At 69.7% G+C, this 115,343-nt stretch carries 97 protein-coding genes; 71 read left to right on the top strand and 26 right to left on the bottom strand.

All coding sequences use genetic code 11. From position 1 onward, the window contains the following. Positions 1 to 87: 87 nt before the first annotated feature. The 3 genes from BLQ73_RS06645 (at position 88) to BLQ73_RS06655 (ending at position 6,588) form a co-directional block, all read left to right on the top strand. The gene (locus BLQ73_RS06645; RefSeq protein ID WP_093169357.1) at positions 88 to 2,784 is read left to right on the top strand and encodes a sensor histidine kinase; all 2,697 of its coding nucleotides are present in this window, start codon (positions 88 to 90) and stop codon (positions 2,782 to 2,784) included. 5 nt (positions 2,785 to 2,789) lie between these two features. Then, entirely contained in the window at positions 2,790 to 4,622 is a 1,833-nt protein-coding gene (locus BLQ73_RS06650; RefSeq protein ID WP_093169359.1) for an APC family permease, read from the top strand. 142 nt (positions 4,623 to 4,764) lie between these two features. Then, the gene (locus tag BLQ73_RS06655; protein WP_218125649.1) at positions 4,765 to 6,588 is read left to right on the top strand and encodes an APC family permease; all 1,824 of its coding nucleotides are present in this window, start codon (positions 4,765 to 4,767) and stop codon (positions 6,586 to 6,588) included. A gap of 15 nt (positions 6,589 to 6,603) precedes the next feature. Here the strand turns inward: BLQ73_RS06655 and BLQ73_RS06660 are convergent, their stop codons facing one another. After that, positions 6,604 to 7,269 carry a class I SAM-dependent methyltransferase gene (locus BLQ73_RS06660; protein ID WP_093169361.1) on the bottom strand — a complete coding sequence of 222 codons (666 nt, stop codon included), beginning with the start codon at positions 7,267 to 7,269 and terminating at the stop codon, positions 6,604 to 6,606. A gap of 252 nt (positions 7,270 to 7,521) precedes the next feature. On the opposite strand from BLQ73_RS06660, the gene BLQ73_RS06665 reads away from it, so the two are divergent. After that, positions 7,522 to 8,067, top strand: coding sequence for a phosphatase PAP2 family protein (locus tag BLQ73_RS06665; protein ID WP_245690847.1), 546 nt, complete (start codon positions 7,522 to 7,524; stop codon positions 8,065 to 8,067). On the opposite strand, the gene BLQ73_RS06670 is transcribed toward BLQ73_RS06665, so the two are convergent. Next, positions 8,064 to 8,648: an ATP-binding protein gene (locus BLQ73_RS06670; RefSeq protein WP_176955311.1), complete on the bottom strand. Its 585-nt coding sequence runs from the start codon at positions 8,646 to 8,648 to the stop codon at positions 8,064 to 8,066. The genes BLQ73_RS06665 and BLQ73_RS06670 overlap by 4 nt on opposite strands. Positions 8,649 to 8,828: 180 nt before the next feature. Between BLQ73_RS06670 and BLQ73_RS06675 the strand changes: the two genes are divergently transcribed. Together BLQ73_RS06675 and BLQ73_RS06680 are read left to right on the top strand one after the other, a co-directional pair. Next, entirely contained in the window at positions 8,829 to 9,743 is a 915-nt protein-coding gene (locus BLQ73_RS06675) for a helix-turn-helix domain-containing protein (protein ID WP_093169367.1), read from the top strand. A 112-nt stretch (positions 9,744 to 9,855) separates the two neighbouring features. Further along, positions 9,856 to 10,092: a DUF397 domain-containing protein gene (locus BLQ73_RS06680; protein WP_093169369.1), complete on the top strand. Its 237-nt coding sequence runs from the start codon at positions 9,856 to 9,858 to the stop codon at positions 10,090 to 10,092. A gap of 80 nt (positions 10,093 to 10,172) precedes the next feature. On the opposite strand, the gene BLQ73_RS06685 is transcribed toward BLQ73_RS06680, so the two are convergent. Both BLQ73_RS06685 and BLQ73_RS06690 read right to left on the bottom strand, forming a co-directional pair. Then, positions 10,173 to 10,427: a hypothetical protein gene (locus BLQ73_RS06685; RefSeq protein WP_093169371.1), complete on the bottom strand. Its 255-nt coding sequence runs from the start codon at positions 10,425 to 10,427 to the stop codon at positions 10,173 to 10,175. Between the two features lies 1 nt (position 10,428). Then, entirely contained in the window at positions 10,429 to 13,560 is a 3,132-nt protein-coding gene (locus tag BLQ73_RS06690) for a DEAD/DEAH box helicase (RefSeq protein ID WP_218125650.1), read from the bottom strand. Between the two features lie 278 nt (positions 13,561 to 13,838). Here BLQ73_RS06690 and BLQ73_RS06695 point away from each other — a divergent pair, with 278 nt between their 5' ends. From BLQ73_RS06695 to treZ, 6 genes are all read left to right on the top strand, one after another. Beyond that, positions 13,839 to 15,650, top strand: coding sequence for a hypothetical protein (locus BLQ73_RS06695; RefSeq protein ID WP_093169375.1), 1,812 nt, complete (start codon positions 13,839 to 13,841; stop codon positions 15,648 to 15,650). Positions 15,651 to 15,757: 107 nt separating this feature from the next. Continuing rightward, positions 15,758 to 16,291 (top strand): hypothetical protein, encoded by a 534-nt coding sequence (locus tag BLQ73_RS06700; RefSeq protein ID WP_093169377.1) that lies wholly within the window; start codon positions 15,758 to 15,760, stop codon positions 16,289 to 16,291. 60 nt (positions 16,292 to 16,351) lie between these two features. Continuing rightward, positions 16,352 to 16,993, top strand: coding sequence for a DUF305 domain-containing protein (locus BLQ73_RS06705; protein WP_093169379.1), 642 nt, complete (start codon positions 16,352 to 16,354; stop codon positions 16,991 to 16,993). 150 nt (positions 16,994 to 17,143) lie between these two features. Beyond that, the gene (gene glgX / locus BLQ73_RS06710) at positions 17,144 to 19,249 is read left to right on the top strand and encodes a glycogen debranching protein GlgX (RefSeq protein WP_093169381.1); all 2,106 of its coding nucleotides are present in this window, start codon (positions 17,144 to 17,146) and stop codon (positions 19,247 to 19,249) included. Further along, positions 19,242 to 21,587 (top strand): malto-oligosyltrehalose synthase, encoded by a 2,346-nt coding sequence (gene treY / locus BLQ73_RS06715; protein WP_338056603.1) that lies wholly within the window; start codon positions 19,242 to 19,244, stop codon positions 21,585 to 21,587. Before glgX ends, treY begins: the two co-directional genes overlap by 8 nt. Then, positions 21,565 to 23,292 carry a malto-oligosyltrehalose trehalohydrolase gene (gene treZ / locus BLQ73_RS06720; protein ID WP_093169383.1) on the top strand — a complete coding sequence of 576 codons (1,728 nt, stop codon included), beginning with the start codon at positions 21,565 to 21,567 and terminating at the stop codon, positions 23,290 to 23,292. The genes treY and treZ overlap by 23 nt, the downstream gene beginning before the upstream one ends. Before the next feature lies 1 nt (position 23,293). Here treZ and BLQ73_RS06725 read toward each other — a convergent pair whose 3' ends face one another. Further along, positions 23,294 to 23,833, bottom strand: a complete 540-nt coding sequence (locus BLQ73_RS06725) for an RNA polymerase sigma factor (RefSeq protein WP_093169385.1) — start codon at positions 23,831 to 23,833, stop codon at positions 23,294 to 23,296. A gap of 127 nt (positions 23,834 to 23,960) precedes the next feature. On the opposite strand from BLQ73_RS06725, the gene BLQ73_RS06730 reads away from it, so the two are divergent. Both BLQ73_RS06730 and BLQ73_RS06735 read left to right on the top strand, forming a co-directional pair. Next, the gene (locus BLQ73_RS06730) at positions 23,961 to 25,349 is read left to right on the top strand and encodes a cryptochrome/photolyase family protein (protein WP_093169672.1); all 1,389 of its coding nucleotides are present in this window, start codon (positions 23,961 to 23,963) and stop codon (positions 25,347 to 25,349) included. A 179-nt stretch (positions 25,350 to 25,528) separates the two neighbouring features. Then, on the top strand, positions 25,529 to 26,302 hold the full coding sequence (locus BLQ73_RS06735; RefSeq protein WP_218125651.1) for an SAM-dependent methyltransferase: 774 nt from the start codon (positions 25,529 to 25,531) through the stop codon (positions 26,300 to 26,302). A 97-nt stretch (positions 26,303 to 26,399) separates the two neighbouring features. On the opposite strand, the gene BLQ73_RS06740 is transcribed toward BLQ73_RS06735, so the two are convergent. From BLQ73_RS06740 to BLQ73_RS06760, 5 genes are all read right to left on the bottom strand, one after another. Further along, positions 26,400 to 27,077, bottom strand: a complete 678-nt coding sequence (locus BLQ73_RS06740) for a uracil-DNA glycosylase (protein ID WP_093169389.1) — start codon at positions 27,075 to 27,077, stop codon at positions 26,400 to 26,402. Between the two features lie 138 nt (positions 27,078 to 27,215). Continuing rightward, positions 27,216 to 28,115 carry a carbohydrate ABC transporter permease gene (locus tag BLQ73_RS06745; protein WP_093169391.1) on the bottom strand — a complete coding sequence of 300 codons (900 nt, stop codon included), beginning with the start codon at positions 28,113 to 28,115 and terminating at the stop codon, positions 27,216 to 27,218. Next, positions 28,112 to 29,377, bottom strand: a complete 1,266-nt coding sequence (locus tag BLQ73_RS06750) for a carbohydrate ABC transporter permease (protein ID WP_093169673.1) — start codon at positions 29,375 to 29,377, stop codon at positions 28,112 to 28,114. The genes BLQ73_RS06745 and BLQ73_RS06750 overlap by 4 nt, the downstream gene beginning before the upstream one ends. A gap of 89 nt (positions 29,378 to 29,466) precedes the next feature. Next, complete coding sequence (locus tag BLQ73_RS06755) at positions 29,467 to 30,789, bottom strand: ABC transporter substrate-binding protein (protein WP_093169393.1); 1,323 nt, start codon at positions 30,787 to 30,789, stop codon at positions 29,467 to 29,469. Positions 30,790 to 30,897: 108 nt separating this feature from the next. Further along, a complete protein-coding gene (locus BLQ73_RS06760) occupies positions 30,898 to 32,169 on the bottom strand; it encodes an ABC transporter substrate-binding protein (RefSeq protein WP_093169395.1) in 1,272 nt (423 codons plus the stop codon). Between the two features lie 78 nt (positions 32,170 to 32,247). Here BLQ73_RS06760 and BLQ73_RS06765 point away from each other — a divergent pair, with 78 nt between their 5' ends. From BLQ73_RS06765 to BLQ73_RS06775, 3 genes are all read left to right on the top strand, one after another. Further along, positions 32,248 to 32,805 carry a PadR family transcriptional regulator gene (locus tag BLQ73_RS06765; protein WP_245690849.1) on the top strand — a complete coding sequence of 186 codons (558 nt, stop codon included), beginning with the start codon at positions 32,248 to 32,250 and terminating at the stop codon, positions 32,803 to 32,805. 31 nt (positions 32,806 to 32,836) lie between these two features. Next, positions 32,837 to 33,583: an ABC transporter ATP-binding protein gene (locus BLQ73_RS06770; protein ID WP_093169399.1), complete on the top strand. Its 747-nt coding sequence runs from the start codon at positions 32,837 to 32,839 to the stop codon at positions 33,581 to 33,583. Between the two features lie 426 nt (positions 33,584 to 34,009). After that, complete coding sequence (locus tag BLQ73_RS06775) at positions 34,010 to 36,172, top strand: ABC transporter permease (RefSeq protein ID WP_245690850.1); 2,163 nt, start codon at positions 34,010 to 34,012, stop codon at positions 36,170 to 36,172. A gap of 44 nt (positions 36,173 to 36,216) precedes the next feature. Here BLQ73_RS06775 and treS read toward each other — a convergent pair whose 3' ends face one another. Continuing rightward, positions 36,217 to 37,911: a maltose alpha-D-glucosyltransferase gene (treS, locus tag BLQ73_RS06780; protein WP_093169674.1), complete on the bottom strand. Its 1,695-nt coding sequence runs from the start codon at positions 37,909 to 37,911 to the stop codon at positions 36,217 to 36,219. A gap of 396 nt (positions 37,912 to 38,307) precedes the next feature. Next, entirely contained in the window at positions 38,308 to 39,987 is a 1,680-nt protein-coding gene (locus BLQ73_RS06785; protein WP_245690851.1) for an asparagine synthase C-terminal domain-containing protein, read from the bottom strand. A 71-nt stretch (positions 39,988 to 40,058) separates the two neighbouring features. Between BLQ73_RS06785 and BLQ73_RS06790 the strand changes: the two genes are divergently transcribed. The 7 genes from BLQ73_RS06790 (at position 40,059) to BLQ73_RS06820 (ending at position 48,921) form a co-directional block, all read left to right on the top strand. Next, entirely contained in the window at positions 40,059 to 41,939 is a 1,881-nt protein-coding gene (locus BLQ73_RS06790; protein ID WP_093169403.1) for a glycosyltransferase family protein, read from the top strand. Positions 41,940 to 41,993: 54 nt separating this feature from the next. Beyond that, positions 41,994 to 42,194 (top strand): hypothetical protein, encoded by a 201-nt coding sequence (locus BLQ73_RS06795; protein WP_093169405.1) that lies wholly within the window; start codon positions 41,994 to 41,996, stop codon positions 42,192 to 42,194. A gap of 22 nt (positions 42,195 to 42,216) precedes the next feature. Continuing rightward, the gene (locus BLQ73_RS34480) at positions 42,217 to 42,930 is read left to right on the top strand and encodes a DALR anticodon-binding domain-containing protein (RefSeq protein ID WP_093169676.1); all 714 of its coding nucleotides are present in this window, start codon (positions 42,217 to 42,219) and stop codon (positions 42,928 to 42,930) included. Between the two features lie 163 nt (positions 42,931 to 43,093). After that, positions 43,094 to 44,476, top strand: coding sequence for a diaminopimelate decarboxylase (gene lysA / locus BLQ73_RS06805; protein WP_093169677.1), 1,383 nt, complete (start codon positions 43,094 to 43,096; stop codon positions 44,474 to 44,476). Continuing rightward, on the top strand, positions 44,473 to 45,768 hold the full coding sequence (locus BLQ73_RS06810; RefSeq protein ID WP_093169408.1) for a homoserine dehydrogenase: 1,296 nt from the start codon (positions 44,473 to 44,475) through the stop codon (positions 45,766 to 45,768). The genes lysA and BLQ73_RS06810 overlap by 4 nt, the downstream gene beginning before the upstream one ends. Before the next feature lie 190 nt (positions 45,769 to 45,958). Further along, on the top strand, positions 45,959 to 47,071 hold the full coding sequence (locus tag BLQ73_RS06815) for a glycosyltransferase family protein (RefSeq protein WP_093169410.1): 1,113 nt from the start codon (positions 45,959 to 45,961) through the stop codon (positions 47,069 to 47,071). After that, positions 47,068 to 48,921: a glycosyltransferase family 2 protein gene (locus BLQ73_RS06820; RefSeq protein WP_093169412.1), complete on the top strand. Its 1,854-nt coding sequence runs from the start codon at positions 47,068 to 47,070 to the stop codon at positions 48,919 to 48,921. The genes BLQ73_RS06815 and BLQ73_RS06820 overlap by 4 nt, the downstream gene beginning before the upstream one ends. 76 nt (positions 48,922 to 48,997) lie before the next feature. Here BLQ73_RS06820 and BLQ73_RS06825 read toward each other — a convergent pair whose 3' ends face one another. Beyond that, complete coding sequence (locus BLQ73_RS06825; RefSeq protein ID WP_093169414.1) at positions 48,998 to 49,798, bottom strand: SAM-dependent methyltransferase; 801 nt, start codon at positions 49,796 to 49,798, stop codon at positions 48,998 to 49,000. Between the two features lie 130 nt (positions 49,799 to 49,928). On the opposite strand from BLQ73_RS06825, the gene BLQ73_RS06830 reads away from it, so the two are divergent. Continuing rightward, the gene (locus tag BLQ73_RS06830) at positions 49,929 to 51,272 is read left to right on the top strand and encodes an MFS transporter (protein WP_176955312.1); all 1,344 of its coding nucleotides are present in this window, start codon (positions 49,929 to 49,931) and stop codon (positions 51,270 to 51,272) included. 101 nt (positions 51,273 to 51,373) lie between these two features. Here the strand turns inward: BLQ73_RS06830 and BLQ73_RS34485 are convergent, their stop codons facing one another. Continuing rightward, complete coding sequence (locus tag BLQ73_RS34485) at positions 51,374 to 53,035, bottom strand: glycosyltransferase family 2 protein (protein WP_093169420.1); 1,662 nt, start codon at positions 53,033 to 53,035, stop codon at positions 51,374 to 51,376. A 253-nt stretch (positions 53,036 to 53,288) separates the two neighbouring features. Between BLQ73_RS34485 and thrC the strand changes: the two genes are divergently transcribed. The 5 genes from thrC to BLQ73_RS06860 all read left to right on the top strand — a co-directional run bounded on the left by thrC (position 53,289) and on the right by BLQ73_RS06860 (position 60,144). After that, complete coding sequence (gene thrC, locus BLQ73_RS06840; protein WP_093169422.1) at positions 53,289 to 54,347, top strand: threonine synthase; 1,059 nt, start codon at positions 53,289 to 53,291, stop codon at positions 54,345 to 54,347. A 151-nt stretch (positions 54,348 to 54,498) separates the two neighbouring features. After that, a complete protein-coding gene (gene thrB / locus BLQ73_RS06845) occupies positions 54,499 to 55,413 on the top strand; it encodes a homoserine kinase (RefSeq protein WP_093169424.1) in 915 nt (304 codons plus the stop codon). 456 nt (positions 55,414 to 55,869) lie between these two features. Then, complete coding sequence (gene rho, locus BLQ73_RS06850; protein ID WP_093169426.1) at positions 55,870 to 57,885, top strand: transcription termination factor Rho; 2,016 nt, start codon at positions 55,870 to 55,872, stop codon at positions 57,883 to 57,885. Between the two features lie 253 nt (positions 57,886 to 58,138). After that, positions 58,139 to 59,446 (top strand): sensor histidine kinase, encoded by a 1,308-nt coding sequence (locus BLQ73_RS06855; RefSeq protein WP_093169428.1) that lies wholly within the window; start codon positions 58,139 to 58,141, stop codon positions 59,444 to 59,446. A gap of 53 nt (positions 59,447 to 59,499) precedes the next feature. Continuing rightward, a complete protein-coding gene (locus BLQ73_RS06860; protein WP_093169430.1) occupies positions 59,500 to 60,144 on the top strand; it encodes a response regulator transcription factor in 645 nt (214 codons plus the stop codon). 226 nt (positions 60,145 to 60,370) lie between these two features. On the opposite strand, the gene BLQ73_RS06865 is transcribed toward BLQ73_RS06860, so the two are convergent. Next, positions 60,371 to 61,519 (bottom strand): hypothetical protein, encoded by a 1,149-nt coding sequence (locus BLQ73_RS06865; RefSeq protein WP_093169432.1) that lies wholly within the window; start codon positions 61,517 to 61,519, stop codon positions 60,371 to 60,373. Positions 61,520 to 61,802: 283 nt separating this feature from the next. Here BLQ73_RS06865 and rpmE point away from each other — a divergent pair, with 283 nt between their 5' ends. From rpmE to BLQ73_RS06960, 19 genes are all read left to right on the top strand, one after another. Continuing rightward, positions 61,803 to 62,021 (top strand): 50S ribosomal protein L31, encoded by a 219-nt coding sequence (rpmE, locus tag BLQ73_RS06870; protein WP_093169434.1) that lies wholly within the window; start codon positions 61,803 to 61,805, stop codon positions 62,019 to 62,021. A 102-nt stretch (positions 62,022 to 62,123) separates the two neighbouring features. Continuing rightward, entirely contained in the window at positions 62,124 to 63,176 is a 1,053-nt protein-coding gene (gene prfA, locus BLQ73_RS06875) for a peptide chain release factor 1 (RefSeq protein ID WP_093169437.1), read from the top strand. A 7-nt stretch (positions 63,177 to 63,183) separates the two neighbouring features. Beyond that, entirely contained in the window at positions 63,184 to 64,038 is an 855-nt protein-coding gene (gene prmC, locus BLQ73_RS06880) for a peptide chain release factor N(5)-glutamine methyltransferase (RefSeq protein ID WP_093169439.1), read from the top strand. Positions 64,039 to 64,049: 11 nt separating this feature from the next. After that, the gene (locus tag BLQ73_RS06885; RefSeq protein WP_093169441.1) at positions 64,050 to 64,715 is read left to right on the top strand and encodes an L-threonylcarbamoyladenylate synthase; all 666 of its coding nucleotides are present in this window, start codon (positions 64,050 to 64,052) and stop codon (positions 64,713 to 64,715) included. A 93-nt stretch (positions 64,716 to 64,808) separates the two neighbouring features. After that, on the top strand, positions 64,809 to 67,775 hold the full coding sequence (locus BLQ73_RS06890; RefSeq protein ID WP_093169443.1) for a hypothetical protein: 2,967 nt from the start codon (positions 64,809 to 64,811) through the stop codon (positions 67,773 to 67,775). Between the two features lie 10 nt (positions 67,776 to 67,785). Then, a complete protein-coding gene (locus tag BLQ73_RS06895; protein ID WP_093169445.1) occupies positions 67,786 to 68,160 on the top strand; it encodes a hypothetical protein in 375 nt (124 codons plus the stop codon). Between the two features lie 87 nt (positions 68,161 to 68,247). Continuing rightward, the gene (locus BLQ73_RS06900; protein ID WP_093169448.1) at positions 68,248 to 69,567 is read left to right on the top strand and encodes a serine hydroxymethyltransferase; all 1,320 of its coding nucleotides are present in this window, start codon (positions 68,248 to 68,250) and stop codon (positions 69,565 to 69,567) included. Between the two features lie 64 nt (positions 69,568 to 69,631). Beyond that, positions 69,632 to 71,446, top strand: coding sequence for a glycosyltransferase family 4 protein (locus tag BLQ73_RS06905; RefSeq protein WP_093169451.1), 1,815 nt, complete (start codon positions 69,632 to 69,634; stop codon positions 71,444 to 71,446). A gap of 129 nt (positions 71,447 to 71,575) precedes the next feature. Then, positions 71,576 to 71,995, top strand: a complete 420-nt coding sequence (locus BLQ73_RS06910; protein WP_093169453.1) for a Cg1360 family ATP-synthase-associated protein — start codon at positions 71,576 to 71,578, stop codon at positions 71,993 to 71,995. A gap of 85 nt (positions 71,996 to 72,080) precedes the next feature. Next, positions 72,081 to 72,296 (top strand): AtpZ/AtpI family protein, encoded by a 216-nt coding sequence (locus BLQ73_RS06915; protein ID WP_176955313.1) that lies wholly within the window; start codon positions 72,081 to 72,083, stop codon positions 72,294 to 72,296. Between the two features lie 67 nt (positions 72,297 to 72,363). Then, entirely contained in the window at positions 72,364 to 73,155 is a 792-nt protein-coding gene (gene atpB, locus BLQ73_RS06920) for a F0F1 ATP synthase subunit A (RefSeq protein WP_093169457.1), read from the top strand. A 65-nt stretch (positions 73,156 to 73,220) separates the two neighbouring features. Next, the gene (gene atpE / locus BLQ73_RS06925) at positions 73,221 to 73,460 is read left to right on the top strand and encodes an ATP synthase F0 subunit C (RefSeq protein ID WP_093169459.1); all 240 of its coding nucleotides are present in this window, start codon (positions 73,221 to 73,223) and stop codon (positions 73,458 to 73,460) included. Between the two features lie 32 nt (positions 73,461 to 73,492). After that, the gene (locus BLQ73_RS06930) at positions 73,493 to 74,044 is read left to right on the top strand and encodes a F0F1 ATP synthase subunit B (protein WP_093169461.1); all 552 of its coding nucleotides are present in this window, start codon (positions 73,493 to 73,495) and stop codon (positions 74,042 to 74,044) included. Continuing rightward, positions 74,044 to 74,853: a F0F1 ATP synthase subunit delta gene (locus tag BLQ73_RS06935; protein ID WP_093169463.1), complete on the top strand. Its 810-nt coding sequence runs from the start codon at positions 74,044 to 74,046 to the stop codon at positions 74,851 to 74,853. The genes BLQ73_RS06930 and BLQ73_RS06935 overlap by 1 nt, the downstream gene beginning before the upstream one ends. Before the next feature lie 21 nt (positions 74,854 to 74,874). Next, positions 74,875 to 76,527 carry a F0F1 ATP synthase subunit alpha gene (gene atpA, locus BLQ73_RS06940; RefSeq protein WP_093169465.1) on the top strand — a complete coding sequence of 551 codons (1,653 nt, stop codon included), beginning with the start codon at positions 74,875 to 74,877 and terminating at the stop codon, positions 76,525 to 76,527. A gap of 3 nt (positions 76,528 to 76,530) precedes the next feature. Continuing rightward, positions 76,531 to 77,433 (top strand): F0F1 ATP synthase subunit gamma, encoded by a 903-nt coding sequence (locus BLQ73_RS06945; protein WP_093169468.1) that lies wholly within the window; start codon positions 76,531 to 76,533, stop codon positions 77,431 to 77,433. A gap of 1 nt (position 77,434) precedes the next feature. After that, the gene (gene atpD, locus BLQ73_RS06950) at positions 77,435 to 78,862 is read left to right on the top strand and encodes a F0F1 ATP synthase subunit beta (RefSeq protein WP_093169470.1); all 1,428 of its coding nucleotides are present in this window, start codon (positions 77,435 to 77,437) and stop codon (positions 78,860 to 78,862) included. Between the two features lie 60 nt (positions 78,863 to 78,922). After that, positions 78,923 to 79,327, top strand: coding sequence for a F0F1 ATP synthase subunit epsilon (locus tag BLQ73_RS06955; RefSeq protein WP_093169472.1), 405 nt, complete (start codon positions 78,923 to 78,925; stop codon positions 79,325 to 79,327). 30 nt (positions 79,328 to 79,357) lie between these two features. Beyond that, positions 79,358 to 79,732: a DUF2550 domain-containing protein gene (locus BLQ73_RS06960; RefSeq protein ID WP_093169678.1), complete on the top strand. Its 375-nt coding sequence runs from the start codon at positions 79,358 to 79,360 to the stop codon at positions 79,730 to 79,732. A 46-nt stretch (positions 79,733 to 79,778) separates the two neighbouring features. On the opposite strand, the gene BLQ73_RS06965 is transcribed toward BLQ73_RS06960, so the two are convergent. Then, positions 79,779 to 80,369, bottom strand: a complete 591-nt coding sequence (locus tag BLQ73_RS06965; RefSeq protein ID WP_093169474.1) for a cob(I)yrinic acid a,c-diamide adenosyltransferase — start codon at positions 80,367 to 80,369, stop codon at positions 79,779 to 79,781. Positions 80,370 to 80,502: 133 nt separating this feature from the next. On the opposite strand from BLQ73_RS06965, the gene BLQ73_RS06970 reads away from it, so the two are divergent. From BLQ73_RS06970 to BLQ73_RS06990, 5 genes are all read left to right on the top strand, one after another. Beyond that, positions 80,503 to 81,495, top strand: coding sequence for an ABC transporter ATP-binding protein (locus tag BLQ73_RS06970; RefSeq protein WP_176955314.1), 993 nt, complete (start codon positions 80,503 to 80,505; stop codon positions 81,493 to 81,495). Continuing rightward, positions 81,492 to 82,292 carry an ABC transporter permease gene (locus BLQ73_RS06975; protein WP_093169478.1) on the top strand — a complete coding sequence of 267 codons (801 nt, stop codon included), beginning with the start codon at positions 81,492 to 81,494 and terminating at the stop codon, positions 82,290 to 82,292. The genes BLQ73_RS06970 and BLQ73_RS06975 overlap by 4 nt, the downstream gene beginning before the upstream one ends. A gap of 13 nt (positions 82,293 to 82,305) precedes the next feature. Then, complete coding sequence (locus BLQ73_RS06980) at positions 82,306 to 83,502, top strand: sensor histidine kinase (RefSeq protein ID WP_143020161.1); 1,197 nt, start codon at positions 82,306 to 82,308, stop codon at positions 83,500 to 83,502. Beyond that, positions 83,499 to 84,092, top strand: coding sequence for a response regulator transcription factor (locus BLQ73_RS06985; protein WP_093169481.1), 594 nt, complete (start codon positions 83,499 to 83,501; stop codon positions 84,090 to 84,092). The genes BLQ73_RS06980 and BLQ73_RS06985 overlap by 4 nt, the downstream gene beginning before the upstream one ends. Positions 84,093 to 84,290: 198 nt before the next feature. Next, a complete protein-coding gene (locus tag BLQ73_RS06990) occupies positions 84,291 to 84,608 on the top strand; it encodes an STAS domain-containing protein (protein ID WP_093169483.1) in 318 nt (105 codons plus the stop codon). Between the two features lie 101 nt (positions 84,609 to 84,709). Here the strand turns inward: BLQ73_RS06990 and BLQ73_RS06995 are convergent, their stop codons facing one another. Further along, the gene (locus BLQ73_RS06995) at positions 84,710 to 85,321 is read right to left on the bottom strand and encodes a TetR/AcrR family transcriptional regulator (protein WP_093169485.1); all 612 of its coding nucleotides are present in this window, start codon (positions 85,319 to 85,321) and stop codon (positions 84,710 to 84,712) included. Positions 85,322 to 85,505: 184 nt separating this feature from the next. After that, positions 85,506 to 86,168, bottom strand: a complete 663-nt coding sequence (gene nucS / locus BLQ73_RS07000; RefSeq protein ID WP_093169679.1) for an endonuclease NucS — start codon at positions 86,166 to 86,168, stop codon at positions 85,506 to 85,508. Between the two features lie 123 nt (positions 86,169 to 86,291). On the opposite strand from nucS, the gene BLQ73_RS07005 reads away from it, so the two are divergent. The 3 genes from BLQ73_RS07005 (at position 86,292) to BLQ73_RS07015 (ending at position 88,217) form a co-directional block, all read left to right on the top strand. Beyond that, the gene (locus BLQ73_RS07005) at positions 86,292 to 86,615 is read left to right on the top strand and encodes an ATP/GTP-binding protein (RefSeq protein WP_093169487.1); all 324 of its coding nucleotides are present in this window, start codon (positions 86,292 to 86,294) and stop codon (positions 86,613 to 86,615) included. Between the two features lie 11 nt (positions 86,616 to 86,626). After that, positions 86,627 to 87,343, top strand: a complete 717-nt coding sequence (locus BLQ73_RS07010) for an alpha/beta hydrolase (protein ID WP_093169489.1) — start codon at positions 86,627 to 86,629, stop codon at positions 87,341 to 87,343. A gap of 85 nt (positions 87,344 to 87,428) precedes the next feature. Further along, positions 87,429 to 88,217, top strand: coding sequence for an alpha/beta fold hydrolase (locus BLQ73_RS07015; protein WP_245690854.1), 789 nt, complete (start codon positions 87,429 to 87,431; stop codon positions 88,215 to 88,217). Here the strand turns inward: BLQ73_RS07015 and BLQ73_RS07020 are convergent. The 3 genes from BLQ73_RS07020 to mce all read right to left on the bottom strand — a co-directional run bounded on the left by BLQ73_RS07020 (position 88,202) and on the right by mce (position 91,483). Further along, positions 88,202 to 89,347: an AI-2E family transporter gene (locus tag BLQ73_RS07020; protein WP_093169493.1), complete on the bottom strand. Its 1,146-nt coding sequence runs from the start codon at positions 89,345 to 89,347 to the stop codon at positions 88,202 to 88,204. The two genes, BLQ73_RS07015 and BLQ73_RS07020, sit on opposite strands and share 16 nt — an antisense overlap. A gap of 207 nt (positions 89,348 to 89,554) precedes the next feature. Then, the gene (locus BLQ73_RS07025; RefSeq protein WP_093169495.1) at positions 89,555 to 90,850 is read right to left on the bottom strand and encodes a DivIVA domain-containing protein; all 1,296 of its coding nucleotides are present in this window, start codon (positions 90,848 to 90,850) and stop codon (positions 89,555 to 89,557) included. 204 nt (positions 90,851 to 91,054) lie between these two features. Beyond that, a complete protein-coding gene (mce, locus tag BLQ73_RS07030) occupies positions 91,055 to 91,483 on the bottom strand; it encodes a methylmalonyl-CoA epimerase (protein ID WP_093169497.1) in 429 nt (142 codons plus the stop codon). A 121-nt stretch (positions 91,484 to 91,604) separates the two neighbouring features. Between mce and BLQ73_RS07035 the strand changes: the two genes are divergently transcribed. Then, positions 91,605 to 92,786, top strand: a complete 1,182-nt coding sequence (locus BLQ73_RS07035) for an acetyl-CoA C-acetyltransferase (protein ID WP_093169499.1) — start codon at positions 91,605 to 91,607, stop codon at positions 92,784 to 92,786. A gap of 60 nt (positions 92,787 to 92,846) precedes the next feature. Beyond that, positions 92,847 to 93,809, top strand: coding sequence for a methylmalonyl Co-A mutase-associated GTPase MeaB (gene meaB / locus BLQ73_RS07040; protein ID WP_093169501.1), 963 nt, complete (start codon positions 92,847 to 92,849; stop codon positions 93,807 to 93,809). Positions 93,810 to 93,873: 64 nt separating this feature from the next. On the opposite strand, the gene BLQ73_RS07045 is transcribed toward meaB, so the two are convergent. Both BLQ73_RS07045 and BLQ73_RS07050 read right to left on the bottom strand, forming a co-directional pair. After that, a complete protein-coding gene (locus BLQ73_RS07045) occupies positions 93,874 to 94,644 on the bottom strand; it encodes a DUF4230 domain-containing protein (RefSeq protein ID WP_245690855.1) in 771 nt (256 codons plus the stop codon). Between the two features lie 90 nt (positions 94,645 to 94,734). Then, positions 94,735 to 96,213 carry a hypothetical protein gene (locus BLQ73_RS07050; protein WP_176955315.1) on the bottom strand — a complete coding sequence of 493 codons (1,479 nt, stop codon included), beginning with the start codon at positions 96,211 to 96,213 and terminating at the stop codon, positions 94,735 to 94,737. Positions 96,214 to 96,597: 384 nt separating this feature from the next. Between BLQ73_RS07050 and BLQ73_RS07055 the strand changes: the two genes are divergently transcribed. After that, positions 96,598 to 97,128, top strand: a complete 531-nt coding sequence (locus BLQ73_RS07055) for a MarR family winged helix-turn-helix transcriptional regulator (protein ID WP_093169505.1) — start codon at positions 96,598 to 96,600, stop codon at positions 97,126 to 97,128. 187 nt (positions 97,129 to 97,315) lie between these two features. On the opposite strand, the gene BLQ73_RS07060 is transcribed toward BLQ73_RS07055, so the two are convergent. After that, positions 97,316 to 99,046 carry a S8 family serine peptidase gene (locus BLQ73_RS07060; protein WP_093169507.1) on the bottom strand — a complete coding sequence of 577 codons (1,731 nt, stop codon included), beginning with the start codon at positions 99,044 to 99,046 and terminating at the stop codon, positions 97,316 to 97,318. Positions 99,047 to 99,299: 253 nt separating this feature from the next. Between BLQ73_RS07060 and BLQ73_RS07065 the strand changes: the two genes are divergently transcribed. From BLQ73_RS07065 to BLQ73_RS07080, 4 genes are all read left to right on the top strand, one after another. Further along, positions 99,300 to 100,973: a coenzyme B12-dependent isobutyryl-CoA mutase large subunit gene (locus tag BLQ73_RS07065; protein ID WP_093169509.1), complete on the top strand. Its 1,674-nt coding sequence runs from the start codon at positions 99,300 to 99,302 to the stop codon at positions 100,971 to 100,973. A 49-nt stretch (positions 100,974 to 101,022) separates the two neighbouring features. Continuing rightward, positions 101,023 to 101,976 (top strand): tetratricopeptide repeat protein, encoded by a 954-nt coding sequence (locus BLQ73_RS07070; RefSeq protein WP_093169511.1) that lies wholly within the window; start codon positions 101,023 to 101,025, stop codon positions 101,974 to 101,976. Between the two features lie 318 nt (positions 101,977 to 102,294). Continuing rightward, complete coding sequence (locus BLQ73_RS07075) at positions 102,295 to 103,704, top strand: NAD-dependent malic enzyme (RefSeq protein ID WP_093169513.1); 1,410 nt, start codon at positions 102,295 to 102,297, stop codon at positions 103,702 to 103,704. 124 nt (positions 103,705 to 103,828) lie between these two features. After that, positions 103,829 to 104,407 (top strand): YqgE/AlgH family protein, encoded by a 579-nt coding sequence (locus tag BLQ73_RS07080; protein ID WP_093169515.1) that lies wholly within the window; start codon positions 103,829 to 103,831, stop codon positions 104,405 to 104,407. Between the two features lie 121 nt (positions 104,408 to 104,528). Here the strand turns inward: BLQ73_RS07080 and BLQ73_RS07085 are convergent, their stop codons facing one another. Then, positions 104,529 to 105,164, bottom strand: coding sequence for a TetR family transcriptional regulator (locus tag BLQ73_RS07085; RefSeq protein WP_093169517.1), 636 nt, complete (start codon positions 105,162 to 105,164; stop codon positions 104,529 to 104,531). 197 nt (positions 105,165 to 105,361) lie between these two features. On the opposite strand from BLQ73_RS07085, the gene BLQ73_RS07090 reads away from it, so the two are divergent. Beyond that, entirely contained in the window at positions 105,362 to 106,951 is a 1,590-nt protein-coding gene (locus BLQ73_RS07090) for a DHA2 family efflux MFS transporter permease subunit (protein ID WP_093169519.1), read from the top strand. A 94-nt stretch (positions 106,952 to 107,045) separates the two neighbouring features. On the opposite strand, the gene BLQ73_RS07095 is transcribed toward BLQ73_RS07090, so the two are convergent. Then, complete coding sequence (locus BLQ73_RS07095; RefSeq protein WP_093169680.1) at positions 107,046 to 108,668, bottom strand: cellulase family glycosylhydrolase; 1,623 nt, start codon at positions 108,666 to 108,668, stop codon at positions 107,046 to 107,048. Positions 108,669 to 108,954: 286 nt separating this feature from the next. Here BLQ73_RS07095 and BLQ73_RS33855 point away from each other — a divergent pair, with 286 nt between their 5' ends. From BLQ73_RS33855 to BLQ73_RS07120, 6 genes are all read left to right on the top strand, one after another. Continuing rightward, positions 108,955 to 109,326 (top strand): hypothetical protein, encoded by a 372-nt coding sequence (locus BLQ73_RS33855; protein WP_245690856.1) that lies wholly within the window; start codon positions 108,955 to 108,957, stop codon positions 109,324 to 109,326. Between the two features lie 10 nt (positions 109,327 to 109,336). Next, entirely contained in the window at positions 109,337 to 109,588 is a 252-nt protein-coding gene (locus BLQ73_RS07100; RefSeq protein WP_245690857.1) for a DUF3039 domain-containing protein, read from the top strand. A gap of 93 nt (positions 109,589 to 109,681) precedes the next feature. Next, positions 109,682 to 110,647 carry a zinc metalloprotease gene (locus BLQ73_RS07105; protein ID WP_245690858.1) on the top strand — a complete coding sequence of 322 codons (966 nt, stop codon included), beginning with the start codon at positions 109,682 to 109,684 and terminating at the stop codon, positions 110,645 to 110,647. Then, positions 110,644 to 112,128, top strand: coding sequence for an MFS transporter (locus BLQ73_RS07110; protein WP_093169524.1), 1,485 nt, complete (start codon positions 110,644 to 110,646; stop codon positions 112,126 to 112,128). The genes BLQ73_RS07105 and BLQ73_RS07110 overlap by 4 nt, the downstream gene beginning before the upstream one ends. A 79-nt stretch (positions 112,129 to 112,207) precedes the next feature. Then, on the top strand, positions 112,208 to 113,233 hold the full coding sequence (locus BLQ73_RS07115) for a hypothetical protein (RefSeq protein ID WP_093169526.1): 1,026 nt from the start codon (positions 112,208 to 112,210) through the stop codon (positions 113,231 to 113,233). Positions 113,234 to 113,410: 177 nt separating this feature from the next. Continuing rightward, positions 113,411 to 115,165, top strand: coding sequence for a DEAD/DEAH box helicase (locus tag BLQ73_RS07120; RefSeq protein ID WP_093169528.1), 1,755 nt, complete (start codon positions 113,411 to 113,413; stop codon positions 115,163 to 115,165). The last annotated feature ends 178 nt before the right edge of the window (positions 115,166 to 115,343 follow it).

Raw genomic sequence — 115,343 nt, forward strand, 5'->3', positions numbered from 1 at the left:
AGTGAGGAGGGAAGGCGCCGGGTCAAGAGCCCCCTCGCCGCGACGCGAAGCGTCGCCATCAGACACATCGCGCGCCGGAGGCGCGCAATGAGCAGGGGTCGGCTGCGGGTCTACCTGGGGGCGGCCCCTGGGGTGGGGAAGACTTACGCGATGCTCGGCGAGGGCCGGCGGCGTTCCGATCGGGGCACCGACGTCGTGGTCGGCCTGGTCGAGACGCATGGCCGTCCCCGTACGGCGGAGCTCGTCGAGGGCCTGGAGGTGGTGCCCAGGCGGACCCTGCACCACCGGGGTGTCCCGTTCGCCGAGATGGATGTGGACGCGATCCTTGCCCGGCGCCCGAAGGTGGCGCTGATCGACGAGTTGGCGCACACCAACGTGCCCGGTTCCCGCAATGAGAAGCGCTGGCAGGACATCGAGGAGCTGCTCGACGCGGGCATCGACGTCGTCGCCACCGTCAATGTGCAGCATCTCGACTCGGTCAACGACGTGGTGCATCAGATCACCGGCGTGCCGCAGCGGGAGACCGTGCCTGACGAGGTGGTGCGCCGGGCCGACCAGGTGCAGCTTGTCGACATGGCGCCGGATGCGCTGCGCCGCCGTATGGCCCATGGCAACGTCTACCCGCCGGAGAAGATCGACGCGGCGTTGTCGAACTATTTCCGTGAAGGCAATCTCACCGCCCTGCGGGAGCTGGCGTTGCTGTGGGTGGCGGGAAAAGTGGATGAGCAGCTCGACCGCTACCGCGCCGAGCACGGCATCGCCGGCACGTGGGAAGCGCGTGAGCGGGTCGTGGTGGCGTTGACCGGCGGGCCTGAGGGCGACACTCTGATCCGCCGTGCCGTCCGTATCGCGGCCCGCACCAAAGGCGCCGATCTGCTCGCTGTCCACGTGACCGCCTCCGACGGGTTGACGACGGCCGACCCGGCCAATCTGCTGCGGCAGCGCACGCTGGTCGAGAGCCTCGGCGGCTCCTACCACCAGGTGGTGGCCCATGATGTGCCGCGCGGGCTGCTGGACTTCGCCCGGGGGGTGAACGCGACACAGCTCGTGCTGGGGGCGTCGCGGCGCGGGCGGTTCGCCCAGTTGTTCTCTCGCGGGGTGGGGGTGACGACGACGGCGCTCTCGGGGTCGATCGACGTCCACATGATCACCCATGAGGAGGTGAGCCGGGGGCGCCGTCCGCACCGGTCGCGGGCGGTGCTGACGCGGGCCAGGCTCCGCGCCGGGTGGCTGCTGGCGGCGTTGGCGCAGCCCGCGCTGACGGCCGCGCTCTACCCGTTCCGCGAGGACGCCGGGCTTCCTGTGGAGATCCTGCTGTTCCTCCTGGTGGTCGTGATCGTCGCGCTGGTCGGCGGCATGTGGCCTGCGGTGACGGCCGCCGTGTTCGGTTTCCTGCTGCTCAACTACTACTTCACTCCGCCGCTCGACCAGTTCACGGTGTCGGACCCGAAGAACCTTTTCGCGCTACTCGTCTATGTGCTGATCGCGGTCATGGTGAGCGCGGTGGTGGGTCTGGCGGCCCGCCGTACGCGGGAGGCGGCGCGCGCGGGGGCCGACGCCGAGGTCTTGTCGACGCTCGCCGGACACGTGCTGCGCGGCGAGCACGCGTTGAACTCGCTGCTCGGCCGCTTGCGTGAGACGTTCGTGCTCACGTCGGTGACGCTGCTCGAACGGGTGCCCGGCACCGTGCCGACCCCGGGCGATCAGAACGACCCGGACGCGTGGCGCATCGTCGCGACCTCTGGCGGCACTCCGTGTACGTGCCCGGGCGCGGCCGACACGGAGATGGTCATCGACGAGGAGTTGATTCTCGCGCTGCGAGGCCGGCTTCTCGACGCCTCCGATCGGCGTGTCCTTGAGGCGTTCGCCGCTGAGGCCGCCGTGGCGCTGCGCCAGCAGCGCCTCGCCGAGCAGGCCGAACGGGCCCGCCCTCTCGCCGAGGCCGACAGGATGCGTACGGCGCTGCTCGCCGCGGTCAGCCATGACCTGCGTACGCCTCTCGCGTCGGCCAAGGCCGCCATCGAGAGCCTGCGCGCCACCGACGTGGACTGGTCCGAGCAGGACAAGGAGGAACTGCTGGCCACCGCCGACGAATCCCTCGTCAAACTGGCCAGGCTGGTCTCCAACCTGCTCGACATGAGCCGCCTCCAGGCGGGCGTGCTGGGGCTCGTCTTGCAGCCTGTGGCGCTGGAGGACGTCGTCCCGCGTGCCGTCGACGACATCGGCCCGCTCAGCGAACGGGTGCGGGCCGGGATATCCCCGTCGATTCCCCAGGTTCTCGCCGATCCGACCCTGCTGGAACGCATCCTGGTCAACCTCATCTCGAACGCCGTGCGCTACAGCCCGCAGGAGACCGTGGTGCTCATCACCGCGAGCGGGCACCGCGACCATGTGGAGATCCGCGTCATCGACCGCGGCACGGGCATCCCGCCCGAGGAGCACGACCGCGTATTCCTCCCCTTCCAACGCCTGGGCGACCGCGACAACCACACCGGGGTCGGGCTCGGCCTTGCCCTGTCGCGCGGTCTCGCCGAGGCCATGGGCGGAACGCTCATCCCCGACGAGACGCCGGGCGGCGGACTGACCATGATCCTCACCCTGCCCGTCTCGACGCCTCCCGCCTCCACTCCCGACGGCCCGGCGCCGAGCTCCATGCCCGGTTCCATGCCCGGTTCTATGCCCAACGCACACGGGTCGACCCACGGTTCCGCGCCTGCTCCTCTCACCGTCCCGCCGCAGACCCGGCGGGATGCAGAAGCGCGGGACCCTGATCACGCGGAATGAGCCCGATGTCCACCACCACATCGTCCACGTCAAGTCCTCCCCCGCCGGCCCCCGCACCTGACCGGGCCGCCGCAGGCGACCGCCACCGGCTCACCGTCGTCGGTGGGCTCGCCGCCCTGTCCCTCGACGCGATGGCCTCGGTCGCCTACGGCCCCGAGGCGATCGTCCTGGTGCTCGCCCTCGCCGGGGGAGCGGGCATGGGGTTCACCCTGCCCGTCACGCTCGCCATCGCTCTGCTGCTGGCCGTGCTCACCTTCTCCTACCGCCAGGTCATCGCGGCCTTCCCCGACGGCGGCGGCGCGTACGGCGTGGCCAAGGCCCATCTCGGCCGCCGCGCCGGGCTCGTCGCGGCGGCCAGCCTGATCATCGACTATGTGCTGAACGTGGCGGTCTCGGTGGCCGCGGGCGTGGCCGCGCTGACGTCGGCGTTTCCGGGGCTTCTGCCGTACACGACGGTGCTCTGCCTGCTCGTGCTGGCTGTGATCACCGCGGTCAACTACAGGGGTATCGCGCACAGTGCGCGGGCTTTCATCGTGCCCACGGTCATCTATGTGGGGGCGATCGTGACGGTCATCGCCGCCGGTGTGCTGCGGGGCTCGCCCGCCGTGGCCGCGGACCCCGCCGCGCAGGCCCAGGTCGTCGAGACGGTGGGCGTCCTGCTGCTGCTCAAGGCGTTCGCGAACGGCTGCGCCTCGCTCACGGGCGTGGAGGCCATCGCCAACGCGGTGCCCTCGTTCAAGCGGCCGAGGGTACGGCATGCGCAGCGGGCCGAGGTCGCGCTCGGCGGGCTGCTCGCGGTCATGCTGATCGGCATCGCGGTCGTGATCGAGAAGTTCTCCATCCGGCCCGTCGAGGGCGTCACCGTGCTCGCCCAGGTCACCCAGGCGTCCCTCGGCGACGGCGCGCTGTTCTACCTCGTGCAGTTCTCCACGGTCGTGCTGCTGGCGCTGGCGGCCAACACCTCGTTCGGGGGCCTGCCGGTGCTGGCGCACCTGCTGGCCAAGGACAACAACCTGCCGCACCTGTTCGCCTTGCGCGCCGAGCGGCAGGTCCACCGGTACGGCATCGCCTTCCTCGCCGTCACCTCCGCCATCCTGCTCGTGATCGCGCAGGGCGAGATGAACCTCTTGGTCCCGCTGTTCGCCATCGGGGTGTTCGTCGGGTTCACGCTGTCGCAGTTCGGCATGGTGCGGCACTGGCTGGGGGCTCGGCCGCGCGGCTGGCGGGCCCGGGTCGCCCTCAACGGCGGTGGCGCGCTGCTCACCGCCGTGGCCGCCGTCGTGGTCACGGTGACCAAGTTCGGCGAGGGCGGATGGCTGATCGTCGTCACGCTGCCGCTGCTGGTCGTGATGATGGAGGGCGTCAACCGCGCCTATACGCGCTTCGGCGACCGGCTGGAACTCGGCAGGACCCCGGTGCCGCCCCGGCCCCGCCGATCGGTCGCCGTGGTCCCGGTGCACACCGTCAACAGGCTCACCCACGACGCCCTCGCGGCGGCGCTCTCGCTGGGCGACCGGGTCGTCGCCGTCAACATCGCCCACCCTGAGGACGAGGGCGCGGCCCGCGCCTTCGTCGAGGAGTGGGAGCGCTGGCATCCCGACGTCGAACTGGTGCAGCTTTTCGACGCGCATTTCCGGCTGGCCGAACCCTTGGTCACCTATCTGTCCGCGGTGCCGGAAAGCCAGGTGTTCGTACTGATCGCCGAGATCGAACCCGAGCGTTTCTGGCAGCGGGTGCTGCAGAACCAGCGCGGCGGGGTGCTGGCCAGGGCGCTGCGGCGCCGTACGGACGCGGTGGTGTGCCGGATGCGGTTCCGCATCGGGCACCTGCCCTCCTGAGCTTCCCCGGTAGGCGCGTCGGGGAGTGCCGTCAACCCGGGCGGTTCCTGGGAAGTGCTCTTGGGAATTGCCCGGGTTCGGTATTGACGCGCCGCACAGTCGGATCCTGAATCCGACTGTCCTGATCAGGTGGAATGGGCCGGTGCCCACGTCCGCCCAGCCGCACGGGAAACGCCCCGGACATCCCAAGGGGGCCGACCACGACCGGCTCGGCGTCGTCGGGGGCCTGTCCGCGCTGTCCCTCGACGCGATGGCCTCCATCGCTTACGGGCCCGAGGCGATCGTCCTCGTGCTCGCCCTCGCGGGCTCCGCGGCGCTCGGCTACACCCTGCCCGTCACCGTGGCCATCGCGCTGCTGCTGGCCGTGCTCACCGTGTCGTACCGCCAGGTCATCGCGGCCTTCCCCACAGGCGGCGGCGCGTACGGCGTGTCCAAGACCTACCTCGGCCGTCCCGCCGCACTGGTCGCCGGGGCCAGCCTGATCATCGACTATGTGCTGAACGTGGCGGTCTCGGTGGCCGCGGGCGTGGCCGCGCTGACGTCGGCGTTTCCCGAGCTCCTGCCGTACCGCGTGGTGCTGTGCCTGGTGGTGCTCGCGCTGATCACGGGCATCAACCTCAGAGGCATCGCCCGCAGCGCGCGGGCCTTCATCACCCCGACGGTCGTCTACATCGGCGCGATCATGCTGGTGATCGTGGTCGGGCTGATCCGCGGCTCACCCGCCGTGGCGCACCACGGCCACCACGTCCAGGCGGTCGAGACGGTGGGCGTGTTCCTGCTGCTGCGGGCCTTCGCCAACGGCTGCGTCGCGCTCACGGGCGTGGAGGCCATCGCCAACGCGGTGCCCTCGTTCAAGGATCCGAGGGTACGGCACGCGCAGCGGGCCGAGGTCGCGCTCGGCGCGCTGCTCGCGACCATGCTGATCGGCGTCGGGGTGCTGATCGAGAAGTTCTCCATCGGGCCGGTTCCAGGCGTCACCGTCCTGTCCCAGGTCACCGAGGCGTCCCTCGGGGACGGACCCCTGTACTACCTCGTGCAGTTCACCACGGTCATCCTGCTGGCGCTGGCGGCCAACACCTCGTTCGGGGGCCTGCCGGTGCTGGCGCACCTGCTGGCCAAGGACGACAACCTGCCGCACCTGTTCGCCCTGCGCGCCGAGCGGCAGGTCCACCGGTACGGCATCGCCTTCCTCGCCGTGACCGCGGCCCTCCTGCTGGTCGTCGCCGAGGGGGAGATGAACCTCCTGGTCCCGCTGTTCGCCATCGGGGTGTTCATCGGGTTCACGCTGTCGCAGTTCGGCATGGTGAAGCACTGGCTGACCTCACGGCCGGCCGGATGGCACTACAAGGCGGCGCTCAACGGGACCGGCGGGTTCCTCACCGGGGCGGCGGCCATCGTGATCACCGTGACGAAGGTGGGGGAGGGCGGCTGGCTGATCGTCATCGCGCTGCCTCTGCTGGTGGCGGGCATGGAGGGCGTGAACCGCGCCTATGCCCGCTTCGCCGTACGGCTTCAGGTCGGTGAGGTCCCCACGCCGCCCAGGCCCCGCCGTTCGGTGGTCGTGGTGCCCGTGCACACCGTCAACCGGCTCACCCACGACGCCCTGGCCGTCGCCCTGTCCCTGGGCGACCGGGTCGTCGCCGTCAACGTCACCCACCCCGACGACGAGGGGGAGGCCCATGCGTTCGTGGAGCAGTGGGAGCGCTGGGACCCCGGCGTCGAACTCGTCCAGGTCTTCGACCCGCGCTTCAGAACGGCCGAGCCGCTGATCACCTATGTGACGGGTCTGCGGGAGAGCCACGTGCTCGTGCTGATCGCCGAGATCCAGCCCGAGCACAGATGGCAGGCGATCTTGAAGAACCAGCGCGGCGCGATCATCGCCGCCGCGCTCCGGCGGACGGACGTCGTGATCTGCCGGATGCGTTTCCGCGTCGGCGACCGGCCGCCCGGCCCGCCGCACGCGTGAGGCGAAGGGCCGCTCTCAGGCGGTGTCCGGTCCGGGTACGGCGCTGCCGAGGACATGGCCGATGCGGTCGAAGGTGAGGTGCTGGAGGTGTTCGACGGTGAAGCCGGCCCGCCGGATCTCGGCGACGGGGTCGCGGTCGGGGCGGCAGCCGCCGCAGGCGCGCCGCCAGAGCGGGGAGACCAGCGAGGTGGCGAGCGCGGTCACGGGGTTCTTCGGTACGGCGTGCTCGTAGAACCTGAGCCGTCCGCCCGGGCGCAGCACCCGGCGGATCTCGGCGAGGGCGTCGGCGGTCGTGTCCGCCCGGCACAGGGCGAGCGAGCACACGACGGCCGAGCAGGTGGCGTCGGCCACGGGAAGGGCGGTGAAGTCGCCGCCGACCACCCGGGCGCGGGGGCAGCCCAGCTCGCAGGTGTGGCGGGCGGTCTCCCGGACGAAGGGGTCGGGCTCGACCAGAATGATCTCCGTGACGCCGGGCGGGTAGCACATCGCCTTGACCCCGTCGCCCGAGCCGATCTCCAGCACGGTCCCGGTGAGATCCGAGAGCAGTGCGGCCCGTTCGGGGGTGGGGGCGAAGGTGCGCCGGTCGCGCACCGGCCTGGGGTGGTGGAACTGCTCCATGCCGCCGCCGAAGTATCGGCCGGTATCGGGGGGCCTGTCCTCGTCGATGCCAAGCGCCGCCATATGTCCTCCTGACCTCGGCACCCCAACTATCAGGCGGTGTTCCTTCGCGCGTGCGGGCCCCTGACTGGATCTCGACGCGTACTCCGCGAATCTTGACGTTTTCTTGACGGGGTATCGGATTGGCCGAACGGCTGATGTGCAGCTCTCCTTGGTGGTCTCTAAGGTGGTCCCTTACCCGTAACTGCCCGTATGCCGAATGGACATGATCAGTTGAAGGCCCCCGAGATCAGTGTCGAGCTGTATAGAGCGGTTGTGGAGTTCGCGGGAGGGCTGCCCTCGTGGGTGCATGTCCTGGCGGAGATCGGGACCGACGCCGGACTCGTGCTGTTCGCTGTGATCTTCCTGCTGAACTGGTGGCTGGCACGCGGCGGTGATCCCCGGCGCATGGCGCTCGCGCTCGTCGGCCCGGTCGCCGTCGTCGGCGCCTACATCGTCAGCGAGGTCACCAAGACGCTCATCCAGCAGGACCGGCCCTGCTGGAGCATGGCGGTGGCCACGATCGCCGAGTGCCCGGCGGCGGGCGACTGGTCCTTTCCCAGCAACCACGCCACCATCGCCGCGGGCGCGGCCGGAGCCCTGATGGTCGTGTGGCGTCCGAGCCGCTACTTCGCGCTCCCGCTCGCGGCCGGCATGGCGTTCTCACGCGTGTTCGTCGGCGTGCACTACCCCCACGACGTGCTGGTGGGCTTCCTCATCGGAGCGATCCTCGCCCCGATCCTCACCCTCCTGCTGGTGGGCGCGGTGACCCCCCTCATCAAGGTGATGCGCAACAAGCGCATCCTGCACCAGTTGATCTAGCGCGGATCTCGAAAGGTCACCGCCGCCCCGGTCTCCAGCTCGGTCTCCAGCTCGGGGTCGAGGTGGGGGTCGAGGTCGGACCCGAGCTGCGTGAGGGCCGACCTGGACTCACCCTGAAAGGGTGACGGTCCGGTCTGGAACGAGGCCCAGACGAGCTTCCCCCCAGACGGCGTGGGTGACCAGCCCCACGCCGTGGTGAGGGCGGCCACGAGGTGGAGGCCCCGCCCGCTCTCGGTGAGCTCGTCGGCCTCGGTCGGGACCGGAGCCTCCAAAGCGGGATCGAGCACGGCGCAGACGACCCCGCCGGTACGGCGGAGCACGTAGAGCCGTTGCGCCCCTCCCGCGTGGCGCAGTGCGTTGGTCGCTAATTCGGAGACGACAAGCTGCATATCAAAGGAAAGCTCCGACAGTCCCCAGGCTTCGAGAGTCGCGGTCGCGAAGTCTCTGGCGGATTTAGCTGACGCGCGAGTGATGTCGAACTCGGCCGAGGACACGGCCGGGTCATCACCACCGATCGCCTTCAGCAGCCAGTCAGGTGCCGTCCCCGTAGCGGCGTGCCGGCGTGCCAGGTTTGCGGTCATCGAAGTCCCTACGGGCAACATGTGGATCACGCGGTCCGGGCAAGTCGTGCGACAGTCATTCTTTCGGTTTGTTGCGTACAGATGCAAGAACAGATGCACGTGCATTCCCTCTCGGGGACTGCATATTCCAGCCGAACGTGAAAAGGTGAGTTCTGAATCACTGGTCCTCCGGAGGCACCGATGATCTCTTCCCATGCGGACGACCGCTCGCCCGGCGACCGCGTGGTGGGGTTCCCGTCAGGTGGTGGCCCCACTGTCCTGCGAATTCTGCTCGGTTCACAGTTGCGTCGACTTCGCATCGCGAACGGCATCACCCGGGAGGAGGCGGGAGAGGCCATCAGGGGCTCCCACGCCAAGATCAGTCGGCTGGAGCTCGGACGGGTCGGTTTCAAGGCGCGTGACGTGGCCGATCTGCTGACGCTCTACGGCGTCACCGACCCGGTCGAGCGCGAGGCTCTGCTCAAGCTGGTCGACCAGGCCAAGGCGCAGGGATGGTGGCACAAGTACGGCGACGTCCTTCCCGCCTGGTTCGAGGTATACGTCGGGCTTGAGGAAGCGGCTCACGTGATCCGGAGCTACGAGATCCAGTTCGTCCCCGGCCTGCTGCAGACGCGAGACTACGCCAGAGCCGTGATCATGCTGGGGCATGGGGCCGCGTCCGTCACCGAGATCGAGCGGCGCATCGCGCTGCGGGCCGCGCGGCAGGAGCGCATGCGGCGGCCAGGGGCCCCGAAGCTGTGGGCGGTGATCGACGAGGCCGCGCTGCGCCGCCCGCTCGGCGGTCGCGCCGTGCTCCGCGAGCAGATCGACTACCTCATCGAGGCGATCGAGTCCCCCAACGTCGTCCTGCAGATCATCCCGTTCGCCAGCGGCGGCCACGCGGCGGCGGGCGGGCCGTTCACCATTCTCCGGTTCGCCGAGCCCGAGCTGCCGGACGTGGTCTACATGGAGCAGCTCACCAGCGCGCTTTACATCGACAAGCGCGACGACGCCGAGCATTACATGCACGTCATGGAACAACTCTGCCTGGAGGCGCAGCCTCCGGAGCAGTCCCGGGGCTTCCTGGAGAGGCTGCGCGACGAATTGTTGCCCTGATCTGGCATCGAATGATGATTTTTCATCATGTGAGGAGCTCAAATCCCCTATCTTGCGGATGCAAGCAGCAATGCAGCTCATCGGCCAGATATGAGGGGATTTCGGGGTAATTATGGTGGAGATCTACAACGGCATGTCCGCCACACGACTCAACGAGGTGCACTGGCGGAGAAGCACATACAGCAACCCGAGCGGGAACTGTGTGGAAGTGGCTCGTTTGACCGGCGGTGACATCGCCGTCCGTAACTCCCGTGACCCGGGCGGGCCGGCCCTGATCTACACCCCGGCTGAGATCGAGGCGTTCCTCCGCGGGGCCAAGGGCGGCGAGTTCGACGACTTGATCGTGTAGTGCACCGGTGCCGGCGGGCCGCTCGTAGCTGGGGCGGCCCGCCGGTCACCGGTGCGCCCCCGGCGCCCGGCTGAGGCCGTTCACCTGTCCTCGTGGCCCAGGTCGCGATAGGCGGACCTGAGGATGTCGAGCAGCGGAATGTGGCGCACCTTGACCTCCGGGGCCGCCAGAGCGCGCAGCAGCAGGTCGGGCGGTGTGGCCGCGGCCCCGCCGCTGTCGCGGAGCCGGTTCAAGGACACGGCGGGCGCGTAGAAGTCGTCCAGGCGGTCGCCGAGCGAAGCCTCCCCACCCGCGCCGGACACGGTCACGTCGAACCCGGTCACCTCGTCAGGCACCTCAGCTCACCGCCCCGGGGCCCAGACGGAACAGCTCGCGCAGCTGCTCGGTCGACAGATCGCTGATCCAGTCCTCGCCGGATCCGACCACGCGGTCGGCCAGGGACTTCTTCCTCTCGATCATCTCGTTGATCCTCTCCTCCAGGGTGCCCACACAGATGAACTTCCTGACCTGCACGTTCTTGGTCTGGCCGATGCGGAAGGCGCGGTCGGTGGCCTGGTCCTCGACGGCAGGATTCCACCACCGGTCCACATGGATGACGTGGTTGGCCGCCGTGAGGTTGAGCCCGGTGCCCGCGGCCTTCAACGACAGCAGGAACACCATCGGCTCCTCGTCGCCCTGGAAGCGCTCCACGAGCTCGTCCCGCCGCTGCTTGGACAGCCCGCCGTGCAGCCAGAGCACAGGGCGGTCGAGGTGCGTCGCCAGATAGGGCTGGAGCAGCGACCCGAACTCCGCGTACTGCGTGAACACCAGGGCCTTCTCGCCCTCGTCGACGATCTCGCGGGTCAGCTCCTCCAGCCGGGCCAGCTTGCCCGAGCGGCCCGCCAGGCGGGAGCCGTCCTTCAGCAGGTGGACGGGATGGTTGCAGATCTGCTTGAGCCGGGTCATGGCCGCGATGACGTTGCCCCGGCGCTCGATGCCCGCGCTGCCCTCGATCCGGCCCAACATCTCGTCGGCGACGGACTTGTAGAGCGCCGCCTGCTCGGGCGTCAGCGTGCACCAGACCTTCATCTCCAGCTTCTCCGGCAGATCGGAGATGATCGTCTTATCGGTTTTGAGGCGGCGGAGGATGAACGGGCCCGTGGCCTGCCGGAGCGCCCGCGCCGCCGTCTCGTCGCCCCGCTGCTCGATCGGCTCCTGGTAGCGCCGCCGGAACCGCTGCGCGGCGCCCAGCAGGCCCGGATTGCAGAACTCCATGATCGACCACAGCTCGGCCAGGTGGTTCTCCACCGGGGTGCCGGTCAGCGCGAGCCGTGTGGGCGCCGGGATGGACCGTACGGCACGGGCCTGCCTGGACCCGCTGTTCTTGATCGCCTGGGCCTCGTCGCACACCACCCGGCCCCACGTCAGCGCGGCGAGCGCGCCCAGGTCCCGCAGCGCCGTGCCGTACGTGGTGATGACCAGGTCGGCCGCCGCGACCGTCCGCTCCAGCTCGGCCCCCCGCTCGCGCCCGCCGCCGTGGTGGACGTAGACGCGCAGCGACGGGGCGAACCGGGCCGCCTCCCGGTGCCAGTTGCCCACCAGCGACATCGGGCACACCAGCAGCGTCGGCGCGGGTCGCGCGCCCGCGTCTGCGCCCGCGCCCGCGTGCGTGCCCGCGTGCGTGCCCGCGTGCGTGCGTTCGCGAAGGAGCAGCGACAGGGTCTGGGCGGTCTTCCCCAGCCCCATGTCGTCGGCGAGGATACCGCCGAGGCCGAGCTCGGACAGGAACGCGAGCCATGACAGCCCCCGCTCCTGGTACGGCCGGAGCACACCGTTGAAGCCCTCCGGCGTCGGCACCGGGGTCAGGCGGCGGTCGGCCTGCCCCGACAGCAGGTCCCCGAGCGGGCCTTCGGCGTCGATCCCGATGAGCGGCAGCTCCACATCGCCGCCCTCCACCACCCGCCGGATCATCTCGCCGACCGTCATGCTGCCGCCGCGCCCTTGCTCGACGGCCTTGAGGGCGGCCTTGAGCTGCCCCTCGTCCAGCTCCATCCACCGGCCGCGCACCCGCACCAGCGGGATCTTCAGCCTGGCCAGCTCGGCCAGCTCCTCCTCGCCGATCGTGTGGTCGCCGATCGCGACATCCGTCGTGAACTCAAGCGGCGTGTCCAAGGAGAAGGCCCGGTCCTCCGCGCCGGGCTTGGCGGTCAGCCGCAGTCCGAGGCGCTGGCGGCCCGCCCAGGCGGGCAGCCGTACGCCGTAGCCCGCCGCCCGCAGCAGCGGCGCCGAGTTCCGCAGGAACCTGAACGCCCACGCAGTCTCCACCGACAGGCCCGTCGGCCGGTCGCCGTGCAGCGCGGTGTGGAGGTCGGGGCAGAGCCGTACGGCACGGCCGAGCCCGGCGAGCAGCTCCTCCCCGGGGGTCTCGGACAGCCAGTCGGCCCGCTCGCCCTCCCAGATCCGCATGGCGGGAACCAACAGGTCGGGGTCGCCCGCCGACTGGAGGGCGAATTCCAGCCGCCAGGTGTCGCCGTCGTCCGGCTCGACCAGGTGGAAGTGCACGCGGACCGGGCCGTCCAGCTCGTGGGCCGCGTCGATCCACGCCCGCAGCGTACGGCCCAGCGTCTCGGCCTCCTCCGGCCTGGCCTGCGGCAGCCCGGCGTTCTCGGCGGTGAGCGCCAGGAGCCAGCGGTCGGCCAGCGGGGTCTTCACGCCCGGCCGCTGGCCGACGATCAGGCGGTCGGGCAGCGAACGCCGCGCCGCCGCGTCGACCAGGCCGCAGAGGGCGTCCCGCAGCGCGTCGGCCGGGGAGCGCCCCGGGGCGACCGCCCGGCACACGGGCGGCATGGCGGTCGTGAAGTCCGCGAACGCGGCGGCGTCCGCTCCGGTGAGGACGGGCCGCCACCTGGCGGCGTGGCCGGACGGCTCGGTGACGAGCTGGGGGAGCACCCGGCCCCGCCGTACCAGGCGGGACGCCAGGTCGGCGACGAGCGCGAGGTAGCGCAGCGAGGCCCCCGGCCCCCACTCGGGCCGCGCGCCGTCCTCGTCGGCGCACTCCGCGGCGTCGACAGGCCCGGGGAGCGACTCAAGGAGGCGCAGCGCCTCCCGTGGGTCGAGCAGGAGGGCGGGGACCCGCCAGGGGAGCAGCTCCGGGCGGGCCGCGGCCTGCGGGATGCCCGACTCGGGGGACGGCAGGGGGGACGGGCCGGAGCCGGGGAGCAGGACGGTCGGCTCCGCCGTACGGTGCGCGGGAGGCACCGGGGGCACCGGGGATGCGGCGGGATCGGTGGGTGTGTCGGGGGAGGCCGGGCACAGGGCCGAGGCGAGATCGGCGGCGCTCGCCGCCCAGGGGTGCGGATGCGGCTCGGAGGAGGAGGTGCGGGGCGATTCCCCTGCGTCGGGGGACGGATCCGCCCTATCCGCCAGAGAGGTGTCCTCACCCCAGATCGCCAGATTCCCCTCTGTCCAGGCACCGTGAAGTACGAGCACGCGACCACCCCCGGTTCTCGTTGCCGTGACGCGACCTTGATCGGGTGCCCTGCGGCCGATTTGTCGCCCAAGCACCGTACATGACGTCGTGGAGTGGGACGCCGGTTCAGCGGTGCTGGTTCGGCGGTGACGGTCAGTCGTCATTTCCGGAGCAATCCGGAGCAGTCCGGCGGCGTTTCGCCATCCTCCGACTCAGCGCAGCGGGGACCCCTACTATGTGCATTCACACTGTGCGCATGTTCGATTACACGAAGTGATCGAATGAGGGGAGGCGTTCCGTGGGACGTTCCATTCGAGGGGATCGGGCACTCGCCCGGCCCTACCGCGATCTCGTCTGGCTCGCCTACCTGGCGCTGCCCTCAAGCGGCGACGGGGAACGGCGCCTCGTGCTCGCCCACCGGCTGGTGGCCGAGGCCCTCGCCCGGCACCCGTCCGCCGACGGCGAGGCATACCCGCGGCTCAGAGGCGAGGTGCTGCGCCGGGCTCTCCGCCGCCGCGCCCTGCGGCGCCGCCTCCGGGGCGCCTCCCGTCTCGACGTCGTCCCCGCCGTGACCCGCGGCGCCGACCTCGCCTTCACCGCCGCGCTCGACAGGCTCCCCGCCCCCGCCCGGGCGGCATACGCGCTCTACCGCATGGAGGGGCTCGGAGCCGCCGAGACGCGCGCCGTGCTCGCCTCCGCCGGCGTCGACGACCCCGGCGGAGCCCTGGCCGCCGTGGTCGCGCTGGAGTCGGACTTTGGGCCCGACAGCGCCGCGCTCCACCGCCCCTCCATCGACCCGACGATCGCCCGCGTCTACGGGCGCGTCCCCTCGGGCAACACCGGCAGGCTGATCGTGGCCGGCGCGGCCTTCGCGCTGCTCGCCGCCGCCGCCATGGTGCCGGTCTGGTTCGACCTCTACGGCGAGCGCAGCCCCGCCCACGGCGCCGGCCCGGCCGCGGCCGACGCGCCGGTGGTCCGCCAGGTGCCGCGCGGCGCCTGGCGGACCACGACCGACCTCGACCTCGGCACCTGGGAGGCGCGAGGCGCGCTCCGGGGCGACAAGGCCCTCGTGGGCCGGGCCCTCGCCGCGTGGCTGCGGCCCGGGAAGGTGCCGCACCGGGCCTTCCACGGGGTGCCCGACCGGGCGCCCTCCGCCGATCCGCAGCTCCTCTACGCCGGCCGCCTCAGCGGGGTGCGCGTGGTGCTCCTGCGCGACCCCGGCCGCGTCGCGCGCTACACCGAGACGGTCGGCGGCCGGTCCCTCGACATCTTCCCCGAGCCCCGGCAGTCGGCGGGCGAGGCGACCCCGCTCAAGCTCCTCACCTCCCGGTCGGGTTCGCACTACCTGCTGCCGCCCTGGGTGGAGGAGGTGCATGCCGCCTCCCTCGGCCACCGCCCGCGCTGGCGTCCCGTCGCCGTCGCGGGCGGCGTGACCGCGGCGGTCCCGCACGAGCGTCGCAGCCGCTGCTGGCGCGGCCCTGTGCTGCGGCTGCGCGCCCCGCAGATCGGGGCCGGTCCCACCTCCACCGCGATCGACATGGGGCGGCTGACGCTCGCCACGCTCGACTACCGGTCGGCCGCGTCCTCCGCCCCGAGCGGGCTCGACACCGCCGCCGACGGCTTCACCGCCTGGTCCCAGCTCGGCTGCGCCTTCGCCAGGCCCAACGACGAGGTGCGCTCGGCCACCGCGTGGGAGTTCTTTCGGGGCGCGCTCCCGGAAGGGGCGAGGGGCCGCTGGATCTGCGTCCGCCTCGCCGACGTCACCGGCCGCAGCACGACGCGCGCGGTCCTGCTCGTGACGTCCGGCGGCCACACCAGCCCCGTCCCCACCGGCCAGCGCCGCGACACGTGGGACTGCAGCCATCTGAAGCGCGACATCGCCTCCGGCACCTGGTGGAAAGGGCCCTCCGGCCAGTGGCACTACCTCGCGGCCGCCGCCTCGGGCGGCGGCATCCGCTTGCGGCTGACCACTCCGGGCGCTCCCCAGCGCACCACCGCGGCGACCTTCACCACGGTCCCCGGCCCGATGGGCGGCGACACGCCCATCGGTCAGGTCCCGGTCTCCGGCGAGACCGCGCAGGGGCACACCGTCCCGGTCTATCAGCAGTGAGGGGAGCATGGGCGGCGCGCCCGGGACCGCGGGACCGACCACCGCCCCCAGCCGGTAGCCTGCATCTACCTGGGGCGGGTATTCGCGTTTTTCGGATCCTTCGGGGGGTGACGGTGGGCCGCCGTGCCGATGTGACGACGGCCGGGCACGGTCTGCTCTTCCTGCTGATGCTCGCCGTGGTCTTCGGGGTCGCCGCGATGCACACCCTCGGCCACGTCACCTCCCACACCCTCGGATCGTCGCATTGCCTTTCCCCCGGCATGGTGTCGCCGCCCGCCGGGCACGTGGCCGAGCGCCCACACGCCGCCCACGGCGGCGACACCGCCCCGGCGGAGGCCGGCGAGGTCTCCCGCGCGGGCGCGGCGTCGCCCGGGCACGCGGTGACGGGCGCGGCCGGGAGCCCGGCGCACAGTTTCGCCGGCGCCCCCGGCGGCGGTCTGCCGCTGTCGCTCGATCCCAGCCTCATCTGCGTCGCCGTCCTGGCCGCCGTCGCACTGCTCTCGGTCGCGTTCTTTCCGCTGAGAGGTCAGGGCGATTCGACGTGGCTCACCGGCGGCACGCGCCACGCCCCGACCCCGTCCCGGGGGCCGCCGCTCTGGGGCCGCCCACTCCTCACCCGGCTTTCGGTGCTGCGGGTTTAAACCGCCCTGTTTTTGCAGGTCGGTTCAGACTCATAGGGAAATCCGAAAGGCTTCGCACGCATGTCCACGTTCTTCACGACCTTCACGACGACCAAGTTCCGTGCCCTCGCCGTGGCCGCCGCCGCGGCAGCCGTACTCGCGGGCTGCTCCAGCGGGGAGGCCACGCAGGCCGATGGAGGGGAGCACGCGGGCGGCCACGGCACCGCCGCCTCGTCGTCGGCCCCGGCCACGGCGGGTTCGACCCAGCCGGGCGCGGCGTTCAACGACGCGGACGTGACGTTCGCGCAGATGATGATCCCGCACCACCAGCAGGCCATCGAGATGTCCGACCTTGCGGCCACCCGGGCGTCCAACCCCGAGATCAAGAAGCTGGCCGAGGAGATCAAGGCGGCCCAGGGGCCCGAGATCGCCAAGCTGACCTCGTGGCTGACCACCTGGGGCAAGGAGCCCATGCCCGCCGGGCACACCATGGACGGCATGCTGACCGCCGACGAGATGGCCGACCTGGAGAAGGCCAAGGGCAAGGCGTTCGACAAGCTCTTCGCCGAGCTCATGATCCGCCACCACGAGGGCGCCATCACCATGGCCCAGACCGAGGTCGCGCAGGGGGCCTTCCCCGAGGCCAAGACCATGGCGGAGACCATCGTCGCCACCCAGCAGACCGAGATCGACACCATGCGCGAACTGCTGAAGAAGCTCTGACCTCAGTGAAAGCCGCCGGGGCGCCCGACCCGCTCGGGCCCCCGGCCGTGTGGTGCGTCCTCCGACGGGTGCGCGCCGCGGTGATTCGATAAGACAGGCATGCGCCCCCGGAAGACTGGGCATATCCCTTCACCGCTGAGGGGCGGTGGAATGACCGAGATATGGCCAGGTGATCCCTATCCACTGGGGGCCACCTATGACGGGGCGGGCACGAACTTCGCGCTGTTCTCGGAGGCCGGGGAACGCGTCGAACTCTGTCTGTTCGACGACCGTGACCACGAAACCCGGGTGGCGTTCACCGAATGCGACGGATACATCTGGCACGGTTATCTGCCGGGAGTGGGCCCGGGGCAGCGGTACGGCCACCGCGTGCACGGCCCCTATGACCCGGCGCGCGGCCTGCGCTGCAATCCGGCGAAGCTGCTGATCGATCCCTACGCCAAGGCCATCGAGGGTGACGTGCGGTGGAGCGAAGCGGTTTACGGCTACCGCTTCGCCGATCCGGAGACAAGAAACGACAGTGATTCGGCGGCGTATGTCCCGCGGTCGGTGGTGATCAACCCGTTCTTCGGGTGGGGACACGATCGCCCGCCGGCGACGCCGTACCACGACACGGTGATCTACGAGGCCCACGTCCGAGGGCTGACGATCGACCACCCCAAGATCCCCGAGCGTATCCGGGGGACATACGCGGCGCTGGGCCACCCCGAGATCGTCGACCACCTTTCCGCGCTCGGGGTGACCGCGATCGAGCTCATGCCGGTCCACCAGTTCGTCACCGACCACGTTCTCGTGGAAAGAGGGCTCACGAACTACTGGGGCTACAACACGATCGGATTCTTCGCCCCGCACAACGCCTATTCCTCCACCGGTCAGCGCGGCGGCCAGGTGCTGGAGTTCAAGGCGATGGTCCGCGCGCTGCACGAGGCGGGCATCGAGGTGATTCTCGACGTCGTCTACAACCACACCGCCGAGGGCAGCCATCTGGGTCCGACGCTGAGCATGCGGGGCATAGACAACCCCGATTACTACCGGCTCGTGGACGACGACCAGCGCTACTACATGGACACGACGGGCACCGGGAACAGCCTGCTCATGCGGTCGCCGCAGGTCCTTCAGCTCATCATGGACTCCCTGCGCTACTGGGTCACCGAAATGCACGTCGACGGCTTCCGGTTCGACCTGGCCGCGACATTGGCGAGGGAACTGCACGAGGTGGACCGGCTGTCGGCGTTCTTCGACCTCGTCCAGCAGGATCCGGTGCTGAGCCAGGTCAAACTCATCGCCGAGCCGTGGGACGTCGGCCCGGGCGGCTACCAGGTGGGCAACTTCCCTGGACGGTGGACCGAATGGAACGGACGCTACCGCGACGTCATCCGCGACCTGTGGCGGGGGCAGCCCGCCGCCCTGCCGGAGTTCGGGTCGAGGTTGACCGGGTCGAGCGACCTCTACCAGGACGACAGCCGCCGCCCGGCCGCCTCGATCAACTTCGTGACCTGCCACGACGGTTTCACGCTGCAAGACCTGGTGTCCTATGACCACAAGCACAACGAGGCCAACGGCGAGGACAACCGGGACGGCACCGACGACAACCGGTCGTGGAACTGCGGCGTCGAGGGCCCGGCCACCGGGGCGGTCGAAGTGCTGCGCGAGCGGCAGAAGCGGAACCTGCTGACCACGCTGTTCGTATCGCAGGGGGTGCCTATGCTCCTCCACGGCGACGAACTCGGCCGGACGCAGCATGGCAACAACAACGCCTACTGCCAGGACAACGAGATCAGCTGGGTGGACTGGTCGGACATCGAGGAGAACCGGCTGCTGCTCGACTTCACCAAGCGGCTGGCGAGGCTGCGCCGCGACCACCCGGTGTTCCGCCGCCGCCGCTTCTTCTACGGCCGGCCGGTACGGGGGTCCCACGATGGGCTGAGCGACATCGCCTGGCTCACCCCCGCGGGTGAGGAGATGACCGACGCGGATTGGAACGTGGGCTACGCGCGTTCCCTCGCGGTGTTCCTCAACGGCGACTCCATCACCGAGCCGGATCGCCGGGGCCGACGCATCTCCGACGACTCCTTCCTGCTCCTGTTCAACGCTCACCACGAGACGATCACCTTCACGATCCCCAAGGACTACGGGGACCTGTGGGTGACGGAGATCGACACGGCCGCGCCGATCCTCATCGAGCCCCGGCCGAGCCAGGCGGGCGAGGGGGTTCCCGTCGAGGGCCGTTCGGTAAGGGTGCTGCGCCGTGTCTGACGCCCGCATGTCCGACGCCCGCATGTCCGACGCCGCAGTGTCCGACGAGGCCCCCATGCCCGACGCCGCCGGGGCGGTGGTCGCGGCGCCGGCGGCCGGCCCGCGGTGGTCGCCGCCGCGCGCGACGTATCGCCTGCAACTCACCCCCGACTTCGGCTTCGCCGACGTGGCGGCCCTCGCCGAGTACCTCGCCGCGCTGGGTGTCAGCCACGTCTACCTGTCGCCGGTCCTCCAGGCGGTTCCCTCCTCACGCCACGGCTATGACGTCACCGACCATTCCCGCATACGCCAGGAGTTCGGCGGGGCCCCCGCGTTCCTGGCGATGGCGGAGCGACTCGCCGAGCTCGGCCTGGGGATCGTGGCCGATCTCGTGCCGAACCACATGACGGTCGCCCCGCCCGAGTCGGCCAATGCCGGCTTCTGGTCGGTGCTGAGTGAAGGGAAGGCCTCACCGTACGCGTCCTGGTTCGATGTGGAATACCGGGACGGGCGGATTGATCTACCCGTGTTGGGCGACGCGTCCCCGCCACGCGTGGACGGCGGCGTGCTGCACTACGGCGATCACGTGTTCCCGCTTCCGGCGGACCACTACAGGCTGGTGCCGTACACCCAGGGGCCGGGATACCGCCGCTTCTTCGACGTATCCTCGCTGATCGCCCTCCGGGTGGAGGACGAGGAGGTCTTCGAGGCGACGCACGCGGTCGTCCTGAGCCTGGTGGAGGAGGGGCTGGTCCACGGCCTGCGGGTGGACCACCCGGACGGGCTCACCGACCCCAGGGGCTATCTCGCGCGGCTGCGTGAGCGCGCCGGCGGCATGTGGACGGTGGCGGAGAAGATCCTGATCGGTGACGAGCGGCTGCCGGATGACTGGCCGTGCGACGGCACCACCGGATACGACGCGCTCAACCGGATTCTGCGCCTCTTCGTGGACCCGGCCGGCGAGGGGCCGCTGACGGACCTCTTCGTACGGCTCACGCGCACCTCCGCCGACTACCTCACCGTGGTGCGGGACGCTAAGCGGCAGGTGCTCACACAGTTCCTCACCGCCGAGGTCCACCGCCTGGCCGCGGCCGTCGCCCGCTCCGCCGGGCCCCGCGCCACCGCCGCCCTGCGCGAGGCCGTGGTGGAGCTGCTCGTGGCGATGCCGGTCTACCGCGCCTACGTCGTGCCGGGCGAGCCCGTGCCCGGACGGTCGCGCGACATCGTGACGGTCGCCGCGCAGGAGGCCGCCAAGCACGCCGACCCCGAGGCCGTGCACACCGTCGCCCACCACGTGCTGTACGGCACGGCCGAGGCCGTCGTGCGCTTCCAGCAGACCTGCGGCCCGGTCATGGCCAAGGGCGTGGAGGACACGGCGCTCTACAGGTTCTTCCCGCTGACCTGCCTCAACGAGGTGGGGGGAGAGCCGGGGGACTTCCGCTCGGACGTCGAGGAGTTCCACGCGTTCTGCCGGGGCATGCCGCCGGCGTCGATGACGGCGCTCTCGACCCACGACACCAAACGTTCGGAGGATGTCCGGGCCCGGCTCGCCGTGCTCTCCGAAATGCCGCACGAGTGGGCGGAGGCCGTGAGCGGGTGGGCGGAGCGGGTGTGGTTCGACCCCGCACTGGACTACCTGGCCTGGCAGAACCTCATGGCCGCGTGGCCGATCGACGTGAACCGGTTCACCGACTACCTGCTGAAAGCGGCGCGCGAGGCCAAGACCTCGATCTCGTGGATGTCGCCGGACGCGCGGTATGAGCGCGGCATCCGGGACTTCGCCGCTCGGGCCATCGGGGAGTGCGGCCCTTCGGTGGCGGCGTTCACCGCGCGGATCGACGGCTACGCGCGGGCCAACTCGCTGGGGCAGAAGCTGATCCAGCTACTCATGCCCGGAGTTCCCGACGTCTACCAGGGCAACGAGCTCACCGACTTCTCGCTCGTCGACCCGGACAACAGGCGGCCCGTCGACTTCGCCGCGCGGATCGCCGCCCTGGCGGCGGGGCCGGGCCGCCAGACGTGGGACTCCGCCAAGCTGCTGGTCACCGCGCGCGCTCTGGCGGCGCGGAGGTGGCTCGCCCCGGCGGCGCCGTACACGCCGCTGCGCGCCGACGGGGAGGCGGCGCCGCACGCGGTGGCCTTCGCACGGGGCGACAGCGTGGTGGCCGTCGCCACCAGGCTCCCGGTGGGGCTGGAGCGGCGGGGCGGATGGGGAGGCACCACGGTCACGCTGCCCCCGGGCCATTGGAACGACCTGCTCACAGGCCGGCCGTACACCGGTAAGGTGCCGCTGGCACACCTTCTCGGTCGCTGTCCCGTCGCGCTTCTGGAGAGAGATGTTCGAGGCATGGGCGCCTGATGCGGCGTCGGTGGAGGTCGAGATCGACGGAGTGCGCCACCCGATGCGCGCGGGCCGCGGCGGGTGGTGGTCGGCCGAGGTGCCGGGGGCGGGGCACGGCACCGACTACGCGTTCCGGGTGGACGGGGGCCGCCCGCTGCCCGACCCCCGGGCCCGGCGGCAGCCGTACGGCATCTTCGGGCCGAGCCGCGTCTACGACCACGGCATGTTCACCTGGAGCGACCACGGCTGGCGCGGCCGGGACCTGCGCGGGGCGGTGATCTACGAGCTGCACGTGGGCGCCTTCACTCCCGAGGGGACGTTCGAGAGCGCGGCGCGGCGGCTCGACCACCTCGTCGACCTCGGGGTCGACCTGGTCGAGCTCATGCCGGTGCCGCCGGTGCCCGGCGAGCGCAACTGGGGCTACGACGGGGTGGACCTGTGGGCCGTCAACGAGGTGTACGGCGGGCCCGACGGGCTCAAGACCTTCGTGGACGCCTGCCACAGCGCCGGGATCGGAGTGATCCTGGACGTCGTCTACAACCACCTGGGTCCGTCGGGGGACTTCCTCGCGGAGTTCGGGCCCTACTTCCACGAGTCGGCGGCGTCGTTCTGGGGACGCGCCGTCAACCTGGACGGCCCCGGGTCCGACGAGGTGCGGGCCTATTTCATCGGCAACGCGACGCAGTGGCTGCTCGACTACCACGTGGACGGCCTGCGCCTGGACGCCGTCCACGCCCTGGTGGACAAGCGGGCCGTGCACTTCCTGGAGCAACTGGCCGCCGAGGTGGACGCCCTGGCGGGGGCGGTCGGCAGGCCGTTGACGCTCATCGCCGAGTCGGACCTGAACGATCCGCGGCTCGTCACCCCGCGGGAGGCCGGAGGGTACGGGCTGGCCGCCCAGTGGAACGACGACGTCCACCACGCCCTGCACGCCGCCGTGACCGGCGAACGGCACGGCTACTACGGCGACTTCGGCTCGATGGAGACCCTGGCGAAGGTCCTCACCTCCGCCTTTCTCCACGACGGCACATACTCCGGCTTCCGCGGGCGTTCCCACGGCCGACCCGTGGACCGCACCCGCGTCCCCGGACACCGCTTCGTCGCCTGCGTCCAGAACCACGACCAGATCGGCAACCGGCCCGGAGGCGACCGCATGGACTCCGAGGCGCTGCGGCTCGCCGCCGGGCTGCTGATGACCTCGCCGTACACGCCCATGCTGTTCATGGGGGAGGAGTGGGGGGCCGCCTCCCCGTTCCTGTTCTTCACCGACCACATCGAGCGGCATCTGAGGGAAGGCGAAGCCGACCGGCGGCGGCGCGAGTTCGTCGGCTTCGGCTACGACGACTGGGCCGAGAAGGCCCCCGACCCCTCCGAGACGGCCACCTTCCTGCGGTCCAAGCTCGACTGGGGGGAACTGGGCTACGAAACCCACCAAGATCACCTGAGCTGGTACAAGGACCTCATCGCTCTCCGCCGGGCGTGCCCCGAGCTGTGCGACCCGCGGCTCGACCGCGTCGCCGTCGACGTCGACGAGGAGACGCGGCTGCTGGTCGTCCACAGGGGAACGCTGCGCGTCGCGGCCAACCTCGGACCGGACCCCGCGGCCGTGCGCATGCCGCCCTGCACCGTCCTGCTCGCCTCCGACCCCGCCGTCCGCCGCACGGGCGACAGCCTCACCCTCCCCGCCCGATCCCTGACCGTCCTCCGCCTCTCCCCGGAATGACTCAGGCGGCGACGGGGGACAGGAGGGTGGCGAGGCGGCGGAGACCGCGGGCGGTACGGGCCTTGACGGTGCCGAGGGGGATGTGGAGGCGTTCGGCGATCTCGCGCTGGGTCAGGTCGCCGTAGTAGGCGAGTTCGATGGCTTCCCGCTGGGGGGCGGGGAGGGCGGCGAGAGCGCGGCGGACCTCGTCGCGCTCGGGAAGGCCGTGGCCTTCGGCGGTGCCGTCGCGGGCGGGCGGGTCTGCCACGGCGTCGAGGGGGACCGTCTGGAGGGTGCGCGCCCGCAGGTGGTCGACGGCCCGTTTGTGGGCGATGCCGATCATCCAGGCGGGGAGGCTGCGGGCCGGGTCGAACCGGTGGCGTGAACGCCACACCTCGGAGAAGACGATCTGCACGACGTCGTCGATGTCGCGCGCGGGGACCAGACGGCGCAGGTAGGCGCGCAGCAGCGGGGCGTGGGCGCGAAGGCACTCGCCGAGCGCGTCGTCGTCGCCGGAGGCGAGGCGGGCCTCCAATGTCTCCAGTGTCTCCAGCGAATCCATGGGGAGCCTCCCTGCCGCTGTGGAGAGAACTGCACGCTTAACGTAGTCAAAAGCTATTCATACTTGTTCGCTGTATCCCCGCAAGTTGCTTCAGTCATGAGAATCTCCTGGTCAGCACATGGATCTGATGATCGGCGCCCGGAAATGCAACCGTCTCGCGCCCGGCTGCGAAAGCGTGGGTGTGGAGTGCGTGATTGTGCTGTTCAACAGGGATCTGCGGGTGCACGACCACCCCGCCCTCGACGCCGCCTGCGACCGTGCGCGCTCGGTCGTCCCCCTGTTCGTGATCGAGCCCAAGCTGCCGTCCGGGCACCGCGGCGGGTTCCTCCTCGACTGTCTCGCCGATCTGCGTTCCTCGCTCCGCGATCGGGGAGGCGACCTGGTCGTACGGCGGGGCGACGCGGTCGCCGAGACCATGAGGCTGGCCGACGAGGTCGGCGCCGACGCCGTGTGGACGAGCGCCGACGTCAGCGGTTACGCCCGTGGCCGGGAGGGGAGGCTGGCCGCCGAATGCGAACGGGCCAGGTTGGACTTCCAGCTCTTCGGCGGCGTGACGGTCGTCGCGCCCGGTGCGGTGGTGCCCGCCGGGGGCGGTGACCACTACCGCGTCTTCACCCCGTATTGGCGGGCGTGGCAGGCCACGCGCCGCCGTGCCGTACTGCCGGCGCCGGAAAGGGTCGCCCTGCCGGCGGGGCTGGCGCCCGGTCGCATTCCCGCGTCCTTTCCCGGCAGGCGTGGCCGTTCCGCCGGGGGCGTGGCGTCCGGGCGGAGCGTACGGCACGGCACGCTCGCCGGTGGCGAGACCGCCGCCAGGGAGCGCCTGCAGCGCTGGCTGCGCTTCAGCGCCGCCGACTACCCCGACGTGCGCGACGATCTGGCGGGTGACGGCACCTCCAAGGTCAGCCCCTACCTGCGCTTCGGATGCCTGTCGCCGCTTGAGGTCGTGACCAGGGCGGAGGGCGTCGGCGGCGAGGAGTTCACCCGGCAGTTGTGCTGGCGTGACTTCTTCCACCAGGTCGCCTATGCGTTTCCGGAGATCAACCGGCGCGACTACCGGCCCGGGGGCGGGGAGTGGCGCGACGACAAGGACGCGCTGGACGCCTGGCGGGAGGGGCACACCGGCATTCCCATCGTGGACGCCGGGATGCGCCAGCTTGAGGCCGAAGGGTGGATGCACAACCGGGCCCGCATGATCGTCGCGTCGTATCTGGTGAAGCACCTCCGCGTGGATTGGCGGCTCGGCGCCGACCACTTCTTCGACCTGCTGCTCGACGGGGACGTCGCCAACAATTCCGGCAACTGGCAATGGGCGGCGGGTACGGGCAACGACACCAGGCCGAACCGCGTGCTCAATCCCATCCGGCAGGCCAAGAGATTCGATCCCGACGGTGACTACGTGCGCAGATACGTGCCCGAACTGGAACACCTCTCCGCGAAGATCGTCCATGAGCCGTGGAAACTCCCCTCTCCCCTCAGGCGCTATCCACCACCGCTCACACCCCCGCCGACGGCTTAGACGGCATGGATAGGGCACGGATACGGCACGGATAGGGCGGGGATACGGCACGGATAGGGCGGGAATGGAGGCGCCGCGCCCCGCGCATGGAGCGGTGCCGCCCGACTCGCGGTGAGTGTGAAACCACGCCACCGGATGCCTACTGAACGGTACGATCTCGCCTGGCGGGAGGAGTGCCAGTGAGCGAGCTCGGCCCACGGGGAATCGACGTCCACGCGCCCAACGTCGCCCGCGTTTATGACTACCTGTTGGGCGGCAAGGACAATTTCGCCGCCGACCGGGAGGCGGCCGGGCGCATTCTCAAGGCGTTTCCCGAGGCCCGTGAGGGCGCCCGGATGAACCGCATGTTCCTCGGCAGCGTCGTGCACCACCTCGCCGCCCGGGAGGGCGTCGGGCAGTTCCTCGACATCGGGACCGGGCTGCCCACCCAGAGCAACGTGCACGAGGTCGCCCACGGGGTCGCCCCCGGCACCCGCACGGTCTATGTGGACCACGACAGCGTCGTCTGCGCCCACGGTCGCGCGCTGCTGGCCGGCGCCCCCACCGTCAGCATGGTGCAGGCCGACCTGCGCGACACCGCCGACCTGTACGACAAGATCCGGGCGACCCGCCTCATCGACTTCGACCAGCCGGTCGCCGTCCTGCTCGTCGCCGTCCTGCACTTCCTGGAGGATCCGGAGCCCCATGTCGCCGCGCTCCGGGAGTGGATGGCGCCGGGGAGCTTCCTGGTCATCAGCCACATGACCAGGACCGAGGAGCGCGGCGCGGACACCGACGCCGTGACCGGCGTCTACTCCCGCCCGGGCTCAGGCCTGTGGCCTCGCACGGTGCCGGAGATCCGCCGTTTCCTCGGTGATTTCGATCTGATCGACGCCTCCCGCTTCGTCGGGGAGGAGGCCGTGTCCGGCTTCGCCGTACTCGGCTGGGGCGGTGTCGGCAGGAAGCCGGCCTGAAGCCGGGCTTGAGCCGGGCCGGCATGGAACCGGCATGGAACCGGCATGGAACCGGCATGGAAAAGGCCCCCGGGAAGGGGGCCTGGCGGGGGATCGGTCAGGGGAGTTTCCACTCGACGGGGGACGCGCCCTGCCCGGTGAGGAGCTCGTTGGCGCGGCTGAAGGGCCGGGAGCCGAAAAAGCCGCTGCGCGCCGACAGGGGGCTCGGGTGGGCCGATTCGACGCAGGGCACGGGGTCGAGCATCGGCTTCAGCGACCGGGCGTCGCGGCCCCACAGGATGGCGACGAGGGGCTTGCCGCGGGCGGCGAGGGCGCGGATGGCCTGCTCGGTGACGTCTTCCCAGCCCTTGCCCCGGTGGGAGGCGGGCTTGCCCGGCATGACGGTGAGGACGCGGTTGAGCAGGAGGACGCCCTGCTCGGTCCAGGGGGTGAGGTCGCCGTTGGTGGGCTGGGGATGGCCGAGGTCGGCCATGTATTCCTTGTAGATGTTGACGAGGCTGCCGGGCAGAGGCCGGACGTCGTCGGCCACGGAGAAGCTCAGCCCGATCGGGTGGCCCGGCGTCGGATAGGGGTCCTGCCCGACGATGAGGACTTTCACGTCATCGAAGGGCTGATTGAACGCGCGTAGCACGTTGGCCCCCGAGGGAAGGTATTGCCGTCCCTCGGCCACCTCCTTCCGGAGGAAATCACCGAGAGCGGCGATGCGGTCGGAGACAGGGGCGAGAGCCTCTGCCCAACCCGGTTCAACGACTTCGTGCAACGGACGTGCGGCCATGGTCGTTAACTGTAGTCACCTTCGCCGACAGAATCGGTATGGTTCGGGGTTCCGAATCCCGCCATTTGCCGCACTCCATGGGGTTGTTGGCCGGGGACATCCCCGGGGCCCGTCCCACGAGGCCCCGGGGAGCCTCGGTCATTTGACCGAGCCGGCGAGCATCCCTTGCACGAAGTAGCGCTGGAATGCGAAGAAGAGAATCAACGGGATGAGGAGGGAGAGGAAAGCACCCGGCGCGAGGATGTCGACATTCGATTGGAATTGACGCATCTGCGACTGAAGTGCCTTCGTCATCGGTTGGTTCTCGGTGTCGGCGAAGACCAAGGCGACGAGCAGGTCATTCCAGACCCAGAGGAACTGGAAGATGCCCAGGGAGGCGATCGCGGGTTTGGCCAGCGGGAAGACGACGGTACTGAAGATCTTCCATTCCCCGGCGCCGTCCATGCGGGCGGCCTCCAGGAGTTCCCGGGGGATGCCCGCGAAGAAGTTGCGGAGCAGGAAGATGGCGAACGGCAGGCCGAAGGCGACATGGAAGAGCACCACGGCCGGGATGGAGCCGAAGATCCCGAGCGTGCCGTACAGACCCGCGATGGGGATGAGGGCGATCTGGATCGGCACGACCAGCAACCCGATCACGACCAGGAAAAGCGCGTCGCGGCCGGGGAACTCGATCCAGGCGAACGCGTAGCCCGCCATGGCGGCGATGCCGATGACGAGCAGCGTCGTCGGCACGGTGATCAGGATCGTGTTCCAGAACGAGGAGGTGAACCCGCTCGCCAGCAGGTTGGCGTAGTTGTCGAGCGTGATCTGGGCGGGCTGGGTGAGCAGCGTCCACCAGCCCGAAGAGGTGTTGGCCTCCTGCTCGCGGAGCGAGACCACGAACAGGCCCAAGGTGGGCATGAGCCAGAACAGGGCGATGACGATGACGACGACCTGGAGCAGTCCGCCGCCGAGCCGGTCGATGATACGGGCCAGCGGACTGCGCTGGATCCCTTCCCTGTCGCGGGCGTGCTTCGGTTCGAGGGTCGCGGTGGTCATGACTGCTCCCTTTTGAACCGCCTGATGTTGAACATCATGAAGGGCAGCACCAGGATCAGCAGGAAGATCGCCAGGGCGCTGCCCAGCCCGTAGTCCCCGCCGCCGCCGAACGACACCCGCCACATCTCCAGGGCGACCACGTTCGCCTGAGGTTGCACCGAGCCGGGGGCGATGACGAAGACCAGGTCGAAGACCTTGAGTGTATTAATGATCATGGTGACGAAGACGACGAGTAAGACGGGTGACAGCAGTGGAACGGTGATCCGGCGGAACACCTGCCACTCGGTCGCGCCGTCCATGCGGGCGGCCTCCAGCGCGTCACGCGGGATGGAGGCGAGCCCCGCGGAGAGGAGCACCATCGCGAAACCCGCCCAGACCCAGATGAACGCGGCGATGATGGCCGGCGTGATCAATGTCGGGCCGAGCCATGACAGGCCGTTGAAGGGCGCTTCGAAGTTCTCGCGCGGCAGCCGTACGACGTGGTCCCCCGAGGTTAACTCGGGGAAGCTGAACGTGCCGTCGTTCGCCGTGGTGGTGGTCGCGACGACGGTTCCGTCGCGCAGGGCCTCCACGGTGACCCCGGCCAGCGCCTTCTCGTCCACGTCGACCTTCTCGGGGGCCCCGCCTCCACCGGGTGTGAAGTCAAGCCACACCGTGCCGTTGATCCCGGCGGTCCCCTGGCCGGGAGTCTTGGCGGGTGCGGTGGAGGCGGGGAGCATGTCGGGGCGCAGCCCCACAAGTGGCACGAGAACGGTCTGCCCCGGCGAGACCGGTTGACGTGTCACCACTGCACCGTCCGACGCGACGACCGGTGCCTGGTCGTTCTCCCGGGGGCGAGCGCCTGGAATGCCGCTCCCCGAGCTGAAGATGTCGCGCACGGAGGTGATCACCGCGTTGGCCACCCCGCGGTCGGGGTCCTGCTCGTAGACGAACCGGAAGATGACTCCCGAGGCCATGAGGGAGACGGCCATCGGCATGAACACCACGAGTTTGAACGCGGTCGCCCAGCGGATGCGCTCGGTCATCACCGCGAAGATGAGTCCGACCACCGTCACCAGGGCCGGTGCGACGGCCACCCAGATCAGGGTGTTCCTGATCGTCGTGAGCATGGCCGAGTCGGTGAAGATGGATACGTAGTTGTCGACCCCGACGAAGGTGGAGCCGCTCGCGTCGAACAGGCTGCGGAAGATCGAGTAGACGATCGGGTAGATCACCATCACGCCCAGCAGGAGCACCGCCGGGAGCAGGAACCACACCGCCATCTTGGGGGAGGGGCCGAGGCGTTTGCCGGTCGCCGCGGGGGGGCGGGGCGTGCCGCGGGTCGCGGCACGCCTACCGGCTGTCTTCGTGGTCACTTCCAGGCCTTCTTGGCCTCGGCCTCAAGCTTGCCCTGGATGCCCTTGACGTCGGAGGGGTCACGCACGAAGTCCTGGAGGAGCTTCCACTGGCCCTTGCCGTCGGTGCCGCCGAAAGCGCTCGGAGCAAGGTCGGACATGTCATACCGTACGGCTTCGCCGGCTGAGACGATCGTCTGCGCCAGCTGGCGGGTCATGTCGCTCGGGTAGATGTCGGGAGAGACATTGCGGTTGGGAGACAGGTACCCGGGGAGCTTCGCCCAGATCTCGCCGCCCTCCTTGGAGGCGAGGAACGCGAGCAGCGCCATCGCGCCCTTCCCGTCCTTGAGCGCCACCGCGATGTCCCCGCCCAGCACCACCGGATCGGTGTCCCCGGCCTTCGGGAACGGGAAGATCTTGGCCTCCTCCCCGACCTTGGCGCCGGCCTCGCCCGCGGAGGCGGCCACGAAGTCGGCCTCGATGACCATGGCGGCCTTGTCCTGGCCGTAGACCTGGGTCACACAGGTCGGGAAGTCCGTCTGGAGAGCGCCGTTCGAACCGCCGAGCATGAGGTCTTTCTTCCCGGCGATCTGGGCGATCTTCTTGAGCGCCTCCGCGACGGTCGGGTCGGTCCAGGGAATCTCATGCTTGGAGAGCTTCGTATAGTTCTCCGGCCCGGCGGTGGAAAGGTAGACGTTCTCAAACAGGTCGGTCAGCGTCCAGCCCGACGCCCCGCACAGAGCGAAAGGCGCGGTGCCGGAGTCGGCGATGGACTGCGCCGCCTTGATGAGGTCGTCCCAGGTCTTGGGAGGCTGCACGCCCGCGTTCTCGAAGGCCGCACTGCGATACCAGATCAGCGACTTGTGCGCCGCCTTCACCAGCACGCCGTACGGTTTCCCGTCGGCCGAGCCGAGCTCCTTCCAATACGGCGTGTAGTTCTGGTCCACCTGGGTGAGGACGTCTGCGCCGAGCGGCTTGAGCGCGTTCTGGTCGGCGTACTGCTGCACCAGACCCGGCTGCGGCAGAATCGCGATGTCGGGCGGGTTGCCGCCCTGGATGCGCGGGCCGAGATAGGCGCCGGTGTCCTCGCCGGTGGAGGCGTAGGTCACCTCCGCCCCGGTCTTCGCCTCGAAGGCCGCGAGGACCTGCTCGAAGTTCTTCTGCTCTTCTCCGGTCCACTTGGCGGCGACTTCGATCTTCACCCCCTGCAGTTCCTTCGCGGCCTGTGAAGGAGCCGCACTGTCGCCACCGGTCGCGGGCGGTGCGGCCTCGCCGCCGCCGCAGGCGGTGGCGGCGAGCGCGAGGCCGGCGGTCATGGTGACGACTTTGTAGATACGCATATGGCATTGCCTCCGGTGGGCTGGTCACTGTTCAGCGGGGGTGACAGTGGAGGAGGTAGGGCGCCCGGTGCCCGGGCGCCGTTACGGGTGCCTGAGGTCAGGCGCCGGCTAGCGGGCGCGGATGATCTCGTCGAGTTCCGCCCTCATGGCGGAGACGACCTCGCTGGTCGACTCCGTGAAAGGCGGGGTGAAAGCACGGGAGACGGCGCTCGCTATGACCAGGCTGACCTGGTTGTATTTGGCGCTGACCGGCCGGAGCCTGGCTGTGAGCAGGCTGTCCTTGAGAACGGGAAGATAAGGAAAACGCCGGATGAGTTCCGGGTCGTCGTAAAGCTCGGCCCAGACCGGCGGGAACGACCCTTCGGTCAGGACGAGCCGTTGGTTGGACAGGCCGGTGAAGTACCTGATGAACTTCAGCGCGGAATCCTGTCGCTTGGAAAAGGCGCTGATCGCCAGGTTGACGCCGCCGAGTGAACTCGCCCCCGGCCCCTCAAGACCGGGGAGCCGGGTCACCGCGAACTTTCCGGCGACAGGCGATTGAGTGGCCGGGCCATAGCCGTGCGGCCAGTTGCGGGCGAATGCGAGACGCCCTTCCTGGAACGCCAGCCTGGATTCCTCTTCCTTGTAGGAGAGGGACTCCTTGGGAATCCACCCCTCGCGAAGTCCTTGCGCGAGGAAGTCGAGCCCCGCCGCGGCCCTGTCGTTGTCCATGGTCACGCGCGTGCCGTCCGGGCTGAGGATCTGCCCGCCCGCCGAATGTACGGCTTCCGCGAAGTTGACGGTCAGTCCCTCGTAGGCGAGGAACTGGCCGGCGTAACCCCCGATGTCATGTTTCTTGCTGAGAACTGAAGCCTGTTTCCGCAGCTCCGCCCAGGTCTTCGGCGGAGCGAACCCCTCTTTCTTCAAAAGATCCTTGCGGTAGTAGAGCAGCCCCGCATTACTCGTGTACGGCACCGCCCACAGTTTGTCCCTGTAGACCGCCGTGTCCACCACCGTCGGCAGGAACCTATCGAGAGGGAACATGCCTCTCTCCAGGGGGATGATCCAGCCGGCGTCGGCGAACTCCGCGGTCCATACGACATCCAGACCTATGACGTCGTACTTATCGCTTCTGGCTTGCAGGTTCGCCACCACTTGCGCCCGCTGTTCATCGGACGCCTCGGGCAGCTCGATCAACGTGACCCGCTCGGACGGGTGGTCCCGGTTCCACCTGTCGAGCAGTGGTTGGAGGTAGGCCGTCGTGTCGCGACCGGTCGCGAACGTGAACGGGCCCGTCCCTCCGACTCTGTCATCGCTATGGATCTCCTGCGTCCCCCCTACGGTGCATGACGCCAGCAGCAGCAGCACTGCCAGCGTTACAGCTACCGGTGGGCGAGGCATGGGATCCTCCGCTGTTCAGAGCTATGCATACCTGTTAGGTATGTCGTCGAATGCATGCATGTTATCCATAGCGGTAATGTGAACGTCAACACACAGGGCGATTACGCTCCCGTAACGGAGGAGATGGGTGTGCGGCTGCCGCTGCTGGCGCTCCTGGCCAAGGAACCTGCCCATGGTTACGAGCTCAAACAGGCCCTGGAGCTGACCTTCGGCGCCGCCTACCCCTCGCCCAACATCGGCCAGATCTATGTCACGCTGGGCCGGCTGGAGAAGGACGGACTTGTTCGCGCGGTGGCTGTGGAGCAGTCCAACCGCCCCAACAAGAAGGTCTACTATCTGACCGAAGACGGCCGGGAGGCGCTCACCACATGGGCCGACGGCATCGTGGAGGGGCCACGCGTGCGTGACGAGTTCTTCATGAAGCTCGTCCTCGCCCCGATGACCGGCATCGCCGACCGCTCCGCGCTGATCGGGCGCCAGACCCGCCACTTCCTCGGGATCATGCGGGATCTCCACCATCTCGCGGAGACGACCCCACCCGAAGACCGCTTCGCGCATCTTCTGATCGAGGGCGCCATGCTCCACCTGCAGGCCGATCTCGACTGGTTGGAGCGGTGCCGGGAAGAGCTGACGTGACACACTGCGCAACTTTAAGCAAGGTACTTATATGAGCAACGATCCCGTTGTGAGGACCGTCAATCTGGTCAAGATCTACCAGAACGGCGGAGTGCCGGTGCCGGCCGTGCGCGGCATAGACCTCTCGGTCGAACCTGGCAGCTTCACCGCCATCACCGGGCCGTCCGGCTCGGGCAAATCCACGCTGGTCCACATGCTGGGCGGGCTCGATCCCCGCACCAGCGGCGAGATCTGGATGTCCGGCAAACGCGTCGACACCCTCTCCGAAAGCGCCTGGGCGCTGCTCCGGCGCGAACGCATCGGGCTCGTCTTCCAGTTCTTCAACCTCATCGGCAACATGACCGTCGCCGACAACGTCGAACTCCCCGCCCTCCTGGCCGGAGCGACACCCCGCGAAGCGCGCGAACGCCGCGAATACCTCCTCGGTGAACTCGGCCTCGCCGACCGCGCCGACGACTCCCCCACCCGCCTCGCCGGCGGCGAACAGCAGCGCGTCGCCCTCGCCCGCGCCCTCGCCAACCGGCCCAGCCTCCTCCTCGCCGACGAGCCCACCGGCAACCTCGACAGCCGCAACACCCGCGACGTCCTGCGCCTCCTCAGCCAGGTCCACAAAGACGGCCAGACCATCATCATGGTCACCCACGACGCGCGCGTCGCCAGCCTCGCCGACCGTCTCGTCACCCTCCTCGACGGCCAGATCGTCGACGACGGCTCCATCCCCGCCCCCCGCCGCCGCCCCCTAGGCCGCGCCGGCGACGTCATCGAACTCCACGGCTAGCCACACATGCACACACCCCCCAAAAACAACCCCAAAGACCCAACCACCCCCCCCAGCCCCACACCCGACCAGAGCGCGCAAGAGGGCGCAAGCGAAACTCCCGGGCACGAGCTCAACCAGAGCGCGCAAGAGGGCGCAAGCGAAACTCCCGGGCACGAGCTCAATCCGGGAGCGCGAGAGGGCGCCGGTCCCTGGACTGACGAACGCAGGGAGCGCAGCGACCGGAGTGAGGAGGGAAGGGATCGGGTCAAGAGCCCTCTCGCCGCGGCGCGCAGCGCCGCAATCAAAAACAGCCCTCTCGCCGCGGCGCGCAGCGCCGCCATGGGAAGAGCCGCCATAAGCAGGTGGGTAGTACGTGATCTCAAAGCGCGGAGGTGGGAGGCTCTCCTCGTCGTCATACTGGTCGCCGGGGTGGTGACGGCGCTGATGGCCGCTGTCACCTTGCTGGAGGACCGCACGAACCCGTGGCGCGGCCTGTTCGACGAGTCCAACGGCGCGCACGTGTGGATCCACACGAACGACGACCCGGACGTGGAGGCGCTGGCGCGGTTGAAGGATGTGGCCGCGGTGGCGGGGCCGTACCGTGCGGCGCCGGCGTCGTTGATGCAGCAGGGGCGCCGGGTGCCGGTGGCGTTGCGGGCGGTGCCGGTGGCGCTGCCCGCGGTTGCCCGGCCTTTGGTGCGGGAGGGGCGGTGGCTCGACATCTCGGCGGTGGACGGGGTGGTGGTGGAGCGGTCGTTCGCCCGTGCGATGGGGTTGCGGCCTGGGTCTCCGATGACGGTCACCGCGTTGAACGGCGCCCGCCATCCCCTGGTCGTGGTGGGGGTCGCCGGCTCTTCGGATCAGGGTTTCTACCCCGAGTGGCCGGGTCTCGTCTGGGTGTTGCCTGAGACCTTGAACGGGATCGAGCCGGAGCGGGGCCGCAGTGAGTCGGTCGTGGGTCTGCGTATGGAGACGACTGACGCCGACGCGACGCGGCTGGTCGCCCAGCAGGTCGCCACGGTGCTGAAGAACCAGGTCAAACGTGTCTCCACCTGGCAGGAGATCCGCGCGTCGATGGAGCTGGACAACCGGCTTCTCGGCACGTTGCTCGGGTTCTTCGGCGTGGTCGGCTTGGTGGCCGCTGCCCTCGCCATCGCGAACGCGGCGGGTGGCAGGGTGCTCAGCCAGTTGAGGGATCTGGCGACGTTGAAGTCTCTCGGGTTCACCCGCGGCCAGATCGTGGGCACCTTGGTGGTCCAGCACGGCGGGATCGGCCTGTCCGGCGTTGTCCTTGGGTGGTTATGCGGTCATGTGCTGACCACTGTGGTCTTTGAACGCACCCCGGTGCCGATGCAGTCGCTCGGCGTTCTCGTGGGGGCGACTCTGGTGGTGCTGGTCGTCGTGGGGGTGCCGGCCTGGCGGGGCGGGCGTACCGCCCCGATCCCCGCCGCCCCGGCCGCCCCGCTTCGGGGCCGCCTGTCGCGGCCCGCCCGTCTGGCCCTGCTCGTACGGCTACCGCCGGCTCTCGTGCTCGGCGTCCGCGATGCCGTCACCCGCCCGGCCCATGCAGCGCTCACCGCACTGGGCCTTGCCGTACCGATGATGCTGATCGTGGTGGGTTTGGGCTCTTGGGCGTCGCTCGATGCCTTTCTGGAGGACCCGCGCCGGGTGGGCCAGGCGGGTGCCCTGCATGTACGGCAGGGTGCCTTGCCGTCGGCCGACACCGTGCGGCTGGCCATGGCCGACCCGCGGGTGACGTCCGTCTTCCCGGGGACGGAGGTGGAGGCGCTGGTGCCGGGCCAGGCACGCACCGTGCTGGCGAGGGCGCTCGGCACGTCGGCGCAGCCGTACCCGTTCAGCGTGGTCGAGGGGCGCATGTTCGCGGAACGGGGTGAGGCGGTGGCGGGCCAGGGGCTGTTCGACCTGCTCGGGGCGAAGATCGGTGACCGGGTGCGGCTCACGGTGGGCGGCACGCCGTTGATCGTGCGTTTCGTGGGCCGGGTCATCGAACCCGAGCGCGACGGCGAGGTGCTGTCGCTGGGGTTGGACAGTCTCGCGGTCAAGGACGCGGTGCCGGCGGGCTTCTACAGCCTGGTGCTGCGCGACGGCGCCGATCCCGCTGTGGTCCGCGCCGCGTTGCTGGCCGGGTCGAACGGGGTGCTGGAGGTGCGCCACGTGGTCAACCCCGCCGAGCGGCTGGCCGTCATCCGGCTGGTCGTCATCGCGTTGATCGCGGTCTTGGCCTTGGTGGGCCTGGCCAACCTGTTGACGGTGAACGCGCTCGGGCTGCGCGATCACGCGGCCGACCTCGTGGTGCTCAAGGCGATGGGTCTGACGCCCAGGCAGGTGATGGCGACGATGGTCACGGGGACCGGTCTGATGGTGGTGGTCGGTGTGCTCGCCGGCACGCTGGCGGGGGCGTCCGCCGCGGCCTGGCTCATCGATCTGCAGGGGCACACGAGCGGTGTGGGGGCCGGGATCGGGCGCACGCCGACACCGCTGGTGCTGGCCGCCGCCGTCCTGCTCGCGGTGGGAGCGGCGCTGCTGGTGGCGCTCCTGCCGGCCAGGAAGGCGGCGCGTGCGAGGCTGCCTGTGACCGCGCGGTGAGGGATGATCCCGCGCGGTCTTTCGGACTCAGTCGGTTCTCGGACTCAGTCGGTCGGCCGGCTCAGGGAGAACCAGTAGAAGCCGTGGCCGGGGAGCGTCAGCGTGTAGGGCGCGTCCCCGATCCTCGGGAAGGGCACTTCGCCTCGGCACTCCATGGGGATCATCCCTGCGAAGCGCTGAAGGTCGAGTTCAACGGGTTGCGGATACTTCGACAGGTTGTTGACGCACAGCATGAGGTCGTTGCCGTCTTCGCGTACGAACGTGAGGACGGCGGGGTTGGACGACCACAGCTCGATGTAGGCGCCGGTGCCGAACACGGGGTGGCTGCGACGGATGCGCAGCATACGTCTGGTGAAGTGCAGCAGGGATGACTCGCTCTTGAGCTGCGCTTCGACGTTGACCGCCTGGTAGCCGTAGATCGGGTCCATGACCGCGGGCAGGTAGAGCCTGCCGGGGTCGGCCTTGGAGAACCCGGCGTTGCGGTCGGGGTTCCACTGCATCGGCGTGCGGACCGCGTCCCGGTCTTCCAGCCAGATGTTGTCGCCCATGCCGATCTCGTCGCCGTAGTACATGACGGGGGAGCCGGGGAGCGACAGCAGCAGGGCGGTGAACAGTTCGATCTGGTCGCGGTCGTTGTCGAGAAGGGGGGCGAGGCGACGCCGGATGCCGAGGTAGGCCCGCATGCGGGGGTCCTTGGCGTATTCGGCGTGCATGTAGTCGCGCTCTTCCTCGGTGACCGTTTCGAGGGTTAGCTCGTCGTGGTTGCGGAGGAAGATGCCCCACTGGGCGGTTTCAGGGAGCTTGGGGGTGCGCGACATGATCTCGGAGATCGGTTCGCGGTTGCCCCGCCGTACGCTCATGAAGATGCGGGGCATCAGGGGGAAGTGGAAGGCCATGTGGCATTCGTCACCGCCCACAGTGGCGTCGCCGAAGTACTCGACCACGTCCTCGGGCCACCCGTTGGCCTCGGCCAGCAGCACCCGATCGGGGTACAGCCGGTCGACCTCGGCGCGGATTGAGCGCAGGTAAGCGTGGGTTTCGGGCAGGCCGGAGCACGAGGTCCCCTCCCTCTCGAAGAGGTAGGGCACCGCGTCGAGTCTGAACCCGTCAATACCGAGATCAAGCCAGAAACGTAGAACTTCAAGCATTGCCGCTTGGACTGCGGGGTTGTCGTAGTTCAGATCTGGCTGGTGGTGGAAAAACCTATGCCAGTAGTACTGGCCGCGAACGGGGTCGTATGTCCAGTTTGATTCTTCGGCCCCGATGAAGATGATCGGCACGTCAGGGTATCCGTGGGGATGGTCGGACCAGACGTAGAAGTCGCCGTAGGGCCCCGTGGGGTCGTTTCGGGACGCCTGGAACCAGGGATGCTGGTCGCTGGTGTGGTTCATGACCAGGTCGGTGATGATGCGGATGCCGCGTTCGTGAGCGGACTCAACCAACTGCACGAAGTCCCCGAGGTCTCCAAAGTCCGGGAGGATCTTCATGTAATCGGAAATGTCGTAGCCACCGTCGCGCAGAGGCGACTCGTAGAGCGGGAGCAGCCACAGGCAGTCCACACCGAGCCACTCGATGTAGTCCAGCTTCTCTGTAAGGCCGCGCAGGTCACCGGTGCCGTCCCCGTTGGAGTCCTTGAACCCCCGGACCAGCACTTCGTAGAACACAGCCCGCTTGTACCACTGTGGATCCTGGGAGACGAATGTCTCCGAAACAGGTTCCGGGCAGGGGGATGCACTCATCATGGTTCGCTCACAAGTTAGATAAGGGCAGAACGAGATCACCGGCTGGCCAGCCGGTGGTGATTCGTTATGAATACGCCGCCCCAGGAGACGTCATCCCTTACGTGCTCCATGCCCATGCCTGATGCCCGGGTCGCGACCCGAAGGTGGACTGTCGGCGGCGCTGCTGGGCCGAACACTACCAGCAGGTTGGGCCTGATGAAGTGCGTTATGTGAGTGCTGTTCGAGCACCGCGCGCGATCATGGTGATACGCGCACGTAATAGCCCTGTTACCAGAACTTCTTCCACTGGAAATGGGCCGCCGCGCCACTTCCTTAGGGCACGGTCTGTGGACACGGCGTGTCGCATAATTGAGACGGAGAGTGGCGCCGGACGCGCCGGGTGACTCAGTTCACTCAGTTCCAGGGCGTGGAAAGGTCGCCGACCGACTCCTCGACATCGCTCAGCCACGTGCCGAACAGCGCGAGCCCGCGCACCCAGAACCGGTCGTTCCACCCCGTGAACCGCGCCAGGGCGTCCGGTCCCTCCGCCACCACGCCGAGCAGGTGGTCGGAGAGCAGCCCCGGGACCGCCTCGGCGACCCGTGTCAGCATCCCGTGGGCGTGGGCCCGCGCCGGAGCCGCGCCCGAACGCAGCGGCACGCGGCGCAGCGGCTGCTTCACCACGTTCGTCGACGGCAGCGCCGCCACCCTCGGGTTCGCGGCGTGGAGGACCTCGCGGTAGAAGCGTCCCTTGTCCTTGCGGCCCACGCCGACCGACAGGGCCGCGTCGAAGAAGTCCGGGTCGAGGAACGGCGCGATGAACGACGACTCGGGGCCGACGAGGTTCACCGGGGAGCGCGCGATGGCCCGCGCCGTCCTGGTGTGCAGCACCGACAGGGGGAGCTGGGCGCGGTGGCCGCGCAGCATGGAGGTCGCGCGGGCGAAAGCCGTACGCACCTCGTCGCCGATCCAGGCCGCGGCGGCCTCCGACAGGAACGGGACGGACGGGGCGCCGAGCGACAGCGAGGAGAGCAGCGCGGCCTGGCGCCGCTCCTCGGAGTCGGCGTCGATGGCGTCCCCGCTGACCATGAAGTTCTTCAGGAGGGGCCCGCCGGCGAGGCCGTCCACCAGGGTGCGGCCGGACCGGTGGATCTCCCGGGCGAAGGGGGCGTACCAGGCGTGGTGCGGGGTGAGGTGCTCCAGCCTCCGCGCCACGGCCAGGGCGTCGTCGGGGTAGGTGGCGGGGTCCTGGTCGACCACGCGGTGCCGTACGCCGAGTTCGCGGGTGATCGCGCGTGCGAAGGAGATGTCGGTGTCGGTGCCGTCGTCGGGGCTGGTCGTCCACGACTCCACGTCCGCGCCGCGCGCCGCGGCGACCGCGCAGAGCAGCCGCGAGTCGTAGCCTCCGCTCACCGGTACGAGCAGTGGCCGGTCCTCGAAACCCTTGTAGACCTCGTGCAGCAGCTCGACGATCTCGCCGGCGGTCCTGCCCGCCTCGTAGGGTTCGGTGCGGAGCCAGCGGGGGAGTCGGCGCTCGACGCCCAGCCGCCCGCTCCTGCGGGCGTACACCAGCGCGCTCGACCCCGAGAGCCGCTTCACATCCGCGTACGGCGTCGCCTCGCCGAGCGGGAAGGTCACCTGGATGATCGAGGCCCACGCGCTCCAGTCGATCGCGAGCGGCCGGGCGGCCAGGGTGAGCAGGGGGGCGAGCAGCGAGGAGAAGTAGACGGCGTTCCCGTCGACCAGGTAGAACACGTCCACCAGGCCGAGGCCGCCGGCGTGCAGGGTGATCCGTTCGCCGTCGTCGATCAGCCCCGGGGCCTCGAAGGTCTCCGCGACCGAGATCCACTCCGATGGCCCGTCCGGGACCCGCTCACCGAAGGCGAAGGCGTAGGCCCGGCCCTCCCGGTGGTACGGCGGGAGCGGGGCCGAGCTGAACAGCGTCGCGACGGAGGTCTTCAGCGCCGGACGCACCCGAGGTCCGGCGGCGAGGAGCGTGTCCACCCGGTCGGGGTCGAAGTCGCCGAGGGCGCCGCACACGTACGGCCGAACTGAAGGTGACGGCCACTCAGCTTTTCCCATCGTGTCGTCCACCGCACAACTCCTCTATGTCGCGAATGGCCAAAGGGTATCCTTTTGCACCGCTCAGACTTTCGGAGGACAACGTGGCCGGCGGGGAACTCGACAGTACGCGGCGAGCATTGCGGGAGGCGCTGGCGCAGGCCGAACGCGCAGCGGACCTGGCCAGGGCACTGGACGCGACACAAGCACGACTCGCCGACGCCGAAAGGCTCGCCGAAGAACTCCGCACGACGACCGAACAGCTCAATGCGGCAGAAGAGAAACTGGCCGCCGAACGCACCCAGACCGCGCGGCTCCGCCGCGACCTCGCCGAACAGCGCTACCAGACCGAGGTCGCCAACTGGAAGCTGTCCTCGATCAAGGTCGCCCGCTGGTCCAGGCTCGGCGACGCCATCAAAACCGGCAAACGCAACCCCGTACGGCTTGCCAAGGGCCTGAAGGGCGCCGCCCGCCCCGCCAAACGCCCCGCGGCCCCCAAACGGCAGGCCGTGCCCGACCCGGCCGCCGCCGCCAAGGCGCCCGCCCCCGGAGCGGCCTTCCAGGCCACCACCTCGACCCGCGTCGTCGCCGGCACATCCTTCAAGCTGAAGCCGTACCGCGTGCCCACCGGCCCCAACACCCGGCCCCACCTCACCGTCGCCGTCGTGGCCGAGCCCCACGCCGAAGCCCTCCTGCGCTACGAGTGGCGCCAGACGACCGGCTTCACCCCCCGCGACTTCCACCGCGTGCTGCCCGCCGAGATCCCGCACATGGTGCTCGTCGAATCGGTGTCCGAAGGACCGTGGGCCGAGGAGATCGCCGGTGAACCCGGCGAGGGGCTGCGAGCCCTGCTCGCCTGGTGCGCCGAACGCGGCATCCGCACCGTCTTCTGGCACACCAAAGGCGACGTCGCCGACTACGCCCGCGCCGCCAAGCTCTTCGAACACGTCGTCACCGCCGACGCGACGAGCCTGCCGCGCTGGCGCGAGGCCGTCGGGCGGGCCGAACACTTCGGCTTCGCCGTACAGCCCCGCATCCACAACCCCATCCCGCTCGCCGGGGGACGCTTCGACCGGGTGCTCACCCTCGACGAGCTGCTGCCGGGCCACCTCGCCTACCCCGACGTCCTCACGTCCTACCGCTGGCCGAGGGCCGTCGACTGCCCGCCGGGCACCGCGCCCTGGCGGCTCGCCGAGATCGCGGCCTGCGGCACCCCCATCGGGACGGTCACCGAGGACCGCCGCACCCACCAGACGCTGCGCAAGACGTACGCCGCCGGCACCATGACCGAGCGCGTCGACACCCTCCTCGGCCACGTCGGCCTGCCCGCCGCCCGGGCCACCCTCACCACCTCGATCATCCTCGCCGTCCAGAACCCCGCCGAGCTCGACGCCGCCCTCGCCCAGATCTCCCGCCAGACCGGAGACGTGCGGCAACTCGTGCTCATGGGCCCGCCCGAGGCGGCCCGGCACCCCGGACTGCCCCAGGGCTACGACGTGGTCGTCCGCGCCGCCGACCCCACCACGACCACGGGCGGCCTGCTCAACCGCGCCCTCGACCTGTGCGACGGCGACCTCGTCGCCGTCATGGACCCGCGCGACCTGTACGGCCCGCACTACCTCACCGACCTCAGCCGGGCCTTCCTCTACAGCAGCGCCGACATCGTCGGCAAAGCAAGCCACTACGCCCACCTGAGCGCCGCCGGCGCCACACTGCTGCGCCGCCCCGACGCTGAGTACAGCTATCTGCCCGAGATCGCCGGCGGCACCCTGCTCGCCCGCCGCAACGTCCTGCGCGGCCTCGGCTTCCCCGACCTCACCGACGGCTGGGACGAGGTGCTCATGAGGCAGTGCCGTACCGACGGCGTGAAGGTGTTCTCCACCGACCGCTTCGAATACGTGTGTGTCCGCGAGGAGGACACCGCCCTCCTCTCCTCCGCCCACCTCATCGAGTACGGCCCCGCCGAACCCCACGCCCTGTTCTGAGGTGGATGTCCGAAACGTTCAATCGGCGAGGCGGGCTTTGGCGCGCTGGAGGTCGTGGGCCAGGAATTCGTCGTCGGGGTTGGCGGCGGCCTGCTTTTCGTAGAGTTCGACCCTGCGGCGGTGGAGGCTCAGTTCGAGATGGTGGAGTTCGGCCTCGTCGGCGGCGAGGGCGGGGTTGGCGGCGGCGGCTCCGGCGATGAGGCGTTGTCCAAGGCAATCCGTGGACAGCGGATTGTGTCAATGTCGGGGCCATAGGGGATGGGCATAGGGTCGTTTGGTGATCGCGCGTCGGTTGGGTGAGGTGCTCGGGGGGCCGCCGGAGCCCAGGGGGACCTGGGAGGGTGAGGCGGTTTACGTGTCGGCCGCGGCGTTGAGGTCGGGGCGGGCGGCTCGGGAGGCGGCGGACCGGCTGGCGGAGAAGGTGCGGGGGCTTCCGGGAGTGGGGGAGGTCCGGGTGCGCGGGGCGGGGTTCCTGGAGATCGTGGTGGCGGTGCCGGGCGAGCTGGCGCGGGAGATCGTCGGTGACGCCCCGGCCGACGACACCGCGACCGACGACACACGGGCCGGCGGTACCGAGGGGACCGTGGGCCGCGTGTGGCCGGATTTCCCGAGGACGTGGGACAACCCCGGGTTCGTGGTGAGATACGCCTACTGGCGGGCTTGTGCCGTACGGCGGTGGGGCGCCGAGTTGGGCGTACGGCGGGAGCCGTTCGAGCCGGAGGCCCTGGACGGCGGGTGGGATCGGGCGGTGCTGCGGGTGCTGGCCGAGGCGCCGGGGCGCAGGGTGAGCCGGGACCCGGGGTGGGCGGCTTATGTGGAGAGGTTGGCGCTGGCCTATCACGACGCCCACGAGAGGGCTCCCGCCGTACCGGTGGGGGACGAGGGGGCGGCGGCGGTGCACACGGCGCGGCTGTGGCTCGCGGAGGCGGTGCGGCTGACGGTGGCGGAGGGGATGCGCGCGCTGGGGGAGTGTCCGCCGGGCCGGATGTGATCTTGCGAGGAACGGGTGAAAGGACGCCGCGGCGGGGCTGGAAAACATATCTTCCGCGCTGTCAGGCGCAATGCCTGAAAAATTCCGAAAAAACTGTTGTCGTCTGTCTCGCTGGGTGGTCATCCGTCCCATGGGGATCGGCAGGTCCTATAGCCTCGATCGGGTGAGTCGTTTCGTCCATCCCGCAGGTGACCGGCACGCCGAGATGCTGCCGCAGGAGCGCCCCCCGCGCCGCCCGTCGGACCTCAACACACTGCACCCCACGATCTGGCCGACGACCGCCTCCCGCTCCGGCGGAGCGGTGACGATCGGCGGCGTCGACGTGCGTGACCTCGCCAAGCAGTACGGCACGCCCCTCTATGTCGTGGACGAGGAAGACGTCCGGAGCAGGTGCCGCGACTTCCGCGCCGCCTTCGGGGGCGGCGACGTCCACTACGCGGGCAAGGCGTTCCTCTGCAAAGAGGTCGTGCGCTGGATCGACGACGAGGGGCTCGGCCTCGACGTGTGCAGCGGCGGAGAGCTCGCGGTGGCGCTCAGCGTGGGCTTCCCCGCCGCGCGGATCACGTTGCACGGCAACAACAAGTCGCCCGCCGAGCTCGACCGCGCGCTCGCGGCCGGGGTGGGCCGCATCGTGATCGACTCGTTCGAGGAGATCGCGCGGCTCGGCGCGGCGGCGGCGCGGCGGGGCGTGCGGCCGAAGGTCCTCATCCGGGTGACGACGGGTGTCGAGGCGCACACGCACGAGTTCATCGCGACGGCGCACGACGACCAGAAGTTCGGACTCTCCCTCGGCAGCGGCGCGGCGGCCGAGGCGGTGCGCCGGGTGCTGGAGCTGCCCCAGTTGCAGCTCGTGGGGCTGCACTCCCACATCGGCTCGCAGATCGTGGACACCGCCGGGTTCGAGGTGGCCGCGCGCCGGCTCGCGGTGCTGCTCGTGGAGATCAAGGACGAGCACGGGCTCGTCCTCCCCGAGCTGGACCTCGGCGGAGGGTTCGGCATCGCCTACACCGAGGCCGACGAGGCGCCCGACATCAAGGTGATCGCCGACGGCCTCCGCGAGATCGTGGCCAAGGTGTGCGCCAACGCGGGGCTGCCCGTCCCGCGCCTGACGGTCGAGCCCGGCCGGGCGATCATCGGCCCCGGCGGGGTGACGCTCTACGAGGTCGGCACGGTCAAGGACGTCGAGGGCCTGCGCACCTACGTCAGCGTCGACGGTGGCATGAGCGACAACGTGCGCACCGCGCTCTACGGCGCGGACTACACCGCGCGGGTCGCCTCGCGCGTGAGCGAGGCCGCTCCCATGCTCTCGCGCATCGTCGGAAAGCACTGCGAAAGCGGTGACATCGTGGTGCGCGACCACTGGCTGCCCGGCGACCTCGCCGCGGGAGACCTGCTCGCCGTAGCCGCGACCGGGGCCTACTGCCGGTCGCTGGCGAGCAACTACAACTATCTGCCCAAGCCCGCGGTCGTCGCGGTCAAGGACGGCGCTTCCCGGCTCATCGTGCGCGGTGAGACCGAAGAGGACCTGCTGAGGGGACAACTGTGAAACCGCTGAAAGTCGCACTGCTCGGTTGCGGTGTCGTCGGCTCCCAGGTGGTCCGGCTGCTCCATGAGCAGGCCGACGACCTCGCCGCGCGTGTCGGGGCGCCGCTTGAGCTGGCCGGCGTCGCCGTACGCCGCCTCGGCCGCAAGCGGGACGCGGACGTCGATCCGGCGCTGCTCACCACCGACGCGGAGGCGCTGGTCACGCGTGACGACATCGACATCGTGGTCGAGGTCATCGGCGGCATCGAGCCCGCCAGGTCGCTGATCGTCGCGGCGATGGAGAAGGGCAAGTCGGTGGTGTCGGCCAACAAGGCGCTGCTGGCCGAGGACGGCGCGACCGTCCACCGGGCGGCCAAGTCCGGCGGCGCCGACCTCTACTTCGAGGCGAGCGTCGCGGGCGCCATCCCGCTGCTGCGCCCGCTGCGCGAATCGCTGGCCGGAGACCACGTCACCCGCGTCCTCGGCATCGTGAACGGCACGACGAACTACATCCTCGACAAGATGGACTCCACGGGGGCGTCGTTCAGCGATGCGCTGGAGGAGGCGCAGGCGCTCGGCTACGCCGAGGCCGACCCGACGGCCGACGTCGAGGGCTTCGACGCGGCGGCCAAGGCCGCGATCCTCGCCGGGCTCGCCTTCCACACCCGGGTGACGGCGGCCGACGTGCACCGCGAGGGCATCACGGAGATCACCGCGGCGGACGTGGCCAGCGCCAAGGCCATGGGCTACGTGATCAAGCTGCTCGCCATCTGCGCCCGCTCGGAGGACGGCCGGTCGGTCGGCGTCCGGGTGCACCCGGCCATGATCCCGAGGACGCACCCGTTGGCTGGGGTCCGCGAGGCGTACAACGCGGTGTTCGTGGAGGCGGAGTCCGCCGGGCAGCTCATGTTCTACGGCAAGGGCGCGGGAGGGGCTCCGACGGCCTCGGCCGTACTCGGCGACCTGGTGGCGGTGGCGCGCAACCGCCTGGCCGGCACCCGGGGGCCGGACGAGTCGACCTACGCCGAGCTCGCGGTCCACCCGATGGGCGACACGGTCACCCGCTACCACGTGTCCCTCGACGTGGCCGACAAGCCCGGCGTGCTCGCCCGCGTGGCGGAGATCTTCGCCAACCACGACGTGTCCATCCAGACCGTGCGCCAGGAGGGGCACGGCGACGACGCCCAGCTCGTCCTCGTGAGCCACCGGGCGTCCGATGCGGCGCTGTCGGCCACCATCGAGACGCTCCGCGGCATGGACATCGTCCGGGCCGTCGTCGGCGTCATGCGGGTCGAGGGCGACGACACTCCCTGACAGCCGCGGCCTGTCCGAAATCGGACGGCCGAAACCAGACAATAGCTACGCGAACATGGGCCGGGGGCGTACTCACGCTCCCGGCTCGTGGGCTTTGCAGGAAGGTGTCGGCAATCTTTCAGGAGGCTTAAGGGGAATAGGGGTAGGTTTGTCTGTGCCCCTCTCCTTCGAATCGCTGTAGGACCCTTCGGTGACCGACGCCCCCGACACCCCTCCGACGCCGCAGGGATTCCTCCGTACCCCCTCCGAACCCCCGGGGGACCTGAGCTGGGCGGACGGGCGGCCGGAGATCGCGGGCGCCCCGGTGCCCGAGCCCGCGACGGCGGCATTCGCAGCCGGGCTGAGAGGGAGAGCCGGCCTCAGAGTGGTCTGGCCCGATCGGCCCGCACCCGTGTCCCCCCTGCTGACGGCGCTCGCCTCGGCGGGTGTGCCATTGTTCTCCGCCGAGGCGCCCGCGTGGGCGCGTCAGGCCGAACCCGTCCTCACCGGCCTGCTCACCGCGTGGACGCCCCCGGAGCGGCCGGACGACTCCCTGCGGTCATTGACGGATCTGCGCAGGGAGGAGCACAGCATTCGGCTCCGGCGGCACGCGCTGGGCGGCGGCCGTACGAATCCCGCGGTGAGCGTCCTCATGTCGAGCATGCGGCCGGCCATGCTCGCCTCGGCGCTCCGCCAGATGGAACGGCAGCGCGGTGTCGAGGTCGAGGTGCTGCTCGGGTTGCACGGGACGTCCGTCGAGGACGCCGCGGTCAGGCGGGCCGTCGCGGAGTGCCGGTTGCCGATCACCGTGGTGGAGGCGGGCAGGGAGGTGCCTTTCGGCGAGGTGCTCAACCGCGCCGCCGACAAGGCCGACGCTGGAATTATCGCGAAATGGGATGACGACGACTGGTACAGCCCTGAGCATCTGTCCGACCTCCTCATGGCCCGGAAGTACTCCGGAACCGAGGTCGTCGGCGTCGCCCCGGAGTTCTTCTACCTCGAACCCCTGGTGACCACGGTGCGCAGAACCGACTACTCCAGCGAGGTCTGGACGGACCACGTCGCCGGGGGCACGATCATGCTGGAGACGGCGATGCTGCGCGAGGTCGGAGGGTTCGAACCCGAGCCGCGCGGCGTGGACGCCAGGCTACTCGCCGCCGCACGCAGGGCCGGAGGCCGGATCTACCGCACCCACGGGCTCGGATACGTGCTGCGCCGCGCCCTCGGCGACCACACCTGGCGGCTGCCCCTCGCCCATTTCCTGCGGCGGAGCAGCCGGCAGTGGCACGGTTTCCGCCCCAGCCAGATCATGGAGACGATGTGACCCCCCGCATCCCCGGCAACCAGTACACCGTGCTCAACCCTCCCGACCTGGGCACCTGGAAGCCGGTACTCCGGGTGAGCATCGTCATCCCCGCCTACGGGGGCCAGCACGAACTCGACCTGGTCCTGGCCGGACTCTCCGCCCAGACCTACCCCGAAGCGCTTACCGAGGTCCTGGTCGTCGACAACGGAAGCACTCCCGCCCTGCGGCTGCCCCCGATCCGCCCCGCGAACACGCGGCTGATCATCTGCGGCGCCCCCGGGCGGGCCAACGCTCGCAACGCCGGGCTGGCCGAGGCTACAGGCGACATCGTGCACTGGCTCGACTCCGACGTGGTGCCCGCCGCCGACGCGGTCGAGGCGCACATGCGCTGGCACCACCTCGCGCCCTATCTCGTCGTCACCTCCTACCTGCGCTTCACCGACGCCCCCCTCCCGCAGCCCGAGCAGATCGCCGGCACGGACCTGGCGTCCCTGTTCGAACCCGCCGAACCCCACGCCTGGATCATCGACCTCATCGAACGCACCGACGGCCTCATCGGCGACCCCCACCGGGCCTTCAGCCTGCACGTCGGCGGCGCCTCCTCCGTCAACGCCGCCCTGCTCCACCGCGCCGGGCCGATGGACACCGACCTCATCCTCGGCCAGGACACCGAACTCGGATACCGGCTCGCTCAAGTCGGCGCCGTGTTCGTGCCCGAGCCCGAAGCCCGCGGCTACCACCTCGGCCCCACCATGCGCATGCGCGGCAAAGCCCCGATCGACCGGGTCAGCCACGCCCTCGTCGCCGACCGCGTCCCCGCCTACCGCTGGCTGCGGTCGCACCCCACCAGGCAGTGGAAAGTGCCCTACGTCGAGGTCGTCGTGGACGCCGAGGAGGCCGACTACGACAACGTGCGCGCCACCGTCGACGCCGTCCTCGCCGGGACCGTCAACGACGTCGCCGTCGTGCTGACCGGCCCCTGGGACACCCTCACCCCCGAACGCCGGTCCCCCCTCGCCGACCCGCGGCTCGACCTCGTGCTGCTGCGCGGCCACTACGCGCACGAAGGCAGAGTACGGCTGGCGCCCCGCCCCGAAACCGGCTCCCACCCGGCCGGCGGTGACGGCGGGGGTGCGTGGGCGGTGCGGGGAGAAGGCGCGGGCCGGGCCCTCGTTCCGGGGGAGTCGGGCGGGGGCGCGGTCCCGTACCGGCTGCGCCTGCCCGCGGGGTGGGTGCCGGGGGAGGACACGCTCGCCACGCTGCTGGAGCTGGCCGGGGGCGAAGGGTACGGCCTGGTGTGCGTGCTGCTCGACGAGGACGGCGACGGTGTGCTCGCCGCCAGGCTGGAACGCACGTCGTCGTTCGCGAGGGCCGCCCTCGTCCGTGAGCCCGGGGAACCCCTCGACGACGCCGTCGACGACGTGGCAGGGGTGGTCTGGGTGGACGCCGAGACGTACGGCTTCAGCAGGGCGGAGCCGGACCACTCGATGACCGGGCGCAGGAGCGCCTTTCGCGCCCGTGTCGAGGCGGAGGCGGAGGTGGCGCGGCTCAAGAAGGAGACCGAACGGCTGCGCGCCCAGGTGACGCGGTGGCGTAAGGAGGCCGGGAAATACCGCGAGGACGTCGCCAAGTGGCGCAAGGGCGCCGTGGAGCTGCGCCGCGAGCTGGCCACGCTCCGGCGGGAGCTGGCCGCCTCCAAACGGGGGCTGCGGGCGATGTTCGCCACATCGGTCAAGCGGGCGCTGCGCCGGGGCCGCCCCGTCAGGGCGGACCGGCGCGGCAGTGGCGGTGGTGGCAGTGGTGGCGGCGGCGGTGGCGGCGGTGCCGGTAGTGGGGGCGGCACCGGAAGCGGGGGCGCGATCGTGTGAAGCTCGGCTCGGCCCTGGGCCGGTGGATGCGGCCTCGGGAAGGACCGCCGTGGCGGGCCGCAGTGACGAGTCGGCGTTATAGGCGACGGCCCACACCGCAGAGGAAATACGAACCTATGCCCCGATAAAGCACGTGACTCCCGGGGTCTGGGCGCCACTCCGGCAAGTTCACCACGCCCGGTTCCTCCAGCTCGAACCCCTCGAAGAAGCGGCTGATCTCGGCTCCCGTCCTGCTGATGAACGGGCTGGACGCCTTGCTGTAGACCTGCTCGACGCCGGGGGCGGCGGCGGGCCGCGCGTCGATGGCGACATGCGATAGAACGAAGTAGCTCCCGGGTGCCATCGCCTCGCGCAAGGTCTGGATGATGCTCATGGGATCCTCCTTGTCCGAGATGAAGTGCATGATCGCCAGAAGCATGACGCCCACGGGGCGGTCGAAGTCGATCAACTGCCGCACGGCCGGCTGGTCGAGGATCTCCTGGGGGCGGCGCAGGTCGCCCTCGACCATGGTCACGTTCTCGGTGCGGGCGAGGATCGCGCGGCCGTGCACGCCTACGACGGGGTCGTTGTCGACATAGGCCACCCGCGATTCCGGCTCTATCGCCTGGGCGACCTGGTGCACGTTCTGCAGAGTGGGCAGACCCGTCCCGATGTCGAGGAACTGCCGGATGCCGGCGTTGACCATGAAGCGCACCGAGCGGCCGAGGAAGGCGCGGTTCTCGCGGGTGCTGAACCTGACCTCCGGCACGATGGCGAGCACCTTCTCGGCGGCCTCCCGGTCCGCCGTGAAGTTGTCTTTTCCTCCAAGGTAGTAGTCGTACATGCGCGCCACGTTGGGAATGCGCGTGTTGACTCCTGACGGCCCCTGCTCGGTCACCTGTGCCGCCCTTCGGGCATAGGACTACGTGATTCCGGTGATCTTAGCTCCCTTGGGGCGATTCGGGTGATATTAAGTGATATAAAATCGAGCCTGGAGATATGATCTCTCGCCTGGGATGATCAGCTTTATGCCGGATTCATCCGTAACTCGGCCGCGACGGCTTCTCGGCCTCCACCTCGCGGACGGGGTCACCGGGATCAACCTGACGGCCTGCCTGTCGCTGGCCTTCTTCTCCACGATGGTGATCTCGTTCATCCCCTCGGCCCAGCCGTTCATCCTCACCGAGGTGCTTGGCATGCCCTCGGAGGAGAAGGGCCGCATGGTCGGCCTGCTCGGCGTGGCCGCGGAGATCGCAATGATCGCCAGCCTGGCGTGGTACGGCGCGCTCGCCGACCGGTACGGCCGCAGGCCCGTGGTCCTGGCGGGTTTCACCCTGTGCGCACTCGGGGTCGCCCTGTTCCCGTTCGCCGGAAACGACACGGTGCTGGTCGCGCTGCGCGTCGTGTTCGCCCTCGGCGTCGCCGCCCTCACGACCATGCTGTCCACCGTCGCCATCGACTATGTGCGTGACCGGTCGCGCGGGAAGTCCTACGGCCTCATCGGCGTCTTGAGCGGCCTCGGCGCGCTCGTCGCCGTCCTCGGCCTCGTGCGCATCCCCCAGAGCCTCGAAGCCGGTGGCATGTCCCCGGTCACCGCGGCCAGGGTCACCTTCGGCGCCGTCGCCGCGGGGCTGCTGGTCGTCGGCCTGCTGGTGTGGCGGATCATGTCCAAGGCCGCGGTCAGCGCGAAGGCGCCCCGCATCCCGCTGCACAAGCTGGTGGCCGAGGGCATCGCGCTGGCGAAGGACCCCGGCGTCGCCCTCTCCTACGCCGCCGCCTTCGTCGCCCGCGCCGACCTCGCCGTGATCGCGGGATTCATGACGCTCTGGGTTCAGGACTACGCCGTCAACGAGCGGGGGATGTCCGCGGTGGAGGCGCTCGCGCGCGGAGGCATGATCGTCGGTATCGCGCAGACGGCGGCGTTGCTGGCCGCACCGTTCTTCGGCTGGCTCGGCGACCGCATGCAGCGCCAGAACGTCGTCATCCTCGCCCAGACCGTCGCCGCGCTCTCCTACCTGTCCACCCTGCTGGTCAGTGACCCGCTCGGGTCGGGCATGCTGATCGTCGCCGTACTGGTGGGGGTCGGCGAGATCGCCGGCATCGTCACCGTCGGCCCGCTCCTGGCCCAGCAGGCCCCCGCCGACGTCCGCGCCTCGGCGTTCGGCGTGCAGACCTTGTGCGGCGCGGCGGGCATCCTCACGGTGTCCGCCCTCGGAGGACTCCTGTACGACCTGTGGCGCCCGGCCGCGCCCTTCGTGATCTCGGGCACACTCGGACTCATGGTGGTGGCCTTCGGCCTGGTCGTCCGCCGCCGCGTACGACCCCACGCCGACTCGGACGCCGCGCCCGCTCCTGCGCACGCGAGTAGCTGAGCCGCTGAGCCCCTGAGCCGACCGCTGAGCCGCGTCAGGGGCGGTCCAGCGCGAGGGGGCTCGGTCCAGCGCGAGGGGGCTCCAGGTGCGCGGGGCGCGCTTCAGAGCCGCCGCATCGCCTCGCGCGCCCTGTCCAGCCAGCCGCCGGACCTGCTGGAGGCGGGGGTCGAGGACCCGGTCCGCCGCGGCGCGGACTGGGGGGCGGACCGCGAGGCGGGGGCGGCGGTGTCCGGCGCCGCACTGGGCGCGGAGCCTACCGAGCCGCCGCGACCGCCGGTCGTGGAGGCTTCCGACGTCGGGGCGGCTGTCGCGGGAGCGGCCGGCGTGGAGGCCCGGGCGGGCCAGTAGTCCTGCATCGCGCCGTGCCGTACGCCGTGCGTGGCGCGGATCACCTCGTGCCGGTCCCGGCCGGGGCCCGCGAGAAGCAGGGCGCGGCCGAGGGCCTCGGTGCGCTCCAGCCGTGCCGTACGCCCGTCCGGCAGGTCGACGACGAGCACACCGGGCCGTTCCTTCTGCACGGTCGCGATCATCTTCTCCAGCGTCCCCGCCGCCGGCGGGACGTCGAGAGGACCGACATACCTGTACGGCACGGGCGCGGGAGTCGGCGCCGCCTCGTCCCGCAGGCGCACCCGCTCGTCGTGGGCGAAATGCTCCCGCATCACGTGCAGGTCGAACGAGGGGTCGGTGAGCACCGGACGGCGGCCCTCCGGGAGCGCCGACCAGGGAGCCACCAGCGTCACGACCACATCCTGGAGCGACCCGGTCAGCGCTGCCCCCACCGCCTCGCGCACGGTGTCCTCCGCCGCGTCCCCCACCTCGAACACGATCTCCACGTACGGCACGAGCCACCGCCGTCCCGGCGCCTTGCGCAAATCCCGGCGGAGTGGCACCCGGTGGGCGAGGTACGGCTCGACCGCCCGGACCGCGCGCTCGGGCGCGAGCCGCTGCGCGGGCAGGCCGAGGTGGACGGCCTCGGCGGCCTCGTCGGGGACGAACACGACCCCGTGCATGGCCAGCCGGTAGGCGAACTCGGTGTCCTCGCCGCGGAGCACGCGCGGGTCGAGGCCGCCCACCGCCTCGAACACGTCCTTCCTGAGCGACACCGTGGGCCCCGTGCACACGTGGTAGGGGTTGCGGCTGGCACGCAGGCCGTCGAGGCGGGCGATGGTGGCGGTGGTGGAGCTGGGCACGAGGGTGTCGGCGGGGAACAGCGTGGAGAGCGTCCCCATGCTGACCGCGTCGTGGACGTCCTCGGGCGATGGCGGCATGGCGTTGGTAAAGCTCTTCATGCCGATGGTCACGAGATAGTCCGTCTCGTGGTGCCATCGGGCCAGCGCCTCGATGTGTTCGCGGCAGATGACCATGTCCGCGTCGAGACGCTGTATCAGTTCGCCGTCGGCGGCGCGGACGCCGGTGTTGACCGCGTGGGCGATGCCCCATCCGCCGTTCTCCGCGGCGACGATGCGGGTGCCCTCGGGCCTGATCTCGGGGAGGCGCAGGGGTGGCGTGCTGCCGTCATCGACGACGATGACCTCCATGAGATGCGCGGGATAGGTCTGGGCGGTGAGGGCGGCCAGGGTCGTATCGAGCCTGTTCTGCCCGGAATGTGCGGGAATCACCACGCTGACCGTGCGCGAGGGGGTCCGTGCGCCGATCGCCGGCGGGGAGAGCGGGGAGTAGTCGTTGTGCTTGATCAGTGGCCGGTCCCGGGGCTCGTAGGGCGGGGAGGACGGCGAGGTGGGGGTGCTCACTCCACCCGTCATGATCAAGTTTCTCCTCTGCTGATAAGCCGGATTCCGTGGTATTTGCGGTGACCGTACAGATTGATGGTGACCTTTCCCAGTCAAAGACTATTCACCGATTGGCGCAGCGCGCGGTAACGATGAGCGGGTGGAGGAGAGCGCCCGCCAAACCTGTTTCCCACGGGGTGCTGCCGATGGCCGTAGACTCTGACCGCAAACGCAGCAGTAGCGCGCCGACGACCTCCGCAGAGAGCCGGGCGCAAAAGGAGCGATCATGACCAGGGCGTGGCGTGGCCTCATCGAGGAATACCGTGACCGGCTTCCTGTGAGCACGACGACGCCGGTGGTCACCCTTCTGGAGGGGGGCACACCGCTGCTCCCCGCACGCAGGGTGTCCGCGTTGACCGGCTGTGACGTCCATCTCAAAGTAGAGGGCGCCAACCCCACCGGCAGTTTCAAGGACCGCGGCATGACCATGGCCATCAGCAAGGCCGTGGAAGAGGGCGCCAAGGCCGTCATCTGCGCCTCCACCGGCAACACCAGCGCCTCGGCCGCCGCCTACGCGGTCCGGGCCGGCCTCACCTGCGCGGTGCTCGTGCCCCGAGGCAAGATCGCGATGGGCAAGCTGGCCCAGGCGCTCGTGCACGGGGCGAGGCTCCTCCAGGTCGAGGGCTCCTTCGACGACTGTCTGGAGATGACGAGGAAGCTGTCGGAGAACTACCCGATCGCCCTGGTCAACTCCGTCAACCCCTACCGCCTGCAGGGGCAGAAGACCGCGGCCTTCGAGATCGTCGACGCGCTCGGCGACGCGCCCGACGTGCACTGCATCCCCGTCGGCAACGCGGGCAACATCTCGGCGTACTGGATGGGCTACCGCGAATACGAGAGCGACGGGACGGCGACCCGCGCCCCCCGCATGTTCGGCTTCCAGGCCAGCGGGGCGGCCCCCATCGTGGGCGGCGCACCCGTGACGCACCCCCAGACGATCGCCACCGCGATCCGCATCGGCAACCCGGCCTCGTGGGGCCTCGCCGAGGCGGCGCGTGACGAGTCCGGCGGGGACATCCAGGCCGTCACCGACCGCCAGATCGCCGCGGCCTACAAGCTGCTCGCGCAGGAGGAGGGCGTGTTCGTCGAGCTCGCCTCGGCCGCGAGCGTCGCCGGCCTGCTCCAGGCCCGTGAGCAGGGGGCGCTCCCCTCGGGCCTGCGGGTGGTGTGCACGGTGACCGGCAACGGACTGAAGGACCCCGACTGGGCCATCTCAGGTGCGCCGTCCCCGGTGACGATCCCGATCGACGCCCACGCGGCGGCCGTCGCGCTCGAACTCGCCTGAGTCGGCGCGGCCGTTCACGGGTGAACGGCACGGCCGTTCACCCGTCCACCCGCTTGTCAGCGGGTCAGTTTCACCAAGTTCATCCAGTTCATCCAGTTCATTCGTTCCAGAGTGATTCCCATCGTTCGACGTGATTTTTTCTGAGGGGACAATGCCCGACAGCACAACCGTCGTCGTTCGCGTGCCCGCCACATCCGCCAACCTGGGCCCCGGCTTCGATTCGCTGGGACTGGCGCTCACGCTCCACGACGACGTCGAGGTCACCGTCTCCGGGAGCGGCGGCGTCGAGGTGGAGGTCGAGGGCGAGGGGGCGGGCGACCTGGACCTCGGCGAGGGCCACCTCATCGTGCGTGCGATGTCCGCCACGTTCGCCCGGGTCGGCGTCGAGCGCCCTGCGGGCATCCGGCTCCGATGCGTCAACCGCATTCCGCACGCCCGCGGCCTCGGCTCCTCCTCGGCCGCGATCTGCGCCGGCATCCTGGCCGCGCGGGCGCTCGCCGCCCCGCGGCTGACCGACGACGAGGTCTTCGCGCTGGCCACCGAGATGGAGGGCCATCCCGACAACGTCGCGCCCTGCCTGTTCGGAGGGCTCACCGTCGCCTGGACCGAGAGTTCGGGCATGCCGCGCGTCGAGAAACTGGTCCCGCACCCCGGCCACCGGCCGGTGGTGATCATCCCGCAGGAGCGGCTGTCCACCGAGGTCGCGCGGGGTCTGCTGCCCGACAAGGTGCCCCACGGCGACGCCGCGGCCAACGCGGGCAGGGCCGCGTTGCTGGTCGCCGCGCTGCTGCGGGAACCGAGGAGTGATCTGCTGCTGGCCGCCACAGAGGACCGGCTGCACCAGGATTACCGCGCGCCTGCGATGCCGGACACTCTAAATCTGGTAAAACGTCTGCGCGCGATGGGTGTCCCGGCGGTCGTCTCGGGGGCGGGTCCGACGGTCCTCGCGTTTTCGTCTCCGAATTCGCAGGATTTGATCGCGTCTGTAGTGGGTACTCCCTGGCACATCCAGCCACTGGACGTCGAAAATGCAGGTTCGCACGTTCGGTCTCCCGAGACACGCTGATCCTCATAGACCTTCAGGGAATAGCTGTGTGCGCTGGTGATGTTAGGCTGATAGCCGCATCAGATGCCCCCTTGCTGGGTGCGTGCTGGTCAGCTTCACATCGCTGCACCGTGCGTCACGGCGGTCTCCCTGAGTTCATTGCCTCCGGTTGGCCCACATCCGGTTGGCGCGGCGAGAGCCGGCGTTTGAGGGGACTTGCGCGTTCGAGTCTTTCGACATCTGGTTGGCGGTACCACCCCGGGGGGCAACCTCCGGACCCCCACCGCTGGCGAATCTCGACGGTGATCCCATGAACGCACCTGTTCCTGACTGTGACGACCGTCCTGCGGGACGGCCGAGCAGCACGGTCGCACCTCCGAAATTCGTCCAGTCCGACCCGGTCTGTCCCGCCGGGTCGCATCAACGGGACGTCTGACTGATCACATCCGGCGCCCGACCCCTGGGAAGGACCCTTAGTTGAGCGACACCACAGAACTCCTCTCCGACACCGGCGCAGCCACGCAGCCGGCAGCCGGTGACACCCCTGCACGCGCGACCAGGCGCCGTCGCTCCGGCACCGGGCTGTCGGCCATGGTGCTGCCCGAGCTGCAGGCGATGGCCTCCGGCCTCGGCATCAGCGGGACCGGGCGCATGCGTAAGAGCCAGCTCATCGCCGCGATCCAGGAGAAGCAGGGTGTTACCGGCGACGGCGGCACGGCCGTCGGCACCGAGCGCTCCTCCAGCGAGACCACCGCCGCGGCCCCGGTCGCGAGCGCCAAGGCCGAGCCCGCCGCGTCCGCGCCCGCCGCGCCCGAGCGGGAGCGGCCGACGCGCACCCGTCGTGAGCGCACCCGCGCCGTCGCCGAGCCGGTGGCCGAGCCCGTCGCCGCCGAGCCCGTGGCGCTCGTCGCCGAGCCGGTCGCCGAGCAGCGGGAGACCCCGCACAGCGAGTCGAGGTCCGAGCGCGGCGACGGCCGTCGCGAGCGCCGCAGCCGCGACCGCGGCGACCGTGCGGACCGCGGCGAGCGCGGTGACCGGGGCGACCGCGGCGACCGCGGCGACCGTGCGGACCGCGGCGAGCGCGGTGACCGTGCCGACCGCGGCGACCGTGCCGACCGCGGCGACCGCGCCGAGCGGGGCGACCGCGCCGACAGGTCCGAGCGTGGCGACCGCCGCGACCGCGGCGACAGCCGTACCGACCAGCGCGCCGCCGACATCGGCGACCGCGGTCAGGGCCGCGACCAAGGCCGCGGCGAGCAGGACGACGACCGCCGGGGCCGGCGCGGCAGGTTCAGGGAGCGCAACCGCCGCGGGCGCGACCGCTTCTCCGACAACGAGCCGATGATCGCCGAGGACGACGTCCTCATCCCGATCGCCGGCATCCTCGACATCCTCGACAACTACGCCTTCGTGCGCACCAGCGGCTACCTGCCCGGCGCCAACGACGTCTACGTCTCGCTGGCACAGATCCGCAGGCACGGGCTCCGCAAGGGCGACGTCATCACCGGCGCGGTGCGCCAGCCGCGCGACGGCGAGCGGCGCGAGAAGTTCAACGCGCTGGTCCGCCTCGACACGGTCAACGGCATGGACCCCGACCAGGGGCGCAACCGGCCCGACTTCAACAAGCTCACCCCGCTCTACCCGCAGGAGCGGCTGCGGCTTGAGACCGAGCCCAACATCCTCACCACGCGCATCATCGACCTCGTGTCGCCGATCGGCAAGGGCCAGCGCGGACTGATCGTCTCCCCGCCCAAGGCCGGTAAGACGATGGTGCTGCAGGCCATCGCCAACGCGATCACCCGGAACAACCCCGAGTGCCACCTGATGGTCGTCCTCGTGGACGAGCGTCCGGAAGAGGTCACCGACATGCAGCGGTCGGTCAAGGGCGAGGTCATCCACTCGACCTTCGACCGTCCCGCCGAGGACCACACCACGGTCGCCGAGCTCGCCATCGAGCGCGCCAAGCGCCTCGTGGAGCTCGGACACGACGTCGTCGTGCTGCTGGACTCGATCACCCGTCTCGGCCGCGCCTACAACCTGGCCGCTCCCGCCTCGGGCCGCATCCTCTCCGGTGGTGTCGACTCGACCGCGCTCTACCCGCCGAAGCGCTTCTTCGGCGCCGCGCGCAACATCGAGAACGGCGGCTCGCTGACCATCCTCGCCACGGCCCTCGTCGAGACCGGCTCCAAGATGGACGAGGTCATCTTCGAGGAGTTCAAGGGCACCGGCAACGCCGAGCTGAAGCTCAACCGGTCCCTCGCCGACAAGCGCATCTTCCCCGCGGTCGACGTCGACGCGTCCGGCACGCGCAAGGAAGAGATCCTCATGTCCAAGGACGAGCTGCAGATCGTCTGGAAGCTGCGCCGGGTGCTGCACGCGCTCGACATGCAGCAGGCGCTGGAGCTGCTCCTTGAGAAGATGAAGGAGACCAAGTCCAACGCGGAGTTCCTGCTCCAGGTCCAGAAGACCACGGTGAGCTCCGACCGCGACTGACCGACGGCACGACGCCAGGGCGGACCGCGACCCGCGGTCCGCCCTGGCGTCGTTCAGGCCGCGAACGGTAAACGATTCCCGCGTGTGATCTACCAGCAGTTGGGTTATTCCTAGGTCGAGGATGCCCGTCCGCTCCCCTTCCACCGTGTTTCCCGGACAACAGCCGCACACCGGGCCCCAGCCGGGCGGAGCATACGTCTCATCGCTGAAGCCTCATCGGTGAAGTCCCATCGGCAGACGAGGGAGTGGACGCATGACTGCCGACACGGCGGTGGCCGGTCAACCGCCACTACGGGCCAGGGTGCCGCTCGGACCGAACGGGCCGCTCGGCCTGCTCGTCGATCCGGCGACATGGCGGGCGGCATCGTACCTGGTGGTCGGACTCGCTTTCGGGCTCACCTGGTTCGTGTTCCTGGCGGCCGGGCTGTCGCTGTCGCTGCCGCTGATCGTCATCTGGGTCGGGGTGCCGCTCGCCCTCGCCGTCATGCTCCTGTGGCGCCTCGCCGCGACCCTCCACCGGCACCTGATCAGGCTCGCGTTCGGCATGCGCATCGCCTCGCCGTACCGCCCCAGACCTCAAGGGCGGGGCGTTCTGCGGTGGGCGGCCTGGATGCTCGGCGACCCGGCCACCTGGCGCGATCTCGGCTACCTGCTGCTCCTGCTGCCGCTCGGCCTGGTGGAGACGGTCGTGTCCCTCGTGCTCTGGGGGTGCGTCGTCGGGCTCATCGGAGCACCGCTGTTCATCGTGTTCCACAACAAGGTCACCCTTTTCAGCGGCGTCGTCATCGACTCGTGGACCGAGGCGCTCGTGGCGGTGCCCGCGGGGATCGCGGTGCTGGCGTTGACGGTGTACGGCGTGCGCGGCATGGCCTGGCTCCACACCACGCTCGGCCAGGCCCTCCTCGGCCCTGACCAGGCCCAGTTCGCCGAACGCGCCGAACACCTCAAGGTCAGCCGGGCCCGCGGCGTCGACGCCACCGAGACCGAGAGGCGCAGAATCGAGCGCGACCTTCACGACGGCGCCCAGCAGCGCCTGCTGACCGTGGCCATGGACCTCGGCCGCGCCCAGGAGAAGATGGCGGACGACCCGCAGGCCGCCTGGGAACTCGTCGCCCAGGCCCACCTCGGCGCCAAGGCCGCCATCGCCGAACTCCGCGACCTGGCCCGGGGCATCTACCCCGCGATCCTCACCGACCGGGGACTCGACGCGGCGCTGTCGGCGCTCGCCGCCCGCGCGCCCGTCCACGTCGACGTCACCGTCGACATCGTCGAACGCCCGCCCGCCGCCGTCGAGAGCATCGCCTACTTCATCGTCGCCGAATGCCTCACCAACATCGCCAAGCATTCGCGGGCGACGGAGGCGTCGATCCTCGTCGGCCGGGACGGTGAACAGGTCGTCGTCGAGATCCGCGACAACGGCGTCGGCGGCGCGGCGGCGCAGGAGAGAGGCGGACTCGCCGGACTCGCGGACCGGGCCGCCACCATCGACGGCATCCTCACCGTGTCGAGCCCGCCCGGCGGTCCCACGCTCGTCGAAGCCCGGCTTCCCTGCCAGTGGTAACACCGCGACCGGTAACACCGCGACGGTGGCGCCGCCGGGGCTAGTCTGGCGATGTGCGTGTCGTGATCGCCGAGGATTCGGTGCTGTTACGCGAAGGGCTCGTGCGCCTCCTCGCCGACGGGGGCATCGAGACGGTCGCCGTCGTCGGCGACGGGCCCGGCCTGGTGAGAGCCGTTCACGATCAGCGGCCCGACCTCGCCTTGGTGGACGTCCGCATGCCGCCGACCCACACCGACGAGGGGCTGCGCGCGGCGCTCGAAGCCCGCGCCGGGCAGCCGGGGCTGCCGATCCTGGTGCTGTCGCAGTACGTCGAGGAGAGCTACGCCACCGAGCTGCTCAGCGGCGGCTCGGCGGCGATGGGCTACCTGCTGAAGGAGCGCGTCGCCGACGTCGCCGACTTCCTCGACGCGATGCGCCGGGTCGCCGCGGGAGGCACCGTCATCGACCCCGAGGTCGTCGTCCAGCTGCTGAGCCGGCGCACCCGGGAGGACCCGCTCCACCTGCTCACCGCGCGGGAGCGCGACGTGCTCGCTCTCATGGCGGAGGGACGGTCCAACACGGCCATCGCCGCGCGTCTCGGCGTGTCCGAGGGAGCGGTGGAGAAGCACATCTCCGGGATCTTCACCAAGTTCGGTCTCGAACCGGCCGCGGACGACCACCGCCGGGTGCTCGCCGTCCTGACCTTCCTGGGCCGCTGACGGGCGCGGCCTTCCCACCTGGAGTTCCGCGGAGAAAGCGGAGACGGCGGAGTAAGCCGAGAAGCCGGAGAAGCCGGAGAGAGCGGTACGGCGGGAGCCCGGGGTGCGGGCTCCCGCCGTACAGGTGGCCTGCGGTCGCCGCGGCGCGCGGCGACCGCTCAGCGCGACGTCATGTCACCGGCGGACCGGCACGCGGTGCCCCACGACACCCGTGCCGGCCTCGGTGTCATCGAACGCCGACGTAGACGGCGCGAGAGGTCTTACCGTAGGTGCGGCTCGTGCCGATGACCTTCACGCGGTAGTGCCCGACCCTGGCCTTGACCTTCTTGCTGAACTCGCCCGAGCCTTTCGTGCCCGTGGTCGTGATCAGCTTCCAGTCGGCGCCCTTGCGCTTGTGGTAGACGCTGACCAGCTTGTTCCTCCAGGGGGAGTCGCTGCGGTAGACCGTGCCCGACACCCTGACGTAGGCCTTGGCGAGCCTGCTCTTCTTCACCGAGCGCGGCGTCACCTTGAAGACGATCGAGGAGCTTACCTTGCCCGCCGACCCGCGGACGACGGTGAAGCCCCTGGTGCCCTTGACGCTGTCGTCGCCGCGCTTGGCGGTGACCTCCAGGGTCCAGTCGCCGGTGGTGGTCGTGCCGTCGAAGTAGACCGAGCCGCGGTAGATACCGTCGTTGTCGCGGTTCGTCAGCTCACCGACGTCGTACCACTCGTCGGAGTCGTCGCTCACCAGGCGGCCGGTCACCTTGCCGGCGTCCTTGCGCACGCCCTTGACCTCGGCCTTCACACTGACCTTGGTGTCCCGGCCGGTGCGGACCGCCACGGGGTCGGGGGAGACCTTCGCGGCGGCGACCGCGATGACCGGGTCGACGGTGATCTCCTCGTCGCAGGCGCCCGAGGCGGAGCCCCCGCGGGTGGGGGCGACCTTGAGGACCCACTTGCCGTCCTTGTCATCCTTCGTGATTTTGAAGGTGGTGGTGACCTCGGCGACGCCGACGGAGGCGGTCCCCTTGTTGGCGTCGGTGATGGTCGGCGGCTCGGGCAGCTTGAAGTCGGTGAGCTTCACCGGCGCGGCGGCGCCCGCCTTGGTGATCTCGGCCGCCAACGCGGTGAGGTCCGGGACGGCCTTGTCGCCGGCGCCCTTGAGCCAGTTGTCGCCGTCCTTCTTCCACAGATTCCGCACTGTCGCGGTGACGGTCACGGTGTTCTCGGTCTTGTGCGGGACGAAGGCGTCCTTGACCTCAAGCTTGGTGATATCCGTCCCGCCGACGCATTTGGCCGCTGCGGTGGCCGGCGCGACGGTGGAGGCGAGACCGCCTGCGAGCACGGCTGCGCCCGTCGCGGCGGCGAGCAGTAACCGTGTGCCCCTCTTCATGATGTCTTGCCCCTTACATCAACTAAGTGATGGGATGTTACGGTTTGGGCACCGGAGCCTAGTGTGACCGCAGTGATGGCGCTACACGTTCGCGGGAATGTGTGTAGGGAATGCTCCGTGGCCTGGGATGGTTCAACCGTCTGGCACACTGGTAGCCGAACCGCAGCGGGACCGGTTCCCGCCCGCCGGCCACGATCGGGGGTTCGCCCCCGGCGGCCCCACGGCCTGGCAGTGGAGGGCGCGGGCGACCCGGCGACCGCGACGTCGAGAGGAAACCTCAGTCATGAAGCGCGACATCCACCCCGATTACGTGGTGACGCAGGTGACCTGCACCTGCGGCAACTCCTTCACCACCCGCAGCACCGCCAAGAGCGGCGCCATCCGCACCGAGGTCTGCTCCGCTTGCCACCCGTTCTACACGGGCAAGCAGAAGATCCTCGACACCGGCGGCCGGGTGGCCCGCTTCGAGAAGCGCTTCGGCAAGAAGGCCGAGAGCAAGTAGCTCGCTTCAGGCGCCGACCCGGATCCACCCCCGCAGAGCGCGGGTGCGCCGGGTCGGCGTTCTTGGTGATGAGGGGCATTTTCCGCACGGGAGGGACGCAGGGTGAATCTCGACGAGCTGCTGACTGAACACACCGAGCTCGAACTCAAACTGGCCGATCCCGGCGTGCACGCCGACCAGAACAAGGCCCGTTCCCTGGGGCGGCGCTACGCGGAGCTGACCCCGATCGTCGCCACCTATCGCGAGCTGTCGGGCGTCCGCGAGGACCTCGCGGCGGCCAAGGAACTGGCCACCGAGGACCCCGCCTTCGCCGACGAGGCCGCAGAGCTCGCCGCGCGCATCCCCGTGCTCGAGGAGAAGCTGCGCCATCTGCTCATCCCGCGCGATCCCAACGATGACAAGGACATCATCATGGAGATCAAGGCGGGTGAGGGCGGAGAGGAGTCGGCGCTGTTCGCCGGAGACCTGCTGCGCATGTATCTCCGCTACGCCGAGCGCATCGGCTGGAAGACCGAGGTCATCGACGCCCAGCACTCCGACCTCGGCGGCTACAAGGACGTGACGGTCGCGATCAAGGGCAAGGGCGCCGACGGCGTGTGGGCCCGGCTCAAATACGAGGGCGGGGTGCACCGCGTGCAGCGCGTGCCCGTCACCGAGTCGCAGGGGCGCATCCACACCTCGGCCGCGGGTGTGCTGGTCTACGCGGAGGCCGAGGAGGTCGACGTGCAGATCGACCCCAATGACCTGCGCATCGACGTCTTCCGCAGCTCCGGGCCCGGTGGCCAGAGCGTCAACACCACCGACTCGGCGGTGCGGATCACCCACCTCCCGACCGGTGTGGTCGTCTCCTGCCAGAACGAGAAGAGCCAGCTCCAGAACAAGGAGTCCGCGCTGCGCATCCTGCGCGCCCGGCTCCTGTCCATCGCCCAGGAGGAGGCGCAGGCCGCCGCCGCCGCCGACCGCAAGTCCCAAGTGCGCACGGTCGACCGCTCCGAGCGCATCCGCACCTACAACTTCCCTGAGAATCGCATCTCCGACCACCGCGTCGGCTTCAAGGCGTATAACCTCGATCAGGTCCTGGACGGCGACCTGTCCGCTGTCATCCAGGCATTGACCGATGCCGAGATGGCGGAGAAGCTCGCCGCCCATTCCTAGGCTTGCCATGACCTTTCTGCTCGACGAGATCGCGCTCGCGACCGCCCGGCTGGCCGAGGCCGGGGTTCCTTCTCCACGCACCGATGCGGAGGAGATCGCGGCATTCGTCCACGGTGTGCGGCGGGCGGAGCTCCACACCGTCAAGGACGCCGATTTCGACGCGCTGTTCTGGGAGGGCGTCGCCCGCCGCGAGTCCCGGGAGCCGCTCCAGCACATCACCGGCCGGGCCTACTTCCGCTACCTGTCGCTGGACGTCGGGCCGGGCGTCTTCGTCCCGAGGCCGGAGACCGAGGTCGTCGCCGGATGGGCCATCGAGCGGCTCGACGAGATGGACGTCGCCTCTCCCGTCGTCGTCGATCTGGGCACCGGCTCGGGCGCGATCGCGCTGTCCATCGCGCAGGAGGTCGCACTGGCCCAGGTGCACGCCGTCGAGGTGGACCCCGACGCCTACGGCTGGGCCAAGCGCAACATCTCCGAGCACGGCCAGGGCCGGGTCACGCTCCACCCCGAAGACCTCGCCGACTGCCTTCCCGAGCTCAACGGCCAGGTCGACCTGGTGGTCTCCAACCCGCCCTACATCCCGCCGGGCGCCGTCCCGCGCGACCCCGAGGTGCGTGACTACGATCCCGCCCGCGCCCTGTACGGCTCCAGCGCCGACGGCCTCCACGAGGTCCGCGCCGTCGAGGCCACCGCGCGCCGGCTTCTGCGCCCCGGCGGCCTCGTCGCCGTCGAGCATGCCGACGAGCAGGGCCGTTCCGTCTATCTGATCTTCCCCGAGGACAACGGCTGGCGCGACGTCCGCATCCACCAGGACCTGACGCGCCGAGATCGTTTCGTCACCGCACGCTTCGGCCAGGAATAGGATGACAAGCCGTGAGCCGACGTTATGAATGCGCAGATCCCGAGCAGCGCGCCGCCGCCCTGACCGATGCGGCCGCCGCCGTCCAGAAGGGCGAGCTGGTCGTGTTCCCCACGGACACGGTCTACGGCATCGGAGCCGAAGCCTTCAGCCACGCGGGGGTGAAAGCCCTCCTCACGGCCAAGGGCCGCGGGCGCGACATGCCCGTCCCCGTCCTCGTCGGCACCACACTCGCCGCCACGGCCCTCGTCGACGGCCTCGGCCTCTACGGCCAGGAGCTCATCGACGAGTTCTGGCCCGGGCCCCTCACGCTGATCTGCCGCGTCAACCGCTCCCTCACCTGGGACCTCGGCGACACCAAGGGCACCGTCGCCATCCGCATGCCGAACGACCCGCTCGCGATCGAGCTCCTCAAAGAGGTCGGCCCGATGGCGGTGAGCAGCGCCAACCGCACCGGCTCACCCCCCGCCACCACCGCCGCCGAGGCCGAGCGGCAACTCGGCGACTCCGTCGCGGTCTACCTCGACGGCGGCCCCCGCACGGAGAACACGCCGTCGTCGATCCTCGACCTCACCACGGCCGTGCCGCGCCTGCTGCGCAAGGGAGCGCTCTCCGTGCAGAAACTCCGCGGCATCGTCGGCTATGTCGCGACGGACGAGGACTCCGACAGCACTGGCTGATTTATGCAATCTCAATAACTCCTTGGTCATTCCTGGGGACTTAGAGCTTGCCCACGGTTACCGTGAGGTTGGTCGATACTTCCGGGAGAGTCGATGGGCAAGTTCAATGGAATGAATCCCCAGCTTGTCCGGGGACTGCTGGCCGAGGCGAAGAACATGGCCGGCCAGATCAGATCCATTGACAGCCGTGTCACCCAGCTGTTGAGCGCCGCGGGAGTCCCCTCGGGAACACCGGTCAGACCGGCGCAGGTCGCCGACAGCCTTGACGAGATGGTCCGCGATCTCACCGTGAGAGTGGAGCTACTCGAAAAGCGCGAGGAGCAGCAGCAGATCGCCGACCCGCCCCGTGTCGAAGGCCAGTCCGTCGAGGCCACCCCGCGAGACCCCGGGGCTGACAACACGGACAAGGATCAGGACGACACGGACAAAGGCGCGGCCGAAGGCCCGAAGAACGCCACGGACGACAAGGCCAAAACGCCCGAAGGCGGGTCCGGCGGGGGAGACGCGCAGCGCCCCCAGGGCGGGGGAGACGCGAAGGGCGACCGCCCGGAGACCGGGGCGAAGGCCGACGGGGAGAGCGGCAAGCGAGGCGACGAGGCCAAGGGCGACCCCAAGGGGGACGCCAGGTCCGACAAGGAAGCCAAGACCGACCGGGACGCCGGTGTCGGCCGCGACGAGTCCAAGGACACCGCTTCGGGCCGGGACGCGCGGGGCGACGGCGACGCCGCCAAGGACGGCAAGGATTCTGGTGGTCGTGACGAGTCCAAGGGTGAGGCCAAGGACGGTAAGGACGATCGCGGCGAGTCCAAGGGCGAGGCCAAGGACGGTAAGGACTCTGGCGGCCGTGACGAGTCCAAGGGCGAGGCCAAGGACGGTAAGGACTCTGGTGGTCGTGACGAGTCCAAGGGTGAGGCCAAGGACGGTAAGGACGATCGCGGCGAGTCCAAGGGCGAGGCCAAGGACGCCAAGGACGGTAAGGATTCTGGCGGTCGTGACGAGTCCAAGGGTGAACCCAAGGGCGATCGGGACTCCAAGGGCGAGCGCGACCGTGTGGGTGACCTCCGGGAAGTGCCCCAGGGGGATGAGGGTTCCAGGGACGACCGTGACGCGTCGGGCGGTCGCAATGACACCAGGAGTGCCTCTGCGGACGGTCGGCCCGTGGACGGCGGCGACTCCAAAGCCGGCCGGGATGATTCGGTCGGCGACCCCGCGAAGGACGGTGGCAAGGACTCCGGCGGTCGTGACGAGCCGCGAGGCGAGCCCAAGGGTGAGCGGGACGCCGGTGGCGATCGGCATGGCGAGGCCAAGGGCGACCGGGATTCCAAGGGTGAGCGGCTGAATGTGGGCGATGGCTCGCGAGGCGACGGCGGTGGCGACCTGCGGGATGAGCCTCGGGACGATCGCGGTTCTCGCGATGAGCGGGACTCGGGCGGCGACTCCCGCGGGGAGCCCAAGGAAGACCGGGGCGCCAGGGGAGACAGAGACCTCGACCAGCGACGCGATCAGGACGGCGCGCGAGATTCACGCGACTCTCGCGAGAGGTACGGCGACGGCCGGGACGACGTGGGCGCTCCCGAGCGCGACTCGCGGGGCCCGGGCGTCTCGGCGGCATCCGACGGGCAGGACCGCACGGAGGGTGCCTCACGTGACTCGGACGACCGCTCGGAAGGTAAGAGCAGGGAGTCGGACGACAGAGATCGGTCGGATCGGGGCAAGGACCCCGACGACAAGGACCGGTCGGACAGCCGGGGCAAGGACTCGCGGGACCGCGACGGCTCGGAGCCGCGTGGAAAGGACTCCGCCGATCGGGGCGGGTCCGACGGTAGGGGCGGGGATTCGCGCGGCCGTGACCCCGACGGCCAGAACCGGATGGACACTCCCGGTAAGGACCATCCCGATGACCGGGACACCAGTGGTGGCCGACGGGTCGTCGAAGTCGACGGCGTCAAGATAGTCGAACAGCCGATGGGGCCGCCGCCGACAATGGACGAGATTCGCGACATGATGGCCAACGCGAAGCCGATGGAGACGCCGGTCGCCGAGGATCTCGTTCTCAGCGATTACGCGACGGATGCGAAGAACCCCTACTCCGCCGCTGATGGGCCTCCTGGCCGCATCGCCGGTACGCCCGACCCCGGGGTCAAGCCGGACTTCCCAATCCCGGACACGGCGGAGTACGCCGGTGATCCGGGCGACTCGCGCGGTTCGGGCGGCCGTGACGACCGGCCTTCGGTGTCCGACGCGATGGACCGCTCGGGCCTCGGGGAGCGCGCATACGGCGGAGATCGCGGGCTGGATGATGGCGTCCGCAGCCATGGCGATCGTCCGCAGGATCCCGATTACGGGGATAAATCGCGATCTGAGGGTGATGGGGACCGGGAAGGCAAAGGGGAGCGCTCACGGGATCCTGGACGTGATTCTGGAGGTGATGCGTGGGATCGTCGGGATGCTCGGGATGCCCAGGACACGGACTACCAGAATGACCGTCCTGAGAAAGACGATCCCGTCCGGGAGGACTCCGGCGGGGACGAGTGGGCGGGCGACGGCGAGCGGGACTCGAAGGGCGACCGTTCACGCGATCCCGGGCGTGAGCCTGAGGGTGATTCGCGAGATCGCCGGGATGATGCTCGGGGCGCGGGTTACGCAGGTTACGTGGACTATCGGGATGCGGACTATCGGGACGATCGGATCGCCGGTGAGCGGCGGGATGACGACCGGTTCGAGGATCGTCGGCAGGACTCGGATCGATATCGCGACGATCGGGACCGGGGCGAGGAGTCCGAGAGGGGTTCCTCCAAGGACGGCGACCGGGACCGCGATGGGCGGGACCGGGACGACCGGGACCGCGGGGGTTCGGCCAAGGAGGACGGACGGGAGTCGAAAGGCGACCGGGCCAGGGAGCCGAGGGACGGGGTTCCCCGGCCGGGTGAATACGGTAATGACTGGCGCAAAGGTCCGGTGACGGAGCCGGTTTCCCCGCCGGCGCCGGACGGGCTCCGGCTGGCCTCGGACGGCATGGCCACGGTTGATCCACTGGACAGGCGCGGCGTCGAGAGGTAGGGATTTTGCCATGTATGTCGATCCTCCGGCGCCACTGCCACGGCAACCGGGTGAAGAGCCGCCGGGCATACGGCCGAACTCCGGTGCGACGGGGCCGAGAAACTGGCAGTTCAACCCGGAATACCAGAAGCTGGTCGTGCTGTGGTTTCAGGTGATGCCGCTGCTCGACACGCTGGCCGCGTCGCTGGACAAGGCCACGCAGGCGGCCAAGAGCAGCGATACGTGGGATGCGCCGGTCGGCGAGAGATATGTGAACGACATGGCCGAGTGGCGCAACAAGCTGCTGCGCTATCGCCAGTCCGTGCTCACGGCGATCAGCGACGAGGCGGCCGACACCCCGAGGTGGGTGCCGAGGGAGGTCAGTTCACCGCACGCTTTCTCCTGATCCCGGGGCGTCGCCGGCGCCCGCCCGCCGCCTCCGCGGCGGGGCTCGTGAGCCTCCAGAAGTGTGCGGACGGCTTACAGTGGAGAAATGGCCGTCTCTTCGGCAGGGCGATCCGAGCCACCGCTCCAGAGCGCGGTGAGCCCGTTTCGCGGCCCGGATTTCGAGGCGCTGCGCCGACGGGATCCGGACGTGGCCCAGGTGCTGCTGGACGAGATCGAACGGGTCCGAGGCGGGCTCCAATTGATCGCCAGTGAGAATTTCACGTCGCCCGCGGTGCTCGCAGCGCTTGGCTCGACTTTGACGGACAAATACGCGGAGGGTTACCCGGGGAGGCGCTACTTCAGCGGGTGCGAAGTGGTGGACCGCGCGGAAAACCTGGCCGTCGATCGCGCGCTGCGCCTGTTCGGCGCCGATCACGTCAATGTTCAGCCGCATTCCGGTTCGTCGGCGAATCTCGCCGCCTACGCGGCATTGTTGCGGCCCGGGGACGCGATTCTGGCGATGGCGCTTCCTCACGGCGGCCATCTCACCCATGGATCCAAGGTTAATTTTTCCGGTCGTTGGTTCGAAGTCCTGTCGTACGGCGTGCGCCGCGACACCGAGCTGATCGACTATGACGAGGTGAGGGATCTCGCGCTTCGCCACCGCCCCAAGCTGATCGTGTGCGGCGCCACGGCCTACCCGCGGCTCATCGACTTCGGGGCCTTCCGCGGCATCGCCGATGAGGTGGGCGCCTGGCTGCTGGCCGACGTGGCGCACACGGCCGGCCTGATGGCCGGGGGCGCGGTGCCGTCGGCCGTGCCGTACGCGGATGTGGTGACGTTCACGACGCACAAGTCGCTGCGGGGACCGCGGGGCGGGGCCATCCTGTGCACGGCGGAGCTCGCCGGCAAGATCGATCGGGCGGTGTTCCCCTTTGTGCAGGGCGGGCCGCTGATGCATGTGATCGCGGCGAAGGCGGTGGCCTTCGGCGAGGCGCTGCGTCCGGCGTTCCGTGACTACGCTCGGCGCGTGGTCGAGAACGCGCGCGTGCTGACGCGAGCGCTGGACGCGCGTGGCATGCGTCCGGTCTCCGGGGGCACCGACACCCATCTCGCGCTGATCGACCTGAGGGACCTCGGCCTGTCGGGTGTGGTGGCCGAGCAGCGCTGCGCGCTGGCCGGCATCACGCTCAACCGCAACGCCGTTCCCTACGATCGAGAACCCCCCACGGTGACGTCCGGTGTCAAGGTCGGCACTCCCTGTGTGACGACGCAGGGCATGGGGCCGGTGGAGATGGAGGAGGTGGGGGCGCTGGTGGCGCGGGCTGTGACGGAACCGGGGGCGGCCTCGGAAATACGCGAGCAGGTGACCGTCCTAAGCAGTCGATTCCCGGCATATCCGACGAATCGCGATATTGGCCAGTGAATTATGACTAGTTCTGTGTCGTCTTCCGGTCACAGGTGGCCGGAGCATCCGGGAAACTAGGTACGTGCGCGAATACCTCTTGATAGCGCTGGCGGCGGCTGCGGTGACCTATCTGCTGGTCCCGCTGGTCCGCGTGTTCGCCATCCGCATCGGCGCGATGCCGGAGGTGCGCGATCGCGACGTGCACACCAAGCCCACGCCCCGCCTCGGCGGGCTCGCGATGTACGGCGGGTTGGTCGCCGGCCTGATCATGGCCGATCAGCTGAAACACAGCGGCACGGTGCTCGCCGACGACAGGGCGATGTGGGCTCTGATCTGCGCCGGCGGGCTGATCGTGGTGACCGGGTTCCTCGACGACTGGTGGGGCATGGACGCCCTCATCAAGCTGGGGGGCCAGGTCGGCGCGGCGGGTCTGCTGGTCTGGTTCGGCCTGAGTCTGCCGTGGATTCCGGGCCCCAACGGCGACAGCTACACGCTCGACTCCACCCTGAGCACGGTGGTGACGATCCTGGTGGTCGTCGTGACCATCAACGCGGTCAACTTCGTCGACGGGCTGGACGGCCTGGCCGCGGGCATCGTCTGCATCGCGGGCATCGCCATGTGGGGCTACTCCATCGTGCTGTCGCAGGCGGTCTCCAACGGCACCCGCATCAACCTCACGGCCATCATCACGGCCATCCTCATCGGCATGTGCCTGGGGTTCCTTCCGCACAACTTCCATCCCGCCAAGATCTTCATGGGTGACACCGGGGCCATGCTGATCGGCCTCGTGCTCGCCTCCTCGATCGTCACCGTCACCCCGGTCGACCCCGCGGCCATCAACCGCTTCCCGATCGTGCTGCCGCTGCTGCTGCCGATCGCGGTGATGCTGCTGCCGCTGCTCGATCTGACGTCGGCCGTGGTCAGACGCACGTCGTACGGCCAGTCCCCGTTCGCCCCCGACCGGGGGCACCTGCATCACCGGCTGCTGGACATCGGCCATTCGCACCGCCGCACGGTCCTGATCATGTATGCGTGGACCTTCCTGTTCGCGGCGGCCGTGGTCGGTCTGTCGGTCGGTGGTGTCCCGCTGATCGTGTTCCCGGTCACAGTCCTGCTGGCCGTCGGGGTGCTCGTGCTGATGGCGCTTCCGCGCTGGCGGCTGCGCCGCAAGAACGGCGGATCACATGCGATGGGGCATTCCCCCGAACCCGAGCGAGAACCCCGGGCCGCCGCGCGGGATGAGGCGCGGGATGCCGCCTCCGGGGCCCTGGCGCCTCCGGCGCCGAGGTCGGGCGCCCGTCCGCGACCGGTGCCCCAGCCGATGGCGGCGCCCGTGTCCGAGCGGTTCACGCCCACCGAGGACTTGACGCAGCCAGCGAGGCGGCGTCCGCCGTCCGCGGGCCGTCTGCCGAGGAGCCGGGTCTACGAAGGCCCTCCGCCCCACACGGGGCAGATCGCCGCCGTGCCGAAGGCCCCGGGCCCGCAGGAGGGGCGGCCTGCCGCGCCGTCCGCCCCGGAGACCGGGCAGATCGCCGCGGTGCCGGGCCGCGCGGTCCCTCAGGGCAGGCCGGAGGACGGCGACGCCGGCGCGCCGCGGACCGCGGAGCATCGGGGAAGACCCGAGGGAAGCGCCGCCGACGTGCCGCGGGCCGCGGGGATGCGAGGCCGACCGGCCGAGGATTCGCTCGGCGTGCCGCGGGCTGCCGACGGTCACGGAAGGCGTTCGGTGCCCCAGCCGCACAGCGGTGACACGACGGGGCCCGTGCCGAAAGTGATGCCGACCACAGATTCCACCGATCACGGTTCGAACGCGGACTCCGTGGAACTTATCGATGACACGGCAGTCTTCCCTGCTTATCGGGATTCGCGCTCGACTCCGCCCCGGCGTATCCCCTGACACGTTCCTCGAAACGCCAGGTAAAAGCAGCCTTCACTGAGCTTGTGATAGCTTTCACGAATAGGAACCCCACGTGAACGGCCCTGTGGGGTAGCAAACGCTCGCTTGACAACTCATCCTGGAGCACCGATGCAGGCCAACGACGTGCGCGTCCTCAAAAGCGCCGCGCTGCCCACGCTGGCGGCAGGTGTCGTCGCGGTTCTCGTGGCGGTTCTTCTGGGGGGTGCCACGGCGGCGTTCGGATCCGGGATCGCTCTGGGGCTGGTCGCCCTTTTCTTCACAATCAGCCTGGTCGTGGTGTCGTGGGCCGGCCGGGTCTCGCCCATGGCGATGATGACCGCCGCCGTTCTGAGCTATGTGGTGAAGGCGTTGGCCCTGATCATGCTGCTCAGGACGTTCGAGGGCGCCACGGCCTTCGATCCCCGGGCCTTCGGCTGGACTGTGATTGCGCTCACTGTGGTGTGGACCTTCGGTGAGATGCGTGGCTTCATGAAGTTGAAGATGCTCTACGTCGACCCTGAAGGCCGAGTCCCTGGGCAGGGTGGCTGAATGACCGGGCGTATGATTTCGGCAGCCGGCGTGACGGGGTCCGATATGACTAGTCCTCACCGCGCCTGCTATCGTCGTGCCCGCGATGAGCGAGCAGAAGCGTCGGCCAGAAGACGACGGCCGCGACTTTGCCAATGCCGCCTGGTCGATACCCAGCTACGTGCTCTCAGGGATCATTGTCTACGGCGGTATCGGCTGGTTGCTGAGCCGCTGGACTGGCGTGGTCGCGTTCACCCCGATCGGCCTGATCCTCGGCGTCGTGCTCTCCGTCTACCTGGTCTATCGGAAGTACGGACGCTGACGCTCGGCGGTGATCGCCTTGTCGGAGAAGTCCACTTGTTCTACTACCACGTCGAAGGGAACGCCGCGTGAGCACGCTGACGCTCCTCGCCTCCGGGGATGAGTTCAAGGCCCCAGGGCTCGAACTCTTCGAATTCCCCCCGATCATTTCTGGCGTCCCATGGTTCACCAAACCCGTGCTGGTGGCGCTTCTGAGCACGTTGATCGTTTTGATCTTCTGCTGGTCGGCGTTCGCGAAGCCGAAGCTGGTGCCGAGAGGCGTCCAGAACGTTGCCGAGATGGGTTACATGTTCATCCGCGACCAGGTCGCCCGGCCGTTCCTCGGCAAGGACGCAGACCGGTGGATGGGCCTGCTGCTCAGCCTCTTCTTCCTGATCTGGGTCTGGAACCTGATGGGTGTCGTCCCCGGCATCCAGTTCCCCGTCGTCTCGCACATCGCCTTCCCGTTCGTGCTCGCGGCCTCCATCTACGTGCTCAAGCTCTACCTCGGCTTCAAGCACCAGGGGTTCTTCGGCTACTTCAAGAACATGATGTTCCCGCCGGGGCTTCCCAAGCCCATCTACGTGCTGCTCGCCCCCATCGAGTTCCTCTCGAACATGATCGTGGCTCCCTTCACGCACGCGGTGCGACTCTTCGCCAACATGTTCGCGGGCCACATCATCCTGGCGTTCTTCAGCCTGGTCGGCTTCTGGTTCCTGTTTGAGAACCTCACGCCCCTCGGCGCGCCTCTCGGCGTCCTGGGCGTGGTCATGACGATCGGGATGACGCTCTTCGAGATGTTCATCCAGTTCCTGCAGGCATTCCTCTTCGCGATGCTCGCGGCGATGTACATCGGCAACTCGCTCCACCCCGAGCACTGAGTCCTCCAACGGAAATGTCCAGACCGGTGGGCCCTCCACCGGCCGACCAGTAAAGGAAAACACCCATGAGCGCCCTCCTTGCTGAGGTCTCCGGCAGCCTCAACTCGCTTGGCTCCATCGGTTATGGTCTCGCCGCGATCGGCCCGGGCATCGGCGTCGGCATCATCTTCGGCCAGGGCGTCCAGGCGATCGCCCGCAACCCCGAGGCCTACAACCTCATCCGTCAGAACATGCTGCTCGGCTTCGTTCTCACCGAGGCGCTGGCCCTGATCGGTCTGGTCGCGCCCTTCATGTTCAACGCGTGACGTACGACAACCCCTGACGAAAGGCTGCAATCATGATCACAGCAGCACGGCTCGCCGCGGAGGAAGGGGCCAACAGCCCTCTTCTTCCGCACACATATGAGCTGGTCGTTGGTGGCTTCGCCTTTTTCGTCGTGCTCTTCGTCGTCGGCAAGATCCTCACCCCGCGCATCCAGAAGACGCTCGCGGAGAGGACCGACGCCATCGAGGGGGGCCTGAAGAGAGCCGAAGAGGTCCAGGACGAGGCCAAGCGCACGCTGGAGAGCTACCGCGCCCAGCTCGCCGAGGCCCGTCACGAGGCCGCGCGCCTGCGCGAAGAGGCCCGCGAGCAGGGTGCGCAGATCAAGGCCGAACTCCGCGAGGAGGCCCAGGCCGAGGCCCGCCGCATCATCGAGCAGGCCCACGCCCAGATCGAGGCCGAGCGTCAGACCGCCTTCGCCCAGCTCCGGGTGGAGATCGGGCGGCTGTCGACCGACCTCGCCGGCCGCATCGTCGGTGAGTCGCTGGAGGACGAGGCCCGCCAGCGCCGCATCGTCGACCGGTTCCTTGAAGAGCTTGAGGGTGCCGGCTCCGAGGCGGTTCGCTGATGCGTGGCCTCAGCAGGTCCTCGCTGGCCGAGGTGGAAGAGCGGTTCAACGGAGTCGCCGGTGCGGCCGACCTCGGGACGCTGGCCGACGAGCTGTTCGCGGTCGCCGACCTGTTCGGCCGCGAACACGGCCTTCGCCGTTCGCTCTCCGACCCGTCTGTGGCCCCCGAGCAGAAGGCACAGGCCGCACGCGTGCTCTTTGAGGGCAAGGTGAGTCCGGCGGCGGTGGCGACGGTCGAGTCGGCCGTCGAGGCCAAGTGGTCCCGCGCCGCCGACCTGCCCGACGTGCTTGAGCGCCTCGGGGTGGTCGCCGCGTGCGCGGAGGCCGAGTCGCAGAACAGGCTCGACGATGTCGAAGACGAACTGTTCAGGTTCGGGCGCATCGTCGCGGCCAGCTCCGACCTGCGCCGGGCCCTGACCAGCCCGTCGCTCCCCGCTGACGCCAAGCGGGCACTGCTCGCCGAGCTCCTCGGGGACAAGGTGGCGCCGTCCACCCTCCGTCTCCTGGTCCAGCTCGTCACGCATCCGCGAGGACGTAGCCTGGATTCGGGACTCGAAGAGTTCGGCGGCCTTGTCTCTGAGCAGCGTCAGCGCCTCGTCGCGGTGGTGCGCAGCGCCATCCCGCTCAGCGAGGAGCACAAGCAGAGGCTCGCCGCGTGGCTGCGCGCCTCGTTTGGTCGCGACGTCCATCTGAACGTCGAAGTGGACCCGCGCGTGCTCGGTGGATTCTCGATCCGCATCGGCGACGAGATCATCGACACCACGATCACGGGCCGCATTGAAGAAGTCCGCCGCCGGTTGGCCGGCTAGGCGAATAGGGAGACTGAAGAGATGGCGGAGCTGACGATCCGGCCGGACGAGATCCGGGACGCGCTTGAGCGCTTCGTCCAGGCGTACGAACCGGAAGGCGCCGCGCGCGAGGAGATCGGGACCGTCGTCGACTGCGGCGACGGTATCGCCCATGTCTCCGGCCTTCCCTCGGCGATGGCGAACGAACTGCTGGAGTTCGAGGACGGTACGCGCGGACTGGCACTGAACCTGGATGTCCGGGAGATCGGTGTCGTTATCCTGGGTGACTTCAGCAAGATCGAGGAGGGCCAGTCGGTCCGCCGGACCGGTCAGGTCCTGTCGGTCCCGGTCGGCGACAACTTCCTCGGCCGCGTGGTGGACCCGCTGGGCGTCCCCCTCGACGGCAAGGGCGCGATCGAGGCCGAGGGGCTGCGCGCCCTGGAGCTGCAGGCGCCTTCGGTCGTTCAGCGGCAGCCCGTGAAGGAGCCGCTGCAGACCGGCCTCAAGGCGGTCGACGCCATGACCCCGATCGGCCGTGGCCAGCGCCAGCTGATCATCGGTGACCGTGGCACCGGCAAGACCGCCATCGCCGTGGACACCATCCTCAACCAGCGTGAGAACTGGCTGTCGGGCGACCCGTCCAAGCAGGTCCGCTGCGTCTACGTCGCCGTCGGCCAGAAGGGCTCGACGATCGCGCAGGTGCAGGGCCGCCTGGAGGAGGCGGGCGCGATGGAGTACACCACCATCGTCGCCGCCCCGGCGTCCGACCCCGCCGGTTACAAGTACATCGCCCCTTACACCGGCTCCGCCATCGGGCAGCACTGGATGTACCAGGGCAAGCACGTTCTGATCGTCTTCGACGACCTGAGCAAGCAGGCCGACGCCTACCGCGCCGTCTCGCTGCTGCTGCGCCGCCCGCCGGGCCGTGAGGCGTTCCCCGGTGACGTCTTCTACTTGCACTCGCGTCTGCTGGAACGCTGCGCGAAGCTCTCCGCCGACCTGGGCGGCGGCTCGATGACCGGGCTCCCGGTCATCGAGACCAAGGGTAACGACGTCTCGGCGTTCATCCCGACCAACGTCATCTCCATCACCGACGGCCAGTGCTTCCTGGAGACGGACCTGTTCAACGCCGGTGTCCGTCCGGCCATCAACGTCGGTGTCTCGGTCTCCCGAGTCGGTGGCTCGGCGCAGATCAAGGCCATGAGGAAGGTCGCCGGCACGCTCCGCATCTCCCTGTCGCAGTACCGCGACCTGGAGGCGTTCGCCGCGTTCGCCTCCGACCTGGACGCCGCCTCGCGGGCCCAGCTTGAGCGCGGACAGCGACTGATCGAGTTGCTCAAGCAGCCGCAGTACAGCCCGTTCGCGGTCGAGCAGCAGGTCGTCTCCGTCTGGGCGGGCACCACCGGCCAGCTCGACGACGTGCCGGTCGAGGACGTGCGGAGATTCGAGGCGGAGTTCCTCGACTACATCTCCCGCGAGCACAAGGGCGTCTTCGACGGTATCCGGGAGACCAAGGACCTCTCCGACGACGCGGTGACCCTGCTCAAGGGCGCGATCACCGAGTTCAAGAAGGGTTTCGAGACCTCCTCGGGCGAGCTCCTGGTCAAGGACGAGCCGGTCCCGTCGCTTGAGGCCGGCGAAGTCGGCCAGGAGAAGATCACCAAGCACGTTCGCCAGGTCGAAGAGAAGAAGTAGCCGATGGGTGCACAGCTGAGACTGCTGCGCAGGCGGATCAAGTCGGTCAGGTCGACCGCCAAGATCACGCGCGCGCAGGAGCTGATCGCGTCCTCGCGGATCGTCAAGGCGCAGGCCAGGATGGCCGCGGCGGTGCCGTACGAGCGGGAGATCACCCGTGCGGTGAGCGCCGTGGTGTCGGGCACCACGAGCGTCTCGCACCCGCTGACCGTGGCGAAGGAGAACCCGGCGAAGGCCGGGGTGCTCATCGTCACCAGCGACCGGGGGTTCGCGGGCGGCTTCAACGCCAACCTGCTGCGTGAGGCGGAGGCCCTCGCCGGGCTGCTGCGCGACCGCGGGGTCATGCCCGTGCCGTTCGTGGCGGGCCGCAAGGGCATCGCCTGGCACTCGTTCCGCGGCAGGCCGATGGGTGCGAGCTGGTCCGGGTTCTCCGACAACCCGACCTACGCGCACGCCAAGGAGATCGCCGACACGCTGATCGAGGCGTTCAAGGACGAGAACGGCATCGACGAGATCCACATCGTGTCGACGTCGTTCGTCTCGATGCTGACGCAGGCGGTCGTGGTCAAGCGCGTCCTTCCGCTGGAGATCGAGGTCACGACCGAGGCTCCGGCGGCCGGGCCGCTGCCGTACTTCGAGTTCGAGCCGACGGCCGACGGTGTTCTCGACACGCTCCTGCCGCGCTACGTGGAGTCCCGCATCTTCAACGCGCTGCTCCAGTCGGCGGCCTCCGAGCACGCCGCGCGCCGCCGCGCGATGAAGTCGGCGACCGACAACGCCAACGAGCTCATCCGCGTGTTCACCCAGCAGATGAACCAGGCTCGTCAGGCGGAGATCACCCAGGAAATCAGCGAGATCGTCGGTGGCGCCAACGCGCTGGCTGACGCCGCAGCGGGGAAAGAGTGAAATGACTGCACAGACTGTTGAGACCGGCGTGGGTCGCGTCGCGCGGGTCACCGGTCCCGTCGTCGACGTGGAGTTCCCCGTCGAGGCGATGCCGGACATCTACAACGCGCTCACGGTCGACGTCGTCCTGGACGGCGAGACCAAGACGCTGACCATGGAGGTCGCCCAGCACCTCGGTGACAACCTGGTGCGCGCCATCTCCATGCAGCCCACCGACGGCCTGGTCCGCAACGCCGCTGTCGTCGACACCGGTGCGGCGATCTCGGTGCCCGTCGGTCAGGTCGTCAAGGGCCACGTGTGGAACACCCTGGGCGAGGCCCTGGACGTTCCGACCGCGTCGCTCGAGATCCAGGAGCGTTGGGGCATCCACCGCTCCTCGCCCCCCTTCGACCAGCTTGAGTCGCGTACGGAGATCCTCCCGACCGGCATCAAGGTCATCGACCTGCTCACGCCGTACATGAAGGGCGGCAAGATCGGTCTGTTCGGTGGCGCCGGCGTCGGCAAGACCGTTCTGATCCAGGAGATGATCCGCCGAGTCGCGCTGAAGTTCTCCGGCACGTCGGTGTTCGCCGGCGTCGGTGAGCGTACGCGTGAGGGCAACGACCTCTGGCTCGAAATGGAAGAGGCGAACGTCCTCAAGGACACCGCCCTGGTCTTCGGCCAGATGGACGAGCCCCCGGGCACCCGTCTGCGTGTCGCGCTGTCGGCGCTGACGATGGCGGAGTACTTCCGTGATGTCGAGAAGCAGGACGTGCTTCTGTTCATCGACAACATCTTCCGCTTCACCCAGGCGGGCTCGGAGGTCTCCACGCTGCTCGGCCGTATGCCGTCCGCGGTGGGTTACCAGCCGACCTTGGCCGATGAGATGGGTGTGCTCCAGGAGCGCATCACCTCGACCCGCGGCCACTCGATCACCTCGATGCAGGCGATCTACGTGCCCGCGGACGACATCACCGACCCGGCGCCGCACAACGCGTTCGCCCACCTCGACGCGACGACCGTGCTCTCCCGGCCGATCTCGGAGAAGGGCATCTACCCCGCGGTGGACCCGCTCGACTCCACCTCGCGCATCCTCGACCCGCAGGTCGTGGGCGCCGAGCACTACGCGGTCGCCCAGGAGACCAAGCGGATCCTGCAGAAGTACAAGGAACTGCAGGACATCATCGCGATTCTCGGTATCGACGAGCTCTCCGAAGAGGACAAGGTCACCGTCAACCGGGCCCGCCGCATCGAGCGCTTCCTGTCCCACCCGATGTACGCCGCCGAGGCGTTCACCGGCCAGCCGGGTGAGTTCGTGCCGCTGGACGAGACCATCGCCTCGTTCAAGGGTCTGTGCGCCGGTGAATACGACCACCTGCCCGAGCAGGCGTTCTTCATGGTCGGTGGCATCGAGCAGGCCATCGCCAAGGCCGAGGGCCTGGCCCGCTAGTCGCCTTCGGTGCCGGTACGGCGACGCCGTACCGGCACCTGATCGGAAAGGAGCCTTACGGTGGCGAAGCTGCAAGTAGGGGTCGTCTCGCCGGAGCGCGAGATCTGGTCCGGCGAGGCGGACATGGTGGTTGCCAAGACCGTCGACGGTGAGATCGGTATTATGCCCAGACACGCTCCTGTGCTGGGTGTCCTCGTCGAGGGTGGCGTCCTGCGCGTGAAGCGTGGCGACGGCGGGGCCGACCTCGTCGCCGCCGTCCACGGCGGGTTCATCTCGGTGGCCGACAACCAGGTCTCGGTCCTCGCCGAGGCAGCCGAGCTGGGCTCCGAAGTGGATGTCGCGGCGGCCCGTGACGCCCTTGAGCGCGCTCAGGCCTCCATCGAGGCCGACGCCGACGACGCGGAAGCGGCCCTCGCGGCCAAACGCGCCCGCGCCAGGCTGCGCGCCGCCGGCGAAGACGCCTGATTTTCAAGACATCTTCCGGTGGGGGCGGCGATGACGACGACGCTGGTGATTCTGGCGGGTGTAGCGCTCATCGCGGCCCTCATGCTCCTGCGGGGGTTCGTCCTCTCCCGCGCCCGGGGCCATGTGCCCTGTTCGCTGCGGACGGAGACCAGCGGCTGGAAATCGGGCGTAGCCCGCTATGCCGACGGGGAGCTCCACTGGATCCCCTTTCTGGGTCTACGGCTGAGGCCGCGCCACGCGATTGCGAGGCGCGGCCTCACTGTTTCGGCCCGTCGGCCGCTGGGAGGCGGCCTGTGGGCGGTCGACTGCGGCGCGGTGTCCCTGGCCATGTCGGAGGACGCGCTCACCGGTTTCCTGGCCTGGCTCGAGTCGGCGCCGCCGGGCGCGCACCTCGACATGGCCTAGAGGCCTCGCCTAGAGGCCTCGGCTAGAGGCGCGGCCTAGAGGTGCGCTAGCGGGTGCCTCCCGGCTTCCAGAGCACCTCCTCGCCCCCGGCGGCGATCCGGCAGAGGATGAACAGCAGGTCCGACAGCCGGTTGAGGTATTTCGCCGTCAGCGGGTTGACGTCGTCGTGGGTCTCCAGCGCCGCCCAGGTGCTGCGTTCGGCACGCCGTACGGTGACCCTGGCGACGTGGAGGAGCGCCGCGGCGGGGGCGCCGCCCGGCAGGATGAAGCTGCGCAGCGGCTTGAGCTGCGCGTTGAAGTGGTCGCATTGCGCTTCGAGCCACTCGATGTAGGAAGCTTCCACCCGCAGCGGGGGGAACTCCGGGTTCTCGGTCACCGGTGTGCAGAGGTCCGCTCCGAGGTCGAACATCTCATTCTGGATCCGGCCGAGCGCCTCCGCGATCTCGTCGCTCAGGGAGCCGAGGGACAGGGCCACGCCGATGGCCGCGTTGGCCTCCTCGACGTCGGCGTAGGCGGCTAGGCGCGGGTCCGTCTTGCGGGTGCGGCTCATGTCGCCGAGGGCGGTGGTGCCGTCGTCGCCGGTCTTGGTGTAGATCTTCGAGAGGACGACGGGCTTGTCGTTGTCGGCGCGTGTCATGCGGCCAGCGTAGACCTGGGCTTATGACAAATGTCATCGGGTGCGGCGCCGTTCTTCCCCGATCTTCGGTGATAGCGGCGACTGCCGCGCGACCGGGTGTCAAAGGCACTCTTTTGCCATGGAAACGCGGCAGATGAGTGGCCTCCTGGTCGAAGCTCCCGGATCGGGGCAGGACCTCGCGATCGAGGTGGGTGGCCTCCACCAGCGCTACGGGAACTTCGAGGCGGTCCGAGGGATCTCCTTCACCGTCCAGAGGGGCGAGCTGTTCGCCCTGCTCGGCACCAACGGCGCCGGCAAGACCACCACCATGGAAGTACTGGAGGGGTTCACCAGGCCCGGCGACGGCCATGTGCGCGTGTTCGGCCTCGATCCGTGGAAGGACAGGCGGAAGATCCGGCCCCGGATCGGCATCCTCCACCAGGACGCGGGTTTCCTCGGCGACCTGACCGTGCAGGAGACGGTCACGCTGTGGCGGGGCATGTCCGCCGACGCGGGACGCGCCACGATCGACAACGCGCTGGCGCTGGTCGGCCTGGAGAGCAAGGCCAAGGTCAAGGTGAGGCAGCTCTCCGGCGGGCAGAAGCGCCGGCTCGACCTGGCTCTCGCCGTACTCTCCCGGCCCGACCTGCTGTTCCTCGACGAGCCGACGACCGGGATGGACCCCGAGGCGCGCTTCGCGACGTGGAAGGTGATCCAGGACCTGAAGGCCCAGGGGGCCACGGTGCTGCTCACCACGCACTACCTGGAGGAGGCCGAGCGGCTCGCCGACCGGCTGGCGATCATGCACGAGGGCAGCATCCACACCTACGGCACGGTGGACGAGGTCGTGTCAGGGGCGGGCGACCAGGTGGCCTTCCGACTGCCCATGTCCGCGGCGCAGGCCAAGGAGAGGTTCGCGGAGGGGCTGCCCTTCGTCCAGGGCATCGCGCCCATCGTGACCTACACGGCCGGCGGCACCCAGGTCGTCTACACGCTGTCGGAGGGCTCGGAGGCGGCCCGGGCGCAGGCCGCGGTGCGGTCCCTGCTGGCCTGGGCGGACGGCGTCGGTGTGACCTTGGAGCGCCTGGAGATACGGCGCGGCACCCTTGAAGATGTTTTCATGCGCGTGGTGGGAGAGGTCCGTTGAGAACCGACGTTCTGCATGCCGTACGGCTGGCGCGGATCGACCTGACCATGCTCGGCCGCAACCAGACCGCACTCTTCAACGTCGTGCTGCTACCCCTGCTGATCGGCTGGATGTACACCACCCTCGCTCCGGAGCAGAGCATCGAGGGCGTGCCGGCCGACCTTTTCATCCTGACCGGGCTGTCGGGCATGATGCTGGGCTTCGTGGTCTTCGTGAACCTGGTCAACTCCTTCACCGCCCGCCGCGAGGAACTGGTGCTGAAGCGGCTGCGCGGGGGCCAGTCATCGAGCGTCGCGATCTTCGGAGGGGCGGGGCTGAGCGCCTTCGCCCTCTATGCCTTCCAGACGGTGCTGCTGAGCGTCTGGATCTCCCGATTGGGCGACGGTGGGATGCCGAGCAACATCCCGCTGATGCTTCTGACGGGGGTGCTGGGGGTCGCGGTGTTCGCACTGATCGCGGCGGCGTTCTCGGGAATCACCCGCAACGCGGAGCTGGCCCAGATCTCCGTGCTTCCGGTGCTGCTGGTCGTCATCATCGGGAGCCCGGTCATGGGGCCACTCAGCGTCTTCCCCGAGCCGCTGCAGATCGTCTCCAAGCTGATCCCCACCACGCCGGTGACCGAGATCATGCGTACGGCCTACCTCGGCAGGGACTTCATCGGCGACGGCGGCGGCACTCTCACCGTGGCGGAGCAGTGGATCGAGGCCCTGCCCTCGCTCGGCGTGCTGGTGGTCTGGGTCGGTGTGGCCGCGCTGCTGGCCAGGTGGCTGTTCCGGTGGGATCCGCGCCACGGATAACGTGGACGGCGAGATGACGAGGGTGAAGGCGGAGGCGCCGGTGGCCGTGCACCGGCGCCGTCGGCTGTGGAAGACACGGCGCACCGGGCGGAGCGACTTCGAGCGCGTGCGGAGATACACGTTCTGGACGCTCCTGTCAGGCGCGGCGGTGGCCTGGCTGGCCCCGATCGCCGGGGTGGCCGAGCGCGTGGGCCGGGGGGAGCCGCTCCTGTGGGCGACGCCGGTCTGGGTCGTGGGCCTTGTCGTCTTCACCGTCTGCTACGTGACAGCGGTCAAGGCCGCGGTGGCCGACCGTCCGTATACACGGCCGGTGCTCATCAGCGGCGTGGTCGCGCTGATCGTCCTGGCCACCGACGACATGGGAGTGTTCACCGGCGCGATCACCGCCGCGTGGGCCGGGATCGCCGCGATCAAGGGGTCGGTCCGCCGCACCCTGCTGATCTGGCTGGGCTCCTCGCTCGTCACCGCGGCTTTGAGCGACCCCGACGTCAGGGGCCTGAATCTCTCCATGGCCGTCTGGATGGGGATGGTCATCGTCTGGGCCAACCGGTTCCAGCTGTGGCTGTGGAAGGTGCTCAAGGCGGCGAGCGAGGGCAGGGAGGCCCAGGCCAGGCTGGCCGTCACCGAGGAACGGCTGCGCTTCGCCCGCGACATGCACGACCTGGTCGGCCACAGCCTCTCCGCCATCGCGGTCAAGAGCGAGCTGGCCGCCAAGCTCGCCGTCCACGACGGTTCCCGGGCCGCGGCCGAGATGACGGAGGTGCAGGGGCTCGCACGCGAGTCGCTGCGCGAGATCCGTGCGGCGGTGCGCGGCTACCGCACTGTCGACTTCGACGCCGAACTGCGCAGTGTCCGCGCGGTGCTGGAGGCGGCGGGCATCCGCTGCGGGCTCGACCTGCCGGACGCCGTGCTGCCGGAGGAGGTCGGCACGCTCCTGGCGTGGGTGGTGCGCGAGGGCACGACGAACGTGCTCAGGCATAGTACGGCGAGGCGCTGCCACATCGCGGTGACCGTCGAGGGCGGCCAAGGCGGCACGGCCGTCCTGCAGATGACCAATGACGGCGTGGAGCGCCGGCGGCGCGGTCAGGGCAGCGGCCTGGCGGGCCTGTCGGAGCGCACGGCGGCGCTCGGCGGGTCGCTGACCGCAGGGCCGACCGCTTCCGGCGGTTATCTACTGCGCGCCGCCGTGCCTATGGAGGGGGTCGTATGATCCGTCTGCTGCTCGCCGATGACCAGCATCTCATCAGAGGGGCGATAGCCTCGCTGCTCAATCTGGAGCCCGACCTGGAGGTGGTGGCCCAGGTGGGGCGGGGCGACGAGGTCGCCGCCGCGGTGGCCGAGCACCGGCCCGACGTGGTGGTGCTCGACATCGAGATGCCGGGGGCCGACGGGCTGAGCGTGGCCGAGAGCCTGCCGGGGCAGGCTGTAGTGATTCTCACAAGCTTCGGCCGGCCGGGTTATCTGCGCCGGGCCATGGCCGCCGGGGTGCGGGGGTTCGTGCCCAAGGACGCGCCGGTCGAGCAGTTGGCGGCAGCCGTACGCAAGGTGCACACGGGAGGTCGTTATCTCGATCCCGAGCTCGCGGCGTCGGCGATGATGGCGGGGGAATGCCCGCTGACCGAGCGGGAGCGCGACGCCTTGGGGCTGGCGGCGAGGGGGGCGTCGGTGTCCGAGATCGCCGTGTCGCTGCGGCTCACCGAGGGCACGGTACGCAACTATCTTTCTAACGCGATCATGAAGCTTGGCGCGAGTAATCGAATCTCCGCTATACGGGCCGCCCAAGAGATGGGCTGGATATGAGTGTTTGCGCCGAGGAAGGCATGGAAAGGGGCTAAAGACAGCCCAAGAAACGCCGAACACCATGAAAGCACAGATGTTTCATCTTTCCCTCACTATCTGTCATCGTGTGGCTACGTAACGCTGTCGAGCTGGTCGTTCGGCGCGGCGTTTCTTGTACGTCTGGTCGCCGGTAACGGCGATCCGACCTGAGGAGGTGGCATGCGCGTCCGGGGAGAACCTGGAGCTCAGGTGATCAGTGTCGGACCTCGCCTCGATGCGGGGACCGTGGCCGGGATTCGCCCGCGGCTGCACGACGCAGTCGATTCCGGTGACGGAGATCTGATCGTCGATCTCGCCGACCTGGAGATGATCGATGCCACCGGCCTCGGAGTTCTCGTGGGAACGCATCGCCGCGCCCGTGGCGCGGGTCGCCGCCTCGTTCTTCGAAGGGTGCCGCCGCGGATCATGCGGGTGTTTGCGGTGACTCGGCTGAATCGGGTGCTGCGCGTAGAGCTCCCCATGGCTGCTGTGGCCTGAAACGGGCATCCGGTGGCTTTCGGGGGTCCACCGGAGATCGCCTTATATTCGAGGGTGGACCACATTCAGCGTGATCCACCCTCACCGGTGAGCCCTCGCGGTCAGGCGGCGTACGCCTGCCGCAGGAGATGTACGGCGGTGCCCACCAGCTGGTCCGTCGCCGGCGGTTCGTCGGCCAGCAGCCACTCGATGAGGAGTTCCTGGAGCGCTCCGAGCATTGTCAGTGACAGCAGGCGGGCGTCGACTCCGGGGGGGATGAGGGCGCGCCCGCCCGGTGACTCCTCGATGACCTTGCAGAACGCCGACATCGTGCGCTTGCGGGATGTGATGAGCGGGTGGTCGCCCGCCCTGCGCACCTCGAGGTGCATGATCCGCGCCCTGCGGCGATCCTGGGTGACGAAACCGATGTATCCCGAGATGCCTGCCTCGATCCTGCCGAGGAAGGTGTCGGGCGCTTCCTGAACGGATTTCGTCATAGAGCCGAGTGCCTCGTCGACGCATCGGTCGTGGACGACCTGTAGTAGTTCCTCCCGTCCCGAGAAACACTCGTAGAAGGCGCGATTCGAAATTCGGGCCTCGCTGCACAGTCTTTCGATCGTCGTGCCGGGAAACCCGAGGCTGGCGTACAGGGTGTACGCCGCTGAGATGAGCCTTTCTCGCCGGTCGGCCTGACGTTCGTCGGCCGACAGTCCTCTGTATGCGCGTCCGCTCACGTGCCACACCTCACGCCCGAAGAAATGATCGTGGCCCCCAGAGCCAACTATTATGGACGCATGATCCTTTTTCGGGAAGAGTGAGGAACAGATGGGACATTAATGTGGTGCACGTGCGTTTGCATGGGCATCAAATACCGGACAAGTGAACTCGTCGGCGGTCTGATTGGCCGGATTTGCTCACTCAGAACAGTGTCGGGTTCTCCGGCTCGATGCCACGCAGAGCGTGATAATCAAGCACCACACAGTCGATTCCGCGATCGGTGGCGAGCACCCGTGCCTGCGGTTTGATCTCCTGCGCGGCGAAAACCCCGCGCACCGGGGCCAGCAACGGATCGCGGTTGAGCAACTCGAGGTAGCGGGTGAGCTGCTCGACCCCGTCGATCTCGCCCCTGCGTTTGATCTCGACCGCCACCGTGGCGCCCGCCTGGTCGCGGCAGAGGATGTCGACCGGGCCGATCGCGGTCGGGAACTCGCGGCGGATCAGGCTCCACCCCTCGCCGAGTGTGGAGATGTGCTCGGCCAGCAACTCTTGCAGGTGCGCCTCGACGCCGTCCTTGCGCAGACCGGGGTCTACACCGAGCTCGTGGCTGGAGTCATGGGTGATCTCTTCGATCGTGAGGATGAGCTGCTCACCGGTCTTGCCGTGTGTGACGGTCCATGTGCCCTCCTCCTCGCGGAGCTTGCAGGGCGGGTTCATCCAGTTGAGCGGCTTGAACGCGCGATCGTCGGCATGGATCGACACCGAACCGTCCGCCTTGATGAGGATGAGCCTTGGCGCCATGGGCAGATGAGCCGTAAGCCGCCCTACATAATCGACGCTGCACCGCGCGATGACCAACCGCATGAACGCCAACCCTACCGGCGGAGCGCCGTCACCTCTTCACGATCGGACGGTCCGGCTGCGATGACGAACAACGTTCTTGCCAGTAAACGGAAGCCCATCCCGCTTTAAGTCGTTATCTCAGGCATGAGCCCACGCCGCGCCCGACGCATGAATCCCTTCGACCGCGGAAGGCGCGGCGGGCCCCCCGCGAACCCCCTCAACACCTCCCCGCGCGGCGTCGACCGGGTCGAGGACTGGCCGGACGGCGACTGGACCGTGCGCATGCTGGCGGGCGGCGCCTCGGGCAAGCTCTACCGCTGTCCGGGCTGCGAACAGGACGTCCGGTCGAACGTGCCGCATATCGTGAGCTGGCCGACCATCCCCGGTGGCGAAGAGGAGCGGCGGCACTGGCACACTGCGTGCTGGCGCAAACGCCTCGACCGGGGCCCAGGCCGTACCCGCTACTGAGGAGAGCATCAATGGAGATTCGCGCGGCGACGGTGCTTGCGGCACGGCGAGAGCCGATCGAGCTGCACACCGCCGACGGGCTCACCCTGGTGGGCGAGCTCGCTCTGCCCGAGGACCGGCCTCCGGTGGCCACGCTGGTCTGCCTGCACCCGCTGCCGACCCACGGCGGCATGATGGACAGCCACGTCTACAAGAAGGCCGCGAACCGGCTGCCCGCCCTCGCCGACCTCGCGGTGCTCCGCTTCAACACCCGCGGCACCACATCCGAGCGCGGCACCTCTGAGGGGAGCTTCGAGGAGGGCGAAGGCGAGCGCCTCGACGTCGCCGCCGCGCTGGAATACGCGGAGTTCCACGATCTGCCCCATCCGTGGCTGGTCGGCTGGTCGTTCGGCACCGAACTGGCGCTGAAGTGGGGGCACGACCCGCTGGTCGAGGGGGCGATCCTGCTCTCCCCGCCGCTGCGCCGGGCCGGCGACGCCGACCTCGACGCCTGGGCGCGGTTCGGCCGGCCGCTCATGGCGCTGGTGCCGGAGTTCGACGATTATCTGCGGCCCGACGAAGCGGTCGAGCGCTTCGCCAGAGTGCCCCAGGCCGAGGTCGTGGGAGTCGACGACGCCAAGCACCTGTGGGTCGGAGAGCCCTACGTTCGCATCGTGCTCAACGAGATCGTACGGAAGGTCAACCCGGCCGCCTACCCGCTGCCGACCGACGTCCACGACAGCGTGTGAGGCCGCCCGACCGGGGGCTCCGACCTGATCGTTCGTCATCGCCATTGCCGTGACGCACGGGGGTGCGCCGGTCTACGGTTACGGTGTGCCGCTATACACGCGATCGGCCGGGAGCGGGATGCCGGTCGTCCTGCTCCACGCCTTCCCGCTGTCGTCGGTGATGTGGCTCGCGCAGCGCGAGGGGCTCTCCTCAGGCCACCAGGTGATCACTCCTGACCTGCGCGGATTCGGCGGGTCGGTGCTGGGGGAGGAGGCCCCCTCGCTCGACGTGATGGCCGACGACGTGGCCCGCCTGCTCGACGACCGGGGCATCGACCGGGCCGTCGTCGGAGGGCAGTCCATGGGCGGCTACGTGACGATGGCCTTCTGCCGCCGCCACCCGGACCGGCTGCTCGGCGTGGTCCTCGCCGACACCAAGGCGGGCGCCGACCCGGCGCCCGCGGCGCGGCGCCGCGAGGAGCTGGCGGCGGCCGTGCTCGCGCGCGGCACCTCCGTGCTGGCCGACGAGGTCCTGCCGGGGCTGCTCGGGCGCACCACCGTGGCGCGCAGGGCGATGGTCTACGGCAGGGTGCGGGCGTTGACGCTGTCGGCGTCGCCCAAGGCGGTCGCGTGGGCCCAGCGGGCGATGGCGGGGCGGCCGGACTCCTTCGACACGCTGCGCGGGCTCGCCGTACCGGCGCTGGTCATCGTGGGGGAGGAGGACGAGCTCACGCCGAGGGGCGAGGCCGAGGAGATGGCGAAGGCTCTGCCGTACGGCTCGCTCGCCGTGATCGAGCGGGCGGGGCATCTGAGCGCGCTGGAGCAGCCCGAGGCGTTCAACCGGGCGCTGGCCGCGTTCCTCGCCGGGCCGATGGGTCCTCAGAGCCGCGCCTGACGGGGGAGCACCACCTCGCGCAGGATGAGCGCGATCGCCGCGGCGGCGGGGATGGCGAGCAGCGCGCCGACGATGCCCATGAGCGCGCCGCCGAACAGCGCGGCGATGACCGTGACGGCGGGGGCCACGTCCACCGAGCGTTTCATGACCTTGGGATAGATCACGTAGTTCTCGACCTGCTGGTAGACCACGAAGAAGATCAGGCAGGCGATGCCGAGCGGCACCGACTGCAGGAAGGCGACCCCGGTGACCAGCACCGCGCCGATCGTCGCGCCGACCAGCGGGATCAGGTCGGTGATCGCGATGATGAGGGCCAGCGCCAGCGCGTAGCGCGCTCCCGCGACGGTGAGGAACAGCCACGACAGCGCCCCCGCGATGGTCGAGATGAGAGCGCTCCCTGCGACGTAGCCGCCGATGCCGTCGAGGATCTGGTCGCCGATGGACTGGGTGCGCTCCCGGCGGCTGGTCGGGACGAGCTTGAGCAGATAGTCCTTGATCGTCGACAGCGAGCCGAGGAAGTACAGCGTCAGCACGAGCAGGGTCAGCCCGGAGAAGAACGCGTTGAACACCACGGCTCCGACGCCGAAGATGCCCCCGGCCACGGCCGCCCCGAGGCCGCCGCTCGTGATGTAGTCCTGGAGCTTGGCGAGCAGCTGGTAGTCGGCGTCGAGCTGCTGGACCGTGGGGTTGGTGCGGAGGTCCTCAAGATAGGAGGGCACCGACGCCGCGAAATCCGAGACCTCCTGGCTGACCGGCGGCACGATCGCGAACCCGAACAGCACGAAGAACCCGATCACACCGCTGAAGACCAGGGAGATCGCCCACCGGCGGGACAGGCGCATCCGTTGGAGGAACTCGACGACCGGGTTGAGCCCCACGGCTAGGAACATCGCCACGAAGATCAGCACGATCACGCTGCGGGCGCTCGTCACCGCCTGCGCGAGCGCGATCGCGGTCAGGACGCCGAGCCCACCGGTCAGGCCGAAGAGAAACGGGCTCTTGGCCAGCGGCTTTCCCGGCAATCCGTAGGGAAGGACGTCGCCCTCGCCGCCCGCGGGCGGGCGCGCGGCGGGCACGACCGGCGTGCCGCTCACGCCGGTCGGGCTGGAGGGTGCGGCGGAGTCGGCCAACGGGGTGCTCCTTGAGGTCCTTGGCGGGACGTACGGCTCGCGCCGGCGAGCCGTGTGCCTTCGAGGTGGCCGGGTCGATCATATGCGGGCGTCCGTGGCCGCGGACGGCAAGAGAGCCCGGCGACCCGGTGAGGGGGTCGCCGGGCTCTCCCCGATAGCCCGTCGTCTAACCCGTTGTCAGAGTGCCGACATGACCGCCTTTCGTGCTTACTCCTGCCACCACTCGGAGTCGTCGTCGGACTTGCTGCTCGCGCTGGGCTTGGCGGCGGCGGCGGCCGGCACCGGCTTCTCCGCGACGGTCGCGGCCAGGGCCGGCTTGGGCGGAGCCGCGGTGACGGCGGGAGCGGGGTCGTCCGCGCCGGGCAGCGGCGCGCCGCCGAGGAGCTGGCGGAGCTGGGCGAGGTGGCTCGTGATGCTGTCGCGCTGGCGGGTGAGCTCGTCGACCTGGCGCTGCATCGCGGTGCGGGTGCGCTCGGCCTCCGACTTGGCCTCGCTGACGATCGTCTCGGCGCTGCTCTTGGCGTCGGCCACGACCTGGTCGGCGTTCTTGCGCGCGTTGGCCAGGAGCTGCTTGGCGTGCGTGTCGGCCTCGCGGCGGGTCTGCTCGGCCTGCTGCGTGGCCTTGGTGGCCCGCTGCTCGGCGGTCGCGGCCCGCTGCTCGGCCTCGGCCACGAGCTTCTGGGTGGCGGCCTGCGCGGTGGCGTGGCGCTCGGCCTCCTGGCGCTCGGCCTCCTCGCGGCGGGCGGCGAGCTGGATCTCGAACTCGGCCTCGTCCTGGGCCCGCTTGGCCTCGGACTCCTCCAGCACCCGCTGGGCCTGGGCGCGCATCTCGTCGGCCTGGCGCTTGGCGGTGGTGAGGACCTCGTCGCGCTCGCGCTTGGTCGAGGCGCGAAGCTGGGCCACCTCGCGCTCGGTCGTCGTGCGGAGCTTGGCGATCTCGCGCTCGGCGTCGGCGCGCTTCTCGGCCACCTCGTGGTCGGCCGTGGCGCGCAGCTTGGAGACCTCGCGCTCGGTCGTCGCGGTCAGCTCGTCGGCCTCCCGGCGCGCCGTCGAGCGGATCTCCTCGGCGTCGCGGTCGGCGCTGGTCCGCATCTCCTCGGCCTCGCGGGCGGCGAGCGCCCGCTTCTCGGCCGCCTCGTTCTCGGCCGCGGCCCGCGTGTCGGCGGCGTCGACCTTGGCGGTCGCCTTGATCTCGTTGGCCTCGGAACGCGCGGCCTGCACCAGCTCGGTGGCCTGCTCCTCGGCGAGGCGCAGGAGCTGTTCGATGCGGGCGCCGAGGCCCGAGTAGGTCGGGCGTTCCTGCTCCTGCAGCTGCCGCTGGGATTCGGAAAGCTCTCGTTGGAGAGCCCCGGCCTGCTCGCGGGCCTGGCGCAGCTCGTTGTCGATCTGCTTAAGGTGGTCGTGGACCTGGTGCCGGTCGTAACCGCGGAGCACCACGTCGAATTCCCGAGCGGGGGCGTCCTCGAAGAAGTTGTTCAATTGGGCGTCGATGTCGGACTGCATGGAGGCTCGATCCTGGGTTGTCGAGACGGCTTCACGGGGTGCCGGACGGGGGGTGCGGACATCCGAGGCGCGGAGGGCATTGCGACGCACGGCAGGACCCACGTCCGTTGGTAGGCCAGCGTACTCCGCAACTGCGGGCTTGGCGGCCCCCTCCAGCTTTCTGTACGACTTGTTACGTATGAACCTTTCTAGCGTTGACAGCCCTCAGGAGTCGCGCTCAGGGGCCTGAACCAGCTCGGTCAGAACGCCTCCCACGTCCTTGGGGTGGAGAAACGCGATCGAGGTGTTCATGGAGCCGTGCCGGGGCGCCTTGTCGATCAGGCGCACGCCCGTGGCGGCGACCTCCTCCATGGCCTCGGTGATGCCGGCCACGCCGTACGCCACGTGGTGCACGCCCTCGCCCCGCGACGCGAGGAACTTGCCGACCGGAGTGTCCGGGCCGAGCGGCTCAAGGAGCTGGATGTAGGACCCGCCGGTCTCGCCGTCGGCGACGTGCAGCATCGCCTCGCGCACGCCCTGCTCCTCGTTGACCTCCCTGCTCACGACCGTCAGCCCGAACGTCTTCTGGTAGAGAGCGATCGTGGCCTCGAGGTCGTGGCAGGCGATGCCGATGTGATCGATCCTCAGCAGCATGATGGAGTTTCCTTCCTGCGGTGATATCTGCGATTTTTCTGGGCAACCTGCCTCCCGGTCGCCCTCGGCCCTCTGGATATGGTGGCAAAGTCGCTCCAACCCCGAGAGGGAGGCCCCTTAGATGTCCGGTTCCGTCATTGTCGCCGGAGCTCGTACGCCGATCGGGCGTCTGCTCGGCTCGCTGTCCGGCCTCTCGGCCGTCGAGCTCGGTGGCATCGCCATCAAGGCCGCACTCGACCGTGCGGGCGTGTCGCCGGAGAGCGTCGAATATGTGATCATGGGGCAGGTCCTCCAGGCGGGCGCGGGGCAGATCCCCTCCCGCCAGGCCGCCGTCAAGGCCGGCGTCCCGATGACCGTGCCCTCCCTGACGATCAACAAGGTGTGCCTCTCCGGTCTGGACGCGATAGCCCTGGCCGACCAGCTCATCCGCGCCGGCGAGTTCGACATCGTCGTGGCCGGCGGCATGGAGTCCATGACCAACGCCCCCCACCTGCTGCCCGCCCTGCGCAAGGGAGTGAAGTACGGCGGGAGCCAGGTCGTCGACTCCATGGCCTACGACGGCCTCACCGACGCCTTCGACCAGATCGCCATGGGCGAGTCGACCGAGCACCACAACAAGCCGCTCGGCCTGACCCGCGAGGAGCAGGACGACTTCGCGGCCCGCTCGCACCGGCTCGCCGCCGAGGCGATTAAGAACGGTGTGCTGGAGGCCGAGACCGTCCCCGTGTCGATCCCGCAGCGCAAGGGCGACCCGGTGCTCTTCACCGCCGACGAGGGCGTGCGGGCCGACACGACCGTGGAGGTCCTCTCCAGGCTGAAGCCCGCCTTCGCCAAGGACGGCACGATCACCGCCGGGTCGGCCTCCCAGATCTCCGATGGCGCGTGCGCCGTCGTGGTCATGTCCAAGGTCAAGGCCGAGGAGCTCGGGCTCCCCTGGCTGGCCGAGATCGGCGCGCACGGCAACGTGGCGGGTCCGGACAACTCCCTCCAGTCCCAGCCGGCCAATGCGATCAAGCACGCGCTCGGCAAGCAGGGGCTCACCGTGGACGACCTCGACCTGCTGGAGATCAACGAGGCGTTCGCCGCCGTCGTGATCCAGTCGGCCAAGGAACTCGGCGTCTCCCTCGACAAGGTCAACGTCAACGGCGGCGGCATCGCGATGGGCCACCCGATCGGTGCCTCCGGCGCACGTATCGTGCTGGCCCTCGCTCACGAGCTCAAGCGCAGGGGCGGCGGCCTCGGGGCGGCCGGGCTGTGCGGCGGTGGAGGCCAGGGCGACGCGCTGATCATCCGGGTGCCGTAGCCGCGGCGGCCGGGGCGGTAGGTCGCCTTTCGAGGCCCAGGCGTTCCGAAGGAGTGCGGTGTGCCCGTCGATGTCGACGGCCTGGTCGCACAGGTCGGACAGGGCCGCCCCCGGGCGGTCGCGCGCGTGATCTCGCTCGTGGAGAACGGCGCGCCGGAACTGCGCGCCGTCATGGCCGGGCTGTCGGCGCGCGAGTCCCGAGACCGGGGCGCGCCGCGGGTCGCGAGGGTGATCGGGCTGACGGGGGCGCCGGGCGTCGGCAAGTCGACCTGCGCCTCGATGCTCGTCCGCGCCTTCAGGCGGCGCGGGCCCACCGTCGGGGTGCTGGCGGTCGACCCGTCCAGCCCCTTCACCGGCGGGGCCCTGCTCGGCGACCGCGTGCGCATGCAGGAGCACGCCGGCGACGCCAAGGTGTTCATCAGGTCCATGGCGGGCCGGGGCCACCTCGGCGGGCTGGCGCGGGCGACCCCGCAGGCCCTGCGGGTGCTGGAGGCCGCCGGGTGCGAGGTCGTCCTGGTCGAGACCGTGGGCGTCGGCCAGGACGAGGTGGACATCGCCTCGCTCGCCGACACCGTGCTCGTGCTGCTGGCCCCGGGGATGGGGGACGACATCCAGGCCGCCAAGGCCGGCGTTCTCGAAGTGGCCGACGTCTTCGCGGTGAACAAGGCCGACCGCGACGGCGCCTCGGCCACCCTCCGCGAGCTGCGCACGATGGTCGCGCTGTCCGACCGGCCATGGCGGCCGCCCATCGTGCCCACCGTCGCGATCGAGGACAAGGGCGGCGACGACCTCATGGCAGCCCTCGACCGGCACCACGCCCACTGCGCGCGGAGCGGCCAACTCGACGCGCGTCGCAGGGCCAGGGTGCTGGCCGAGATCGAGGCCATCGCCCTGGTGGCCCTGCGCTCACGCTTCGACGAGCTCCGCGGCGACCGGCGCCTCTCCGAACTCGCCCAGCGGGTGCTCGACGGCCACACCGACCCGTACGGCGCCGCCGACGACCTGATCGGCTCCCTGCCCTGATGCGGCCCCTGGCACCGTCCTGGCGCGGTCCTTAGTAGGCGCCGTGCCGGGTGCTCCGGCGGGGCTAGGGGGCGGCGTCGAACTCGACGGTGACCTTGGTGAACCCGAGGGATTTGAACAGCCCCTGCAGCATGGCCTTGGTGTTCTGTTCGGCTCGGGCCCGCAGGTCCCCGGCCGTCGCGGCCTCCGCGATCTTCTTCTCCGCCAGCGTGTACAGCTCGCGCTGGTCGTCCGGCGACCCGGACATGAAATCGCCCAACCGGTCGAACAGGCCGCGCTGGTGGGCGAACACGTAGGATCGATCGTTGTCGAGGTTGGGCTTCTCCAGCCGTGCCCGGGGCAGGCGCACCGCGACAGCCGTACGGTCGTCCGAGACGGTCAGCGCGTCGCCCGAGAGCGCCGCGAAGTCGACGTAGGCGTCCACACCGCCCGCCGCGACGAACAGCGTGCGTTCACCCTTGATGGCGTCCGGCAGGAACGCGGCGTCACGCTCCAGGTCCACGACGACCTGGAAGTCGCCCGAGGCGGCCTCGAACCTGCTCAGGTCGTGGATCGACTGGAGCAGTGCGGGCCCGCCGCGTTCGGTGACCTTGTCCCCGAACGGATCCAGCCAGGTCCAGGCGAGCCACACCCCGCCCGCGAGAAGCGCGATGAAGGCGATGCCCCCCACGAGGAGGCGCCAGACCCATCCTCCGCGCCGAGCGGACCGCCCCGGCATGTCGGGGCGGTCGTAGGGCGCGGTCTGGGAGGAGTCTGACGGTGTGGATGGCTCCGGCGTGGGGGGCTTCTGTGCGGGGGTCTCCGGTGTGGGGTGTGTGGGGGGCTCAGACTTCACGGAACTTCTTCTTCCCGTGAAGAACTCCCTTTACCGTGATCGTGGGATTCGGTCTGGTGTGTGTGGATATTCGGACGACCGCGGGCGCGCTCAGGGCGCGTCCTGCTCTGGGGGCGGGGGCGGCACCCGGTGCTGCCCGCCCACGGCCGGGCCCGGTTGCGGCGACGAGCCGCCGAACGCGGACGGGTGCGCCGGGCGCTCCGGCTGCGCGGCGGTGGGCCGCGGAGGGAAAGGAGCGCCGGGCAGGGTGGCCGTCGGCGGGGTGCCGCCGGGAGTGGGATTGACGGGGTAGCTCTGCCGGGGGCCCGGGGTGCCCCGCCACGGATCGGCCTGCGCCGCGGGCCCGCCGCCGAAGTGCGACGAGGTCAGGCTGCACGAGGAGAAGTCCGTGAAGAACATGCGGAGCCAGTCGCGCCGCTGGAACTCCGTCAGCCCGGAGAACCACGCCGCGGCGTATTGATGCTCGGGGAGCGGGCCGCCCGGGAGCGGCTGTCCCCGCAGCCAGGCCATCACTATCTCCCGGTAGCCCCCCGCCGACGTGCCCGGGCACCGACGCGCCAGCGTCTCGACGAACTCCGAGGCGGCCTCGTCGGCGAAGCCCGCCGCGAGGTCGTCCAGGTGGACGGGAACGACACCCCCGGACGTGACGTTCCGGCCTTCGCGAGGACGCTGCTCGACCCGCGTGAACGCCGCGGGCGTGCCCGCCAGCCGAGAGGCGATCTTGGTGAAGGTGGCGCTCAGCTCCGTCAGCCCCGTGCGCATGCCGGGGTGGACGCATACCTCGATCGGCCACTCCTGGCAGCTGTAGGCGACCGGCTGGGCCGAACGCGGGGGAGCCGGGGTGACGAGCCGCGCCACGCCCGTCGCGGCCGTGAGCACGGCGATCAGCGCCGCCGCGAGCGCCAGCGGCTTGCGGGTGACCGCGGCGGCCCACCCGAGCAGCAGCGCCGCGCTGACGCCGAGCAGCCAGAGGGTCTGGTCGGCGAACGCTGTGCCGCTGAGACCGTCGAACACGTCGTACGGCTCGCGCGTGGCGGGGGCGAACCGCTCCGCCCACGATGAGCCGTCCGAGAGCCAGGTGAACAGCGCGTAGCACCCGACACCCGCGACGATCGGCGTGAGGGCCCACGGCAGGGCCCACCCGAGGACCCACCCGATCGCGACGTACAGCGCGAGCCCCGCCATGCCCATCGCCAGGCCGCTCGGCAGCAGCCTGCCCGCCTGCTCGGTGAGCACCGACTGGGCGGCCAGCACCGCGAGGGTCACGCCGAAGGACCCCACGGCCACGACCGTGATCGCGAGCGGCGCCTTCAGCACCCGCCACGTGGGCAGCGCGCGCCCTCGGCTCGCCTTGCGGCGGCGCACCGCCACCCAGGCCGCGAACGCCGCGGCGACAGGACCCGTCAGCCGAAGTGAACCGATCACCGCGGCGACGATGTTCTCCCAGGCGTTGACCCCGGGGATGAGGACGCTCCACGCCGTCACCAGGCCAAGCACCAGCAGCACCGCGACCGTCATCGCAGCGCTCTGCTTCAGCTCCTCGCGTGAAACGCCCGTCTGGTCACGCACGAGCGCGCGCGGACCGGCCAAGCGGCCCCGCGGCGTCGGCGGACTGTGCCTCCATCCGGCGCCGCGAAGGCGCCATGTCTGTATTCATGAAAGTCCCCCCGTGCCCCCTGCGTGAGTGGAGAGATCAACCTCGGCGCCGTCCCCCGACGCCGCGTCCCCGGCGCGCCCACGCGCGCTGTCGGCCCGCTCTAGAGCGGGCATGGTTGATCACGGCCTGAAGAACACACGTGCCCTTCGCGTGGCCCTTTGGCCTCCGCCTCACCGTTCAATGTGAGAACCATAACTGAGCGTGATGTTTGACGTCTGCGTTCTGAGTCAAGGACACCGACCGGCTACTCACCGTAGTTGGGCGAATCAGGACGAGGGGCGCGCTACCGTAGCGCTGTGCCGCAGCCCAAGTCGCTCAATCTGCCGTTCGACCCGATCGATCGCGCCGCGCAGTCCTGGCGCGTTCACTTCGGGCCGTCCTCGGCCATGGCCGCCGTCACATCGATCATGAGAGCGCATCAGATCTTGCTCTCGCAACTGGACACGCTTCTGAAGCCCTACGACTTGACCTTCGCGAGGTACGAAGCTCTCGTGCTGCTGACCTTCAGCAGGAGCGGGGCACTCCCGCTTTCCAAGATCGGTGAGCGGCTCATGGTCCACCCCACGAGCGTCACCAACACGGTCGACCGCCTGGAGCGTGCCGGGCTCGTGTGTCGGCTCCGCAACCCGCGGGACGGGCGAGGAGTGCTCGCCGAGATCACCGAGCGGGGGAGGGAGATCGTGCGCGTGGCGACCGCCGACCTGATGAAGGCCGGGTTCGGCATGACCATGTACGGCGAAGACGAGTTGGGGCAGATGTTCGACCTTCTCCGCACGATCAGGGTGGCCGCGGGCGACTTCCCTGACGAGCCTGGCGGGCACGCCTAGGCGGGCGGCGCCGTACGGCCGTGGAGCGGGGGTGCGGCGGGGCGGGCGGCCGTACGGTGGGGCATGTGGCCGTGCCGTACGGCTCCGGCGCCCGTGAGGCCGGGCGCCGGGCCGTACGATGCCGCCCTCGGGCGGGTGTCGCGGGTGTCGCGGGTGCCGCGGGTGCGGCGGGTGCGGCGGGTGTCGGTCAGCGGACGGCGCGCAGGGCGTCGACGATGCCGGGGCCGTAGAAGCCGTTGGCGCCGCGTCCGCCTTCGCAGGTGTGCGTCTCGGTGACGGTGGTGCCGTTCGGCAGGTTCCGGGTGTAGGTGAACGCCGCGGGGCTGGGGCAGCGGGTGGCGGTGGCGGTCTCGACGAGGATCTCCTGGACGTCCTCGGGGTCCATCGTCAGGCCGCCGCGACGCCGGTCGCGCTCGCCGTACTTGCTCACGATGAGCGCGGCCACGCCCGCGGCGCGGGGCGAGGCCATGGAGGTGCCCTGCGAGAAGCGGTAGTAGCCGCACACGGTGCCGCTGCAGTCCCGCACGAGGCTGGTCACGTTGGGCGTCCCGTCGGGGTTGAGCTCACCCGCGGCCTCGGCCACCGACTTGGGGTAGGCCGACAGGGTGGACTTGGTGACGTCGCGCTGGTTCGTGGGGGTGTCGTAGACATCGCCTCCGGGGGCGGCGATGTCGGTGAAGCCGTTGCCGTAGCTGGAGAAGTACGACTTGCGTTTGCTGATGCCGGTGGAGGCGACGGCGATGACGTGGTTCCCCTCGGTCGGGAGGGACAGGCAGCTCGCGGGCACCACGCGGCGGTAAGGCGCCTCGCCCGGCTCGGAGGCGAAGTCGGGGCTGGACTCGTCGATGTTCTCCTTGGTGTAGTCCAAGGCCTGGTTGCCGGCCGCCGCGACCAGGGTGACGCCGCGCTTGTGCGCGTAGTCCAGGGCGCGCTGGACGGCGCTGGTGATCGTGCGCTGCTCCAGCCGGTCGGCCTCCGAGTCGGCCGGGTTGTCGGCGCAGTTGAAGAGCCACGGGTCGATGTAGTAGCTCATGTTCGCCACGTCGACGCCGATGTCGGCGGCGTAGGTGATGGCGTCCACGCTGGGCTGGAGGAAGAAGAAGCCCGAGTCCTGGCCCGCGCGGAGGTTGACGAGGGTGACCTTCGGAGCCACGCCCGCGACGCCGAGGTTGTTGATCGGCGAGGCGATGGAGGAGGCGACGTGCGTGCCGTGGCCCGCCTCGTCCACGTCGTTCGGGTCGTTGCACGACTGGTCGGGGTCGGTCTCGCACGGCCCGTCCACCACGGCGTTGTTGGCGTCGTAGGGGATGTCGACGGTGAAGTTGCGGCTGAGTTCGCGGTTGAAGTTGGGGGCGATGTCGGGGTGCGACCCGTCGATGCCGGTATCGATGACGCCGACCAGGACGCGCCGGTCGCCCTGCTCGTACTTGTGGGAGCCGTCCGCGGTCGCCCGGATCTGCTTCATGTCCCACTGGAGTTCCGACAGCGGCTCGGCCTTGGGCTTCGGCTTGGCCGGGCGGGCCGCGCTCGGGCCCGGTTCGCTGCCCTCCTGCTCGATCGCGCGCTCCTCGACGACCTTGCGGGTCTCGCCCATCGCGCGTGCGTTCTTGGGCGCGGCGCCGATGACGCGGTTGCGTGCGACGCCCTCGACGGCGGGGTTCCGCTGGAGGTGGGCGGAGAACTCGCTGTTGGAGCTGGTCACGGTGGCGAGGCCGACCGCGGTGTTCTCCTTGACCACGGTGCCGCCCGCGGCCTGGACGGCCTGGCGGGCGTCCGCCGGGCCGGCGCCTTCCTTGTACAGGACGACGTATTCGCTCTCCGCCGCGGTCTGCGCCGACGACGGTCTCGCCTGAGCGGGGGCTGCCAGTGTGGTCGCCGCCAATGTGGCGACCGTGGCGGCGACGATGACGCGCTTCACACACACCTCCGTGTGTCCGGGAAGGTTTCGCGATAATTTGACTGGCCGCTAGAAGTGCTGTCATCTCTTAACCGATTTTTGCGACCAACGTGTGACATTGAGGCGTACGGCAGCGCCTGGGCGCTTTGCCATGACTAGGGCTTTTTGTAACTCTGGGGAATTTTCATAGGTCGTCCTAGCATCTAGGCTGTGTAGCTGTGTTCTGGTTGTTCTGGTTGTTCTGGTTGTTCTGATCCATCGGCTGGGGGCCCGCATGGACGGCGGCGAGATCGCCCGCGCGCGCGTGCGCTGGCAGGCACGCTTCGACGCCGCGCCCATACGCGACGCGGACTTCACGACACTGTCCGGGTCCGACGTCGACCCGGTGTACGGCCCGCCCGAGGGCGTGGACGACCCGCGTTTCGAGCGCATCGGCTGGCCGGGGGAGTTTCCGTACACGCGAGGCCTCTACGCCACGGGCTACCGCGGACGCGGCTGGACGATCCGCCAGTTCGCGGGGTTCGGCAACGCCAGGCAGACGAACGAGCGCTACGCGATGATCCTGGCCGCCGGAGGCGGTGGGCTGTCCGTGGCCTTCGACATGCCCACGCTGATGGGCAGGGACTCCGATGACGCCCTCGCGCGGGGAGAGGTCGGGCACTGCGGGGTCGCGGTGGACTCGGCGGCCGACATGGACGTCCTCTTCGAGGGCATCCCGCTCGGCGACGTCACGACCTCGATGACGATCAGCGGCCCCGCCGTGCCCGTCTTCTGCATGTATCTCGTGGCGGCCGAGCGTCAGGGGGCCGAGGTCGGGCGGCTCAACGGGACGCTTCAGACCGACATCTTCAAGGAGTACATCGCCCAGAAGGAGTGGCTGTTCGGGCCTAAGCCGCATTTGCGGCTTATCGGGGATTTGATGGAGTTCTGTGTCGTGAGAATCCCCGCCTACAAACCTCTCTCGGTCTCCGGTTACCACATCCGCGAGGCGGGTGCCACGGCCGTGCAAGAACTCGCCTTCACGCTCGCCGACGGCTTCGGATATGTCGAACTCGGCCTGTCCCGCGGCCTTGACATCGACGTCTTCGCTCCGGGGCTGTCGTTCTTTTTCGACGCGCACATCGACTTTTTCGAGGAGATAGCCAAGTTCAGGGCCGCGCGGCGCATCTGGGCGCGCTGGATGAGGGACGTATATGGCGCACGCACCGCCAAAGCCCAGTGGCTCCGGTTCCACACCCAGACCGCCGGCGTGTCGCTGACCGCCCGGCAGCCGGACAACAACGTCGTCCGTACCGCGGTCGAGGCCCTCGCCGCCGTCCTCGGCGGCACCAACTCCCTGCACACCAACGCCCTGGACGAGGTGCTGGCCCTCCCCTCGGAGAAGGCCGCCGAGATCGCCCTCAGAACCCAGCAGGTGCTCATGGAGGAGACCGGGGTCGTCAACGTCGCCGACCCTCTCGGCGGGGCCTGGTACGTCGAGGCACTCACCGACCGCCTGGAGGCCGAGGCGGAGGCGATCTTCCAGCGCATCCGCGACATGGGCGGCGACGGCACCATGACCTCGGGCATCCTGCGCGGCATCGAGGACGGGTGGTTCACCGGGGAGATCGCCGAGGCGGCGTTCCGCCACCAGCGCGAGGTGGAGAAGGGGCGCAAGCGCGTCGTCGGCGTCAACTGCCACACCGCCACCGTCGAGGAACCCCTGGCGATCCTGCGCATCGGCCACGAGGTCGAGGCGGAGCAGCGGCGCGTCCTGGCCGACCGGCGGCGGTTGCGGGACGACACCGCGGTGCGTACGGCGCTCGCCCGCATGGCCGAGACGGCCCGCACGGAGGCCAACATGATCCCGTCGATGCTCGCCGCGGCCCGGGTCGAGGCCACGCTCGGGGAGATGTGCGACACGCTCAGGGGTGAGTGGGGCGAATATCGAGAACCCGCGTCCTTCTGAAGTGCCCCACCAGGAGGGTGACGTGTCCCGGATACGGCAGGATGGAGGCATGAGCCCAGCGGACTTCAAACGACCCGGATCGCTCTACGGTGCGGTGGACCTCGGAGCGCGGAAGCAGGCCCTGGAGGCGCAGGCCCGCCGTCAGGCCCAGGCCCAGGCCACACCGCCTGGAGGAGCCTCCCCGAGCGGTGCGGTGACCGTGATCGACGTCACCGACGACACCTTCCAAGCCGAAGTCGTTGAGCGTTCCATGCGCACACCGGTCGTCCTCGACCTGTGGGCGACCTGGTGCCAGCCCTGCAAGCAGCTCAGCCCCATCCTGGAGAAGCTCGCCGCCGAGGCCGGCGGCACGTGGGTGCTCGCCAAGGTCGATGTCGACGCCAACCCGCAGGTCAGCGGGGCGCTGCGCGTCCAGAGCGTCCCCACCGTGATGGCGATCTTCCAGGGGCAGGCCGTCACCGGCTTCCAGGGGGCGCTCCCCGAGGCACAGGTCCGCCAGTGGATCGACCAGTTGATGGAGGCCCTGGCGCAATACCTGAGCGGTGAGCCCGTCGCCGAAGGGGAAGAGCCCGGCGCCGCGCCCGAGGCGGCGGTCGACCCCGACATCCTCGCCGCTGAGAAGGCCATCGACGACGGCGACCTGGCCGCCGCCCGCGCCGCCTACGAGAGGCTGCTGGCCCGCGCGCCCGGCAACGACGACGCCCGCATGGGCCTGGCCGCGGTCGGGCTCATCGAGCGCACCGAGGGGCTCGACCCCGCCGACGTCGCGCGCCGCGCCGCCGACCCGGGAGACATCGACGCCCAATGCCAGGCGGCCGACCTGGAGATGCTCTCCGGTTCCGTCGAGGTCGCCTTCGACCGGCTCGTCGGCCTCGTCCGCCGCACCGCGGGCGACGACCGCGACCGCGTGCGCGTGCACCTTCTCGGACTTTTCGAGGCTCTTCCCACAGAGGATCCCGCCGTCGGCACGGCCCGGCGGGCACTGGCCAGCGCCCTCTTCTGATCCGGCGCTCGCAGGTCGGCGCCCGGTCTCCCTGGGGGACCGGGCCCGTTCAGGCTCGTTCCAGGGGCCGCTGGCTCGTTCCAGGGGCCGTTCCAGGTTCGTTCCAGAGGTTCGGGGCGGGACAAGAGCCGGGAAATGCGTGTGGTTTGGGGAGGTTTCGTATGGATTGGGTCACATGAGGGGGTGTAAACCTAGGTGTAGAGGCCGGGTCTTGGCGTCGCACGCCGGTGAAGTGGGCAGTTGGGGCATTGTCACTGGGTGGGGGGTGGCACGATGGAAGCATCCCGAAGCAAGGTCAGGCGCGAAGGAGCGTTGACTGTGGCCACCGTCCCCAGTGTGTCCTATTCCATAACGGTGCGACTTGAGGTCTCGGCCGGAGGCCGAGCCGTAAGCCAGCTCACTCACGCGGTCGAGCACGCGGGGGGCATTGTCACGGCGCTTGACGTCACGAACGCCGGCCATGAGCGGCTCCGCATCGACGTGACATGCGCCGCGAAAGACACCGATCACGCTCAGGCGATTGTGGATGCCCTCGAACAGGTCGAGGGCATCGTCATTCACAAGGTGTCGGACCGCACGTTCCTGATGCACCTCGGCGGCAAGATCGAGATGAAGTCGAAGGTGCCGCTGCGCACCCGCGACGAGCTCTCGATGGCGTACACGCCGGGCGTGGCCCGGGTGTCGATGGCCATCGCCCGCAACCCCGAAGACGCCCGGCGTCTGACGATCAAACGGAACACCGTCGCGGTGGTGAGCGACGGGTCCGCCGTGCTCGGGCTCGGCAACATCGGCCCGGCCGCGGCCCTGCCCGTGATGGAGGGCAAGGCGGCGCTGTTCAAAAGATTCGCCGGCATCGACGCCTGGCCGATCTGCCTGGACACGCAGGACGTGGATGAGATCGTCCGTACGGTGCAGATCCTGGCCCCCGGGTTCGGCGGCATCAACCTGGAGGACATCTCGGCGCCGCGCTGCTTCGAGGTGGAGCGGCGGCTGCGCGAGCTGCTCGACATCCCGGTCTTCCACGACGACCAGCACGGCACGGCCATCTGCGTCCTCGCGGCGCTGACGAACGCGCTGCGCGTGGTGGGCAAGGACATCTCGGATGTGCGGATCACGATGGCCGGGGCGGGCGCCGCCGGCACCGCCGTACTCCGGCTGCTCATGGCCGCGGGAGCGCGCAACCTCATCGTGTGCGACTACCGCGGGGCCGTCCACGCCGGGCGGGACGACCTGGACGACTCGCTGCGGTGGATCGCCGAGCACACCAACGCCGAGGGCTACAGCGGCGACCTGCGCGGCGCCGTCAAGGGGGCCGACGTCTTCGTCGGCGTGTCGGCGCCCGGCATCCTGACCGGTGACGACATCGCGACCATGGCCAAGGACGCCGTCGTGTTCGCCCTCGCCAACCCCGAGCCCGAGGTCTCGCCCGACGACGCCCGCGAGCACGCCGCGGTCGTGGCCACGGGCCGCTCCGACTACCCCAACCAGATCAACAACGTGCTGGCCTTCCCCGGCGTCTTCCGCGGTCTGCTCGACGCGCAGGCCAACCACGTGACCCAGGAGATGCTGCTCGCGGCGGCGCGGGCCCTGGCCTCGGCGGTGACCGACGAGGAGCTCGGCCCGAACTACATCATCCCCAGTGTTTTCCACCCCGACGTCGCCGGTGCCGTGGCCGCGGCAGTGCGCGAGTCGGCCGGTGGCCGGGCCCGGGGCTTCACCGAGGCCTGATCTGGAGGCCCTCAAGCTCCGATCAGTGTCACGTAGAGTTCACAATCAGACTCATCACGTGACATAGGGGTGGCTTGTGAGGGGCCGGGAGATTTTCTTCCTCCGGACCCATCATCATGGAGTCATGGCGGAGGCGATCTACGTCGGAGGGCTCCTGGTGGCGACACCCCGGCTCGACGACCCCAACTTCCGGCGTAGCGTGGTGCTGATCCTGGAGCACGACCGGACCGGCGGCACCCTGGGCGTGGTGTTGAACCGGCCGAGCGACGTCTCGGTCCTCCAGGTGCTGCCGGTGTGGGACGACCTGGTCACCGGACCGGCCGTGCTCTTCCAGGGCGGGCCGGTGCAGACCGACAGCGCGCTCGCGCTCGCGGCGGTCCCCAGCGGCGGCGAGCCGCTGGGCTGGCGGCGACTCCACGCCGCCACGCCCGCGGTGTCCCGTCTCGGTACGGTGGACCTCGACGCGCCACCCGAGATCCTGGCCGGCGAGATCGCGCAGATGCGCATCTTCGCGGGCTACGCGGGGTGGAATTCCGGACAGTTGGAGGAGGAGATCCGGGAGGGGGCGTGGTATGTCGTGGAGGCCGATCCCGCCGACACCTTCTACGACGACCCCGGCTCGCTGTGGCGGGCGGTCCTGCGGCGCCAGCCCGGCGAGCTCGCCTTTGTCGCCACGTGTCCGGACGACCCCTCGCAGAACTGAGCAGGACTGAGCAGGACTGCGCGGAACTCGGCAGAACTCGGCAGAGCGGAGCTGCACGGAACCGAACGAGGGGCCGGGCGGGAAGCGGGAAAGCCGGAGAGCGGGGGAGCGGGCGGTCGGGTCAGGAAGGTCTGGTGAGGTCGTCCCAGCCGGGAACGAGTGACCGCTCCAAGAACACCATGGCGGATTCACTCACGGCGACCAGGTCCTTGGCGTTCGTGAGCTCGCGATGCTGGCACTCGAAGGCGACTCGGAGAGTCGTCGACAGCAGTGCGACGATCATCATCGGACGGATGTCGCACGTGAGCTCGACCCCCTGGCGCCGGGCGATCTCCTCGGCCATGCGGCGTTCCATGGCATACGTCCTGGAGGAGGCCCTGCCCACCAGGCTCGGAGTCGCGTCAAGTAGCCTTCGGGTGCGCAACATGCGCTGCGTGTCCTCGGGGGTGGCGTCCTCGACGGCCTTGAGCGACTTGCGGAACGCGTGCTTGAGCGAGGCGAACGGGAGTTCGTCCGAAGGGCGCGTGGCCAGCTCCGCCAGAATCCTCATCTCGTTCTCGAAGACGTAGTGCAGCGCCAGGTCTTCCTTGGTGGCGAAGTACCGGAAGAACGTGCGCGGTGAGACGTCCGCGGCGGCGGCGATCTGGTCGATCGTGGTCGCCTCGTAGCCCTGCGCCAGGAAGAGCTCCAGGCCGGCGTCGATGAGGGCCAGGCGAGTTCTCTGCTTCTTACGCTCGCGGAGGCCGGGCTGATGCATCGCTGTCACCCCCTATGTGGATAATAGTCACATACTGCCACAAGGCGTACCGTGACTTAATAAATTGGTTGCCATGTGGCAGAGACTGCCATAAGTTACCTACACTCTTTGTAGTGAGACGTCCGCCCTGTCCTGCCTTGAGGTGGTCGGCGGAGCCTCCATGCCTACGGCACACCACTCGAACAGGGGGACCCCCAATGGCCCACGCGAAAACGGTGGCCACGCCACCACCTGACTCCGGCGCTAGACGCAAAGGCCAAGGACATCCCTGGCTGACCCTGCTCGCGGTCGCACTGGGCGTGATCATGGTCATGCTCGACGGCACCGTCGTCGGCATCGCCAGCCCCGTCATCGCCAAGGAACTCGGCGCCTCCCTCCAGGACCTCCAGTGGGTCACCAGCGGTTATCTGCTCGCCCTGGCGGTCTTCCTCATCACCGCCGGCAAGCTGGGCGACATCTTCGGCCATAAGCGGATCTTCGTCATTGGCATCGTCGGGTTCACCCTGACCTCGCTGGCGATCGGTCTGTCCGGCTCCATCGAATGGCTCATCGCCTTCCGCATCGCCCAGGGCCTGTTCGGCGCGCTACTCCAGCCCGCCGCCCTCGCGCTGCTGCGCGCCGCCTTCCCGGCCGAGCGGCTGAACATGGCGATCGGCATCTGGGGTGCCGCCATCGGTGTGTCCAGCGCGGCGGGCCCGATCGTGGGCGGCGTCCTCGTGGAGAACGTGAGCTGGCAGTCGGTCTTCTTCATCAACATCCCGGTCGGCATCATCGCCCTCGCGGTCGCCCTCTGGATCATCAAGGAGAACAAGGCCGCCACGGTCTCGCGGATCGACTGGCTCGGCGTCGTGCTGCTGTCGGTCGCCATGTTCTGCCTGGTGTGGGCCATCATCAAGGCGCCGGAGTACGGCTGGGGCGACACCAAGACGCTGGCCTTCCTCGGCGCGACCGTCGTCCTGGGCGCGGCGTTCGTCTTCTGGCAGTCGAAGGCGGCCGAGCCGCTCCTCCCGCTGGGGCTGTTCCGCAACGTCTCGGTCTCGGTCGGCACCGTGCTGATGATGCTCATGGCGTTCGGCATGATGGGCGCGATGTTCTTCCTCACGTTCTACTTCCAGGGCGTGCATGGTCTGTCCCCGCTTGACGCGGGTCTGCGGATGATGCCCATGAGTGCGGGCATGATCGTCGCCTCTCCGCTGGCGGGCTTCGCCATCAGCAAGCTCGGCCCCCGGGTCACGATCGCGGCGGGCATGCTGGTCACCGCCCTCGCGATGTTCCTCCTCTCGAACCTGACGATCGATACGGGTTACTGGGCCACGGCTCTGCCGTTCGCCCTGCTGGCCTTCGGCCTGTCCCCCGTCATGGTCGGCGCGACCGAGATCATCGTGGGGAACGCGCCGGTCGAGCTCAGCGGTGTGGCCTCCGGCATGCAGCAGTCGGCCATGCAGATCGGCGGCACCATGGGCACGGCGATTCTCGGCGCGATGATGGCCGCCACCGTGGGCAACTCCCTGCCGACGCGCTTCGCCGAGGCCGGTCTCCCCGCACTTCCTCCCGAGCAGGCCGAGATGATGCAGAGCGCCGTGTCCACCGGCATGGTGCCTCCCTCGGCGCCCGGCACCCCGCAGACGGTCGTGGACGCCATCACCAACGCCTCGCACCTGGCCTTCATGGACGGGCTCGAGTTCGCCTTCATCGTCAGCACGGGTGTGGCCATCGTGTCCGCACTGCTCGCCCTGATGGTCAAGGCCGGACGCAAGAGCGACGGTCCGACGGTGCACGTGGGCTGATCTGATCCGCGGGGCGACCCCGCGGATTCCGTGCACTCCTGTGGTCTCCGCCCTCGGCACGAGGGCGGAGACCACGGTTTTGAGCGGGTCTGGGCTATGAGCGGGTCACGGTGAGGGTGTGCACGGGCACCGAGGGGTCGGTGGTCACGGAGAGCACCCTGCGGGCCGGATCCCACCGCGACACGGTCGAGGCGGCCGAGGCCGTGAGCGTGCCGCCCTCGGGGAAGTCCCCCGGCGGCAGGTAGATCTCCGTGTCCCCGCTGATCCGCCGGTCCGAGCGCAGGCGCACAGTGACGCGTCCCCGTTCCACTCGCACGAGCTCCGGGACGCCGGCCACCGCCCTTGGATAGGCCCGTGCGAGGGCATGCTCGCCGGTGGTCCTCTCCGCGGTGCTCTCCTCGGCTTCCCTGTCGGCCGTGTACGGCCGGAGCCCGCTGGGAGGGTTCGGCCTGTAGAGGCGTCCCATGCCGGATTCATCGGTCATGTTAAGAACTTTCTCCACAAAGGCCGCTGCTCCGGGGCGCGCCATGTCCACGCCGAACTCTCCCAGGACCACGGGCGCGTTGAGGCGTTCCGCCGTACGAAGCGTGTTGTCCCGCCACCAGGCCAGCGTCTGATCGGTCCAGGCGCGCGCGGTGCCCGTGTAGTCCGTGCCCAGGCTCAGCGGCGGCGGGTGGAGGTGGGGTGCCAGGCCGATGCGGGGCTCCCCCCGGCGCGGGTCGTCGACGGCGGGCAACCCGGACGGAAGCCCCCAGGTGACGCCGCCCGGCTGCGGCTCCAGGAAGATCCAACTGTCGGGGTCCACCGTACGGATCTCCTCGACGCACAGCCGGTAGAGCGCGGCGAGAGGGCCCCGTTCGAAGGCCGGACCCGCGAGAGACCCGCGCGGGGGGTGGTCCATCAGGTCGTAACCGAGCACCCCCGGCTCACGGGCGACGCGGGCGGCGACGGCCCGCCAGGCCCGCGCGTAGCGCCGCGTCAGGTCGGAATCGGCGTCGGCGCTCGTCCAGAAGTCGTCGACGGCGCGGAGCCGCCGCCATTGCTCGGGTACGGCCATGCCTGGAACAGGCGCGCTGTCACTGTTCACGCCTGCTTGGCGCGACGCGATGCCGGCACCTGGCAGGGCGCCGTCCCGGGGGGCGCCGTCCGGGGGGGCGCCGTCCGGGGGGGCGCCGTCCGGGGGGGCGCCGTCCGGGAGATCGCCGTCCGGGAGGACAGGGGCAGGGAGGCCGTGCCGCATGTCCAGGATGACGTGGTAGCCCTGTCGGCCATACCACGCGACATGTTCGGCCACTTTGTTCAGATATTTCGTGTCATAGAAGTCGGGGGAGGGTTCTACGGCGCCCCACCGCAATGGGAGCCTGACAACGTTGGCCCCGAGGTCCCGCCTTTCCTGCTCCTGCTCCGAGTCGCGCTTGCCCACGGCCGCGCCGCCGCCGGCATCGACGATGCCCCGCTCCGCTGTACCCGCCCCCGCTGTGCCCCACTCCGCTGTGCCCGCCTCCACGATGTCCGGCGTGACGGCGCCCGGCTCGGTGGCGCCCGGCTCGGCGACGTCTGCGCCGAGGAAGCCGTGCAGCGTGAGCGCCCTGCCGAGATCGTCGGTCACGAACCGCGGCGCGCGCTGCGGAGGCTCACCCCGCGCGGCGGCGATCAGGGCGCCATTGGCCGCCAGAGCCACTGCGGAGGCAAGGATGACCCATATGGAACGCTTCATGGCGGTGACCGCGCCTCCCGAGGCATACAGGATCGTGCATGGCATTGCTGTGTTCGCGCGAGAAGGGCGGAGAGCAAACTCCTGCTTTCCTGCAATGGCGCCTAGCGTTAACTTGCCTATCATGAGCGCTGTTCGCAGGAATTGTCCTGCGTTAGTGGCACTGATTCTTGTCCTCTGGTTCAGTGGCTTAGGTATGCCCATGGCGGTGAGTCTTGGCTATCTCGCTGAATCGCCTGGGATGGGGCCGGTGGGGCTGACGGGGACACTTGGGGTGGTATCCCCTGAAATGGCGGTGGCACACGGCCTGCCCGCCCTGCGGGCCGTGCCGTACGGCGAGGCCGGGATCGGGGCGCTGCTCCTGGAGAACGTGGCGGCGGCCGTACTCGTGGCGGTCGTGTTCTTCGCGTCGCCGACGGCGGGAGGACGCGTGCGGTTCTTCGCCGTGGGATGGGCGGTGTTTGTTCTGGGTGCGGTTGTCGCGGGTGTTTTCCGAGGTGTCGTGGCGGCTCAGACGGTCGAGGCGGGGCTCGGGGCGTATGCGGGCCATCTCCTCGGCGGCGTGGTGGGTGGTGTGGTCTGGGGGGTCGTCCTGGGATGGATGTGTGGAATCGGGGCTCTGGTGGGGAGAGCCGTTCAGCCCGGAGTGGGTGCCGAATAGACTCGTCAGAGTGAGCACGAAGATCCTTCCCGAGAGCGACGTCACGCCGAAGCTGTCTCACGGCGACGGCGACCACGAGCGGTTCTCCCACTACGCTGACCGCAACAAGATCACCGAGAGCATGGTCACCGGTGTTCCGATCCGCGCTCTGTGCGGAAAGGTGTGGGTTCCCAGCAGGGACCCGAAAAAATACCCGGTTTGTCCGGAATGCAAGGAGATCTATGAGGGTCTCCCCAAGGGAGAGCCCGACGGCGAGAAATAGGCGCCGCTGAGGCCGCCGCCATGAGCCGGGTGAAAAAACCCGGTGTTGGTCGCGGACGATCAGGGGTCGCGCGGTTACGGTCGGTTACGTTCCGTGACCACACGCCTGCTATCGGGGGACCCCATGACCCGGCGCGCGATCGCCGTCGCTTCGGCCTGCCTGCTGGCGCTCGCCCTGCCCGCCGGGCGCCCCGATCGGGCGCTGGCGGGGGTCGAGGCCACCTGTCCGGCGCCCAGGCACGACCCCCGCTCCGCCGGGCACGAAGGCCGTGGCCACGGGCCGCACCACCACCATCCGGACGCCGAGGAGGTGGGCCGGATGGAGGACGACTTCAAGCGGCGCTTCTCGGCGCTGCGCATGGCCCCCCCGACCACGGTCACCGTGCCGCTGTGGGTCCACGTCCTGTCCGACGGGCAGAATCGCGCCTCCGACCAGGCGGTTCGCAAGCAGGTGGAAACCCTCAACGCCGCCTACAGCGGGCGCTACGGCGGCACCGACACCGGCATGCGCTTCCGCCTGATGGGCGTCGTCGTCACCGTCAACGCCGACTGGTTCCGCGACCCGCTCGGCCACGAGACGCAGATGAAGGGCACCCTGCGCAAGGGCGGCGTCGGCACGCTCAACCTCTACCTGGCGCAGCTCAGTGAGCTGGTGCTCGGATACTCGACCTATCCGTTCTGGCTCCGGGGCAATCCCCGGGCCGACGGTGTCGTCATCGACTGGCGCACCCTCCCCGGGGGCGCGATGCAGGACTTCAACCGGGGCTTCACCGGGGTCCACGAGATCGGCCACTGGCTGGGACTGCTCCACACCTTCGAGAACGGGTGCGAGGAGCCGGGCGACCACGTCGACGACACGCCGCCGCAGGCGCGCCCCACCCAGGGGTGCCCGACGTTCGTGGACTCCTGTCCGGGAGGAGGAGCCGACCCCATCCACAACTTCATGGACTACTCCAACGACGTGTGCATGTCCGAGTTCACCGCTGGTCAGGGCAAGCGGATGCGGGAGATATGGGCCACGTATCGCGCTGAAAACCGTGATATTACCCTTAACGGGTGACAGCCCCAAAGACCCTTGACGCTCCCTACCGCCCTGTTCGGATCTTCGGCCCCGAGTACCGCACCGCCACCCTCGGCATCGTTCTGGTCGTCACGTTGATCGCTTTCGAAGGCATGGCCGTCGGGGTCGTCATGCCCGCGGTCTCCGCCGACCTCGACGCCATCGATCTGTACGGCTGGAGCTTCTCGGCCTTCCTCATGTCATGCCTGTTCGCCAACGTGGTGGCAGGGCTGTGGTCGGACCGCAAGGGGCACGCGCTGCCGTTCCTGCTGGGTGTTTTCCTGTTCATCGTCGGCATGCTGCTCGCCGGGGTGGCCCAGAGCAAGGAGATGTTCATCCTGGCCCGTGCCGTACAGGGGCTCGGCGGGGGAGCCGTCATCGTGGCGGCGTACGTGATGATCGCGCGGGTCTACGTGCCCGAGGCCAGGCCCAAGGTGTTCGCCGCGCTCTCGGGGGCGTGGGTCGTGCCCGCGCTGGTGGGGCCCAGCGTCTCCGCCCTGATCGCCGACCTCCTGGGATGGCGGTGGGTGTTCTTCGGCATCGTCCCACTGGTCATCCCCGCGTTGATCATGCTGCTTCCCGCGCTGCGCGTCGGCCCCGCTGCCGGCGCGGTCGGCGCTGCCGACGCGGCCGATGCCGCCGGTGCGACCGGCGGGGCCGACCAGACCGCTGCGGGGGACCGTACGGCTTCCGGTCCGCCCGCCGGGCTACGCTCCCGCGCGTGGGCCAGGACCGTCGCCGCCACCACGGCCGCGGGTGGTGCGGGTCTCCTGCTCTACGGCCTGGACACCATGGACAACACGCCCGCCCTGGGGGCGGTGGAGATCATCGTCGGCCTGGCGCTGCTGGCCTTCGGCCTGCCGCTGCTGCTTCCGCGCCGCGCGCTGCGCTTCGCCAGGGGGCTGCCCACCACGGTCATGATGCGCGGCCTGCTCAGCGCCGCGTTTTTCGGGGTGAACGCCTTCATCCCCCTCCTGCTCACCAAGGTGCACGGGTTCAGCCTGACCCAGGCGGGGTTCGCGTTGACCATCGGAGCCATAGGCTGGTCGTTCGGTTCCTACCTCCAGTCCAAGCGCACGTTCGACCGGGTGCGGCTGGTGCGCTTCGGCGCGTGCGCTGTCGCGGCAGGCGTCGCGCTCGCCCTACCGGCGGCGCTGCCCGGGATGAGTGGGTGGATGGTGGTTCCCGCCTGGCTGGTGGCCGGCCTCGGCATGGGCATCGCCGTCAGCAGTGTGAACGTCACCACGTTGAAGCAGTCCCCGGAGGGGGAGCAGGGGGTGAACTCCGCCGCCCTGCAGGTCACGGACACGCTGGGCTCCTCGCTGAGCATCGGGGTGGGAGGCGCGGTCATCAACATGGCGGGCCACGGGGCAGGGCAGATCGCCACGGGCTTCGCGTTGATCGCGGGGTTGATGACCGCGCTCGGTGTCTTCGGCATCCTGGTGTCGGGCCGCATGCGCGAAAGCTCATTCGCCACATAGATCTCAATGATCACCAATATCCTGTTTTGGCTAGGCAGGCATGGCTGAACCGGGGATCGTCGCAGCGGGAGGAGGCGCCGTGGACGATGACGAGGTCCCCCCGCGCCGTCGCGGCCGGTTAGGCCGCTGGGGACGCCGTACGGACGACCAGGAAGCCGACGAGTGGAACTCCTGGCTCACCGCCGGCGATGACGACGAACCCGCCCGCCCGGCCGCCGGGCTCCCGCAGCGCGAGGCGGCGCGTGACCGGCCGCAGGCGCCGCGACGCCTCTCCATCGGCCGCCCGTCCTTCGTGCGGCCCTACGCCGAACCCGAGCCCGCGGCGGCCGACGAGGGTGACGCGGGCGAGCCGGGCGAGAAGTGGGACGCGCTGCCGCCGTCGGCACGCTGGTACGGCACGCCCGCCAAACCGGATACGGCGAAGGCGGGCAAAGGCGGGCACCGCGGAGCGATGGTCTTCGGCGTGCTGGGCGCCGGAGCGGGCGTGGTCGCCGCGACCGTGTGGGGCGTCCTGACGCTCACGGCACCGGAATCCCTCTCGACGGGTGCCGAGGCGAACGCCGACGCCGCCACCGGCATCGGCTATCCCATCCCCGACGGGTGGCGCCACGACGCACTGCCGCCGGTCAGCGGATTCACCTCCGCCGTGCGCGGCGGCGGCTCCGTGCTCATGATCGGGCCCGGGTCCACGCGGCCCGGTACGGCCGACACGGACAAGAGCGCCTCGGACAAGAGCGCCTCGGACAAGAGCGCCCCGGACAAGAGCGCCCTGGGCACGAGCGCCTCCGGCAAAGGCGACCCGGACATGAGCGTTCCCGCCAAGGCCGTCGTCGAGCTGACCGAGCTGTACGAGGACCTCCTCCTCCAAGGCAGCGACGTGGAACTGGTCGAGGACAGGCCCTTCAACGTGGCCGGCTTCACCGGCCACAGCCGCTCGGTGCGCGCCGTCTACAACGATGTGATCAACCGGCCGGCCTTTCTCCGTGTGTTGGTGCTCACACGTCCCGGGCGCGACGCCGTCGTCCTCGCGGTCTCCCAGCCCGACGGAGACGGGGTGCGGTCGGAGATCGACGACATCATGAGCGGGCTGTGGGCGGCTCGCTGAAAGCCCGTGCGCGCAAGGGGGGCCGGGGGCCGGGGGGCGGCTCGCGGCCCTCGCGGGCGGTGGCAGGTTTCGGGGCCCGGGGCCGTACGGAACCCTTTAGCACGGCGACGCGATGATGGCGAGGATCTCGCAGGCTCGGCACGTCCTGTCGGTTCACACGATTACCCTGGGGTCACTGTGAGCACTTTCGCCGCGTCGAACCTGTCGCCTTCCTACCCCGACCGCGCAGCCTGGGGCACGGCGCCCAAGCTGCGGGCGTGGCAGCAGGAGGCGTTCGATCTCTACTTCCACCGCGAGCCGCGTGACTTCCTCACCGTCGCGACCCCCGGGGCGGGCAAGACGACCTACGCGCTGCGCATCGCCAGTGAGCTGCTCTCCCGCGGTCTCATCCGGGCCATCACGATCGTGACGCCGACCGAGCACCTCAAGCGGCAGTGGGCCGACGCCGCCGCTCGCGTGGGCATCAACATCGACCCCGAGTTCAAGAACAGCCAGGGCTCCACCTCCCGCGACTACATCGGCGTCGCGGTCACCTACGCCCAGGTGGCTATGAACCCGGCCCTCCACCGCAACCGCACCGAGATCCGTAAGACCCTCGTCATCTTCGATGAGCTGCACCACGCGGGCGACGCCAAGTCCTGGGGCGACGGCGTCCGCGAGGCGTTCGAGCCGGCCGCGCGCAGGCTCGGCCTCACCGGCACCCCCTTCCGCTCCGACGACAACCCGATCCCCTTCGTCGAATACGCCGAGGACGGCGACGGCGGGCTCCGCAGCGTCTCGGACTACTCCTACGGCTACGGGCCGGCTCTCGCCGACGGAGTCGTACGGCCCGTCATCTTCCTCGCCTACTCCGGCGAGATGAAGTGGCGCACCCGCGCGGGCGACGAGATCGCCGCGACACTCGGCACCCCGCTGACGAAGGACCAGCTGTCCCAGGCGTGGCGCGCGGCGCTCGACCCCAAGGGCGACTGGATCCGGCAGGTGCTGACCGCGGCCGACCGCCGCCTCACCGAGGTGCGCAGGGGAGTGCCGGACGCCGGGGGCCTGGTGATCGCGACCGACCACGAGACGGCCCGTGCCTACGCCAGGCACCTGCGGGCGATCACCGGTGAGGGCGCGACCATCGTGCTGTCCGACGACCCCGGCGCGTCCAAGAAGATCAAAGAGTTCACCGCGTCGGGGGCCAGATGGCTGGTCGCCGTCCGCATGGTGTCCGAGGGGGTGGACATCCCGCGGCTCTGCGTCGGGGTCTACGCCACCTCGATCTCCACTCCGCTGTTCTTCGCCCAGGCCGTCGGGCGATTCGTACGCGCCCGCAGGCGCGGCGAGACCGCCTCGGTCTTCCTGCCCTCGGTGCCGACGCTGATGGGGCTCGCCGGGGAGATGGAGGCCGAGCGCGACCACGTGCTCGGCAAGCGGCAGCAGGACGACGGGCTCGACGACTCGCTGCTGGAGCAGGCGCAGCGCAGGCAGGACAGCCCCGACGTGCTCGGCGACGAGCTGCCGTTCGAGACCGTCGAGGCTTCGGCGACGTTCGACCGGGTCCTGTTCGACGGCGGCGAGTTCGGCACCGCCGCGGCCCCCGGCTCGCCCGAGGAGGAGGACTTCCTCGGCATCCCCGGGCTTCTCGAACCCAAGGAGGTCACCAAGCTCCTCCGCAAGCGCCAGGCCGACCAGCAGGCCGCCGCCCGGCGCCGCGGGCCGGCCGCCGAGCCCGAGCCGGCCCGCGCCTCGCACGAGGAGCTCGCGGAGCTGCGTAAGGAGCTCAACGGCCTTGTCGGCGCCTGGAACCACCGCACCGGGCAGCCCCACGGCGTCATCCACTCCGAGCTGCGGCGCGCGTGCGGGGGCCCGCTCATCGCGCAGGCCACCGCCGAACAGATTCGCGAACGCATCCAGACCATCCGCAAGTGGGCGACACAGCGATCGTGACCGGCTAGAACTCCCGAACCGGACCGGTAGAGCGGATCGGACGCCCCGTGCGGCCGTCCACCGCGATCAGCCGTCCGGCCCGCCGCAGCGGCGGGTCGAACGTAGTCATGCGATCGCCTATGGAGTAATCCGCACGCAGCGTTCGGGCAGCGGCGTGGGAAATCCCTGGAGCTGTGGT

The organism is Sinosporangium album (assembly GCF_900100605.1).
Classification (GTDB): domain Bacteria; phylum Actinomycetota; class Actinomycetes; order Streptosporangiales; family Streptosporangiaceae; genus Sinosporangium; species Sinosporangium album.

Excerpts from the sequence above, each read along its gene's own strand:
- BLQ73_RS33855 (WP_245690856.1), top strand. The coding sequence starts at position 108,955 with ATGGCGGTGGCACACGGCCTGCCCGCCCTGCGGGCCGTGCCGTACGGC.
- thrB (WP_093169424.1), top strand. The coding sequence starts at position 54,499 with ATGCCCGACAGCACAACCGTCGTCGTTCGCGTGCCCGCCACATCCGCC.
- prmC (WP_093169439.1), top strand. The coding sequence starts at position 63,184 with ATGACCTTTCTGCTCGACGAGATCGCGCTCGCGACCGCCCGGCTGGCC.
- BLQ73_RS07005 (WP_093169487.1), top strand. The coding sequence starts at position 86,292 with ATGAGCCCACGCCGCGCCCGACGCATGAATCCCTTCGACCGCGGAAGG.
- treZ (WP_093169383.1), top strand. The coding sequence starts at position 21,565 with ATGTTCGAGGCATGGGCGCCTGATGCGGCGTCGGTGGAGGTCGAGATC.
- BLQ73_RS06830 (WP_176955312.1), top strand. The coding sequence starts at position 49,929 with ATGCCGGATTCATCCGTAACTCGGCCGCGACGGCTTCTCGGCCTCCAC.
- BLQ73_RS06760 (WP_093169395.1), bottom strand. The coding sequence starts at position 32,169 with ATGCCTCGCCCACCGGTAGCTGTAACGCTGGCAGTGCTGCTGCTGCTG.
- BLQ73_RS06745 (WP_093169391.1), bottom strand. The coding sequence starts at position 28,115 with ATGACCACCGCGACCCTCGAACCGAAGCACGCCCGCGACAGGGAAGGG.
- BLQ73_RS06660 (WP_093169361.1), bottom strand. The coding sequence starts at position 7,269 with ATGGCGGCGCTTGGCATCGACGAGGACAGGCCCCCCGATACCGGCCGA.
- thrC (WP_093169422.1), top strand. The coding sequence starts at position 53,289 with ATGACCAGGGCGTGGCGTGGCCTCATCGAGGAATACCGTGACCGGCTT.
- BLQ73_RS06770 (WP_093169399.1), top strand. The coding sequence starts at position 32,837 with ATGAGCAACGATCCCGTTGTGAGGACCGTCAATCTGGTCAAGATCTAC.
- BLQ73_RS06675 (WP_093169367.1), top strand. The coding sequence starts at position 8,829 with ATGATCTCTTCCCATGCGGACGACCGCTCGCCCGGCGACCGCGTGGTG.
- BLQ73_RS06740 (WP_093169389.1), bottom strand. The coding sequence starts at position 27,077 with ATGGCCGCACGTCCGTTGCACGAAGTCGTTGAACCGGGTTGGGCAGAG.
- BLQ73_RS07095 (WP_093169680.1), bottom strand. The coding sequence starts at position 108,668 with ATGAAGCGTTCCATATGGGTCATCCTTGCCTCCGCAGTGGCTCTGGCG.
- BLQ73_RS07035 (WP_093169499.1), top strand. The coding sequence starts at position 91,605 with ATGTCCGGTTCCGTCATTGTCGCCGGAGCTCGTACGCCGATCGGGCGT.
- BLQ73_RS07085 (WP_093169517.1), bottom strand. The coding sequence starts at position 105,164 with ATGCATCAGCCCGGCCTCCGCGAGCGTAAGAAGCAGAGAACTCGCCTG.
- BLQ73_RS06945 (WP_093169468.1), top strand. The coding sequence starts at position 76,531 with ATGGGTGCACAGCTGAGACTGCTGCGCAGGCGGATCAAGTCGGTCAGG.
- glgX (WP_093169381.1), top strand. The coding sequence starts at position 17,144 with ATGACCGAGATATGGCCAGGTGATCCCTATCCACTGGGGGCCACCTAT.
- BLQ73_RS07080 (WP_093169515.1), top strand. The coding sequence starts at position 103,829 with ATGGCGGAGGCGATCTACGTCGGAGGGCTCCTGGTGGCGACACCCCGG.
- BLQ73_RS06910 (WP_093169453.1), top strand. The coding sequence starts at position 71,576 with ATGCAGGCCAACGACGTGCGCGTCCTCAAAAGCGCCGCGCTGCCCACG.
- BLQ73_RS06895 (WP_093169445.1), top strand. The coding sequence starts at position 67,786 with ATGTATGTCGATCCTCCGGCGCCACTGCCACGGCAACCGGGTGAAGAG.
- BLQ73_RS06725 (WP_093169385.1), bottom strand. The coding sequence starts at position 23,833 with ATGGATTCGCTGGAGACACTGGAGACATTGGAGGCCCGCCTCGCCTCC.
- BLQ73_RS06930 (WP_093169461.1), top strand. The coding sequence starts at position 73,493 with ATGATCACAGCAGCACGGCTCGCCGCGGAGGAAGGGGCCAACAGCCCT.
- BLQ73_RS06670 (WP_176955311.1), bottom strand. The coding sequence starts at position 8,648 with ATGACCGCAAACCTGGCACGCCGGCACGCCGCTACGGGGACGGCACCT.
- BLQ73_RS06915 (WP_176955313.1), top strand. The coding sequence starts at position 72,081 with ATGAGCGAGCAGAAGCGTCGGCCAGAAGACGACGGCCGCGACTTTGCC.
- BLQ73_RS06900 (WP_093169448.1), top strand. The coding sequence starts at position 68,248 with ATGGCCGTCTCTTCGGCAGGGCGATCCGAGCCACCGCTCCAGAGCGCG.
- BLQ73_RS06750 (WP_093169673.1), bottom strand. The coding sequence starts at position 29,377 with ATGGCGGTGTGGTTCCTGCTCCCGGCGGTGCTCCTGCTGGGCGTGATG.
- BLQ73_RS06755 (WP_093169393.1), bottom strand. The coding sequence starts at position 30,789 with ATGCGTATCTACAAAGTCGTCACCATGACCGCCGGCCTCGCGCTCGCC.
- BLQ73_RS06980 (WP_143020161.1), top strand. The coding sequence starts at position 82,306 with ATGACGAGGGTGAAGGCGGAGGCGCCGGTGGCCGTGCACCGGCGCCGT.
- atpD (WP_093169470.1), top strand. The coding sequence starts at position 77,435 with ATGACTGCACAGACTGTTGAGACCGGCGTGGGTCGCGTCGCGCGGGTC.
- BLQ73_RS06960 (WP_093169678.1), top strand. The coding sequence starts at position 79,358 with ATGACGACGACGCTGGTGATTCTGGCGGGTGTAGCGCTCATCGCGGCC.
- nucS (WP_093169679.1), bottom strand. The coding sequence starts at position 86,168 with ATGCGGTTGGTCATCGCGCGGTGCAGCGTCGATTATGTAGGGCGGCTT.
- BLQ73_RS06890 (WP_093169443.1), top strand. The coding sequence starts at position 64,809 with ATGGGCAAGTTCAATGGAATGAATCCCCAGCTTGTCCGGGGACTGCTG.
- BLQ73_RS07070 (WP_093169511.1), top strand. The coding sequence starts at position 101,023 with ATGAGCCCAGCGGACTTCAAACGACCCGGATCGCTCTACGGTGCGGTG.
- BLQ73_RS06775 (WP_245690850.1), top strand. The coding sequence starts at position 34,010 with ATGGCCGCTGTCACCTTGCTGGAGGACCGCACGAACCCGTGGCGCGGC.
- mce (WP_093169497.1), bottom strand. The coding sequence starts at position 91,483 with ATGCTGCTGAGGATCGATCACATCGGCATCGCCTGCCACGACCTCGAG.
- BLQ73_RS06680 (WP_093169369.1), top strand. The coding sequence starts at position 9,856 with ATGGTGGAGATCTACAACGGCATGTCCGCCACACGACTCAACGAGGTG.
- BLQ73_RS06970 (WP_176955314.1), top strand. The coding sequence starts at position 80,503 with ATGAGTGGCCTCCTGGTCGAAGCTCCCGGATCGGGGCAGGACCTCGCG.
- BLQ73_RS06985 (WP_093169481.1), top strand. The coding sequence starts at position 83,499 with ATGATCCGTCTGCTGCTCGCCGATGACCAGCATCTCATCAGAGGGGCG.
- BLQ73_RS07065 (WP_093169509.1), top strand. The coding sequence starts at position 99,300 with ATGGACGGCGGCGAGATCGCCCGCGCGCGCGTGCGCTGGCAGGCACGC.
- BLQ73_RS07090 (WP_093169519.1), top strand. The coding sequence starts at position 105,362 with ATGGCCCACGCGAAAACGGTGGCCACGCCACCACCTGACTCCGGCGCT.
- rpmE (WP_093169434.1), top strand. The coding sequence starts at position 61,803 with ATGAAGCGCGACATCCACCCCGATTACGTGGTGACGCAGGTGACCTGC.
- BLQ73_RS06965 (WP_093169474.1), bottom strand. The coding sequence starts at position 80,369 with ATGACACGCGCCGACAACGACAAGCCCGTCGTCCTCTCGAAGATCTAC.
- atpE (WP_093169459.1), top strand. The coding sequence starts at position 73,221 with ATGAGCGCCCTCCTTGCTGAGGTCTCCGGCAGCCTCAACTCGCTTGGC.
- BLQ73_RS06855 (WP_093169428.1), top strand. The coding sequence starts at position 58,139 with ATGACTGCCGACACGGCGGTGGCCGGTCAACCGCCACTACGGGCCAGG.
- BLQ73_RS34485 (WP_093169420.1), bottom strand. The coding sequence starts at position 53,035 with ATGACGGGTGGAGTGAGCACCCCCACCTCGCCGTCCTCCCCGCCCTAC.
- BLQ73_RS07025 (WP_093169495.1), bottom strand. The coding sequence starts at position 90,850 with ATGCAGTCCGACATCGACGCCCAATTGAACAACTTCTTCGAGGACGCC.
- BLQ73_RS06730 (WP_093169672.1), top strand. The coding sequence starts at position 23,961 with ATGATCGGCGCCCGGAAATGCAACCGTCTCGCGCCCGGCTGCGAAAGC.
- BLQ73_RS06650 (WP_093169359.1), top strand. The coding sequence starts at position 2,790 with ATGTCCACCACCACATCGTCCACGTCAAGTCCTCCCCCGCCGGCCCCC.
- BLQ73_RS06705 (WP_093169379.1), top strand. The coding sequence starts at position 16,352 with ATGTCCACGTTCTTCACGACCTTCACGACGACCAAGTTCCGTGCCCTC.
- BLQ73_RS06990 (WP_093169483.1), top strand. The coding sequence starts at position 84,291 with ATGCGCGTCCGGGGAGAACCTGGAGCTCAGGTGATCAGTGTCGGACCT.
- treS (WP_093169674.1), bottom strand. The coding sequence starts at position 37,911 with ATGAGTGCATCCCCCTGCCCGGAACCTGTTTCGGAGACATTCGTCTCC.
- BLQ73_RS06935 (WP_093169463.1), top strand. The coding sequence starts at position 74,044 with ATGCGTGGCCTCAGCAGGTCCTCGCTGGCCGAGGTGGAAGAGCGGTTC.
- BLQ73_RS06865 (WP_093169432.1), bottom strand. The coding sequence starts at position 61,519 with ATGAAGAGGGGCACACGGTTACTGCTCGCCGCCGCGACGGGCGCAGCC.
- BLQ73_RS07010 (WP_093169489.1), top strand. The coding sequence starts at position 86,627 with ATGGAGATTCGCGCGGCGACGGTGCTTGCGGCACGGCGAGAGCCGATC.
- atpA (WP_093169465.1), top strand. The coding sequence starts at position 74,875 with ATGGCGGAGCTGACGATCCGGCCGGACGAGATCCGGGACGCGCTTGAG.
- BLQ73_RS06645 (WP_093169357.1), top strand. The coding sequence starts at position 88 with ATGAGCAGGGGTCGGCTGCGGGTCTACCTGGGGGCGGCCCCTGGGGTG.